Source organism: Neobacillus piezotolerans (assembly GCF_003362805.1).
GTDB lineage: Bacteria > Bacillota > Bacilli > Bacillales > Cytobacillaceae > Bacillus_D > Bacillus_D piezotolerans.
In genome coordinates this window covers 57,672-173,014 of record NZ_QNQT01000004.1, presented here as the reverse complement: position 1 = coordinate 173,014, position 115,343 = coordinate 57,672, and the positions used below count along the sequence as shown (strand labels likewise).

Genomic DNA, 115,343 nt, shown 5'->3' with positions numbered 1-115,343 from the left:
TTTTATATCTGTACCTTTTCCACAAGTCAACCCGTCCCGGCAAACTGGAATTAAGTACAATGCCGTCTTCACATAGCTGGAGTCCCTTTGTAAAATCTCCCTTCTCCAATGCTCTAAGAATAGCTTTTTCCCTAAATGTTTTATAGCGGATATTAGATTCCAAAAATGCTTCTGCCTTTTCTTCTGTATCGAACCTCTCAATCAGCATTAATTGGAGTACCTTTAGTTCTTCTATTTCATAATCTGAAGACCAGTTATCAGGTTCCTCATTTTCCAAAAGCTGTTCAATAAGCTTCTCTAGAAGACTTCGCATTTTTTTGTTCCCGGAAAATGCCGCCGCTGCCTTTAATAATTCATGCCTCCATTCACTCCAGCCGTCATACCGCTTATTTTTTGCCTCTTTGATTATTTTCTTAAAAAGTACTTCTTGTCTTTGTTCTGATTCTACTTCTGATGCCTTTTGAGCTGATTCTTTTATAATTTCCGTTGCCTCATTCAATATAGGCGATATATAACCCGAGTCATCCGAAAAGTCGATCATCTTCACGATTGGGGGCATGACAACGAGAGAAATACCAATAGCCTGGTTATAGAAGCCTCCCTCAAGCCGCTGTACTGCCCTTTCCAAAGCCAGCTCCGCTCCTTTGACTGCAGGGCCAACCTTGTTCCACGAAATGAACCCTTTATATTTTTCTTTGTTAATACTCTCCGTAACAAGTGTCTTGCATTGGGAAACCTCATTGTCGTCAACTGAATACCTAAATTGAATTTCCTTTTCAATCTCAGGGTATTGATCCGACAAATCACAAACAATCTTTATTAATTCATCCTTATCCAAGGTTGAAAGGATTTTTGGCAAATCGCTCTGCTGAGAGGCTTGTCCGGGATTTACTTTTTGTATGGTGGTTTCATTTTTGTCCATCATCTCCCTAATCTTGTAAAGAATCGCAGCCTTATGCTTGCAATGTTCTGTCCAATCATACGGGCAATCACATGTTAATTCATCGATTTCCTGCCGGGAACTCAAATGGGCTCTAACGGAATAAACATCAGATCCGGTAATAATTGCTTTAAACTCACCATCGGCACTTTGAATAATGTGATCCACTTTATTTTTGTAAAAATAATCCTTACCCCGCTTTAAAATTTCCGGGTCAAAGTACTCTTCAAAGTTATGAATATCCATATTTCCCCCCATTCTAAGCCTCTTAATACACACTATCGGCAAACAAACTGATATTTATTCTGATTATTTCATAGTATAACAGACCCGCCCAATCGTCAGGCCGGAAAATCACCGGCTTTTAAAATTCCGCCTTAGGAAAATATTAGTATGAACTTTTTAATTACCTAATTTCAATTCTGACGCATGTTTCTAGACCCTTTTGGAAAAATAGGCCTATGCACTAAATTTTTTCAGGAGGAACTGCCTTGGAAAACACCCATGAATTTGTTGAAAAACTGCACGAAAAGCAGAAGAAAGACGAACAAAACAAGAAGCGGCAGGGAAAAGGAAATCCCAGCGACCAGCTTCCGAACAAGCAGCACTAAGCACAAAGCCCTGCATCCTATTGGATCCTGCAGGGCTTTTCTTTGTTTAAGTTGCCTTAAATATGTCTTTTTTACAATAAAAATACAAAATAATGGCTTGTTTTTGAATATTTTGTATTTTATTATAGGAATAGGTAGGAATATTATACCAGAAGGGGGTTTGCCAGTTGGTAAAATTGAAATGGGCGCTTATCAGCGGAATCATTCTTTGCTTAAGCGTAGGGGACTTTGGAGCCGATCAAGTTGCTTCCAGAGACCGGGAAACAAAGGTAGAATCCAAACAAATTGCTTCAAGAGACCGCGAAACCAAGCTTGACCTATCTACGCAGGTTGCTTCAAGGGACCGTGAGACAAAAGTCCAGGCCACTCAATTCGCTTCTCGCGACAGGGAAACTAAGACCCAGGCCACTCAATTCGCTTCCCGCGACAGGGAAACAAAGACCCAGGCCACTCAGTTTGCTTCACGTGACAGGGAAACTAAAACTCAGGCCACTCAATTTGCTTCCCGCGACAGGGAAACTAAAATCCAGGCCACTCAATTCGCTTCCCGCGACAGGGAAACTAAGGTCCAGGCCACTCAGTTTGCTTCACGTGACAGGGAAACTAAAACTCAGGCCACTCAATTTGCTTCCCGCGACAGGGAAACTAAAGTCCAGGCCACTCAATTCGCTTCACGCGACAGGGAAACTAAAACTCAGGCCACTCAATTCGCTTCCCGCGACAGGGAAACTAAAGTCCAGGCCACTCAATTCGCTTCTCGCGACAGGGAAACTAAAACTCAAAACTATTTTGCCTAATTATACATAAACAGCGCGAGCCCAGGCCCGCGCTGTTTTTCTTTTACTCCTTCTGATAGCAGTGATAAACTAAGGAAAATTCCAGACAAACAGGGAGGCGTCGAGACAATGAATGACTTTTTTACGTTCCTGCTTCTTTCACTCTTTGTGGTCATGAGCCCTGGAATCGACACCGCGTTGATAACGAAAAGGACCATTTCCGGGGGGCAAAAAGATGGATACAGGATTGCCATGGGGATTACCACCGGATCACTGGTCCATACAGTGGCCGCCGCATTCGGGCTCTCCGCCATCCTTATGCAGTCGGCAGTTGCGTTTGAAATTGTCAAATATGCCGGCGCGCTCTATTTAATCTATCTCGGCGTCTCCTCGTTTATCACCCGCCGAAAATCGCATGACGACAAAAATGCCTCCGAAAAACCAGGCTCTGCCTACAAACAGGGGCTTTTCTCGAATGTCCTTAATCCAAAGGTCGCGATGTTCTTCCTGACCTTTTTGCCGCAATTTGTACAGCCCGGCGGCGAAGCAACCCGGCAGCTCGTGCTGATGGGGGTTATTTATTCACTCCTATCCATCAGCTGGTTTTTCCTGTATGTCCATTTTATTAACTACTTGCGTGATTGGCTGATGTCTCCAAAAGTGCAGCGCATGATGGACAGGGCCACTGGCATCGTCCTGATTGGGTTTGGATTAAAGTTGGCGCTTGATAGGCATCAATAGCTTTCGCTCAAATGGAAAACGGCTTTTGCACAAAGTCGTTTTCCTTTAATCTAAAAGGCAGCTATATTCACGTTTCGCTTCTTCCCCATTCAGCACCCTTAGCGCCCCTTCCGCCAGAGCTTCCAATTCTTCTTCACCCGGAAGCACAAACACTTCACCCAAAAATCCAATTTTTTTGCGCAACTTACCAACAATATACTCTGAATGAGCAAGCCCGCCCGTTAAAATAATTCCGTCCACTCGCCCATCAAGAACGGCGGCCATCGCGCCAATTTCCTTTGCGATTTGGTGGACCATCGCATTTAGGACGAGCTCCGCGTGGAAGTCACCTGAGATAGCCCGTTTTTCTGCCTCATGCGCGCTTTTCGTTCCCAGATAGGAGCATAGCCCTCCCTTTCTTGTCACGAGTCCTACCACTTCTTTCTCTGTGTATTTTCCCGAATAGCACAGTCGGATCAACTGCTTTAAGGGAAGCGTCCCCGATCGTTCAGGCGAAAATGGCCCCTCATTGTCGGCGTTATTCACATCAATGATTCTGCCCCCCAGACCGGCCGCGACCGATATGCCGGCACCCAAATGGGCAACAACAAAGTTCAATTCTTCAAGTGGCCGGCCAAGCCCGCGGGCTACTTTACGAGAAACAGCCTTGATGTTCAGCGCATGGAGCTGGCTAATCCGGTCGATTCCGGAAAACCCGGACAGCCTCGATTCAGGAATGAACTCATCCACGGTAACCGGATCGACGATATAGGCAGGAATCTCAAACTTAGAGGCTATTTCAAAAGCAAGGACCGGTCCTAGGTTAGATGCGTGTTCTCCAAATATGCCCGATGTGGCGTCAGATAGCATATCTTCAGAAACCATGTATGTCCCGCCATTCATGGGCTTTAACAGGCCACCCCTCCCGGCAACGGCTGCAAGGCGGCGCGCATCAAAACCATGTTTCTCGAAGAACTCCGCAACCACCTGAAGCCTGAGCGGAAGCTGGTCAGCAATTTTTGAAAAGCCGGCAAGGTCCTCATCCGCGTGCCGCACTGTTTCCGTGAACAATAGTTTCCGGTCCTCATAGATTCCAAGCTTCGTGGAAGTTGAACCTGGATTGATTGCGAGAATATAGTGAGCCAACTTGTTTACCTCCAATTTAAACCGGAATCGCGGCGTTCGACGCGGCGGCCACGGCAAGAGCGATGGACGCTAGCTTTGCCTTCGCTGAATCAGACCGGGAATTGAGGACCAGCGGCACCCTTGCCCCTAGCACAATGCCGGCCATTGTCCCATGCGCATAGTACGTAATTGCTTTTCCAAAAATATTCCCGGCTTCAATCGTTGGAACAATCAGCAAATCAGCTCTGCCCTCCAGCGAGCTTTCAATCCCCTTATGAAGGAGCGATTCCTTGCTTATCGCAAGGTCAAGCGGGAGCGGCCCCTCGATTAAAAGCGGCTTGCTGTACTCAGCCTTCAATTCCGCTACAAGCCTGCCCGCTTCGCACGTCACCGGCATCGTTTCCATCACAAGCTCGTTGGCGGCGAGAATGGCTGTCCGAGGGCAAGCAATCCCGACTTTATCGAGAAACTCTAGCGCGTTAAGGACAATCTGCTTTTTTTGACAATAATCAGGGGCAATATTGATTCCACCATCGGTCATAAAAAGAAGCTGGCCGGTTCCCGGAATCTCGAAAGCGGATAGGTGGCTGAAAATCCGCCCTGTCCGCAATGAAAGCTCCTTGTTCAGGATCCCTTTCAGGAAAGGGGTTGTGTTCACCAGCCCTTTCATAATCGCCTGAACCTTTCCTTCGCTTGCCAGTTTTGCGGCAGTATGGGAGGCTTGCTCATCAGTATCGGTGTGAATAACCTTAAAATCTTCCACCCTGAAGTCCATCAGGCCGGACATTTGTTTAATTTGCTTTTCGTCCCCAATGAGGATAGGTTCTATTATCCCAAGACCGGCTGCCTCTTTAACCGCCTCAAGCACAGCCAGGTCATGAGCCGCTGCAATGCTCATCCTGATCGGCTTTTTGTTCCGGACATCTTCTACAACATCCGAAAAGCTTCTATACCTCATCATGTTCACCCCGTTGAAGGATTACTTTTTAAAAAAAATTGCAATCTCATCATTATTGTAAACGCTTCCATATTGATAGGGACGACTGTTTCATGCCAACTTTGTTACAACTTTTTGAAGAATCGAATAGGGGTTAAGCAAACACCGGATGCGTGACATTCTAATGCCAAAATCCAGTTTAAATGTCACGCAAACTCCGGATGCGTGACATTCTAATGCCAAAATCCGATTTAAATGTCACGCAAACACCGGATGCGTGACATTCTACTGCCAAAATCCAGTTTAAATGTCACGCAAACTCCGGATGCGTGACATTTTAATGCCAAAATCCGGTTTAAATGTCACGCAAACACCCGATGCGTGACATTCTAATGCCAAAATCCAGTTTAAATTTCATGCAAACTCCCGATGCATGGCAATCTCCGGACATGTTCAGAGAATCAGCCTGCCATAAATCCTGCAACACCAATCAAAAACGCCAATCCTCAAAGGACTGGCGCTCACACAAATAACTATGCTCTTTTTTTCATCCGATACCCGATATACATAATCGCATACCATACAGGGCCGACGAACAAGGCCACTCTCATTCCTTCGATGAACGCCATCAGCACAATGACCAGCGCAAGGAATGCGAGCGCGAACCAGGATGAATACGGATAGAAAGGCAGTTTGAATTCAAGCGCGGCCGCTTCGTCTGCAGACCGTGCCTTCCGGAATTTCAGCTGGGTCAACAGAATGATCGTCCAGCTCGTAATAACCGCGACGGTCGCGACTGCGGAAATGTACATGAATACTTTTTCTGGAACGATGTAATTCAGGAACACTGCTATTAATAAAAACAGGGCCGAGAACAGGATTCCCCTGCTTGGGGAGCTGGAATTGTTCAATTTGCCGAAATAGGCCGGGCCGTTCTTTTGCAGCGAAAGGTTGTACAGCATTCGGCCAGTGCTGAACAAACCGCTATTGAATGATGACAAGGCCGCTGTCAGGACGACAAAGTTGATGATGTGGGCCGCTCCAGGGATGCCGATGCTGTCAAAAATCTGGACGAACGGGCTGCCGTCCGAGCCCACCTTGTCCCAAGGAAATAGAATCATCATGATGCCAAGCGCCCCAATGTAGAATATAAGGATACGCCATATCACGCTGTTGATTGCTTTTGGTATTGATTTCCTTGGGTTCTCCGCCTCCCCGGCCGTAATTCCGACGAGCTCCACGCCGCCAAAGGAAAACATGACCATTACAAGAGACAACAGGATGCCAGTAATGCCATTTGGCATGAACCCACCGTGTGCCCAAAGGTTGTCAAAGCCAAGTGGCTGTCCGCCATTTCCTATCCCGAAAAGAATGATCGCCAGCCCGGCAATCAGCATTCCGACGATAGCAATGATTTTTATCAACGCAAACCAAAATTCAAACTCACCAAACGCCTTTACGTTAATCAGGTTGACCGCGGTAATCACGACGAGTGCGGCAAGCGCACTTACCCACTGCGGAATATCAGGGAACCAATAATTCACATACACCCCGACGACCGTAATTTCCGCCATGCCGACGACCACCCACATAAACCAATACGTCCATCCCGTCAAATAGCCGGCGAATGGCCCAAGGTACCGATTGGCGTAAGAGCTGAATGAACCGGAAACTGGCTCGGCAACCGCCATTTCCCCTAGCGCCCGCATGATTGCGAAAATAACAATGCCGCCTATCAAGTATGACAGTACGACAGCCGGACCGGCCAACTTAATCGTTGCGCTCGAGCCATAAAACAGGCCGACTCCAATCGCGCCGCCAAGGGCGATCAATTGAATATGCCTGCTGCTTAATCCCCTCTTCAAGTCCTCTTTTTCATGGTTTGGACTCCCCATTGATGTACACCCCACTGCTGTTTATTGCATTACGATTTATCCATAATACCATAAAGGCGTTATTGTTTTATGGAAATTTTATAAGTTTGCACTGGCAAGAAGTCCCTCCCCAGAAAAGCTATGGGCCTGTAAAGGAATCCACTATGGAAACAAGTGATAAAAAAGCCGGCATACGCGGAGGCGCATTGCCGGCTGCAAGGAATTATTCTATAACATCTTCGACCTTTTCGCCATCTAGGACGTCGGCGCGGACTTTTGTTATCCTCCGGTCGTTCATTTCTTCCACGGTGAACAAAATATTCCCATGCTGGACCGTATGCTGTTCAAGCTCGCTTGGAATATAGCCCAGCTGCCCGATGACGAACCCGCTGAGCGTATCATATTCATGAATTGGCAAGTCCACCTTCAGCAGCCTCTCCACTTCATAAAGATTCGTCGTCCCCGGAATCAAATACGTTTTCTCATCAATCACAATAATCGCTTCTTCATCGATGTCAGGTTCATCGTATTCATCAAAAATGTTCCCGACGATTTCCTCAATGACATCCTCGATTGTAACGATTCCGTCCGTCCCGCCGTACTCATCAATTGCAATCGCCATATGGACATTGTTCGTCTGCATGTCCTTGAACAGATGGTCAATGCGTTGGGACTCAAGGACATAGAAAGGCTCCCGAATTAGATTTTTAAGGCTGAACGCATCTTCGGAACAATTTTCAACGAACTGGATCAAGTCCTTCGCATGGAGAATCCCGACGATATTATCAATATTTTCCTCATAGACCGGGAAGCGTGTATACTTCTCATCCAGGACCATCCGGACCGTTTCCGAAAGGGAGTATGTGATTGGAAGTGATCTAATATTCGTGCGATGCGTCATGATATCCGAGACAGTCTTGTTATCAAACTCAAAGATATTGTTGATCATCACTTTTTCCGCTTCCTGAATGGTCCCTTTTTCTTTTCCGACATCAACCATCATTCGGATTTCCTCTTCGGTAACGTCCTCCTCTTCCGCATTGGGATCGACCCCGAAAAGCCTTACGATTGCGTTCATTGAAATAGTAAGAAATTTTCCGAATGGCGATGTAATTCTCGATAACATCGCCAGAGGCTTGACTGCAAAAAAAGCAATTGGTTCGGCCTTTTGCAAGGCGAGCCGTTTCGGGACAAGTTCTCCGAACACAAGCGTGAAATAGGAAAGGACAAGGGTGATGATAATAAGCGAAACCGTTTCAAGCACACTTTGGCTCAATGGGACTCCAAGCCCAACTAGCCAATCCGCAAGCCTTACCGCAAAGCTTTTACCTGCAAAGGCGCTCGCTAGGAAACCCGCGAGCGTAATCCCGATTTGGATGGTAGCCAGAAAACGGCTAGGCTCGGACAGGAATTTTTCCAGCGCGATCGCTTTTTTGTTCCCATTCTCCGCCATCAGCCTAATTTTGTTATCATTCAACGAGATGAACGCAATTTCCGACGCGGCAAAAAAAGCATTGATAAAGATAAGTATGATAAGAACCACGATTTCGATAAACAACAGAACCAGCTCCCAAATATGAGTAATTGCTTATACCCTTTACTTAATCATAAAAAGAGGATATATTGTTCAAATTACCCTTATCGATATAAAAGATGTTTTGAAAAAATATGAATGAAGGTTGTTCCCTTACCGGGACACATACTCAAGAATTCCTAAAATCCATAAACATGGTTCCTTTTATGTTTCCGCTTACTGCCAGGTAAATATTCCTTAACAATATTAAAAAAAGCCTCGTATATTATCTTTATTCCCAATTCCCTGACAAAAAGGGGGACATGAAACTAAATCTATTACGCTATACCCGAAGTGTACTTAGTGTATTCTTTGATTGATGATATTTCCATTAGCCCATTTTGCTCTTTAAACAAATCACTTTTATTAACTTGTATCCATTGGGCTTTCGAGCAAACACTTTTCTAAAAAATAAAAAGACCACAAATTGGTCTTTTAAAAAAGTACGTAATGAAATTCAATAAGCAGTAATGGTTTAAGGAGCGCCGGTTGCTATGAACCGTGCATATTCAAGTGGGAGTGTAACGGAACGGTCATTACCAGCAGGGGAAGGAAAAGTATTAATTTCAATCAGCCATATACGTTTATTTTGATCAATCATAAAATCGATTCCTAGATCAGCCATCTGTTCATTGTCTTTCTCAAAGCAGCTGCAAATTGTATAACCGAGTTCAATGAGTTCCTGTTCAATTTTTTCTATCGCTTTTTTGGTTAATCTCTCAGAAAGAATAGAACTTAAGGTTGAAGGAAAAAAATGAATCCCCTTCTTGCTGCCCATATGTGTTCCGTTCAAGGCCATTCTCCCAAATAGCCTAATGACCTCCCATTCCCCTTTTTCGTTCCGGTTCATATTTAGCCTAATGTCTGTCGGTATTCCTCTTTTTCTAATTGAATCAATACACTCCTGGACAACATATTGATCCTGGCAATAACTTTCATATATCCATTTCCATAATTCTAAGCAATTTGGAAAAGATGCTTCTTCAGAACTTTTATTTAAGTGGTAATTCGCTTTTATTTTTCCATCGCCCGTTTTTTCTATATACACTATCCCTCTTCCGCTAAAGCCATTAACTGGCTTTAAGAATGCCTTTTCCCTTTTAAGAAGAAATTCCTCTATTTGACTACTATCTTTTATCACTTTTGTTTCAGGGGCATAGGGACGTAGCTCTTCATGTCTTGCAAAAAAATTAATATTATCAATTTTATTAAAAAAAACAGAATTGAATATAGTTACCCCCTTATTTAAGAAGGGTTCAAGGCTTTTCTTCCTGAATCTGCACTGCATAAAAATGACTTGCGGCAAAGGATACACCCCCGCTTTCCACGGTAATTCCTCGCCTTCCTTCACCCATAGGTCTCCCTTTACAGTTTTATTTTTCAAATCCAGATGATCAAGAGTAAATTTAATAAAGTTTACTGGCTTGCCGCTGTAACTGTTTAGCCTTATGTGAAGAAGTTTAAAATTGGGGTCGTGGATTGTTTCCTCTGTTTCTCCAACGCATATTCCTACGAAGGGATATGGATTCATATTATCTCCTCCTACTGTAAATTATCTTATGCATTATCTCCAGCAGGTGTCCTTTAAAAAGGCCTCCCTCTAAGCTTGTACTTTTTTCTGTAAGAGGATTTAGGTATACATACAAGCACTTTTTATAAATGCAAATAAGCTATTGATGTAAGTCCATTCTATTGGAAAGGAGGGAAAAACAATGGTTTGCACAAATACAACAACCACTTTTAACGGGTATACATTTACGTATCTGGCTGCTCAATCGGATCCGGCCCAAGGGCTTTTTTGCTATCGAGTCCAGAGTGCCACTCCAATCAATCGAAACGATTTGAGCAACTGGGTTTTGGAAGTGTGCCCTGATTGCCCAGATTTCTTCAGGCAGTTTATTAATATTGAAGGGTGCTCTTCCGTCCCCGCCCAAGCAGGCGCGAACTGCGAAAAAAGAAATCAAATTCCGCCAAATCAGGTTCCGCTAATCGGAGTTGTTTTCAACTATACTCTATCAAGACAACCTGGGAACTCCGCTACATTCTGTGTTGAATTCGATACACCCCTAGAACTGGGTGAAGTCCGGGTTGGCTTCAAAGCCGGAAACCAAAATCCATTTGTATCTCCTACCACTATCTGCGGGCCTGTCTGTTCGGGAATTAAAGGATGCCCATAATAGATAAAATTGTTTTACTAAAGTTAGTTTAAGGAGGCGTTAGCCTCCTTTTTTTAACCTAGAACTTAGCATTCCAACTTAGGCAGAAGTATTGGCAGTATGGGGGACAGTAGAATATCCTGTAACGCAACCATTTTTCCGTAAAGGTGATAATATGAAAGTTTGTATATTAGGACTTGGTTATATCGGGTTACCCTCCGCTCTCTTATTTGCATCTAAAGGCCTTGAAGTCCATGGCGTCGACATTGACTTGGAATTGCTCCATAAACTATCCAACCAATTATTGCCGTTCCGCGAACCTGGCCTTGAAGAATTGTTTACAAATGTTATTGAAACAGAAACATTTACATTTTCTCCTGAGCCCTGCAATGCAGATGCGTTTATTATTTCTGTACCAACCCCTATGGATAAAGACAATAGAGCCGATTTAAGCTTTGTAAAAACAGCTGCAATAATGATTTGTCCCTTTTTAAAAAAGGGCAATCTTGTTGTCCTCGAATCAACAGTTCCTCCTAAAACTGTCGATGAAGTTCTCACACCTTTGCTAAGTGCCACAGGTTTGCATATTGGGGAAGAACTATTTATCGCCCACTCACCAGAACGTGTAATTCCCGGGGATTTATTAAGGGAAATGGTTGAGAATGACCGGATTATTGGGGGGATAAATCAAGAGTCAGCCGAAAAAGCAGCAAACCTATATCGGCATTTTGTGAAAGGAAAAATCCATTTGACAGATGCAATCACTTCGGAAATGGTCAAACTTATGGAGAATACGTATCGGGATGTCAATATAGCCCTTGCAAACGAATTCGCCCTCATTGCCGAAAAAGAAAAATTTAATATATGGGAAGCGATTTCTTTAGCCAATCAACATCCCAGGGTCAATATTCTCAATCCCGGTCCGGGAGTTGGCGGCCACTGCATCGCCGTGGACCCATGGTTCATTGTCGAAAAAGCCCCTGATCAGGCTAAATTGATAAGAAAAGCTAGATGTATTAACGAAAAAATGCCCTATTTTATTGCTGAAAAAATAGCGAACATAGTAAATCAAATACCTGACCCTGTCATCTCACTCCTGGGCTTGACTTACAAAGCTGATGTCGATGATATGAGGGAAAGCCCTTCTCTTAAAGTACTTCAATTACTAAAGGAAATTCCTGTTTCGGTCAAAGTGTTTGACCCTATATTAGGTAAACAAGTACTGGATGAACAGGTCAATTCCCTTGAAGACGTTTTAAAGGATACAGATTGTTGTGTTATTCTAACGAATCACACGTTATTCAAAGAAATAGATTTTAAAAAGTATCTGAACAATTTTCGGACGAAAAACATTTTGGACACACGAAATAGTATCAATTCCTGCGGCCTGGCTGAAGATGGATTTGCGGTATATCAGCTCGGCGTATCCTAGGTGAGTGCATAACAATGGAATATGAATCTATTATAAAACGTGAACCCATAACTATTATTCCAGTTACGAAGCCCGGACTGAATATTAAAGAAGTTTGCGATGATTTGCTAAACAATAAAGTTTACCTTCTTAAACGTTTTCCCTCCGTTTCAATAGATGGAGACTTATGGACTGCGGACCCATTAAATGACAGAAGCTGGAGATTTTCGCTTCACACATTAACGATCATCGAAAACCTTATTTACGGATATGAATTATATGATGAGATTGGATATATGAATAAAGCAATTTCACTCCTTGAAGATTGGCATTCAAAAAATCCGCCAGATTCGACTGCCGTATCCGAAATGGCTTGGCATGATCATTCCACAGCATTAAGGCTTATCATCATTTGCAAATTACATGAATCTTGGAGAAAAAATCATTTTTCGAAGGAAAAGCACCACTTTTTCCTGAAAATAGTGGAAGAACATTGCGAGAAATTGATGAGTGATTCCTTTTATATGCCAAATCATAATCATGGTCTTGATCAGGATATCGCCCTCTACACTGCTTCCATTACATTTAGCTATATGAAAAAAGCCAACAAATGGAGGGAAACCTCCTTAATACGTTTTTGGAAACAGGTTGACCATTTAATTGCCGAGGATGGCAGTTACAAAGAGCACTCCCCGCAATACGTTTATATCTTTTTAGGCCGCTTTTACACATTTTATCATTTTCTAAATAAATATGATCCGGAGGAAGGCAATAAGCTTGTTAAGTATCTTGAGGAGCTGTTAACTTTTTTTATTTATGTAGTCCAGCCAGATGGGCAAATTCCTCCAATCGGTGATAGTGAAATGAGTCCCTTTGCCTTATGGAACGATATTCCTGAACCTTTGATGAATAAAGCAAAACTATTAAAAAAGCCTCATAGTCACCTGAATATGCTTAGCCTCGAGAAAGTCTTTAGTGAGGGAGGCTATGCGATATTACGAAATCAGTGGGATTATTCCAAAGAAACTGTCCAGTCAATCCTTTACAGCAGTTTCCACTCCCGGGTCCATAAACATAAGGATGACCTTGCGCTTATTTTATACGGGAATGGCGTTCCTATCCTAACAGATGCGGGGAAGTTCAGTTACAACTACTCCGACCCGGGAAGAAATTACGCAGAGTCCGCACGGGCACATAATACAATAGTCGTAGCCGGGGAGGAAATGGATACGTCAAAAGCAAATATCGGCAAATCAGGGCTAAATGGATACTATTTTTGTGATCAGCTATCCGTGGTCGCCGGAACACATTGCTTATATAGAGGAGTGCTCCATTACAGGCTGCTAATCTTTCTAAAACCGAGCAACTTCCTATTAATTGACTGGGTTATCGCCAAGGATACAAAGACTGTCGTTCAAAACTTTCTTTTTCACCCTTCCATTGATTGCAGTTTAGATGGAAAAGCCGTAATTGGAAAAGTTATAGGGAAAGAGTGTATTTATTTAACACCGCTATTCCACAATCAAGGCGCTGCCCAAATAAAAAGAGGCCGGATAAACCCATTGGAGGGCTGGTATTCCCCGAAGCACTCTATTCTTGAACCGACATGGAATGCCCAATTCACACAAACAGGCAAGGAAGTACGTTTTGCCACCCAAATGCTGATTGATAAAAATAAACCTGCCATTGACAACTTTTCATGGTACGGCAACCTAGTGAAATTCACAACCAATCAACAGGAATTCATGATTATTCTGCATCAATATAGTCATGAACTTTACCTGAATGGAAAGAAAATGAATTGGCTCAGCTTGGAAAATGCCCAACTAGAAAATGAAGTGAAGAAGAGGTGGATGGAATTTAAGGGCTGAGCATCCTTCCTAATACATTTGAAAAAATGATTCATTTACGGCCGAGAGGAGTTAACAATTGATGGGCTCTTACTTAATTGATAAATCCCTTCATCAGAAAATCAAGGCAATTCCTGAAATATCGACAACCCACTGTGAGCATCCAGAAATTAGAGTCGCGTGTATTTTGGACACCTTCAGCTTCGAGTGTTTTAAGTATGAGTGCAATTTAATGCAGCTTTATTTATCTGACTGGGTTGAAAAGATTGAAGCATTTAAGCCCCATTTCCTGCTTGTGGAATCCGCTTGGCGGGGAGTTGATGATTCATGGCGGAACCTGTTGACGAGCGTTGGTAAACACGACCATTCCCAAATAAAGGCTTTAATTCAATATTGCAATGAAAAAGGCATTCCTACAGTATTCTGGAATAAGGAAGACCCACCCAACTTTACCTATTTTATTACCACTGCAAAACTTTTTGATTATATCTTTACCACTGATAGTAATTGTATTCCCAAATATCAAAAACAGGTTAGCCATCAGCACGTATATCCTCTACCCTTCGCGGCACAGCCTGCAGTTCATAATCCTGTTTTTTCAAATAACACACCAAAGGAAAACGTAGCCTTTGCAGGTACTTGGTATTCATTCAAACATTTAAAAAGACAAAAGTATATTAATCTACTTTTAAAACCCGCTCTCCGTTATGATTTAAAAATTTTTGATCGAATGTTTCATTTTACGGGCAACAAAAATTATCAATTCCCCGATTACTTTCAGAATAATATTATTGGTTATCTTGATTATCTTGATATGGTCAAAGCCTATAAAATTTTTAAGGTTTTTTTAAATATCAATTCGGTGACGGGCAGCCCGACAATGTTTTCGAGAAGGGTATTCGAACTTTTGGCCACCGGAACATGTGTAATCAGTTCCGTCTCAGATGCCATTTCCTCAATGTTTCAAGATATCGTAAAAGTCGCTTCCTCAGAAAAAGAAGTGGAAAATCACTTGAAAAGTTTGTTGGAAAACAAAGAGGAAAGAGAAAAGTTAAGCTTGTTAGGAATCCGTGAAATTCATAAACACCATTTATATAAACATCGGTTTGAAAAAATACTGGACGTTGTTGGTATACAGTATGAGAGAAAAAGCGATTTGCCGGGGGTATCTTTGATAACCGTTAATACAAGCCAAGAGCACATCGATAATATTCTCAAGAACTATAGGGAACTCAACTACGAGAACAAAGAACTCATTGTTTTAATAAATGAAGGCTCTGTTCAGGAAGATGACTGGATGAGGCTGATCAAAGACGATGACCACATTCAAGTTAAAAAAATGCCTGCCGGTACTGCTTATGGGGAAACGTTCTCATCAGGCATAAAAATCAGCAAGCATCCCTATGTCGCTGTTTTTGATGAAGAGCATTATTATGCTCCAAATTATTTACTTGATTCAATGCACGCATTTACCTGGTCAAGGGCCGATATTGTTGGCAAGAGCACCTATTATGCTCATGTTGAAGCTGCAAATACATTTGTTATGAGGGAATTGGATAAGGAGCATACCTTCACTAAATTTGTCTCCGGAACAACAATGGTAATTAGAAAAGAGGTGTTTGAACTCGTTTCCTATCCAAAGGGCAATGAGGGAACTGACACAAAGTTTTTAAAGGAGTGTAATAAAAAAGGAATCACCGTCTATTCAAATGACCGATTTAACCATGTCCGGGTAAAATCCCGGGAGCACAATTTGCATAGCTGGAAAATATCAGATGAAGATTTCATCAACAAGTCAATGATTATTTCAAACATCAAGAACTTTAAGGACTATGTTACAATATAGTCCTTTTTCAAAACGGGGTGAAATTTTGAAACACCTTTTTAATCCTTACGAAAAAGAAGGAATCCATCAGGAAACAAGGCTTGTTTTATATAACACAATTACAAATCAGTATGAGAAAAAGATAATTATTCCTAAAGGAACTTCCTTAACGATTCATGAAGATGAACTTCTTCATGCTCCTTACAATTACAAATTTAAATACCAAATACGCGACAAAGAACGGTGGATTGATAAAACATCTTATAAACCAGTTATAGATAGTTTGATGTCCTCCAACTTTTTGGTGGATGGCTATCATATAGGCCAGGCATCTGAAAATTTTGAGGCCCTCTATAACCTGGCCGTAGAGGATTCACCCAATTCACGGATAATCCTTAGGAATATGATTGTTTCCCTCATGCAAAGTATTTGGCGAGACAGAAATCACCGACATCAGACCGCCAAAGAGTTCATTTCGTTCGCGCTGCATAAGTATGGAATAAAGGACACTTTTTTTGGGAATCTCCTTATTTACCTTGATTATTATCTTAAATTCAAACAGGATTTCAATACCCATGGCCTTAATTACAAATCTTATAAGACTATTTTTGAGCAGCTTACAACACAGAATTCACCAGCTTTTATTCTAGAAAGGCTAAATGAATTAGATGAAGCCGGTTCCAAAATGGCTTTTACCGATGTGTTAAGGGGAAAATTATTGAGTTTCATTGGAAGCCGCGCTGAAGCGGAAACGTCTTTTTCAAACATAAGCTCAGAGGGTGTAGACTATATTAAGTTTTTATACTTTGACCAAGGTCTATTTACGTACAGCTTTCCAACAGGCGAATATAGCCCTGGTACGGCAAAATGGATAAGTAATGGAAAGGTAAGTGCAAAAAAGGGCCCATTCTTTTTACTGTCCCTGGATACCCGTTTTTTAAGGCTTTACGGACCTCAGCTGTTTTATTTTGCAGGTATTCTTACAAACTATCCATTTCATTTTCATCTTATTGGAGATAAAGATGAACTCCGTCACCTTAAGATCGATGCAATCAACTACCTGAATCAGATGCAAAAATTTATGGGGCAGCCAGCCTCCCCTGCAAATATCTCCATTACTACCGAACAGCTTCCAAATTGGGTGAAAGATAAAAAAACGTATTATTCATGTGCCCGTTTCATTCAGGCAAGCAACTTGATGAAGCATTATGATCGGGACGTTTATATTATGGATGCGGATATGTCTTTTACCGAAGATCCAAGTGACTATTTAAGTCAAATAAATAATGGTGATGTTGCTTTTCCATTTTCCATTGGCGTCGTAAGCCTATGCCCTTGGAGAAGAATGATGGCAGGAAATGTTTTTATTAAAAACAATGCACAAGGACATGAATTTTTGGACTTGATGAATCACTATTTTGAGGACAACTTGACTAAACCTACTGCCTGGACTCTTGATCAGAATGCGTTGTCATTTGTTTATGAACAATCTGTCCAAACAAACTCCCAAATTCGTTTTTTTGATATCAGCCAGCTCAAAAAAAGGCCTCTGGGGCAAGAGAAAATCCGGAAAAACATTGAGAAATTACGTTGAACCCTATTTCCCAACCACCCCGCTTCAATTTCAATTTTTCCGGTAATTTCCGACTTTGCAAACAATGAACGTATGTAAAGGTCTTCACTGTAATGATTTTAAGCTGGACTGAACAAACAATCTTTTCCGATTAATTTAAATTACTATGCCAATACCCTTACCTTTTTTCTAAAACCTTCATACTATGCCAAGAAAGGTAAAGGCCACATTGATTCACCAACAAGTGAAAGGTAAGGAGTGCTATATTTGAAAATTCTTTTTACAAATCCGCCGCCCATCATTAAATACGGAATGCAGCCCGGCTTTGAAAAAATGGGTTGGAAAACAGACAGATTGGAAGTTCCAGAACAGTCGGAGAAAGGGCTCATTCAAAAAATCAATCGGTTCAAGCCTGACTATCTTTTCACGGAAGGCGGAGTCGATACGAAAAGGTTCGTCTTCCCTGTTCTTGAAAAATTCCAAATCCCCCATATTTATTGGGCGATCGAGGATCCTGTCGCCAATGATTCACTTGCAATGGAATGGGCTGAAAAATCAGTTTTGACGCTTACCCCCTGTGCGGAAATGTTAAAAAATTACAAAAGAAAAAATCATAAGGCGATTTGCATTCCCTTTGCGATGGATCCCGATTATTACAATCGGAAAAAGCCAAAAAAACCGTATTCCGACCTTGATGCTGTTCACATTGGAAATAATTATGACGTTTTTGACGAGCGTTATGAAGCGTACACATATATCCTGCAGCCATTTATCGATAAAGGAAAAGCGATTGCCATCTATGGAATGGACTGGCAGAACCCAAATCACCGGTTTAATGTCCCAGGTCCATTTGCAAAGGGCTATCTTTCACATGAAGAATCCGTTTACGCCTATTCTTCTGCAAAGATTACCCTTGGAGTCCACTCAATAACCGACTCGGGCACGATGCAATCAATGAGGACATTTGAAGTTCTAGGGTGCGCAGGATTCTTTTTAACCCAGCGGACGAAGGCCATTGAATCGATGTTTAAAAATCACAAACACCTCGTTTGGTCAAGCTCTTATGATGAAACGGTCAATTTAATGGAGTTTTATTTAAAAAATGAAAAGGAAAGAGAAAAAATAGCCAAAACTGGGCAGGAATTTGTGTATAAACACCATACCTACAAACAGCGTGCCGCAGAAATAATTAAAAACTTGGGTAAGTAAACAAATTGTCTATTAACAAGGGAGGCTTGAGATGAGTAAAGACATTACGATTATCTATCCCCCAGCCATTGATTATAAATTTATGCACCAAAGGCCACAGCAAATCATGAAAGCGATGGCGGAGTTGGGAGCCAATGTCCTTTTTTTAAATCCTGAGACTTTTTTCGATCAGGATGAACCGGTTGAAGTTCCATTTTCACACCTTCCTAATTTTAGGGTGGTAAAAAAGGATGTCGATATCTCGCCATTTATTAAAGGAAAGAAAATTCTTTGGTGCGCAGTGAATCAAGGAAATCAAATCGACCTGCATAAACCTGATTTAGCTATTTTTGATTCCTGTGATCTTCCTTCTGACGAGTTTTCCGTCTGGAAATCGTACATCCCGGAAATGGAAGAAAAATGTGATATTATCTTTGCCACCTCACCTCCAATTTACAATGAGCATAAGGCGAACGGGCGAAACGTTCATCTTCTGCCGAACGGTGCGGACTTTGATCATTTCAAAAAGGCGTCCAGCCCGATTGGAAACCGCCCAAAAGATCTTCCGTCCACAAAAGGACGCCCATTAATCGGCTATTACGGGGCTATTTATTCGTGGCTGGATGTTGAATTAATCGAGAAAATCGCGGATCGGTACCCTGTCGTACTAATCGGTTCCCAGAATATCCAAATAAAACATCACAATGTCAAGATGTTGGACATGAAATTTTATGAAGAACTGCCGCGTTATTTAAGCTGGTTTGATGTGGCCATCATTCCCTTTAAAATGACAGATATGATAAAAGCCACGAATCCAATTAAATTTTACGAATACATTTCAGCGGGCAAACCTGTGGTGAGCGTCCGGCTGCCCGAACTTTCCAAATACAAGCATCTGTGCCATTTTGCTGAAAAGAAAAATGTCCTTGCAATAATTGAAGAGGCATTAAAGATGAATACAGCGGAAAAAATTTATGAGAGACAAAAAGAGGCCATGAAACATGATTGGGTTGCCCGGGCGGAGGTAGCATTGAAAATCATACAGAAAGCCTTAAAGAAAAAATAGGAGGAATGCCGAATCTCATCGTTCTAACAAAAGGAGGAAACGGACGAGAAATGGCAGAGCAAATTTTGGGAAACTACATCATTAGTATGACGCAAAAGGGTCATGGGGGATCCAGTCTGGTCTACTTTGGAGTTGATTCAATCGGGAAGAGGGAAATCGCTGTAAAAAAAATGTCCAATATCGCAAAGGCGCTAAGGGAAGCCTGGATAATGAAAAGCTATGGTGAATATAAAGGTTTGGTTCAATTTTATGATTTCTTCATCCATGAAGGCCATGCGTGGATTGTCATGGAAAGAGTGTACGGAAATGAATTAAAACAATACGATTTAATTAGCTCTATAAAAATTACAATCAACATTTTAAAATCGTTGAATAAGTTGCACTCCAAAGGAATTTTGCACACTGACATTGGCCCCAAGAATATTTTATTGACTGACCGGGTGAATTGCGAAATTAAGCTCATCGATTTCGGCTTGTCTGTGGTGAAGGACCGTAAAGGGGTATACCGTGGGAAAGCAAATGGCTGGATGGGGCCTTCTGAAATCGATATCAGCGATAATTACGACCTTTATGGAGCAGCGGCCGTATGTGTGTACATGATAAATGGGCAGAGTAAACCTTCCACGTTGGAAGATTTAAAGCTTAGAACGATCCTTGAAAAAGCAATGCACGACAAACCTTCAAAACGTTACCAAACTGCAAAAGAGTTCCAGAATGATCTGGAAACCTATTTAAAAGCAATTGAACCGCAAAGAAAGGAAGATACTCGAATTAAGGCGGATAAGCTAATGATTGTCGCGCATCCGGATGATGAAGTCTTGTTCGGCGGTGGTGAACTAATAAAAGAAAAAGGTTGGAAGGTAATTTGCGTTACGAACAGCAATAACAAAGAAAGGGCTTCCGAGTTTAAATTTGTCATGAAAAGTCTGGGAGCGGAATATGAAATCTGGGATTTCCCTGACGTTTGGGAAGGAGATTTTGACAGGCCCGCTTTAACAAAAAAAATAAAAAATGAGTTGAAAGGGAAGGATTATAAAAAAATCGTCACCCATAATTTACATGGGGAATATGGCCATACACAGCATATCGCACTATCTGAAGTTGTCCACAGTTTATGCAAGAAAAATTTATATGTATTTGGATATGGTGATAAAAAGCTACCCGAGAATGTTTTGAAGGAAAAGCTAAAACTTCTTCACCAGTATGAACTCTTCGTTTTCCAAAAAGATTACTACATGAATTTAAGAGAATTGGAGTATGAAAAATTAACAAAAGTTCAAGATGGAGAAAAACACAAATGATTGAAAGGGGTGGCCGACATAAAAATACTCATGCTTGCAGACCATTTGGTACAGGGTGGATTGGAAACTCATGTTGTTACATTGGTTAATGAACTAACTAAACTGGGTCATGAAATTCTTTTATTCACCGCATCAATTTCACCACAAGTTCTTTCACAAATAACCCCCTCAAAATTTAAATATCTTAATTGGTCAGAGGGCTCCTTAAAACAAATTGAGAAGTTCAAGCCCGATATCATCCATTCACATCCATTTACAGCAATCGATAAAGGACGAGAATTTGCAATTCATTTTAAAAAACCTTTAATTGTTACAATGCACGGCATTTATGATTTCGGGGTGGATGATTCTCCTCTAGGTTATGAAGTTAGCAAAGTATTAAAGAGAATAATTGCCGTCGACTATAGAGTGGCATTGTATCTTTTGAACAATGCCTATCAGCCTGAGAAAATTTCCATTATCAGAAACGGAATAGACTTTCAGAAGTTTTATCCCAAAGCCGGAGATAATCGCCTACTCTCCTCTCTGGGGCTTAACCCCGCCAACTTTACCATTTCTGTTGTTAGCCGTTTTGATGATGACAAGGAATTGCCAATCATCCAATTATTAAAATGCTCTTCCCAGCTTTCAAATTTTGTAAAAGGGCTAAACCTTATTATCATTGGTGATGGCGGAAAGCTTAACGACGTGAAGAAAGCGATCCCCACAAAAGTATCTTCCAATATAAAAATAAAATTATTGGGCTGGCAGGAGAATATTGAAGATTTCTATAGGATATCCGACTTGGTGATGGGGAGTGGGAGAGTCGCATTGGAAGCTCTCTCCTGCAAAATACCTGTTTATGCAATGTGGGATGGGTTCGGAAGTGTGATCACAAAAGACAACCATGATTTTATTATGATGGGGGCAGCTTTCAGGCAGCTATCTGATGATGAATTAATATTCGAGTTGGCAAAAGTGGTTAATCAACGAAGCTTCCTTCAACAATCAGCCCGAGAATCCTATGAGTTTGTAAGAAAGGCATATGACAGCAGGATAATCACCGAGCAATTGGTAAGGGTTTATGAACAATACCGCCAGTAAGAATAAGTGGTTTTTCAGAATCGCTACGAACTGATTAAACCGCCCAACACTGTTTTTCTCCTGCCCGAATAACATGGTGGTATAATAACCCACCCACGCAAAAGGAAGGAGTATTAATATGAATATTGGGCATAAGAAAGGCACTATGGAGCACGGAGATTTTTTGGAGGAGGTCTTTAATTCCATATCCTGCAAGCAAACAGACCATCATGAACACCACGAATGCGAGGATGACTGCCATTGCAAAGAAAACAAACATTGCATTTGCAACGTTCTATGTGAACTGGAACACCAAAAGAAAACATTCCGTTTTAGAACAAAAACTGGTGATGAAATCATTGGCAAAATCAAATGTTTTGATAAGTGCACCGGGTGCGTCGTCATCATTCAACCAGGAATGAAATCTCCAAAGCTTCCTCCGGTTGCAGTCATCATTTCATGTTTCGATATCGAAAGCATATCCTTTGAGGTCGAACACTACTAACCATCTCTTTCTCAATACTCAATAACTGGGAAAGGATCAATCAATGTGAAAAGAAAACTAAAAGTCATGGTCATCTTTGGAACCAGGCCCGAAGCAATTAAAATGGCTCCATTGGTAAACGAACTTGCCAAGCACCCAGAATTGATTGAAACATACGTAACTGTAACTGCCCAACACAGGGAGATGCTCGACCAGGTTTTAACGGCCTTTTCCATTAATCCGGATTTTGACCTTAACTTAATGCAGCCGGGACAAAGCCTTGGGGAATTTGCTTCCAGGTCTTTGAGGAGCCTTGAAATGATCATTAAAAAGAGTAAACCTGACCTGGTTCTTGTTCACGGGGATACTACAACTACCTTCGCAGCCGCCCTGGCTGCTTTTTATAACAATGTAAAGGTTGGACATGTGGAAGCCGGGCTTCGGACCTTTAATAAGGATTCTCCTTTTCCAGAGGAACTAAATCGACAACTGACAGGGGTGATCGCAGATCTTCATTTTGCCCCTACAATTACGGCATTAGGCAACTTACAAAAAGAAAACAAGGATCCTCGGGCTCTATTTTTAACAGGAAATACTGTAATAGATGCTTTGAAAACAACTGTAACGACAAGTTATAATCATGACCTGCTTCATTCAGTTAAGGGAAAAAGGCTTATTCTGCTAACTGCGCATAGACGGGAAAACCTTGGGAAACCAATCACCAATATATTTAATGCTGTTAGAAGGATTTCAAGGGAATTCGACGATGTTGCAGTAGTATATCCAGTCCACTTAAATCCCGCTATTCAAAAATTGGCAGGGGAAATGCTTGGTGGCCATTCAAACATTCACTTAACAAAACCCCTTGATGTGATTGATTTTCATAACATTTGCGCCCGTTCGCACTTGATTCTAACCGACTCAGGCGGCATTCAGGAGGAGGCCCCTTTCCTTGGAGTCCCTGTTCTGGTATTAAGGGATACGACTGAGCGGCCGGAGGGGATTGAGGCTGGATCATTAAAGCTTGCTGGGATTGAAGAGGAAGGAATTTATCGCTTAACAAAAGAATTATTGACAAATGATACTTTGCACAAAAAAATGTCAGTCCCTTCCAACGTATATGGGGATGGCTTTGCATCGAAACGAATTGTTGACGCCATCCTCCAATACTTTGGCCTTCGTATGGAGTTAAATTAAATGAAGAATTCCCAAATAATCATTCCTTTCTCCATTTTCAGACGGGAAGGAATGATTATTGGGTGTTAAGCAAGTGTAAGATAGATTTGGCTTTCTCCCTCCATGTATGTTTCCTCGCTTCCTCCTTTAACCGGTGCGTGAGTTTTTCATCCTTCCCCATCTCAAGGGCAGCCTCCACTTTTTCCAAAAACCGCTTATGATCCTCAGCAATCATAACAACGTCATATTTCCTGCATTCCGGAAGATTTGTAGATACAATCGGCTTTCCCGCGGCCATATATTCAAAGAGCTTAATAGGTGATGTCGATATTGTCACTTCATTGACTAAAAACGGGATAATGGAAACGTTGAAATGGCGGGCATATGCTGGCAGTTCTTTATACCGTACCGGACCTAAATAATGAACGTTCGGCCTGGAGAGCAAGCGGCTTTTATTTATACTACCGTCATAGTCCAAACCTAACAAAACAATTTGCCAGTCTTTCCTTGAGAAGGCGAGCTTCTCAAGGAGTGGATAATCAACCCAGTTCGCAAGCGCTCCGAAATAGCCAATAACAGGCTTTTTCCCCAGATGGAGGCCGTCCACGAGTACCGCCGGGGAACTATTCCCGGAGACTGCATGAAAGTGTTCATAATCCACACCATTTGAAACAAGAGCACATCTAACAGGAGGCCTTTTATCCAAAATATCGTTGTAAAGTTTATCCGCTGTCGCAACCACATAGCATGATTTATTTTCAAGTATCGCCAAATGTCTTTCAAGAATCAGCCTCGGAATGGGAATTCCCGATATACTCGGGGACAATTCATCGATATATTCATAAAGAATGTCAAATCCCATTTCAAGGCACGTTCTGACAAACCCGTAATCCCTTATCATATCTCCTGAGTACATATGCACAATGACCCTGTTTTGCTGTTTGGCAAAATAGGAGAGGATCTCCTCTTCAATTTCCGGCTCTCTCATATTTACTAAAAAACAGCCTGGGACTACTTCCTCTATAGAGTCGACCGTATCATATTGATTAAATGTCCCATAAAGGTACAATACACCTTCGCCCGCAAAATTGAGCGCAATATGCTGGGGACGCTGAAAAAGAGGTATATTCCAATCAAGCAGAGAGGGAAAAAGGACAATCAGCTTGCCCGGATTGTTTTCTACGATTGACTTAAGCTTCTTAAAAATAAACTGTCGGACACCTGAATTCAAGCTTATCCGTCTTTGTCTAAAATGCTCTTTTCTAATAGAGAGGTTTTTCCTTAAACGTTCTCCGCTTACGTAATCGTTATCCATTTAACCGTCACCCCTTTCGAATAGCTTGTAAAGCTGGCTGTTCGGGAATTCGCTGAAATGAATTAGCTGGAACATCGCTTGCTAATAGGGAAAAATTTTTTCAAACTCGTTTGTCCATACAAGCGGTGAACAATGTTTTTTAATCCGCCTATTGTCCGAATCGGAGGTGTGGTGGGAATTCGAATAACGGATATACACATAATTAAACTGTGAAGATGCATACATACAGAGCCCTCGTTTTTTACACTCCTCCAAAAAAACCGCATCCTCTCCCACCGAAATCGGAGGAAACTGCACTGTCTCAGCAACAGATTTTTTAAAGACAAGAGTCGAGCCGGCTAGTGTATCACTGGTATTTTTTATAAATGTATTCTCTTTGCCTTTAAAGAGCAATCCAAGAAGCCCATCGGATTTAAAATAAATGAATATTGACTGCTTTCCGACAACATCGGCTCCGCGTCTCTCCAATTCATCCAATGCTTCTTCAAGATAATGGGCACCATAATAGTCATCGTCATCAAACCGTGCAATGATATTATATTTTGCCTGGCGGATTCCCTTGTTTAAACAAGAGCCGAGCGATTCTTCAGAGGGAAGTTCAAGGACTTGGATAAGCGGGTTATCGGGCAAGCCCACAACCTGATGTTTGCTAAAGCCATGAAGGATGAGCACAAGTTCCTTTTCTTCAATTGTTTGATTTTCAAAATTAAGAAGGGTTGCTTGAAGAAAATCCGGCCTTTTCGTACACGTAATGACAGAGACCATATGGTTCACCCTTTTAAGCGTTTAGTATTACTTTTATGACGCAGGAAGAAATATAATGCTTTGACCCTCTGGAAATCCCTATAACATCCCTATTGATTAAGCTAATCTCAATAATTTGGCAGAAAAATCCGCCCTATTGACTAAGAATAACGCCGGGATTATAATGTTACTTTCGGGTAAAGCCCGACGTGGTTCGAGAACCTCCCACGCTAAAAAACTAAGGAGAGAGAAAGATGAATATTAAATCATTGGCAGTGAACGGGATTATTGCTGCGCTGTATATTGTGGTGACGTTTTTTATCCAGCCGCTCAGCTTTTCAAATATTCAATTCCGTTTATCCGAGATGTTCAACCATCTCATCGTATTTAACAAGAAATACTTTTTCGGCATTATCCTTGGCGTTTTCCTGGCAAACCTTTTCTTCTCGCCAAGTCCCGGCCTCGACCTTATTTTTGGTTTCGGGCAATCGGTGCTCGCCCTTTTGATTACCATGTTTTCATCCCGGTATATTAAAGGAATCTGGGCTCGGATGGCAATTAATACCGTTGTCTTTACGGTGACGATGTTCCTGATTGCCTGGGAATTGAACATTGTCTTCAAATACCCATTTTTCGCTACATGGCTGGCGGTCGCATTCGGCGAATTCGCCGTGCTTACGATTGGCGCGCCATTGATGTATGCCATTCATAAACGCATCAATTTTGAAAAACTTATTGATTAATAGCGAAAGGCCAGACCGGTTAGGGTTTGGCCTTTTTTGCGCATAGCAAGCTTTCCCCCGTAATTCCAATGGAGGAGCGCTTCAATTACAGCGTCTTGATTTTAGTAAAAAAATAATAGTATTTATACATGACAATGGCTGCAAGCATGGCTCTCAGCGCCCAGCTGTCGGTCATGACGAACGGAATTGCGATCATGCAGTCCGCAAATAGGAGAATCGTGAGTTTTTGTTTTAAGGTCATTTCCCGTTTCCGTACAAAACCTTCGAGATGTTTTTTATACAGTGGGCTTTCTTTGAACCATGCCTCGAACTTCTTCGAGCCTCGCATAAAGCAATACGACGCCAACAAAAGGAGCGGGGTGGTCGGAATAACCGGGAGGACAATGCCGATTATGCCAAGTCCAAGAGACATGAAACCAGCAAAGATAAACAACAGGCGCAGCGGCTTCCTGACGATATCGGCCACCTCCTTTCTAGAAATTTCCTCTATGCCGGCATTGTGGCTGTGAATAATTCCTGCAGGTATCGATAGTGAACAAATTCGCCGCGGCTTGCCATGGAAAGGATTTCTTCGGCTGTTGCCCATTTTACAGCGCTAACTTCCTCCACCTGGAGGACGCACTCCGCGATATCGACATTCTGCCTGATAAGCCAAACGTCGGAAATGCTCTCATCCCTTACAACAGTGAAAGCTACCTCGGCATTTTCCATATCCGGAACAATGCCCAGTTCCTCTTTCGTTTCCCGTATACATGCCGCGGCGCTGTCATCACCCATAATCGCGGCGCCGCCAGTGGTTGCCCACAAATTCGGGGAGCCTTTTACATGCGGGGCGCGTTTCTGGATCAAGTATTCTCCTTTACTGTTCAGAATCCAAACATGGACGACAAGATGAAAGTCACCATGTGCTAGTTTTTCCCCGCGGATTGCAGTTCTTCCTGTTTTATTCCTGTCGCGGTCATATACATCCCAAAATTCCGGCATAGATTCCCCTCCAAATTGGCTAATCGAACCTTTATGATACCACTTTTTACAATTAATCAGTGCCTTGGGTTTTGATGAAATCAAGGGCCCGTTTGGTCACCGAAATTTAAACTTTGTATACGAATAGTACTTTTCACCTTCATCAAGCACAATGGAAGGAAAATTTGGTTGGTTAATGGCGTCAGGGTATTTCTGGGTCTCCAGACAGACTGCCAAATACGGCTCTGGCTTTACCTTTCCGCTCAGCAGAAAGCCACCTTCAAGCTGGTTCGTTGTATAAACCACTACAGCAGGCTGGTTCGTTTCAACCTCCATTTTCCGGCCACTCTCATTACAACGCAATTCTATGGCCGTCCCGTTCTTTTGATTAAGTACAAAGGGATGGTCGTAACCCTTTCCGGCAAGGAGATTTTGCTCATCGCTCGATGCAGGGCCGTCTGAAAGCTTTCTGCCCTCCCGGAAATCAAAAGCTGTACCCTCTACATCAAGCAGGCTTCCAGTCGGAATCAGGTTTTCATCCAATTCCAGAAATCTTTCACTATCCAACTTGAGAGTATGATTAAGAATGGTCGATTTGGCGTCCCCACTCAAGTTAAAATAAGTATGGTTGGTCAGGTTAAGAATCGTCTTCTTATCTGTTGCTCCGAAAAACTCAACGATGAGCTCGTTATCATCGGTAAGGGTATAGACTGTCCTTAAGGAAACGTTCCCCGGGTATCCTTCCTCACCGTCCGGGCTCTCATATGAAAATTCGACTCTGGCGACAGGTCCCTCCGCGTGGACTTTTGCATCCCAAATGACCTTATCGAGTCCCTTCAGTCCTCCATGAAGATGGTTGCCGTCATTATTTTTGGCAAGAATATATTCTTTTCCGTCGAGGCTAAAGCGCCCATCCTTTATCCTTCCAGCCACCCGGCCCACGACCGCTCCGAAATAAGGCGAATGCCTGAGATAATCCTCGAGATTGTCGAAACCGAGCACCACATTCTCAATTTGCCCTTTTGAATCCGGTACAAGGATTTCGGTAATAATGCATCCATAATCCAGGCAGGTGAACCCCATGCCATTATGGTTCGTTATCGCAATCGCATGGACAGGTTTTCCATCCAGTTCCCCAAAGCTTTTCTTTGTTACTTCCATAGCCCGACCCCTCCCGAAACTTTTTGCGTTTTTTTTCCCGGCTCTCTGCATTGATTCCTATTGGCCGATTTTTCAGATCCCTGCATGCTTATTGGAAAGATTTATTTTCTAAAAAGAACCTAACAATGCCATAGTCATACAAAACAACATGTTTTGCAACTTCTTCCTCCTAAACAAGCGGATACTAGTATTTGGCTCATTCAATTAAAAAAGCAAATCCCCGTGATATGGGGGGATTTGCCTTTTTCCATGATCCGCTGCTTAAACGAGAATCGGTTTATTCAAGAGTTTTTCGACTTGGGAGGCCGGCAGCGGGCGGCTAAAATGATAGCCCTGCCCAACGGTGCATCCGTTTGACACCAGGTATCCGACCTGTTCCGGTTTTTCGATTCCTTCGGCGATAACATGGAATCTCATATTCAAGCCCATGTCGAGGATTGTTTTGACCATCGCGCCTTCTAACGCATCGGCGTCAATATCATCAAGGAATGATTTATCAATTTTAATCGTATCGATTGGCAGGTGTTTGAGATAACTCAAGGATGAATAGCCTGTCCCAAAATCATCGATGGCAATCTTTACCCCCAACTCGTTCAATTGCCCAAGTATCTTGATGGACCTATCAATGTTCTGCATAATACTTTCCGTTATTTCAAGCTCAAGCGAACTTGGGTCCATTTCCGTTTCGATTAGGATTCGTTTTACCGATTCGACAAAATTATCATCCTGGAACTGCCTGACGGATATATTTACGGAAACCATTAATGGCGGATAACCTTTTTCCTGCCAACTCCGGTGCTGCTCACACGCTTTTTTCAACACCCATTTCCCGATTGGGACTATAAGGCCGGTTTCCTCGGCAAGCGGGATGAATTCCGAAGGCGGCACAAGCCCCTTTATCGGATGCTCCCACCTGATCAGCGACTCGACGCCGATGATAGCGCCGGTTTCAAGTTCAACCTGCGGCTGGTAATAAAGCGTGAGCTGCCCCTGTTCGATTGCCTTTCTCAACCCTGTTTCGAGCTCCATCTTCTTGGAAGAAAGTCCTTGCAGGTGGGATGAAAAGAACTGATAGTTATTTTTACCTCGGTCCTTCGCAAGGTACATAGCCGTATCGGCATTCTTTATCAGCGTTTCCCCGTCAATTCCGTCTGTTGGGGAGACGCTGATGCCGATGCTTGGAGTTACAAAAAATTCTTCGCCATTTATTCCAAACGGCCTTGAAAAATCATTCAATATCCTTTTTGAAACCCTAACGATCTTTTCACGGCTGGCGTCATTCAATAGAATAATAAACTCGTCGCCGCCCTGGCGCGATACGATGCCATCCTTTTTGACCGCCTGTTCAAGCCTGGAGGCGACAGCCTTAAGCAATAGATCGCCGACGGAGTGCCCTTTCGTATCATTGATGATTTTAAAACGATCGAGGTCAAGGAAAAGGACCGCATGCTTTTGGTTGTTATTGCTGTTTAGCGCCTCGTTCAGTTTTTCCCTGAATCGGTTCCGGTTCGGCAGTCCTGTCAGCGCATCATAATAGGCCATATTCTGGATTGTCTGTTCGGCCTTTTTCCGTTCGGTAATATCACGTCCGACAATTTGCCTCGCAGCCCTGCCTTCAAAGAAAATCGGCATCGATACCATCTCAAGGTCGATCTTTGTCCCATCCAGCCTTGAAGCCTGGAACTCAAGGCTTATCTTTTCGCCGCCATCAGTTCCAATGGTCAGTTCACGGTACCGCATCTCATGGATAACCGACTTCGGAATAAGGCTGGAAAGCGGCATCCCAATTATCTCCCTCGGGCACTCTCCCCCAAAAATCCTTGCACCGGTTTCATTTATATAATCAATTTTCCCCCTGCTGTAAACGGCAATAATATCGGGGGACATTTCAACAAGGCTTTTATAACGGTTTTCACTCTCTTTTTTATCCGTTATGTCAAAAAGCACCGAACTGAAGTCGACAAGTTCCCCATTGGTGACGGTTGGAATCCCCCGGTCCTGTATCCAACGGATTTCCCCGTCTGGACGGATAATCCGGTAAATACTCGTAATGGTATCCCCTTTGGCAAAAGCCTGCTCCCTCTCCGGCAAAATATGCTGGTCATCCGGATGGATCACTTTCCGCCATAGTGTATGGTCCTGGTAAAATTCCTGGAGCCTATACCCATAAAGCTTTTCTATGCCGGGAGTAATCATCAGGTGGTTTGCTTTCAGGTCATGTGTCCAAATGGCGACATCCAGCGTATCAAATATTTCTTTCAGCCGCTGTCGATTCTTTTGAAGTTCCTCCGCAGTCAAATCGACCCCTTTAAGGACAGCGAGAATCAAAAGGCCCGTAACGATTAGGGCGGTGAAATGAAAAAACTGTTTGTTAATCGGAAGAAACATGGAACCGATCTCGGAAATCAGTACCAAACCGGTGAATGAGAGCAAAATTAGTCTTCCTCTATTCTTGATGATAGGCCTTATTTTCATATTTTCCCCTTAATGCCTGCTTTTTCACTATGGCACTTTTCTTATACTTTTAAAATAACAAATTTCCATAAATACCTCAATGTGGTTTTTAATTCCTATAAAAAAAAAACCGCCCGCTCCTAATGGAACAGGCAGTTGAAAGATGTCTTATTGAGCGCCGACCTTTTGTGCAGCATACGGAATGATGTCCCCGACCTGCTCCCCAAATGGGTCCAGCTGCTGGGATTCAAGGACCTTTCCATTCTTGTCGAGGATCGCAAAGCCCCTCACCGACTTCGGACCGCTTGAATCTTTCATTTTTGCCTTGTCAATTAACGTCAAATATTTATCGGAAAGAAGGGTATAGTCAAGGCCCAGCTCTTTCTTCATTTCCTTATGATCCTCCGGAGAAGCGGCGCTTAGCGCGTAGACATCCCCTGGGAAATCAGCAAATAAATCTTTATTGTTCTGCAGCTCGACCAGCTGCGATTTGCAGTAGTCTCAGGTATTGCCGGTAAAGAAAAAGACCAGGGATGGCTTGTCCTTGTTTTCCAGCGATACTTCCTTGCCCTGCTCATCGAGGAGGACCTTTTTCCCGGAACAGCCCGCCATAACGAGCGCAAAAGCCGCCAGGAATAAAACGGTCCGCAAAAAACTCCGCTTATGCATGTATGAACCCCTTTCAACCTATTTGTATTAAGTATACCGTACCGTTTCGGGAGGGCAAGAATCAAGTTTGTGAACATTTTAACAAGATGGTGTTGGTGGTAGCAGGCCAATCAAAAAGTAATAAAAAGAGGCACCCTTTTATGATAAAAAAGGCGGCTTAGTTATCTGAATATCCAGATAAACTAGAATCGGTGAAAAAGTGACTAGAATCTCTTCATTAATGACTAGAATCATTGAAAAAATGACTAGAATACGGCTAAAATCCCTTTTCAGTACTCAGTGGCAAGAAATATTTTGCGCAAGAAGTGTAAATATATACCTAAATCCCAGGATAAATGGCCAAACCCGCTTAATCACACTGAAAAAGGCATGCCATAAATACGGCATGCCCATTTAAACATCCTTCCGGTACACAAGGAACCGCTCATTTGCGTTTTTCTCGTATAAACCCGGCAAAATGACCTCTTTTACTAGTTCGAAGCTTGTCTGGTATTCAAGGAACTGGACATAATCGCCGGACGGATAGTAGAGAATCAAGTCAATGTCGCGAGGACTTTTCTCGGCGGACTCGAGGATTCGATTCACCACTTTTATAAAAATTGATTGGGTAAAAGGATTGAAGAAATAAAACTTATTGTCCTCCGGCTCGATTGGATAGTCCTCGGCAAGGCAGCAAAGGAAATGGACCTTGTCGGCGCGTTTTTTCATTTTGGCCAAATAGCCATTCCTATTCTCGATTGCTTCGTGGTAAAAAACCTCATTCATCTCCACGCCTGTAACATACGCGTTGAATAGGTAATTGGCATAGAACGCCAACCTTCCCTTGCCGCAGCCAAAGTCGACAAGCCTGTCCCGGCTTTCAAGTTCGTATTCGGCAAAGAGGGAATCGAGCGCCTCATACGGCGTCGGTTCATAGGGATGATAATGAATCGACTTTAAGAACCCTTTTTGGCCGCCGGCGGTTTTTATATTCAGTAAGGCATCTTTGTAGCGTTCCACATCCACTTGCATCTCTTCCTTCACTTACTTAAAGCTGCGCGTCAAAAAGGCTTTCGTACGTTCATTGCGCGGGTTTGCGAAAATTTCGGATGGCGGGCCTGATTCGATGATTTCCCCATTGTCCATAAAGATAACCCGGTCCGCGACCTCGCGGGCAAATCCCATTTCGTGCGTCACGACAAGCATGGTCATATGCTCTTCGGCAAGTTTCTTCATCACCTGGAGCACTTCGCCGGTCAATTCCGGGTCAAGCGCGGAAGTCGGCTCATCAAAAAGGAGGATAGCCGGATCCATCATGAGGGCCCGGGCAATGGCAACCCTCTGCTTCTGGCCGCCCGAAAGCTTGGCCGGATAGGAATTTACATGGCCAGCGAGGCCAATTTTCCCAAGAAGCTCTTCGGTCCTGTTTTTCAATCCTTCGGAGGCTTCCTTCTTCACTATTTTTGGGGCAAGTTCAAGGTTCTCTTTCACGGTAAGGTGAGGAAACAGGTTAAAATGCTGAAAAACCATTCCCATCCTGGAAGTAATGCGCTTAGTTTCCTGCTGCGATGGATAGACGCCGTCCTTTACAAGGTAATCGCCATCAACAGCTATGCTGCCCCCGTCGATTTTTTCCAGCTGGACGAGGCTGCGGAGCATCGTGCTTTTTCCTGAACCGGAAGGCCCGATAATCGCGATTACTTCATTTTTATTTACGTTAAAAGAAATATCCTTCAGCACTTCGGCAGCACCGAAAGATTTCTTGAGATTGCTTACTTCAATAATAGCCATTTTCCCCGCCCCTTTCTAATCAAATTTAAAGTTCCGTTCCACCCATTTAAAAAATGCCGTCAACAGAAGGGTCATTGCAAGATAGATGACCCCTGCGACAAAGAATGGAACGATGGTAAAATCTCTGTTAACAGCGGTCTGGGCAAAATGGAGCAGCTCCGGTACAGCGACTGCGTACAGCAGGGCGGTATCTTTCACAAGTGTTATAGACTCGTTCGCAACCGCCGGAAGGGCAATCCTGAACATTTGCGGGAGGATGACCTTTGCGGTTGTCTGCCATTTGTTCAGGCCAAGCACCTGGGCGGCTTCATACTGCCCCCTGTCGATGGCGAGAAGGCCGCCGCGAAAAATTTCTGCAAAATACGCAGCATAGTTCAGCACAAATCCGAGCGATGCCGCAACGAACCGGTCAAGTACCAAATACTCGCCGATTACAGGAATCATCGGCAGCCCAAAGCAGATGAACAAGAGCTGGAGCAAAAGCGGCGTGCCGCGCATGATGTAAATATACGCCTGGGCAAGCCAGGATAATGGCTTGAAGCTGCTTTTCACAGCCAGCGTCAGCAAAAATCCGAGCGGGATGGATGCGATGATCGCAATGAAAAACAGCAGGATTGTCATTTTCGCGCCTTCAAGCATCGGCCCGCTGATTGAAATAATATAATCGAGAGTCATACGAATTCCTCCGGGTTAACTAAGCGAAAACAAAACAGGGTTTCCAGCGGAAATCCTGTTTTGTCCTTAATTCAGCTTTATTTTAATACCTTATCTTCCCCAAACCATTTTTTCGAAACTTCGGCGGCGGTGCCGTCTTCGTTCATTTTATCCAGGGCTTTCTGCAGCTTTTCGAGAAGCTCTTCATTCCCCTTTTTCACGCCGATTCCGTATTGTTCCGGTGCAAGGCTTTCATCGAGGATCTTGAATGTGTTTTCCTGTTTCGCTGCGTAATAGTCGATGACGACTTCATCGATGACGACTGCGTCAAGCCTGCCGCTCTTCAAATCTCCTAGCGCCATGACGTTGTCAGCGAACTCGGTTACTTCTTTAATCTTTGATTTAACCGGGTTGGCATCAAGCGCATCAGCTGCCGAAGACAGAGACTGCAGCCCGACGACTTTGCCTTCCAGGTCGGCGAGTTTTTTGATGTTCGAATCGGCAAGTGTGACGACTACCTGCGCGTTTTCAAGATAAGGTTTTGTGAATAGGACTTTCTTCTTTCGATCATCCGTAATAGTGTATCCGTTCCATATCAAGTCAATCCGTCCGCTGCTTAACTCTGACTCCTTGGTTTTCCAGTCGATTGGCTGGAATTTCACTTTCATGCCCATTTCCTCCGCGGCCGCTTTCGCATAATCAATATCAAAACCAACAAGCTCATTGTTTTCATCACGGAAGCCCATCGGCGCGAATTTATCATCAATTCCGATCACGAGCGTATCTCCCTTGCCTTTACCAGAGGAAGAATTGCCCGAACATCCTGTTAGAACCATAAACAACGCTGAGACTAGGAATGCAATCATCGCTAGACGTTTCATAATGTAGACCATCCTTTTTGTTAAAATTTATTTTAGTTTAAAACACTTTAGTGCGTTACCATATTATCACACTATCAGATTATAACATTAAAATATTTACGAGACAATAGCCCAAAATAAGTTCAAAAAATTCCCAACTATATAGGTTAAATCAAAAATTGGCTTCCATGGAACACTGTGAAACAAGAAAATTCGGGGAGTGACAGGCACTGTTCGCATTACTCAAAAAATAGAAAAAGCAGCTGCCCGGGTTGAGGCAGCTGCCATTTTAGTAAGTGAGTCACTACTAGTAATAATCCAGTAACCGATTTAAGTTTTTATAGATTGCCTGATAAAATCAGCCAACATTTTTCGATTTGCCGGTGAATTGGCTGTTGTATAGATCCGCATAGAAGCTGCCTTTTTCAAGCAGTTCCACATGTGTCCCTTGCTCGATCACCTTCCCGTGGTCCATGACGAGAATCATGTCGGCGTCACGGATTGTAGAAAGCCTGTGGGCGATGACAAAGCTGGTACGGTCCTCCATCAGCCGGTCCATCGCCTTCTGGATGTGCACCTCTGTCCGGGTATCGACGCTGCTTGTCGCCTCATCGAGGATAAGAATGGCCGGATCCGCGAGAACGGCCCGCGCGATAGTCAGAAGCTGCTTTTGCCCCTGCGAAATATTCGACGCTTCCTCATTCAGGATTGTGTCATATCCATCAGGAAGAGTCCGGATAAAATGGTCTGCATTGGCTGCCTTCGCAGCTGCGACAATTTCCGTTTCCGAAGCCCTTTCCCTTCCGTAGGCGATATTCTCACGAATGGTACTATTGAACAGCCATGTATCCTGCAGGACCATTCCGAACAGGCTCCGGAGATCGCTTCGTTTCATGCTGGCAATGTTAACCCCATCAATAAGGATTTCTCCGGAATTCACATCATAGAAACGCATCAGCAGATTGATAAGCGTCGTTTTCCCCGCTCCGGTGGGTCCCACAATTGCCACCTTCTGGCCCGATCTCACATGGATATTCATATCTTCTATTAAAATTTCATTCTCCTTATAACCGAATGATACGTGATTGAAGGAGACATCTCCCTCCACATCGGAAATACTCCTTGGCGATGCTGCTTCAGGAACTTCCTCTGTTTCATCAAGAATTTCGAAGACCCGTTCCGCACTGGCGATTGTGGATTGGATGATATTCGCGATTTGGGCCGTTTGGGCAACCGGTTGGGAAAACTGCCGGGTATACTGGATGAACGCCTGGATATCGCCGATTTCAATCGCCTTTTTCATGACCAGAATTCCTCCGACCGCTGAAACAAGGACATAGCCGATATTGTTGATGAACATCATAATTGGCATTATCAACCCGGAAATAAACTGGGCTTTCCATGCTGATTGATAAAGTTCTTCATTCATTTCCTCGAATTTTTCCAGCGACTTCCGTTCATAACCGAAAACCTTGCTGATTTTATGGCCTGTATACATCTCTTCAACATGGCCATTTAGCGTCCCCAGCGACTTTTGCTGTCCCATGAAATGCTTCTGCGACTTCTTGGCAATATTCGCAATTGCGACCACACTTAACGGAAGGGTCACAATAACAATCAGTGTCATGAGCGGGCTGATTGACAGCATCATGATAATGACGCCGATAATCGTCACGACCGAAGTGATCAGCTGGGTCATGCTTTGCTGGAGCGTATTGCTGATATTATCTACATCGTTGACCGCCCGGCTCAGGATTTCGCCATGGGTCCTGGAGTCGAAATATTTTAACGGTAGCCGATTAAGCTTCTCCTCGACTTCCTTCCTTAGGTTATAAACCGTTTTTTGCGCGACTCCCGCCATCATATACTGCATTAAATACGAGAACGCTGCGCTTAAAACGTAAAGGCCGATAAGAATCAGGATAATATGCCCGATATAGTCAAAATCGATTTCCGCACCCGGGACTCCCCGCATCTTCATCATCAGGCCCTCAAAAAGCCTGGTTGTTGCCTTACCCATAATTTTCGGGCTGACGATGGCAAAAATGGTACTAATGATCGCCGTGGCCAATACAGCCAAAAGCTGAAACTTGTATGGCTTCAGGTAACCAGCGAGCCTCTTCAATGTTCCTTTGAAATCCTTGGCTTTTTGGACGGGCATGCCCATTCCAGGCGGCCCAAATCCGCTTCCGCGCCGACCCTGCCTGTGGCTATTGTTGGTTTCAGTTTCCTTGCTCATCAGGCAATCTCCTCCTCGGAAAGCTGGGACATGACGATTTCCCGGTATACTTCATTTGTTTTCATCAATTCTTTATGGGTGCCGATTCCAGAGATTGTGCCCTCATCAAGGACAATGATCTGATCGGCATCCATGATGGTGCTGACACGCTGGGCGACAATCAGCACCGCGGCTTCCGCTGTTTCATCCTTCAATGCGGCGCGGAGCTTAGCGTCGGTTTTAAAATCAAGCGAGGAAAAGCTGTCGTCAAAAATGTATATCTCCGGCTTCCTGACAAGCGCCCGGGCAATCGACAACCTCTGCTTTTGTCCACCCGAAACATTCGTTCCGCCCTGGGAAATGACGGATTCATATCCTTCAGGCATCTCTTCGATGAAATTCTTAGCCTGGGCAATTTCAGCCGCATGGCGAATTTCCTCTTCAGAGGCGGCCTCTTTTCCAAAACGGATATTTTCCGCCACCGTTCCGGAAAATAAAACAGCCTGCTGGGGTACGAACCCAATTTTCCCCCGCAAATCCTCCTGCTTCATTTCCCTACTATCGACCCCGTCGACAAGGATGCTGCCGCTGTCAATGTCGTAGAACCTTGGGATCAGATTGACAAGTGTCGATTTCCCGGACCCCGTGCCGCCGATGACGGCCGTTGTTTCCCCAGGCTTCATTGTAAAACTAATATTGGATAAAGCGGGGATCTCCGCCCCCGGATAACAGAATGTCACGTCCCTGAACACGACACTCCCTTTATCCTCCGCCGGTTTTTTCGGACTGGCAGGGTCGCTGATATCAGCTGTCAGCTCGAGCACCTCGTTAATCCTTCCCGCTGAAACCGAAGCGCGCGGAATCATGACAAACATCATTGATACCATAATCAAGGAAAACATGATTTGCATCGCATACTGGATGAACGCCATCAAATCACCAACCTGCATATGCCCGTTGCTGATCCGGATGCTTCCGAACCAAATGATCGCCACTGTTGTCAGGTTTAGGAAAATCATCATTAACGGCATAAGCAAGGCCATAATTTTATTTACCTTTATGGCTGTTTCAGTCAAATCCATATTTGCCATGTCGAAGCGTTTTTTCTCGTGTTCAATCTTGTTAAAAGAGCGGATGACGCGGATCCCTGTCAGGTTCTCTCTGAGGACACGGTTCAGGCTGTCAAGCTTTGCCTGCATCGCCTTGAACAATGGGAGCCCTTTTTTCGCAAGAATGGCAATTACCAAAACCAGGATTGGCAAAGAAACGGCCAAGACCAAAGTCAATTTCGCATCCTTCGAAACCGCCATAATGATTCCCCCAATGCACATCATCGGCGCCATAATCATCATTCTTAGCATCATGACGAGCACCTGCTGTACTTGGGTAATATCATTTGTCGTCCTTGTGATTAGCGAGGACGTGCCAATCTGGTCAAATTCATTAAGGGAAAACCCGGACACATGTGAAAACACCCTGCTTCTGAGCAACTTTCCGAAACCAGAGGCAATTTTAGCCGAAAAATAACTCGCCCCGACCGAACATATCATACCCCCCGCCGCGACAAGCAGCATGAATCCGCCGATTTTCCAAATATAAGCCGAATCTCCTTTAACCACCCCATTGTCGACAATATCCGCCATTAACGTTGGGAGATAAAGGTCCGATAGGGATTGGAGGAAAACCAAGATGAGGACGATTCCCACAGAAAGGGCGAATGGCTTTAAGAACTTGCTTAGTTTCTTCATGTTCGTTCCTTCTTTCTCACTTGCGGTTTATGTTTAAGTAATATTCATTCACCTTGGAAAGCAGTTCTGCCAGTTTATCGCTGTCTTCTTCGCCAAGATAATCAATCAGGCCCAAAAATGTTTCCCTGAATGCCTTCCTGGCCTGCTCGGTAACCTCATCGCCTTTATCCGTCAGCCTAACATTCACGGAACGCCGGTCGTTCGGGTCAATCTCCCGCGCCACCAGGCCATCTTTTTCAAGGACGTTGATAAGCTGCGTCACAGTGGGCGGCGTCACATGCAGCCTTTGGCTAATTTCAGACACTTTCATTCCCCCGCCGCCTTCGTTCGTTCCTTGCTTAATTACCGCCATTATTTTAAACTCGCTCGGATTAAAACCGGCAATCTTTTTCTCATGCCAGCCGCTCTTCCGGAACTGCATAAATGTATTAATCAACTTCTGCGCAATCTCGCTATCCATCTGAGCCAACCTCATCACCTCTAAATTAGTTAGGTTACTTAAATATTAGTAAGCTAAATTATAATTTCTTTCACATTTTCTGTCTAGTGAAAAATTGTCTTTACAGCAAAAAACCATCCATTTTTTTTAAACGGGATGGTTCTATACTGAATCGTATATGCTTCAATCACTTATTTTGGTTTTCCGCATCCAGCTTCCCTGACAACTTTTCAGAGGCCTCTGCAACCGCCGGCCCTTCGATTACTCCAGGAATTAGTTAATTTTACGAGAGTTAGTAGTTGTTCCTGGGAAGAAAAGACCTTCTCAGCACAAAAATCTGCTGTGGAACATCGTGAAACAAGAAAATTCGGGGAGTGACAGGCACTGTTCGCATTTCTGGCACTAAAAGCATTTTAACTTTATATAAAGAAAGGCACCCTATGTGGGTGCCTTAACAATTTATTTTCTGTGCATTTTAAATTCGAGGAAGAGCTGGTTGTAATAGGCCAGGTTCCGCGGGCCGAGGTTTTCATAGACCTCTAGCTTTTCTGTCAGTTCTTCGGATGGGTAGAAGCGTTCGTCGGACGTCATTTCCTCCGGCATATACTGCAGGGCTTCCTTGTTCGGTGTTGAATAATATACCCATTCCGTATTCTGGGCGGCGATTTTGGCATCAAGTATGAAATTGAGGAACTTATGGGCTGCTTCTACGTTTTTCGCCGTCTTCGGGATGACCATGTTATCGAACCATAGATTCGATCCTTCACTTGGGACGACATATTCAATGTCTTCGTTTTCCCCCATAATGTCGGCAGCCACCCCGGACCAAACAATCCCGATTGCGGCTTCTTCATTCTCCAACAGCATCTTGATTTCATCGCCGACGATTGCCTTGATATTCGGCGTCAGTGAATCAAGTTTGGCCTTTGCCTGGCGGAGGTGGTTTTTATCCGTATCGTTCAGCGAGTAGCCAAGGCTATTCAGCCCCATGCCCATCGCCTCACGGGCGCCATCGATCAGGAGAATTTCATTTTTCAAGTCCGGATCCCATAGATCGTTCCAGCTGGTGATCTGTTTCCCACCGAGCATTTCCGGATTATAGACAACCCCAACCGTTCCCCAGAAATAAGGCACGGAATACTTATTTTCGGGATCGAACGGCAAATCCATGAAACGCGGATCGATATTTTTCAGGTTCAGAAGCTTAGAATGATCGAGGGGGATGAGCAAATTCTCCTCCCGCATCTTGTCGATCATATATTCCGATGGAACAGCGATATCGTAGGCTGTTCCGCCCTGCTTGATTTTTGTCATCATCGCTTCGTTCGAGTCAAATGTTTCGTACACAACGCTGATGCCGGTTTCTTTTTCAAACCGCTTGATTAAATCCGGGTCAAGGTAATCCCCCCAGTTGTAAATCGTCAATGTGTTGCCGCCCGAATACCCTTTAGTCGCATTGAGTTTTGAGATAATCCCGAGCAAAACGGCCGAAGCTAGAACGATCGCGATAAATAAACGCATGAGCTGTTTCATTTACGGACCCCCATTCCCGCCGGCTTTTGCCGCTGTGTGATAAAGTAGTAAACCACCACAAGGATGACGGTGAAAAAGAACAGCAGCGTCGAAAGGGCATTGATATTCAAGGAGACGCCGCGGCGCGCGAGTGAATAAATTTCAACTGAAAGTGTACTGAATCCATTCCCTGTTACAAAGAACGTCACAGCGAAGTCATCTAAAGAGTATGTCAAGGCCATGAAGAAACCCGCCATGATTCCTGGCGACAAGTATGGCAAAATGACCTTCGTCAGCACGTCCCAGCTGTTTGCGCCCAGGTCCCTGGCAACATCGACAAGGGTAGGGCTCATCTCGGTCAATTTCGGGAGGACCATCAGGACGACGATAGGTACGCTGAACGCGATATGGGACAGCAGCACCGAGTAAAACCCGAGCTTATAACCGGAAACGGTAAATAAAATCAGGAACGATGCCCCGATAATGACGTCAGGGCTGACAATCAATACATTATTAAGCGACAATAACGTGTTTTTTGTCGACCGCTTTCTCATGTAGTGAATTCCAAGGGCACCGCCGACACCGATAATCGTAGCAATTAGCGCGGAAAGCAGCGCCACGACGAGTGTATTCAGAACAATGATCAACAGGCGTGTATCGCTGAACAATTCCTTGTACCAATCAAGGGTAAACCCTTCAAAGCCGAACATTTTCCCCCCACTGTTAAAAGAGTACAGGATCAGGAAGAAAATAGGTGCATACAGGATAAAGAATATCAGGACCAAAAACAGCTTTGAGAGTGGGGATAGACTTTTATCCACGTGAAACACCCCGCTTTCGGATGCCTGTCATCGCCATAATGGCAAACATCGCAATTATTAAAAACACAGCAATTGTCGAACCCATTCCCCAGTCCTGGGTGACCAAGAAGTTCTGCTCAATCGCCGTTCCGAGCGTGATGACCCTGTTGCCCGCGATAAGCCTTGTCAACATGAACAGGGAAAGGGCAGGAATAAAGACTACCTGGCAACCCGATTTTACCCCTTCAATCGTGAGAGGGAAAATAACACGGCTGAAAGTGGTCCACTTCGATGCGCCGAGATCTTTCGCCGCATCAATCAGAACCGGATTCAATTCATTCAGCGAGTTGAAGATTGGCATTATCATAAATGGGATGAAAATATAAACCGAAACAAAAATAAAGCTGAAATCGGTAAACAAGATTTGTTTTGAACCAATCCCGATTGCCTCAAGGAACTGGTTGGCCGCCCCGTAAGTACCGAAAATGCCCAGGAACGCATACGCCTTCAAAAGCAGATTGATCCAGGACGGGACAATAATGAGCAACAGCCAAAGGTGCTTGTGCCTCGTTTTCGTCAACAGCAGCGCGGTCGGATAAGCGACAAGCAAGGAAAACAACGTAATCAAAAACGCATACCAAAAGGAACTGAAGGTCATCTTCAAATAGACCGGCGTAAAGAATCTTTGGTAATTCGCCAGTGAAAATTGGCCGTCAATATCCAGAAATGAATAGTAGACTACGAGCAAAATTGGGACAATGACAAAGAAAACCATCCAAAGTGCATAGGGCAGCATATACAGCTGGCGCGTCAGGTTCCGATTCATTCGCCTTCCCCATCCTTATACGCTTCCAACCGCCGGTCAAATTCTTCTTCCGTTTCGCCCAATCGCATAACGTGGATTGCTTCCGGCTCAAAATACAAGCCGATCTGGTCGCCAACGGCCGCCTTTTTCGTCGAATGGACAAGCCACTCGTTACCGGCATTATCATAGCAGCTCAATTCATAATGGACGCCTCGGAAAAGTTGGGAATCAACCTGCACTTGAAGCTTGCCCTTTTCAAGCGATGTAATTTCCAAATCCTCGGGACGGATGACAATTTCAACCGGCTCATTCGGATTTAGCCCCTGGTCGACGCACTCGAACTGCTTGCCTGTAAATTCAACAAGGTAATCACGAACCATTGTCCCTTTGACAATATTGGATTCTCCAATAAAATCGGCGACAAACCGGTTGATTGGCTCGTCATAAATATCAGTCGGGCTTCCGCTCTGCTGGATTTTCCCTTCATTGATGACAAAAATCTCATCCGACATCGCGAGCGCCTCTTCCTGGTCGTGCGTGACAAAAATGAACGTGATGCCAAGCCTCCTCTGGAGCTCGCGCAATTCATATTGCATCTCTGTGCGAAGCTTCAAATCCAGCGCGGATAGCGGCTCATCGAGAAGGATGACCTCTGGCTCATTGACAATGGCCCTGGCAATCGCGACACGCTGGCGCTGGCCGCCGGACATTTCAGTAATTTCCCTGTTTTCATAGCCAACAAGGTTTACAAACTGAAGGGCTTCCTTTACCTTCACTTTAATATCGGCTTCCTTCATTTTCTTAATCCTGAGGCCAAACGCGACATTTTCATACACACTTAAATGAGGGAACAGCGCATAATCCTGAAAAACCGTGTTCACCTGGCGCTTATTGGCTGGAAGGGTGTTGATTCTCTTTCCGTTAAAATAAATATCACCGGAGGATGCCTCCGTAAATCCGGCAATCAACCTCAGAATGGTTGTCTTCCCGCAACCCGATGGGCCCAGCAGTGTGTAAAACTTCCCTCTCTCAATCTCAAAGCTAACATTGTCCAGAACCGGGCGGTCTTGATCGTATTGCTTTGTTACATTCTCAAATTGAATAATTACGGAACTATTCATGGCAGCCTCCTTTTCCCGGGCATACAAATTTTATAATTAAAGTTATGAGTCTTGGCATTCTCGCAAATCTTGCGGATTTTCGACAAATCTCCACGATTCATTCGGAACAATTATACATGAGGCAGGCAAAAATTCAATATTCTTTCTATTTTTTACAAAAGTTGTGAATGTTTTATTGGGCAAAGGACACTTTCTCCATAATAGAAAAGCCTTCTCCACAAGGAAAAGACTCAAAAAAACCCATATAAAACGACTACACTCATTCCGATTTTAAAAGAGTGAGAGTATCTGATACCCCATATACAGCGCCATTCCCCAAACGATGAGAGCCGAAGCCTGGTTAAGCAGCTTCAGTAAAGGTCCTTTCCCGCCAATCTGTCCAATTCTTCTGCCCGCGACAGCCAGCCCAAAAAACCAAATCCATGAAACACCTACGCAAGCCAATGCGAATAGCCATTTATCCGACCCTGCATAAACGAGCGATGCCGTTCCGATTACCCCTATTGTGTCCATAATCGCATGAGGATTGAGGAGCGAGACGGATGCGGCGAACATGACTTGCCTCCTCGCGGAAAACGATGCCTGCTGTCCATCCCGGACCGTATCGCCCGCCGATTTCCAAATGGACCAGCCCATATACGCGAGAAACAAGAATCCAACTATAAAAAGTAAATTCCGGATCCACTCAAAATTGAAGACTATCACCGATACGCCCGCAACCGCCATTGTAATCAAAAGCGTGTCGCATATCCCCGCTGTTACAACCGCAGGAACGGCCCCTGAGAACTTCCTATGTGCAGCCCCTTGATTAAAAACAAAAACATTTTGCACCCCTAATGGCAAAATCAAGCCAAATGCCAAAACAATCCCATGAACAAGCGCTTCCATCCTATCTCCCAGCCTTCCATTTCCTAAGCCTAGAACTGCTTCCTTTATATACGTAGATAATCTATTACACTCAATAGAAAAAGGCAACCAATTTATAATGGAGCCCTTTTCTTATGTTCGTATACGATTTTTTATTATGTTCCGCAAAAAGTCCTGTAAGGGCGTCCCGCAGCTTCAGGAAGTGTGCAGTACTCTTCATGCTCCGGAGAGTGGGCGTATGGATCCGACAAAGCTGTGAGGAGCCTTTCCATCACGCTGTAATCACCATTCTTTACAGCCGCATCAAGCGCCTCTTCCACCCGATGGTTTCTTGGGATAACCGCGGGATTGCTTCGCCTCATCAACTCAAGGGAAACTTCCTTCGGATCCTTTTGCCTTCCAAGCCGCTCCTGCCACCGCGCATGCCATTTTTCAAACTCTTCTTTTCCATGAAAGACGGTATCCTCCAGCTTGTCGAAGGTTAAAGCACGGAACGTATTTGTATAATCAGCACGGTATTTTTCCACTAAATTGAGAAGGTCGCTTATAAGTGTTTCATCCTCGGCCTCCTCGTCGGTTAGGCCAAGCTTTGCCCTCATACCGTCCAGCCAATACGATTGGAACTGTTTCGCAAAACCGGAAATGGCCTCATTGGCCATTTTAAGAGCCTCCTCCTCGTCTTCATGAAGAAGCGGCAAAAGCGTTTCGGCGAAACGGGCGAGATTCCATGCCCCGATATACGGCTGATTGCCATAGGCGTAGCGGCCCTCCCTGTCGATTGAGCTGAACACAGTCGCCGGGTCGTACACATCCATGAATGCGCACGGGCCATAGTCAATCGTCTCGCCGCTTATCGTCATGTTGTCGGTATTCATGACCCCATGGATGAATCCGGCAAGCTGCCATTGGGAAATCAGCTTGGCCTGCCGCTTTATGACTTTCGTCAGCAGTGAAAAATACTTATTCCCGTCTGATTCCACTTCCGGATAATGCCTCTTAATCGCATAATCGGCAAGGGCCCGCAGTTCAGCGATTTCGCCCATACCGGCAGCATATTGGAACGTGCCGACGCGGAGGTGGCTCGCCGCCACACGCGTGAGGATCGCACCGGGCAGCTCGGTCTCACGGTATACCGGTTCCCCTGTTTCAACAACCGCCAGGCTGCGGGTCGTCGGGATGCCAAGCGCATGCATCGCTTCACTGATGATGTATTCCCTAAGCATCGGGCCAAGCGCGGCGCGTCCATCTCCCCCGCGCGAATAAGGCGTCCTGCCCGGGCCTTTCAGCTGGATATCAAACCTTTTTCCATCGGGGCTGATATGCTCTCCGAGGAGGATAGCCCGCCCGTCCCCGAGCATTGTAAAATGGCCGAACTGATGGCCCGCGTATGCCTGGGCCAATGGAACCGCACCCTCAGGCACCCGGTTCCCCGCCAAAACCCCAACGCCTTCGTCCGCAGACAACTGCTTCGCATCAAGCCCGAGCGATTCCGCAAGCGGACCATTAAGGACCGCGAGCTTCGGAGCACGGACCGGATCCGGGTCCAGCATCGTATAAAATGGCTTCGGAAGCCTTATATAACTGTTGTTAAAATTCCAGCCTATTTCGTTTCCCATGGAATCTCCTTTCCCAATCCATAGTCTTCGTACAAATAACAAGATGTTTCATTATACCCTTTCTTTCCCAAAAAGACGCCAATTTTGCACTTACTCTAAATCGGATGAGTCATCATAGTCATAGCGAAAGCCGTCCTGCTGGGCATTGTCTTCCTTTTCATTCGTAAATCGATAGCCTACATGGATCATGCCCGCTTTCGATTTATCCGGAAGCCTGCCATCCTGCTTATTTTCCTTATCCACTTGTACCGCCTCCTTCCGTTTTATTTTTACTATCCCAAGAAACGGCCTTAGGTATTCCGGCTATGTGTTTCTCTTAAAATTCGGGCGGAAAAAATCGCCGCCCCAGCCGGAACGGCGATTTTTCCAAAAAGTTAGTAGAGCAGATAGTTCTCCCTGACCTGTTTGAATTGTTCAAGCCCGCCTTCCCACTGGGCCTTCATTTCATCGACGGACTTCCCGCTTTCAATCGCATCCCTTACCCTGCCGTTTCCGATCAATAGATCGAAGAACGAAATGCCTTTGCTGTCCGGCGCGCGGAATTGGAAGTCGTTTGGATACAGATCATGGATCGCCTTCACAATATGAAGGCCTGTTTCAACCGGTTTGAATGAATCACGGTCAGTGATATGGATTTGGATTCCATGGGAGAGAACCCCGGAATGCTTCGAGAACGTCGGAATGAACGACGCTGCCCTGAACTTCACTCCAGGCAGATTTAAGGCGTTCAGTTTCGCAGCGAGGTCATCGGCGTTAATAAATGGAGCGCCGATCAGCTCGAACGGCTTCGTTGTCCCTCGCCCTTCCGATACATTGGTCCCTTCAATCAATGCCGCGCCCGGGTAAACCAATGCGGTTTCCAATGTCGGCATATTCGGGGATGGCATCACAAATTCAAGAGGGGTTTCATCAAAATACATGTTGCGCTTCCAGCCGTTCATCTCGACAACCGTTAAATCCGCCCCGATGTTGAATTCTTTGTTGAACATCATCGCTAGCTCACCAACGGTCATCCCATGCCTGAGCGGAATCGGATAGTTTCCGACAAAGGAAGTATACTTCGATGCATCAAGCACCGGCCCTTCAACTTTAGTCCCGCCAAGCGGGTTCGGGCGGTCGAGGACGATGAACGGAATATTATTTTCCTTCGCGGCTTCCATCGCATAGGCCATCGTATAGATATACGTATAGAATCTTGTCCCTACATCCTGGATATCGAACAGGAGGACGTCAACATCCTTAAGCATTTCCGGAGTTGGTTTCTTCGTTTTTCCGTACAGGCTGTAAACAGGCAGTTTCGTTTTTTCATCGATATAATATTCCACGTACTGGCCGGCCTGGGCGCTTCCCCGCACCCCGTGCTCAGGGCCGTACAATGCCGTCAGCTGCACATCCGGGTCATTGAAAAGCAAGTCAACAATACTGACAAGATTTTGGTCGACCCCGGTCGGATTCGTAATCAGTCCGACCCGCTTGCCTTTAATTAAGTCCTTATGCTCCTTCAAGAGCGCCTCGGCGCCAACCATGAACTTTTTATGATCCTGGCTTTTCCCCTTGCCTTTGTCATGGTTTGCCAACGCCACTGTTAAGGAAGACAGGATCAGGATTACGGTAACCACCGCTGAAAGCCATTTTTTCAAAACAATCACCCCTGTTTTAAAATTTATTTCATCCTACCAATTACTACCCTAATAGATTCTCTGTTCCCAGCCATCTCCTTTAAAAATTGGCTCTACACTCTTGCCATCCGCACCTTCAAGCTTGATGTTATCGACATACCAGCCGCGGCCGTTCACCGTGCTATCGGTTTCATATCTGAAACGGACAAATTTGGCGATTTCCGGCAGGTGCGCCTCAACATCGATCCAGCCATCGCTGTTGCCTGTAAATCGCTTTGCCTTCGTCCAGTTCAAGCCGTCCATGGACCATTCTAGATAGCCATAATCCGAATCCTTTTCTATTCGGTGCCATGTATTAAAAGTAAGCCTTGCTGGCTGGGTTAATTCCACCGCAGCCGTTAGAGTACGCTGCAGTTTATCGCCGTAGCCTGCGAACCATGCCTGTCCATCGGGAATCGAAACAGGGATGGCGTCCGCAACCTGCCTCGCAAATGCTCTCCTAGCGGTATTGGTTGTAACCGTATTCCGGGTCGGATGCACCCTGTTGGTAAGTAAAATCGCGATTGTATCATTAGCCCTGTTCACAACGATAGAAGTTCCCGTGTAGCCTGTATGCCCAAGCGCGGATTCATCCGCAAGGGCATCCATGAACCATCCCTGGGCGATTTCCCATCCCAGTCCATGGTCGTTCCCCGGAAATTCGGGAATCTGGTTTTCCACAAGCATCCTGACTGTTTCGGCCCTAAGGATTTGCTTGCCCCCATAGCGGCCGTCATTCAAATACATGTGGGCCAGTTTCGCCAAATCCTCAGCGGTCGAAAAGACCCCCGCGTGCCCGGCTACCCCGTCAAGAGCCCATGCATTTTCATCATGGACTTCGCCCCAAACAATCCCCCTGTTCGTCCACGGCTGGTACTCTGTTGCCGCAATCCTGTCTTTTAAAGCGGCCGGCGGGTTGTACATTGTATCCTTCATTTCCAATGGTTCCGTAATATACTCTTTGACAAATTCATCCTGCCGCTTTCCTGATAGCCGTTCGATTAAAACCCCGAGTGTTATCATGTTCAAATCACTGTATGTATACTTGCTGCCGGGAGGATTGCTTAACGGCTCATTCAAAACGAGCTTGATCCTGTCTTCGCGGCTGTTCCCTTTTGTGTAAAGGGGAATCCATGCGGCGAACCCCGAAGTATGGGTCATCAGCTGGCGAATCGTTACGTTTCCCTTTCCATTGGCCGCAAATTCAGGGATATACTCCGCAACCTTATCATCAAGGCCGAACTGCCCTCGGTCATAAAGGATCATTGCCGCCGTTGTCGTAAAAATTTTACTGATTGAAGCAAGATCAAAAATCGTATCTTCCCGCATCTTAATTGGATTTCCAGACTCCGTGAATTGATCGTCCTCATACCGGTAGGCATATCCATAGGCATCATGCTTTACAATGTGGCCGCTGCGCGCGGCAAACGCCACCGCCCCAGGCATCGCCCCTTCGGAAATGAATTTGTTCAATTGGGCATCAATTCCGTCCAACGGCTCTTGAATCATTCCCGCTCCCTTGATTGAGCCTTTATGGAGGGTTGGTGAAAGCGGACCCGGGTTGCCCCAGGTAAAAACTGGGTGAATATTCTCACCGGCGGCTTTTACCGTATTTTTCTCTTCTGACATTCGCGGAACCTGATTTGCTTCCGCGCTGGTTAGCGGAATTAGCGCGCCGCAGCTGAGAACGGCGGCCAACGTGATTGTAATCGGTTTTTTCATCATGTTCCCTCCCAAGAATGAAAAGGCTTTCATTAATATACTCAGCTTAGCTAATCTAACAACTAGCTGTCTATACCACCTTGGACCCATCTATGAGACAAGCCTTTCATCCCTTGTGCATCTTGCAGGAATAAAGCACCCCCTTTCAGACAAAATTTTCAAAATAATAAAGGGAGGGTAAGGAATGTTACCTGGAAACCGGGACTTTTTGGCTAACCTCCTTCGCGCCCATCCCTCCAACCGTTTTTATTCGTTTGCACAATTAGATTTTTATTTCACCTGAACGATTCAAGTGATCCCCCTTAACCAAAAACCTATTTTTATAAAACAAGTATATTTTCCACATTTTGATGGAATTATGATTATTAACAACTAGAACTCATTTAAGTTCCGCTTCTCAAATTCAGGGTTACTGTAATTTTTCAGGAAACAGATTTATAGAAACTAATCTTTTTATTTTTCACAATGAACCAAAATGATATTTTACAATAGCATGAAAGGAGTTTGTTTATGGTTATTGACTGGTCTGTCACACAGGTTTACAACACCATCATGTCTATTTCAACAGGAGTCGGCCTGCTGCTTTTGATTCGTTTTGGGTCCCATCTTTCCCGGCGGAAAATTAGGCAATTAGAGGGATGGGCAATGGGATTTGCGATTCCAGGCTTTATCCTGACGCTGACTGGAGCCCATATGATATTAACTTGGCCATTATCGAAAATAGGATTTCCGTTCGATGACATTATTTTCGGGGAACCATCACTGGCGTTCGGGGTCATGCTGCTGGCCGCAGCAATCCTATTATGGAGGAAATCCAACCAGTATATCCGCCAGAATATTGATTTAAATGATTCCAAAGCAATATCTGAATTATTGCTCAGGGAGCTCCCTTACGCGATTAAACCTCTTTCTTATTTTGCCGCGGCCATGGGCCTCGCGCTGATCTCCATCGCTTGCGCCGGAATTGGTTTCCAATTATTTGCCGCTCCTCCTGAAGAGCCTATTTCGGGAACATTCGCGAATTATCCTTGGGTGGAAGCAATCTTTATGTCAGGGCTGATCGGTATCACCGGCATAGGGGCCATCCTCCTGCCGTTTATGTTAAAAGATAGTGCCAATCCAGCGATACGCTCAGTTGTAAAATACTGTTGGACGATAGCCGGGGTTGTCTTTATCCTGTTCGGGGCAATGAACTATTTTACCCATATTGGCTTGATTATTAATACTATGAAATAAAGGTATGATACGAAGTACCTGGTAATCCGAAAAGGAATACCAGGTATTTTTTAATATAAAAAAGACAGGAACGGGGTAAGTTCCTGTCTTTCAAACAATTAGTACGGCCGCCAGTTTAGTCAGTCCCCAGCGTTACGCCAACTCTCTTCAAATATTGTCTGTAGGCAATGCTCATCCGGTCGCATTTCAATGACAGCTCAGCCTGCAGATCAAGCGGAAGGTCCTCCGGCTTCTGGTTCTCCACTATCGGCTTGTCCTGGGCAAAAATCATGTCCTGGAACTCAATGACTTCCTGGTCGGTTGTGCCTGTTTCATAGTTAAAGGACATGATTCCATACGCAATGGACTTGCTTTCGTCAACCGGAAGGATGGTTAGCAAAATAGTCATTTTGTTGTCCGTTTCCGGGTCCCTTTTGGTGAACAGGACAGTCAATGGACCGAGAATTTCATACGTATAATAAACATCCTTGGCCACCCCCGTGCCATCCGGATCCGGCTGGAAGACCGCGATTTCATCACAGAAGATCCTGTTTCCTTCAGTATGGACTTCATAATCGCCGATAACAGGATGCTCCTGCACCCCAAGAAAGCCTTCATGGATGAAAGCCAGATGGCCGACATCTAGGAAGTTCTCGACAACCCTTGGCGGCTTCGCATTTACCTGCTGCGGGCCCCAAAGGATATTGCGGTAGCTACGGTCATTATATTGAGGGTAGGAAAAGAACTCCGGGTTGTTGTTATTAAAATTAATCCAGACAAAACCATACGCTTCCTTGCAGGCATATTTGAATGCTCTTGCCTTTAAAGGAATCGATCTTCCTTCTGGGAGTTGGGGAATTTTTGTACACGCACCGTCCGAGTTGTATTCCCAACCATGATATGGGCAGACAAGATTTCCATCTTTGACGCAGCCAAGCGACAAGGCTGCGCCACGGTGGATACATAAATCCTTAAAAGCATGGATTCCTTCTTCATTCCGGAAAAGAACCACTCTCTCCCCCATGACAATCACCTGTAGCGGCTTCTCTTTTACATCTTCTATTTTACAAGCTACAATCCAGTCGCTGCGTAAAACGTTATCCTCCACAATCACTTTTATCACTCCCATAAAATTCTCTCTATCTATATTTTATGAGGAAAAAAATTAAAGTCAATACAAAACACGAACATTATTATTAGAAAAAATATAATTATACGCTTTTAGGGGTTTACTTCTTGTAAATCCTTATTTATAATTCAACTATAATTTTCAAATTTGTAGATAGCAGAGAATTCTTCAAGAGCAAATAACAGTAAAAATTACACTTCAAATCTACTAATCGAATGACCAATTTGCCAAACCTATCGTTCTATTAAACCAAAATAATAATAATAAAGGAGTTTTACTCAGTGGATCAAAACAGCCAAAACACGAACATTGCAGTGGGGATTGACGAAAAAATCAGTTGGAGGAAGGCGTTCCTGCTCGGCATGCAGCACGTACTTGCAATGGACCTGTACATCGCGCCAATTATTATTGCCGGATTGCTTTCACTGGATTCAATGAACACAACCTTCTTTATTCAAATGTGTTTTCTTGCAGCCGGACTGGCGACATTGATTCAGACAATCGGCGGCCTGCGCCTTCCTGTCGTCCAGGGTCCATCCTATGTCCCGATCGGCGCTTTGGCCGCGATTGGCGGAAAGCTTGGAATGGGAGCTGTTTTCGGAAGCCTTTTGCCAGGCGCCTTGATTATCGCGATTCTCGGATATCCATTAAAGTGGTTCGCGAAGGCTGTCAAAAAAATCATCCCGCCTCTTGTCGGCGGAACGGTCATTGTCATCGTAGGCATTTCGTTAATGCCAAGTGCTTTTAATAGCATTTATACTTCTCCCGGAAATGTCGGGCACAACGTTTTGATTGCATTTGTATCCGCCGCGGTATTGGTCACTTGCATTCTTCTAGGACGGAAAGCGAAGGGGTACGGAACTTTTTTCCGCCTCGTCTCCGTTATCCTGGCGATTGTCGCCGGAACCATTACAGCATCGTTTTTTGGCACCATCGATTTCTCTTCTGTTAAAAATGCTGCGTGGATTTCTTTCCCAAGCCTTTTCCCATTCGGGAAACCGGTTTTTGACTTACAGGCAATCCTGACGATGGTCTTTATTTATATGATCATCCTTATCGAAACAACCGGCACCTGGTTTGTCGTTTCTACTGTTACGGGCAGTGAATTAAATGAAAAGAGATTGAACAAGGCTTCTTTTGGCGAAGGCCTTGGCTGCTTCGTCGGTTCCCTTTTCGGCGGAACGCCAATGACGGGGTATTCATCCAACGCCGGCATTATCGCCATCACAGGTGTCGCGAGCAGGATGGCGATTATCGCCGCCGGAATCATCCTCATCGCACTCGGGCTTGTTCCTAAATTATCTGCGATCATCACCTGTGTTCCCCAGCCCGTCATCCAGGGAATTTTCGGGGTCGTATGTGTAGCCATCGTCATGAACGGGCTCAAGGTCATCCAAAATGTCGAAATTGATGACCGAAACATGATCGTCATTGGGGTTCCGATCCTTTTAACGGTAGGCACCATGGTTCTTCCGAAAGAAATCCTGTACAGCGTACCGGATTTTGCGAATTACATCCTTTCATCCGGAACGGCCGTCGGCGCCATCGCGGTGCTCATCCTAAATTTGGTTGTCCCTCACGAACGGAAACCAGCCGCTCCATCAGAAGCAAAACCGGTCTCTTAGGAACACAAAAAAATCACCCTCGCTCCGCCGCATTTGGCTAGAGCCGGGTGATTTTTTATTAAAGGCTGAACATATTTCGAATTCCCATTGGTTGGTCTTTCCTTTAATTTTGTTCAAAACTTCACATAATTCCCATGTAAAATAAGAGAATGGTAAAAACCTTTCTCTTATCCATTAGGCTACTTACCAAATCATTAATTCGTTTGCTTCACGCCTTAGTTGCTCACGGAAATCAGGGTGGGCGATGGCTATCAGCTTTTCTACCCTTTCCCTGATGGAGGTGCCTTTTAGGTGGGCAACGCCGTATTCGGTTACAACGTAGTCGACATCGTTTCGGGACAGTGAAACGACGGCACCAGGAGTAAGTCTAGGCACTATTTTCGAAATCGTTTTCCGCTCGCTGCTTCCAGGAACTCTGATATTAGCAGTTGAGTAAAGGGCAATGAATGACTTGCCACCTTTTGAAAGCTGGGCTCCAATTGCTGTGTCCGCCTGGCCTCCGGTACCGCTGAACTGGCGATGGCCGATCGATTCGGAGCAACATTGGCCGGTCAGGTCTATTTCCATGGTCGTGTTAATGGAAACCATCTTATGGTTCTGTCCTATCACATATGGATCATTTACGTAACTTCCATTCAAAATGACGACCCCTGGATTGTTGTTGATAAAATCGTACAGCTTCTTCGTGCCGAGAGCGAAGGTTGCGACCATCTTGCCTGGCTGCAATGTTTTTTTCCTTCCGGTTATGACGCCCGCTTCAAATAAATCCACCATTCCGTCGGTAAACATTTCGGTATGGATCCCGAGGTCCTTTTTATTCATGAGCTCGGCTGAGACGGCGTTCGGGATGCCGCCGATGCCAAGCTGGATCGTGGAGCCGTCTTCAATCAATTCTGCAATCTGCCTGCCGATGATCCGGTCTTTTTCATTTGGCTCTGATGATGGAAAAAGTGGGATATCGTAATCGGCTTCAACACAAAAGTCGATTTCGGAAATATGAATGATTGTGTCGCCAAAGGTCCGTGGCATCTTCGGGTTGACCTCCAGAATCACTAGGTCCGCGACTTGGGCGATTTCTTTTTCATAAGTCGCACTTAAGGAAAGGGACAGATAGCCATGCTCATCCATCGGTGAAGCGGTGCCAATAAAAATGTTGGTATGGCGGTGTTCGTTTCGCCTTACACCCGCAAAATGGAGATGGTTTGGGATGTAGGAAACAGTGCCTGCCTCGTGCATTTTTCTTACAGCAGGCATATAGAACCACCCCTCCATCAAAAATTGATTTTTATAGGCTGGGTCGCAAAAGTATGGATATTCAAGGATTGGCAAACACGTCGAGACTCTTACATCGGTAACATCCTCAGAAATCGTATGAAGTTTGGAAAGCATATCCCTTGGTTCTGCAGCCGCAAGTGCCGAGACGATATGGTCCCCGGTTTTGACAAAGCTCAATGCTTTTTCAACTGTTATTTTTTTTGATAAATAAAGGTCATGATACTTATTCGGTTTAGACACAGTGTTCATTTTCTATCGGCCCCCATTTAATGACATTCGCTGCCCAGGCATAGCCAATTCCCGCTGAAATCATTGAAATCAAGGTACCGTCAGTTACTTTGCCCTGCTCCAATGCCAAGTGTAGGGAAAGAATCTGATCCACCTGGCCCATATGGCCAAAGTCGCTTAAATAGATTGATTGGTCTTCAGTCAGGCCAAGCAGGTCAAGCAGATACTTGTGCATGGAATATTTGAAATGAAGGACTGCCAGGTAGCCAAGCTCTTCTTTAGCCACTTTCGACTTTTTGAATGCCCGGTCGATACAGTGCAGCCAGTTAGGCATGGAAACCTCGTTCAAGCGATCCTTCATATGCTTTTCATCGAATAGCCTTAAAGATTTGTAGGCTTCGTTTAGATTTTCGCTGGTAATCGGCTTTTCGGTTCCGCCGAATTCCACTCCGGCGTCACGCGCCATTGTTCCGTCTGTCATAATATGCGAGCCTAATAGGAGGTTGCGTCCGAAGTTCTTTTTTAAAATAATCGCTCCCGCTCCTGCTGATAGGTTATACATCATCGACATCGCCCGGTCGGTGTAATCGACGAAATCGCCGTTGCGGTAGCCGCCGACAATCATGACGGTATTAATTTCATCGTCTGAAAGCATCATGTCTTTTGCTATTTTCATGGCCGAGACTGCTGTACAGCAGCGCTGCTGGAAATCGATGCCCCATGCATTGGCTGCACCTATTTTTTCCTGGATGTAAATGGCGGAAGTGGTGAGCGGGTATTCCTTCCACTCTTCTCCGATTGAGATGACCAAATCTATTTCCTTCGGGTCGATTCCGGTGTTCTTTAGTGCATCCAGGCCAGCCCGGACGCCCATTTCCTGTGTCCCGTCATGTTCGCCGGGAACCCGCTTTTCTTTTATCCCCAACTTTTGGGTGATAGCCTCTTCCGTCCAGACGCCGTTCGTTGCGTCAGCAATGTCTTTCGCGGTCATTTTATGGGCTGGGATATAGATGCCTGTTCCGACAACTCCAACATGGTTGGCTGTCATCCTTAACGCCTCCTGTCTATCGTTATCCAGACTGCTTTTAGCACCTGGTTCATTTTAGAAAGCTGGATACGTTACCTTTCAAAAAATCTATGATTAATTGGTTGGTCTGTTTGGGCTTCTCCATAAAAAACAGATGTCCCGCATCATCTAAGATGATTGTTCTTGAATGGGCGATTTTTTCATGAAGAAGCTGTGCATTTTCAAAAGGTACGACTCGATCACCTCGACCTGCGAGTATGAGCGTTTCAGCGACTATGGTGTCTACCTTGTTTTCACTATTAAAGGACGCACCGGCAAACAACTGCCGCTGATATGCCTGTTTTGGCTGTGGATTATTTCTCTGCTCTTGCAGGATAAAATCAAGAATGTCCTGGTTTTCGTTCAAGGTCCCTTCGTTTAAAGCGGTGGAAACAGCGTATCTCGCTTTTTCAGGCGGCCCATCCTTGCTTGCACCCCGGAGCATAATTTCCAGCGTTTCCTTCGGGATCGGGATACTGTTAGCGCCTCCGAATGAGGTGCAGCAAAGGATTAATTTATCAACCATTTCGGGATACGAGATGGCAAATTCCTGGGCGATGAAGCCTCCCATTGAAACTCCTAAAATATGAGCTTTATCAATATTCAAAGCTTTGAGGACCTCCGCAGTGTCCTCGGCAAACAGTTGGATCGTGTATTCCATTTCAGGCTTATCGGTATGCCCTACACCCCGGTTATCAAAGATAACGACCTTAAAATGGCTGGATAACTCTTCTACTTGCCGTCTCCACATCCAGCTTGCATACCCGAGACCCTCCAATAAGACAAGGGCAGGACCTTCTCCGTGTATTTCATAGTAAAATTCAATTCCATTTGCTTGTACTTTTGGCATAACCACTATCCCCCTTCTCTTGAAGCTCTACCCGCTGCTAGATAAAGTGTATGAATGTTCTTAGCTGACATTTTCCCATCGCCTTTATATATTTCTGAAAAAGCCCTACTGCCCTTTTTTCTGGCCCTGTCGATTTTTTGGACACTGTTCAGAAATCCAACATTTGATCCTCTATTTGAATAAGGGTTTCCTAAATGCCGGGAAAGAGCATTTAGGAACCCTTACTTTTAAAAATTTAGATCACCGATTTAGGTGCCCTACGGTTCGGGTTGGTTCATCTGGCCAGTTTCAGCACAGATTTATTCGAATTCTGTGAACTCGGAATCCAGGGTAAAGATAAATTTGCCTGATCCATCCTGGGCGACTTTGCTCAGTGCCATTTTGGTTACGCCTTCGCGCTTGCCATCCACATAGCTGATTTCAGGAGCAAGGCCTTCCGTGAACGTCATGCCGTCCATTGCTTCAACAAAGCCTTCCCATGACAGGTCATCCCCTGCCGCCTTCAGCCCTGCAATGAATGTTTCGGCCGCAACCCAGCCAGCCATTGTGTAAGCATTGATTACCTTTTGTTCAGGGAAGTATTTTGCCATTGCGTCCATCAGCGGTTGAAGCTTTGCAGCATCGGCATTGACCCAGCCCATGACATAGAGGTTCTTGATTACATTCGGAGCTCCTGGTGCTGCCAGTGCAAGGAAGGATGCATCGGCGTTTGAATAGGTTGTGATCATTGGGACGTTGAAGTTCACTTTCTCGAATTCTTTCAAAATACCAGTCGTTGCGCCTGCAAGGCTGTAGACGATTACGACATCAGGGTTAAGGCTCTTTGCTTTTTGGACCGGTACTGTGAAGTCAGTATCCGCGGCATTGATTGCCAATTTGCCTTCTTCTTTAAGGATGCCTTCCTGGCCAAGCGCCTTTAAGCCTTCCGCGAAACCTTCAACACCATCGCGGCCCACATCATCATTTTGATAAATGACAACAACATTTTTAGCGCTGAACTTTTCCACTGCGTACTTAGCCATCAGCTTGCCTTCATAGTAGTAATTTGGCTGGACAGGGAAGAAGTTTTTCCCGGATTGTGTTAGCTGCTTTGCTCCGGAGCCGAAGTAGACGGCTGGGATCCCTTCCTCTTTGACAATGCTTTCAGTCGCCATGACTCCTGGCGTGCCAAGCTGGCCGACAATAGCGAAAACTTCATCATCATAAACGAGTTCTTCCATTGCCTTTACAGCTTTATCCGGCTTGAATTCATCGTCTTTCTTAATTAGCTCAACGGTCCTGCCATTTACTCCACCTTCATCATTTACAGCTTTCAAATATGCTTCCATTCCTTCAAAGTATGGAGTGCCAATGAATGCTAACGCACCTGATTGGACGCCAATGGTACCGATTTTTACTGACTCATCGGTAACACCCTGGGCCAGTTCCACTTTTTCTGGTTCGTCCTTCTCGTCCTTGCTTGTTGTTTCATCACTGTTTGAACATGCCGCTACTGAAAACAGAAGAATCAATACTAAAGCCAACAATGAACCCTTTTTGAAAATTTTCCCCATGATTTTGATCTCCCTTTTTTTAATTTTTTCAACTATGCATCTAAGCATTTGCTTAGTAAATGCCGTGGGTTAATGGCCGCCGAGATAGGCCTGCTTGATTTTCGGATCATTCCTTATCAATTGCGCGGGCCCGTGATGAATGACTTTCCCAGTTTCGAGGATATAGGCATGATGGCTGATGGACAGGGCCTGGTTTGCATTTTGTTCGACAAGGAATACGGTGGTCCCCTGCCGGTTGATTTCCCGGATTATCGAAAAAATATCCTTTACAATCAGCGGTGCGAGGCCAAGGGAAGGCTCGTCGAGTAAAAGAAGTTTAGGTTTGTTCATCAACGCCCTTCCAATGGCCAGCATTTGCTGCTCCCCTCCGGATAAGGTCCCGGCATCCTGCTTTTCCCTCTCTTTTAATCTAGGAAAATAGGCAAATACTTTTTCAAGGGATTTGGCGGCTTCCTTTCGATCCTTTTGTGTATAGGCACCGATTTGCAGATTTTCCTTGACGGTCAGTTCGGGAAAAACTTGCCTTCCCTCCGGCGACTGAACGATTCCGAATTTCACGATCTTTTCGGGAGATTGGCCTGTCAAACTCTTATCGCCAAAGGTGATGCCGCCCTTTTGCGGCTTCATCAACCCGGAAATAACCTTCAATATCGTTGTTTTTCCCGCCCCGTTCGCACCCAAAAGGGTTACAATATTCCCTTCCTTTATTTCAAGAGATACATCCTTAAGGGCATGGATGTAGCCATAATAGGCATCGATGTTTTCGAGCTTAAGCATGCACCTCATCCTCCTTGCCAAGATACGCTTCCTGTACGGCTGGATGATTTTGGATTTCTTTTGGGCTGCCCTCTGCAATCTTGGAGCCAAAGTTTATCGCGCAAATTTTTTCACAAACCTCCATAACGAGGTTCATATCGTGTTCAACGAGGATGATGGTGACGTTAAATTCATCCCTGATTTTTTTAATAAGATTGGTTAGTGTTTGTGTTTCACTATGGTTCATCCCGGCAGCTGGTTCATCGAGGATGATCATTTTCGGATTGGACATCAGCGCCCGCCCGAGTTCGATCAGCTTCATTACCCCGTAAGGCTGGGCTGCCCCCGGGAAGTGTTCAATCCCCCTGATGCCCAGGAAATCCATAATATCGAGTGCCTTTTCGCGGATCCGCTTTTCTTCCTTTTTCACGAACGGGAGCCGGAAGCCCTGTGAGAGGATTCCTCCCTTTGTTATGCTGTGCTGGCCGATAATCAGGTTTTCGAGGACAGTCAAGTTTTTAAAAAGTTCGACATTCTGGAAAGTACGCACCAAACCGATGTCGACCATTTGATGGACCTTATAATCGAGCAGATTTATATGCCCTTGAAAGGTGAGTTTTCCTTTGTCCGGGGTATAGAATCGGCTAATGCAATTGAATACGGTTGTCTTGCCAGCGCCATTCGGTCCGATAAGGCCATAGATTGCATTTTTTTCAACGGTGAAGCTTAGATTGTCTATCGCCTTTAATCCTCCGAAGGAAATGGACAGGTCTTCTACCTGTAAGATCGGTTCCATCATTATCCCTCCACTCCCTTCGTCGGTTTCGTGTGCTTCGGCCTGCCAATGAATAGTGCTTTAAGCTGGGAACCTATTCGCGCAAGGCCATATGGGAAAAACATGATGACAAGGACAAGCGCGATCCCGGTAAAAATGCTTGCAACGTTCTTGATGTTCTGCAGCCACTCAATGTCTTTTACGAATTCAGGTACGAATACGATAAATGCCGCACCTAATACGCTTCCCGGTATGGATGCCAGGCCACCGATCACCACCATCGCCAATAAATTCAGTGACAGGTCGATTCCCCATTGATTCGGCTCTGTAAACCGGATCAAGTGTACATATAAAGATCCGCCGATGCCGGCGTAAAAAGCGCTTAGTGCAAAGGCAATCAATTTGTACTTGAATAAGCTGACGCCCATCGCCTGGGCCGCATGCTCACTATCACGGATCGCAATCAGTGCGCGGCCGGTTTTTGAAGATAAAAGGTTATGGGCAAACAGAATGAGCAAAACGCAGATGATGACCGCCAAAACGAAAAAGTGTTCACGTTCCCTCAAGGCGAAGCCAAAAATTTCAGGGGTGGCCGCCCGTGCCCCGGAGAATCCATTCGTAAAGGCAATCCATTCCTTAAAGGTCTGCTGGATGGCAACTCCAAAGCCAAGTGTCGCAATCGCGAGGTAATGGCCCTCAAGGCGAAGCGCCACCAGTCCAAGGATGAGCCCGATAACCATCGGAATCAGTCCGGATAGTAAGAGACTTACTAAAAACGGAAGTTCATAGTTTCCAGTAATATAAGCTGATAAATACGCTCCTAGCCCCATAAATGCCGCATGGCCAAGCGAAATTTGTCCCGCATAGCCGAGCAGGATGTTAAAGCCGATTGCAACGATTGCATAAATGACGATTAGGTTCATCATCGTCATCGTTGACCGCTCCATCTCAACCAGTAATGGAATCATCGCGACGATTAGCCCGGCCACTATATAGAGGAATGGTTTGTTTTTTAACAATCCCTTCATGCCTTACACCTTCTTCCGGTGGACTTTGCCGAAGAGTCCTGTAGGTTTGACGATTAGAATGATGATCAACAAAGCATAGACAATGACGGTTTTCCATTGCAGCGAGATGTAGTAGCCAACAAGGTTATCAAAAACCCCGATAACAAAACCGCCCACAACTGGCCCGACAAAGGATCCGAAACCGCCAAGGACGGCGGCAATGAATGATTTCAAATGTACTTCTCCCATCATCGTCGTCGAAACGTTCGTTGTCGGGGCAATCAGGATCCCCGCGATCGCTCCAAGTACAGTGGCGATGATCCATGACAAGGAATACACTTTCGAAACCGGAACTCCCATCAATTTTGCGGTTGTCTCATTTTGGGCAGTGGCACGGATGGCAATGCCAATCAATGTGTTTTTTATCAAATAGAATAAAATCATCATGATTACGAGTGTAATTGAGATGATAAAAATGGCGTTAGGCTGGATGATGACATTCCCGATGTTGATATTGTCCATGGTCAACGCTTTTCTGAATGGGTGCATATCAATTCCGAACAATGCGGATGCAACTCCGTTAAAAATCATAATAAGGCCGAGGGTGATGATCATTTTACTTACCAGGTTAGCCTTTGACGCGGGCCGTATGAAGACTCTTTCAACGAGGAAACCAAGGAAGACAGCAAATAAAACGGCTCCGATGAATGCAACTGGATAAGACATCGTTTGCTGAAATAGTGTAAAGGCGATAAAGCTGCTGAACATAGCCATTTCACCTTGAGCAAAGTTTATGACGTCAGAGGTCCGGTAAATCAGGACTAAACCCAAGGCAGCCAAAGCATACAAACTGCCTGTTTCCAATCCAGCTATGACATTTTGTAAAAATTCAACCATATCAATCCCTCCTTTTCTTTTTCGTACAGCTATACTTTCTTATATTGCAAATACCGTGCCAATTTTTAATAAAATGGTTATGCCGATTGGGTGAGGTTGCAAAAAACCCTTTATTTTAAAGGTTTTTTCGGTTTGCGAACTTTTTTGAAAAAATAAAAAATGACTTTGATCTTTTCACAAAGTCATTTTATTTTGTAAACGCTTACTTTTTAGTGTCCGATTTTCCGACAGGTGTATAGTTTCACGACAAAGGCGGATTTAATTGGTATTTTTCAATTTTATCGTAGAGGCTTGAACGGCTAATGTTGAGGATATCCGCTACCTTTACTTTATTATGATTCAACTCGTCCAGGTAATTTTTAATAATCTCCTTCTCCGTTTCCTCCAGGATACTTTTTAATGTTTGCCCTTTTGAAAGCTTATGAAGCTTCTTGTTACCCGTAATTCTGAAAGGAAGGTGGATAGAATGAATCGTATCTGTGTCTGTTAGATTGATGGCGCGCTCGAGTACGTTCTCGAGTTCCCTGACGTTGCCAGGCCAATGATAGTTCAGCAGATGCTCCATCGCATTCTTGGAAATAGTCGAGACGTAAACCCCTAACTGGCTCGACAACTTTTCAAGCAGCTTCATCGCCATGTCTGCCGTATCGTTTTCCCGTTCGCGCAACGGCGGAATTTCAATTGACATGACATTCAGGCGGTAAAAAAGATCTTCTCGGAATGAACCTTCTTCCACCATTTTTTCGAGGTTTTTATTGGTGGCCGCGATCACGCGCACATCGACTGGTATCGTCCTCGTGCCCCCCACCCTTTCAATCTCTTTTTCCTGCAGGACGCGAAGGAGCTTGGCCTGCATGCTGAGCGGCATGTCGCCAATTTCATCAAGAAAAATACTGCCGCCGCTTGCCAGTTCAAACTTTCCAGGATTGCCTCCTTTTTTAGCACCCGTAAACGCTCCTTCCACATAGCCGAATAGTTCCGACTCAAGCAGTTCCGCCGGGATGGCCGCACAGTTGACCTTGATAAATCTCTCATGCTGCCTGTTGCTTGAGTGGTGGATTGCATGGGCAAATAATTCCTTGCCTGTCCCACTTTCCCCCAGCAATAAAACATTCGATTTTGTCTGGGATGCCCTTCTTCCCATATAAATCGCCAACACCATTTTCTCGCTTGTCCCCAGGATGTTTTCCCAGCTATATTTCGCGCCATGGAGGTGTTTCAACTGTTCCTCGGCATAGTTTAACGCTGTCTCGAGAAGTTTATTTTTTTCAATAATATCCTTGAACTCTTTCACATCCTGGAAGAGCAGCAGTCCAAAGCCATAGGCCACTTCCTGATTGATATCCAAGACTGGTATTCTGTGGACAATCGCTGTTTTTCCGTTCTTGAATTTATGTTTCCATGCTATTTCCGGTTTTTTGCTTGATAGCACGTATGGGAATCTTGAAAATTCATCCACTTCCAATACCGGTTTACCGAGGATTTCTTCCTTCGGGAAACCTAAATAATCGGCGAAAATTTGATTAATCATCCGAATTTTCGTATCTTTATCAACCAAGATGATTGGAACTGAAATAGGATCAAACAGCTTTTCCATTGTATTCAGAAAAGCCTCGGAGCCTAGGACCTCCAAGTCTACAGTGGTGATTACGTTGGTAACATCCACACCCACAAATTCCCCTCCTTTTTTTCATCCCCTTTCCTTTATTGTATATAATTTACAATATAGATAGGAACTTTTTTATAAAAAATGTAGGAAATTCGGACAGTGTTATCTGTCGGCTTTATTCGGGGTGGCGACTTTTCTTTAAAAACCGTGATTATTCAGGTTGGCAAGATTCTTGCATACTACTTAATTGACTATATATTGGGAGGTAATGGGAAATGAGATTAAAAGACAGAGTAGCGATTGTTACGGGAGCTGGAAGAGGGATCGGGGAAGCAACAGCAATTAAATTTGCAAGAGAAGGTGCTAAAGTCATCGTTGCCGATGTAAACAGAGAGGACGTTGATCGGACTGTTTCTGTTATTACTGAAGGCGGCGGCGAAGTGGTTGGCATGATCGTTGATGTTACTGATTTGGGCCAGGTAGAAAAAATGGTTTCTGATACGGCGGAGCATTTTGGAAGCGTTGACATAGTGGTGAATAATGCCGGAATCACCGCTGACGCACAGTTGATTAAAATGGAAGAAGCCCAGTGGGACAGGGTCATTGATGTCAACTTAAAAGGTGTCTTCAACGTCGCCCAGGCCGCAGCAAAACAAATGAAGGAGCAGCAATCCGGCGTCATTTTGAATGCATCCTCTGTTGTTGGCCTATATGGAAACTTCGGACAAACCAACTATGCAGCAACCAAGTGGGGCGTCATCGGTATGACCAAAACGTGGGCGAAGGAGCTTGGCCGGTTTGGCATCCGTGTGAATGCGGTTGCCCCTGGATTCATCATGACGCCGATGGTCGAAAAAATGCCTGAAAAGGTCCTTGAAATGATGAAAGGAAAATCTCCGCTCGGGGTCCTCGGCCAGCCGGAGGACATTGCCAATGCGTATACGTTCCTTGCATCCGATGAAGCCAGATATATTACCGGGACAGTATTGAGCGTCGATGGCGGGGTTGTGCTTTAATTCATTTGGGGTTATCGGAAAATTTTCATAAGGGATTCAGCCTTTTTGCATATGATGGGAGGCGTTGGTATGGCAATGATGAAAATTAACGGAAATGAATTGTTTTATGAGGTGTTTGGGGATTCGGAAGCGTGCGAAACGGTTATGTTTTTTAATGGAGTGATGACGACGACATCTTCGTGGGCCTTATACTATCCCCTTTTTGAAAAACTCGGCTATCGGATTGTCCTTCACGACTTTAAAGGACAAATGAAATCGTCCAAACCTGATGGCCCTTATACATTCAGGGAGCATGCAGAAGATGCGAAGGCTTTGCTCGATGGGCTGGGAGTTGAAAAGGTGCATCTGGTCGGCACCTCCTATGGCGGGGAAGTCGCTTTAAGATTTGCGATTGATTATCCTGGGATGGCCGTTAGCCTGACTTTGATTGATGTTGCCAGTGAAATCGACGAAACGACTCGGCTGTTTTTGGAGGGCTGGAAACAGCTGGCGATAGGTCCTCAAGGAGAAGCTTTTTTCTGGGGAGCGGTCCCTTCCCTCTACTACAATTCCTTTGTTGAGAAAAATAAAGAATTTCTCGCCGAGCGGGCAAAGCTCATGAATGGAATTGGAGAGGATTATTTCAAGGGGCAGGTTCACCTCTATGATACGTATATCAATGATTTGGATGTAACCGGTGAGCTTTGCAAAGTGAAGTGCCCGACTCTCGTTGTGGTTGGGGAGAATGATCTGCTTACCCCCCGCCGATTTTCGGACATTCTGGTACGGCACATACCCGATACGGAGTATCTTATCATTCCCGAGTGTGGCCATGTGACAATTTTTGAAAAGCCTGGGACCTTGTTGACTGCGATGGTGGGGTTTGTTTTGAAAAACAGTGTGAATGTGAGGAGTTAATATGCCTGCCTCCTAGCGTCTTGAACTTCCTCACGACTTCATTTGGTAAGTCTTGAAAAGTGATTCGTACAATAACGGTACTTATCACTTTTCAAGACAAATAGTTATTACTGCGACGCTTCCCAGCGGGCGACTTCTTCCCTGACCCGCGGCGCCACTTTTGTGCCAAACAGCTCAATCGCCCTCATCACATCTTCATGCGGCATCGACCCAACCGGGCAATGCAGCATGAACCGGGTAATACCTACGTTTTTACGTAGAAAAATAATCTTTTCCGCGACTGTATCCGGATCCCCGACATAAAGCGCTCCTTCCAGAGTCCGCGCCGAGTCGAATGCCCTGCGTGAGTATGGCCCCCAGCCGCGCTCACGCCCCAGCTTGTTCATAACCTGCTGGGTTGACGGGAAAAACTTATCGGCTGCTGTCTCGGTATCCTCCGCCACAAAGCCGTGGGAATGGGACGCCACTTTCAATTTGGACAAGTCGTGGCCCGCATGCTCCGCCGCTTTCCAGTATAGCTGTACTAAAGGGGCAAAATGGAGCGGGCTTCCCCCGATAATTGCCAGAACGAGGGGCAATCCGAGCAATCCAGCGCGGACGACAGATTCCTGGTTGCCCCCGCTGCCGATCCAGATTGGCAATGGTTCCTGAACCGGGCGCGGGTAAATCCCAATATTATCAATCGCGGGCCTGTGTTTCCCTCTCCAAGATACTTTTTCGGACTTTTGCAGCGCCAGCAGCAAGTCCAGCTTCTCATCAAAAAGCTGATCATAATCCTTCAAATCATAGCCAAAGAGTGGGAACGATTCTATGAACGATCCCCTTCCCGCCATGATTTCCGCCCGGCCGTTTGATAATCCATCAAGCGTCGCGAAATCCTGGTAAACCCGGACCGGGTCATCCGACGAAAGCACCGTAACCGCGCTTGTAAGCCGGATCCTCTTTGTCTGCATAGCAGCAGCCGCCAGCAACACAGCAGGCGAGGATGCGGCAAAATCTTCCCGGTGATGCTCCCCCACACCGAAAACATCAAGCCCTACCTGATCCGCTAAAATAATTTCCTCAGCCACTTCACGCAAACGCTGTGCATGGCTGATTATTTTGCCAGTCTGTGGATCCGGCGTTGTTTCCACAAACGTGCTTATGCCCAATTCCAATTTCAATTCCTCCTTCAAAAGCAGCCCGAATGCATACCCTTATATCCTTCATTGTACATTTAATCGTACATTAAGCGAAAAAACCTGCTCTCAATTTCGTCTCCTGCCCCTTTTTTTCCAAAAGAGATAGATAACTGCAAGCAAGAGCAGAAAGCCAATCAAATAGAAGCTATACTTTGACCCGTACAGCTTTACTTTATCCCAATCCTTTCCCAGCACTGTTCCGAGGGTGATAAAGGTAAATATCCAAATAAAAGCCCCGCTGTAAGCAAAAACAACGAATCTTTTAAATGGGTAATTGTTAATGGCCGCAATGTATGCGGCAAGATGGCGGATTCCCGGGATAAAATAGCCAACAACAAGGATGGCCGGACCAATTTTATTAAATAACTTCCTAGTATATTCGATTTTCTGCTCGGTAATATGGACTTTGGGGCCAAATCTATGTAAAAGCGGCAACCCCAATTTATGCCCAATAAAATAACTCAGGCTAATCCCGCCTGCCGCCCCAACAAAGGCGCTCACTAATGATGGGAAATAGGAGAGCTTGTCCCGGAAAATTGAAAAACCGACATATGTCAAAAGGGCCTCATCAGGAAGGGGAAGGCCGACAATTCCCCCAACCAGCAAAATGATGATCCCAATATAGCCGAAATGTTCGATAATATAATTCAAATGCTGTTCCATTGCGCATCCCACCATAAATAATGTACAACTTTTCAATTACCCAATTTCCATATTTATAAAAAGGAAACAATATTATTCTTTAGCCAATCAACCTATTTATGCAAAAGGCTTATTCAAGAGCAGCAGTGTCTTAAAGATTTTAATTAGCACTTTTAATCCAGAGAAGTGGGCATAATGTTAAAAATTGATTTGGAGGAGGTTATCGTATGAGTGGGTTTTGTCCTTTATTATGGCCGGAAGAACCAACCCCAGAAGGTTTAAAGAACTGCAGTGAATGCGGTCTCGACGAGCATGGGTCTAGAATGGTTTGGGGTGAAGGAAATCCGGATGCACCCCTCCTAATCCTCCTGGACAATCCTGGTGCCCGGGAAGATCGGGAAGGCAAACCCTTTGTATGCGGAACAAGGCAAACACTTCAAAAGGCTGCCTTTAAAGCAGGTTTTCAAGCCGAGGATTTATATGTAACCTATGTTTTAAAAAGGAAACCGATTAGAAAATACGAAAAAGAAAGAACCAGGCAAATCTGCATGAATCATTTGAAACAGCAGCTTGAAATAAAGCAGCCTCAGCTTATTGTCTGCCTCGGCAATATTGCGGTCCAATCCTTTTTTCAGAATACGGAAGCTGACGTGAAATCATTAAGAGGACAAATCCATGAAGTCGATGGATACAAAACAATCGTTGCCTACCATCCATTGGCTGTCAGGCGCCGACCGAATCTTTGGCCGTTTTTTTTAGAAGATTTCAAACTTGCAGCAGAGCATTTTTTAACAATGGGCCTGTTAGTTAGACTACACTGACTCCAAAGATAATAAAACCCTAAAGCTGACAGCCCGAATAATCAGTTCTGTTTGCTCTAGGGATTCATTTACGGCTGGATACCAAAAGGCGAGTTGAAATTTCCGCTTTGAAGTTCGTTCTATGATTTATGATTGCTCTAGTGCTGGTTTTCCAGCCTCGATTAATACTTTGTTCCGCCCTAACAAGATCGCCAAGACAATGATGAAAACACCCGTTCCTATTAGCAGCCATTCGATTTTGATTATATCGGCGATCGGGCCAAATATAAGCATTCCGATTGGCATCATGGAGGTTGCAATCATCCCCATGACCCCAAAAACTCTTCCTAAATAGTCCTCTTCGATTTTTTCCTGCAAAAGAACGGTCGACGGAGTGTTGAAAATTGGCATTGTAACTCCGAAAATGCCCATGAAGATTAAATAAATCCAAAAGATTGGAACGATTCCAAGCCCGAATGTGCAAACTCCCATGACCACACTCGCAAATGCCATCGTTTTTACTTTATTTTGAAAACCTCCCCAGGCGGCAATAATTCCGCCGCCAGCCATCATCCCGATTGAAAAGGCAATCTCAATTGCAGTTAACCTCCATACATCATCGCCAAAGCTCCTTGCAACCTGTAATGGCGTCAAAAATGCCGCGGGCGCCATCAATACAAAAAAGACCGCAAAGAAAAGGAAAAATTGCTTTAGATAAGCATGGCTATTTATATAGTGCAAACCTTGTTTGAAGTCACTCAAGTAGCTCGTTGTTTGCTTTTCAGTTGCCTTCTTATGCGTGGGAATTTTTAAGAAAACAAGTAAAGTCACAATGGCTATCGTTGCTGTAATAACATCAATGAAGAAAATAAATTCAATCGAAGCCAATGCCAGTAACGCCGCACTGACCATTGGTGACACAAACATGATGATAGCTTGGATACTTCCATTAACTCCGTTTACCTTTGTCAGCTTATCCTTCGGAACGATTTGCGGCAAAATAGCCCCGACAGCCGGCGTCTGAATCCCCGTCCCAAAAGCGCGGACCGCTGCCATTACAAAAAGCAGCCAAATGGAATCGAACCCCATTAAAAAAAGAATAGCCAAAATTAATGTAGCCACTGCAATAAGCGCGTCTGCCAATACAATCAGCATTTTCCGGTTATAGCGGTCAGCCCAAACACCTGCAACAGGTGACAAAATAAACGTTGGGATGAAACCGCAAATGATATACAACATCATCATTAATCCTGATTTTGTCGTTAAAGTGATGTACCACATTATCGCATATTGAACCAGGGATGATCCAAAAAGCGATATCGTCTGGCTCGTTAAAAAGAGAATGATATTCTTGAACCAATTCTCCTTATAATCATTCGTTTCTACATTCATTTCTAACAACTCATTTCTACATTTCTGTTACTACTAGCAGCAGTATACCCAAAATTACTCTTATTGTACCCTTTTTGCGCCAGATTCCACATTTGCGAGAATATGTAGCAATACTCAGGATTCCTCTAAGCTAAAGCCCTCTTGACGATTGTCCCATCCTTTATGAATTCTGAAGGATATTGATAAACAAATGGATCCTTTATGCATACCGCTTCCCATGCAGCAACACAGGCAGGATCAAAGTGGGTTCCTATATTTTCTTTTAAAAATTCCATTGCCTTGCCATGAGTCCATGCTTTCCGGTACGACCTTTCAGATGTGAGTGCGTCATATACATCCGCCACGGCTACGATCCTTGCATATAATGGTATGTTTTCTCCAAAAAGCCTGTCCGGATATCCTGTACCATCCCACTTTTCATGATGGGACCGAATGATACTTAATTCTTCTTTTAAAAATCCAAGCCCTTTGCACATATTAAATCCTGTTATAGGATGTTCCTCAATCAACATTCTTTCTTCCTGCGTCAGTTTTCCTGGTTTATTAAGGATGTGATCGGGAATGCCTATCTTCCCAACATCATGAAGAAGGGAACCTTGCAGAATAATTCGCAGTTCTTCTGGTCTGAGACCCATTTCTTCCGCTAGTTTCAAAGCATATAAGGTTACCCTGAATGTATGTCCGGCTGTATAACTGTCTTTCTCTTCTGTTGCAGTTACAAGCGCCCTGATACTGGACGGTATGCTATTTGTTATCCGCTCAAACGGATCTGTGATAAATAGGGAACGCAATGATTCAGATACCGTTCCTTTTACCGCATATTGCTTGTATAAGCCAATGATCATAACCACCATCGAACCAAGAAGAAGGAAATGATAAATCCACCAGCCGAGGCTCCACAATAATCCTCTTACCATAATCATCTGGGAAACCATGATCCAGCCAGAGCTATAGACAATTGCCAGCTGCAATGGAAACTGCGTAAAACGGTAGGATTGGAAATACCTATGTATTGTCACCCCATTAAGCAAAAGAATCAGGACGGTAATTATATTCTTTAATGGATTTATGTTAAGTGGGACAATGTCAACAATCCCTGGATTCAGAAGGCCTATTACGCAAAAAATGCTTAGGGCAATTGTCCAGGAAGGAACCAGGACTTTTTGCCGAGAGGCGAGGAAAACTATAATTTTATTATTAGAGGAAAAAGAAGAGAACCATAGCCAAACTGTTACCAGCAACATACTTAATTGCGCCGCTACACCAGGAAGGCTTGTTATTCCAAAAATAAAAGACGGAGTTGAAAGGCCATGGACTGAAAACATAATAGAGAGAGAGATAAAAGCGAGCGATAGGATACTCACTTTTATATTCCTCAGCCTGCTGCCAGCCATTCCTACCAAAATAGCAATTCCTGAAGCTAGAATGGACACAACCGAAACAATATAAAAATGGCCATGCGGATGTACGAAAGCCGGATTCTTGATAATCTCCAAGTGAATCAATTCAAATAAAACATACGGGAAAATTATTGCTAAAAAAGGTATTAATATCATTATTTTTTTCATCTTAATCCTCCAGGTTGACCAACAGAACGAATAATGTGAATTCCGTCTCTATTTTAACACGGGAAGAAAATGGAAAGAAAATATTTTTTCTAAACCTATTTAAACAAGAGTGAATAATCATTTTAAAATGACAGGAACCGATCTTTACCCATATGGTAATATGTTAAAAGAGAGTGGAGGGGGAGAGAAACCATGCCGGATTGGTCGTATCATACCATATTCAAGCCAATTCTCATGAAGCTGCCACCTGCCTTTAGCCGCGGGTTTATTCACCGTGGAATGAGTATGATATCATCCACGCCAATCGGCGAAGCGCTAATTGAATTCCTTGGCCACATGGTGCCTCCAAAGGAACTTGGGAAGCATTTTTTCAATGTTCATTTTGACACCCCGGTAGGCCTGAGCGGGAGATTGGATCTAGAATTATCAGGATTGAAGGCCTTTCAAAACCTTGGATTTGGCTTCATCGAAATCGGCCCCGTTTCACTCATCGGCTCACCACAAAGGGAAATGCTACGGATTGAACACGAAAGGGAACGAATAACGGGACTTACTGGACGGACTCAAGGGCTGGAAGCAGTTAAAAAGGAACTTGTTTCTTTGAAAAAGAAGAAAGTGCCTTTTTTAATACGGACTGAAGGAACAATAAATGAAATTAACATAATTTGTGATGAACTCCTTGGTTTTAGTGACGCATTCATAATAAATAGCAATGTTTTCGAATCAGATACTCAATTTCACCATTTTAGGGATCGGATAGGTAAGCCAATTATCCTCGATTGCACAGCAGAACTTGGAACAACAACCGAACGGATTCGAACCTTTCATCCAAATGGAATCCTTATTGAAGGGACTTCTACTGAAATGCTTCGCCATGGACTTGCAGTTTTAAGGGGATCATTTGGTGAGGACGTGCCGCTAATAGCCTCAGGTGGAGTAAAGGAACCTGCTGATGCTGTGGCATTATTGAAGAACGGCGCTTCCCTTATCCTTTTGGGGCAGGAATATGTATTTTCCGGCCCTGGACTGCCAAAACGGATAAATGAAGCATACAGCGGCACTTTCCAAAAGCAGCCCGCCATTTTGGACGGATGGATCTGGTATTGGCTGTTTGGGTTTGCCATAACAGTTGCTGGATTCATTGCGTTATTTTTTAGCATGAAAAATGTGATCCTTCCCTACGATGAAGCATTCCTTGGTATGTTCAGGGATGATATTCTGGATTTTAATTCTGCGATTTTATTTTTTATGGCGCATGACCGCATGACACTTTCAGGGACCATGATTTCAGGTGGCATCATCTACATGCAGTTGGCGAGGCATGGAATCAGGCATGGGCTGCATTGGGCGAGAAAAGCCGTAAACACCGCCGGGTTTATTGGATTTCTAGGGATCTTTTTATTTATTGAATATGGGTATTTTGACTGGCTGCACGGATTGTTTTGGCTTATATTATTGCCTTTTTTCATTACGGGGTTCTTGAAGACACGAACCGCAGCGGAAAACCCCACAAGCACGAACCTTTACAACAGCCGTGCTTGGAAGCTGAGCCTGGTTGGGCAGCTTGCCTTTATCGTATTAGGGGCTTCTTTAACCATTGGCGGCGCCGTTATTTCGTTCATTGGGGCTTCAAGTGTGTTTGTCCCGACGGATATAACCTATTTATGCATGTCCCCTGAAATGCTTAATGCGTTTAACGATAAGTTAATTCCGGTGATTGCCCATGACCGCGCTGGTTTCGGAAGCGCGTTATTAAGTGTGGGGCTGCTTGTATTAATGCTTGCATTATGGGGAATCCGGGAGGGAGAGCGTTGGGTTTGGTGGACATTTACAATTGGGGCTATCCCGGCATTTTTAGCAGGGATTGTTACTCATTTTATTATCGGCTATACAGATTTCATCCACTTGCTCCCCGCGTATTTCGCCTTGCTCCTGTACGTTGCCGGGGTCATTTGCACCGCGCCATTTTTATTAAAAAAACAATTCAGTAGGCATATTTCCAAATGAAAAAGCGATTGAAACAATTCGTTTCAACCGCTTTTTAATATGGTATCTTATTCTTCATCCATGAATGGATATGTGATATCCGTTGTTGGCACAAAGTTTTCTTTGATGACACGTGGGCTTGTCCAGCGAATCATGTTGAAGATGGAACCTGCTTTATCGTTCGTGCCGGAGCCGCGGGAACCGCCGAATGGCTGCTGGTTGACCATCGCGCCAGTTGGCTTGTCGTTGATGTAGAAGTTTCCGGCTGCTTCGGATAGGCGGCGTTCCAGGTGAATGATTGCCTGGCGGTCCTGAGCGAAGATCGCACCAGTCAGCGCATAGATAGACGCTGTATTTACCGCATCCAATGTTTCTTCCAATTTATCATTTTCATAAACATAGATTGTCAGGACTGGCCCGAAAATTTCTTCAACCATCGTCTTGAAGTTTGGATTGGTCGTTACGATGATAGTCGGTTGAACGAAATAGCCGACAGAATCGTCGTAAGTGCCGCCCGCGATAATTTCCGCATCTTCGGAATTAGCCGCATAGTCGATATAGCCTGTGATTGAATCGAAAGCAGGCTTATCAATAACCGCGCCCATGAAGTTCCTGAAGTCGCGGACATCGCCAACTTTAAGCTTCGCGGTTTCTTCAAGCAATTTTCCTTTTACTTCTTCCCACATGCTCGCAGGGATGTAAGCGCGGGAAGCCGCCGAACATTTTTGGCCCTGGTATTCGAATGCGCCGCGAACGAGAGCGGCCGCTACTTTATCCGCTTGGGCGGTTTCGTGGGCAAATACAAAGTCCTTGCCGCCAGTTTCCCCGATCAGGCGAGGATAGGAGTTATACTTCGCAATGTTTTCCCCGACAGTTTTCCAAATAGTATTGAACGTATCTGTTGAACCAGTAAAGTGGAATCCGGACATGCGACGGTCTGTCAACACAACTTCAGAAACCTGTGAACCGCGGGAAGGCACAAAGTTGATAACGCCTTTTGGCAATCCGGCTTCTTCAAGGATTCGCATGAAATAGTAGTTTGCAAGAATGGAAGTCGTTGCCGGCTTCCAAACAACCACGTTCCCCATCATAGCGGGAGCCGCGGGAAGGTTTCCGCCGATTGCCGTGAAGTTAAATGGAGAAATCGCCAATACGAAACCATCCAATGGGCGGTAATCCGTACGGTTCCAAATATTCTTCATGCTCTCAGGCTGTATTTGATAGATTTGGTTGGCGCACTCAACGCCAAATCTTAGGAAGTCAATTAATTCCTGGGCCGCATCAATTTCAGATTGGAATGCGGTTTTGGATTGGCCGAGCATTGTAGCAGCGTTCATGACATCGCGGTATGGACCGGAAATCAAATCAGCCGCTTTCAGGAAAATGGACGCGCGATGTTCCCAAGGCATATTGGCCCATGCTTCTTTCGCAGCCATCGCCGCTTCGACGGCATCACGAAGTTCTTTTTCGCCGGCTTGCGAATAGTTTGCGAGGACATGCTGGTGATCATGAGGCATAACGACTTGTTTCACTGTATCCGTCTTAACATCCTCCCCGTTAATGATGACAGGGATTTCAACAACCATTTCAGACTGGCGCTTCAATTCAGCTTTTAATGTTTCCCGTTCTTTTGTGCCGGGAGCATACGTATTGCCAGGCTCGTTTTTAGCTGTAGGGATTTTGAAAACTCCGTTACTCATAGTCTCACTTTCCTTCCTATTAAAGAATACTCACTATTATACAAATATATTTATTCACACCGTCAAAATTATAACATACTTTCGCGATTCTTGCCCCTTCTTTTCCTCATATAGAACAGGGATTCCTTTCCTTGTCAGAGACAAGCCTCTCAAAGCAAACCAACAAAACCCCTGGCATATGAAAAATTTTTCCCAGCCAGGGGTTAATCAACATTATAGTATACGGGAAAGTTGTTCGTTCTCCCTTCTAACCCTCTAACCTTTCCTTCACAGTATTATAATAGTATTCTTCCTATGTCATATGGGGCGGCATTCTTCGTTCGGGGAAGGATATAATTTAAAGGTTTTTTTTGGGGAAAAAGAGATGGTTTTTTAATGAGGGAAAAATCGCCGCGATTATCGGACATTAGCCAAAGTATACTTTGACACTGCCCTCTTTTTGCGCTGTTGCCAAACAGTTTCTTATAAAATCAAGAATTTGTTTTCCATCGTATTTCATGAAATTGTCCTGTGAATGGGAAGAACCGGTGTAATCTTGGTTAAAGTCTTGCAGCGCTTTTTCGATTTGCCGGATTGTAAACGTTGTACCCCTTCCTGATCCGCTAACCCCAGCATAATAATCAAACGCTTCCAGCAGGCGGTAAAGTATGAGCGCATTATGGTTTCCCATGCTAAAACGCGCGTAAGCAATTTCCACTCCTGCTTGATTGAATCCTGAAATATCGTGGCCCATTATTAAATCCTCCTGAATTTTAGATTTGCACACCAAAATCCTTCCATGGCCCGGAAAGCAGTAAATGTGTACTTGTCCGCAACGCTCCTTTCGTGGTTATTTTTTGTTAAAAGTTATTGGAAAAAGCATGTGAAAAAGGTTTAGGCAGAATAACGCGAGGGTTGAGATAAAGTGGTTTCAAAAGCCAATCATCAGTTCGATAGGATTATAGGTGTACGGGAAGTAAAAAAAGATGAGAGAAAGAAAGAGGCCATGTGAGGGTTACTACTTAATATTTCCATTATTTATTCTGCTTGTCAATAACCGATAATTCGACAAATACGGCTTCCACTTTGAGAGTTTTCCAGCTACACCCTTGCTCTAACAATGTTCTTCTTCACGGAGGGTATTTTACGCCTCGCCTACATCCATAGAACGGACAAAAAGAGATTTTACACGGATGATCTAAATGAAAGTCATATTTTTTTCTTATAAAGCATATGTTTTTCTGATGAAATAAACCTTGTATGCTGTCACTGCTGAAACGGCACCAACTGGATTACCACTACATACACATTAATGATATTGACAACCGTTTGCTCCATTACTTTTGTAAAGTGGAGTTTTTTTATTAAATGACAATATAGAAGAAGCGGAATTTAAACATAAAGTGAGGGATGAGTACATGACGACTTCTTATATGGAGATGAGTTCCTATAGAAACTATTATTTAAATGCCATATATTCCGCGTTAGAAAAAGGAATGGCCGCCAAGGAAGTGGTATGCTCCATCACCACGGGATTTCGATCGATTCCTTCAATACGCACTGCACCTGGCCTTAATCCATACCATGCTTCGGTGGCCGATATCGGATATGGATTCGATGCCGCACAAGGAACCATCCAGCGACTTCTTCAAGGTGAACGGATTCCTCTTGCAAAAGAAATGTTGGTGTTTGACCTTGATACATTAAGGATTAGCGAAAAACAATTAAGCCCCAATTTTGAACTAGCTGTTCAAGAGGCGTCTCCAAATGTGTTATATCTGGTCGAACAAAGCCGATATTTAAATAATCAAATTTCCAATCGAATTAATGAAGCGATCAGACTCGGTAAAGAGCTTCTAGGTTCCGACTGGGAAATCGTTCACGAACGGATCAAGAACGTACAGGCGATCCCGCGACTTTAAAAGGATTCACAATGGAGGGAGAAAAATGCCTTATACACAAACGCTAGATATGAGTGCAAATGATCAGCAACGTTTGATGGAGTGGTGGAACGCGACAGAGTCAGCGAAAGGGGTTGTCCGGCATTTAGTCTCATTAGTTAGTGAGCTTCGCTTACATCCGGAGTCAAGCCATGCAGATGGAATGGTTCTTTTTTACCGGGCTGTCTCTGAAATATCATACGGCCATGCTGGAATCCGCGGATGCATTCGACGCGCTTTTTCAGGAGAATACTCTGATGGCCTCCGGAAGAATATGTCCATGTGCCATAGCTTCGCCCACAAATATTCCGTTGATTCAAAAGTGATGCTAGAACGTGTGGCAAAGCAAATAACTGGAGAAAATGCGCTTCAATTAATTAGCCGTATACGTGAGGCGCTAATGAAAAATGATGAAATGTTAAATGAAATTTCCAAAAAAGCTCAAGCCTTCTTCGGAAAAGATGCTTTACAGTCCTTACAAAATGATATAAAGCATTCATCTACTTTACCAATCTAAAAAGACTGCACCAGCTGAAAACTTTACGAGATGGAAACAGAAACAAACCGTTCTCTCATATCTTGAGGAACGGTTTGTTATTTTGCTCTATTTTTATTATCCATTAGCTTGCTTCAAATTGGTGCATGCCTTTCTAAAAACTTTTATTTATAAAGTATTATTTCACAGATATTTTCACAACATCATCCATGTATTTAGTTTTATTATAGCCTTGCAACACAAGCCGTTTAGGAATTGCAATCTCCCCGGCTTGGTTGCTCTGCAGCCTTATCGTGTTAACTGTAGTCAAATGGCGGGGGTTTTCGATTTCTTCATAGTTTATAATTTCATCCAAATTGTATTTTTTTCCATTCGCATCCACAATTACTCCCTCTGGATACATCTCTGTTTGAAACGCCCCGTTTTCATAATCACCCGCGACATCAAACCAAAACGAATCGTAAGTACGATTTTTAATTTCATGATCACTGATGACTATAGTGGTGGGTGTTCCGATTTCAAACTTGTCGATGGAAATTGTACTCCCAGCATATTCAAACGTTTGCGGATAGCTCTGTGAAGCATCAAGTATGATCGTTTTTAAATCTTCAATTGTTAATAGAGCAGATTCAAATTGGACGCTGATGCCTTTTGGTTTATCTCCAAAAAATGGGTCAAATTGAGATTGAAAACTAATCCAATTCATATTTTCTTCTATATAGTTATTATTGGGATACTTTTCAGCTTTCACTTTTTTACCGTTCACTTCAAGCTTGTTAAACCGGAGGAACTCCATCCGCTTGCCCGCCTGCCCATTTTCATAGGCGTATTGCAAAATCGTTATGGTCGGAGCGATTGTAAGTTTCTCGAATCGAACCGGAATCCCCTCGACCTCCGTTTCTCCATTCAATGCATATTCGGCGGACGGGAGCCTCGTTACAGGGATTTCGAAGTTCCACTCCCCTGTTTCGTATTCAATGTTGTTATATGCATCCATAACATTTTGAACGGATAAATCACTTAATTTTAATTTCTGAAGCCTCGTAATCTTTAATTTGATAGTCCCGTTTTCCTTTTTCAGCGGTAAAAGGCTGACCTTGCCCCGATACACGTTTTTGCCTTTTTTATTTGCCTCCCATTCAAGGTGAGGCGGATAAAATCTTTGCTGTGTGTCACGGTTCATGATTTCACCCATGTTCTCCACTGAAAAGCCATCATGAATATTAATCATATATTGGTAATCTTCAGCCGTATCTTCCACTTCATAAAAAATGAGTGTTTGAACTTCATCAGCAATTACGCTTTTGATTCTAACTTTCACACCACCGCTTTCTGCCTCCAGGTTCAGGACTTTCCCAAAACCATGGCGCAGGAATCCGCGCAATTCCGCATTTTCTTCTGCATGCGCATAATAAACGTTGGAGAACGAACCTGTTAGAACCTCAATAGCTATTAACAATGCGAAAATCCCTGCAAAAGCAAACCCAATCCTTTTCCGTTTCTTGAGCTTCTCTTGCCTCTTTTTATCTCTTTCTGCCAGCCTTGCTTCTACATTCTCCATGAAATTCGACGGCACTCGGAAATTCTTGATCCCTTCAGCAAAATTTTTCAAAGTTAATACGACTTCCTGAAAAGTAGCCAAATCATCCTGGCAATCGCGGCAGTGATACACATGAATCTCGAAATCAATCTTTTCTGGCCGAGCCATGGTTCCTTCCAAGTAATCGATGTACTTCTCTTGATATGATTTACAGCCCTTCATGCTTTGCCGATAGCCCAGCCCATTTTTAAGCGACTGGATACCCGAAAACAATAGCTCATTCATCGTTTCCGGGGAAACATTTAGAAGTTGGCCTGCGTCTGCCCGGGACATCCCTTTTATAAAGGCAAGGGCAATTGCTTCTCTCTCATCTTCTTTCAACTGATCTAGCGCTTTAAAAAAGTCCGGGCGTGATTCACGTTCCGCCGAAGCTTTCATTCCTGTTTCCTTGGAAAGCTCCCGGCAGGTTTGGATAAATATCGACGCAACCCGAGTGTCAAATAACGGCTCTTTAGTAGGCCTGGGAATTTCTTTATGTACCTTTAGTATCGAACGGTAGAATAGCTCCTCCATTTGCTCCTGAATTCGAAAATAGGTACATCCTAGAATATAAAATGATTGTTTGTGCTGATTGAACCAATCGGCGATGGATTCCACCCCTGTATTCATTATCGGCTTTTTTGAAATGGGCTCTATTTTTGCCGGGATCATTAAGTGTCCCCCCTAAATCTGTATCTTTATTTAATCATATAAGCACATCCAGATATTGACAATACCGTTTCGGCCAAGGAAATTGCAGCAGAGTGTCCAGAAACACTAAGAATCAACATAAAAAAACCTCCATGGCAATTAGCATGAAGGGTTTCTAATGGCAGATTATTAATGATAATTTTAAAAATATAAAATACAAATTATAAACAGGTCCATGACATTGAAAATAATGGGCACCTGTGGTAAATTTATATAGATAGACACATTTTTTTATATGAACGTCTATTGTCCCTATTATAATTATACATCAAAGGTTCTTCAAGAGTCAACCCCTAATAGCCAATTTTTTAAAAGGAGTGTTTGCTGTGAATCCAGAATTCCAACAGGAGCAAAAACGAGTCGACAGAGTCGTGAAGACAATTAAGGAGCAAATCCGGAAATTGGAGGACAAAACTGCCCGGCATCGAAACGAGGTCATTCACATCCGCAAACACTTTTGGGACGAAATAAAGGTAAATACGGATACATTCGATGATTACCTCGAGACCATTATCGGCCTGCGGCAAGAGGCCCAAGCCCTTGCCGTAAGCCAAAGCACACACAGACATGCATCCACGAGATTATCCGCGCTCCGCCGTATGGAGAAGGTTCCCTATTTCGGCCGGATCGATTTTACTGAAGAAGGAAATGCAAACAAGGAACAGATCTATATTGGCATTTCCACCCTTACGGATGAAAGCGGCGATAACTTCCTAATCTACGACTGGAGGGCGCCGGTCTCAAGCGTCTATTATGATTACCAGCCCGGTCCGGCTAAGTACGAAACCCCCGGTGGGGAAATCACGGGGGTGTTGGAGGAAAAGTGGCAGTACCTTATCCGCGATGGCATTCTCCAATCGATGTTTGATACGAGCCTCACCATCGGGGACGAAATTCTGCAAGAAGTTCTTGGAAAAGGCACAGACAAACATATGCACAGCATTGTCGCGACCATCCAACAGGAACAAAACAAAATTATCCGCCATGTGCGCGGGAGGCTGCTCATTGTGCACGGCGCTGCCGGAAGCGGAAAGACGTCGGCGGCACTGCAGAGGATTGCGTATTTGCTCTACAAATACCGGAATAGCCTTAATGCCGACCAAATCATTCTATTTTCGCCCAATTCAATGTTTAACAGTTACGTGTCCAATGTGCTACCGGAACTTGGCGAAGAAAATATGCAGCAGGTTACATTCCAGGATTACTTGGTCCATCGTCTTGCCGGAGAGTTTGAAATAGAAAATCCCTACGGGCAATTGGAATATGTTTTAACGGCTGTAAATACCCCTTCTTACTGGCCAAGGATAGCCGCAATCCGATTCAAGGCGTCAATCCGGTTTTTTGAGGCAATTAACTCATACAGGAAGTCGTTGGAATTCTCCGGAATGATTTTCAAAGGAATTAGCTTCAGAGGAAAGCCACTTGTCACCTCGCAGCAAATTGCGGAAAGGTTTTATAGCTGCGACACCTCCCTTCGCTTCCATAACCGTCTTGAAAAGCTTAAGGATTGGCTATTAAAGAAAATAAATGAAGCTGAAAAGGCCGAGCGGGCAAAGCCATGGGTACAGGAGGAAATTGAGCTGCTTAGCAACGAGGAGTACCACAAGGCATACACCTATCTGGCGAAAAAACGCGGCTTTAAAAGAGATTCGCTTACGGATTATGATATGGAGCCCGAAGCGCTTGCCGGTATAATTGTCCGCCGGAAAATGAAGCCGCTCCGGAACCAGATCCGGGAGTTTCTTTTCATAGACATCAAGGGAATGTACAGGCAGATTTTTTCGGATTCAATGCACATTCAACAGTTGATAGAGGGAGAGACAGCACCCCCTGATTGGGCGAACGTGTGCCAGTTGACATTGGAAATGCTGGACGAAGATAAATTGTCTTATGAAGATGCCACTCCGTATTTATTCCTGAAAGAGCTTATACTTGGCTTTCAGACGAACAGCTCGATTAAACATATCGTTGTTGACGAGGCACAGGATTATTCGCCGTTTCAATTCGAGTTTTTAAAGCGGTTGTTCCCTTTAGCAAAAATGACTGTTCTCGGCGACTTTAATCAGGCAATATTCGCCCATGCCAGTGAAATGGCTGATTTCAACACACTTACGAAACTTTACGGACCGGAAGATACGGAAGTAATCAACCTGGCGCGGAGCTACAGGTCAACAAAGCCGATCATCGAATTTACACGCAGACTCGTTCCTAACGGTGAAAGGATTATTCCTTTCGATCGCGTAGGCGAGCGGCCCGCGCTTACACAATTGACGGATCACGCCGAACTGCATCGCTCTATCGCCTCAAAAGTTACAGAATTGCAAGGCTTAGGGTTTAACAGCATCGCGATAATATGCAAGTCCGCGGCGGAAAGCGAGAGAGCATTCGAGGGGCTGTCGACTATTGAGGGAATTAAGCTTATAAAGGTTGGTTCACTGGAATACGAGCAAGGGGTTGTCGTCATACCGTCGTATTTATCGAAAGGAATCGAATTCGACGCCGTCCTCATTTATGATGCATCGGCACACGTCTATGGCGATGAAAGCCTGCGAAGGATTTTCTACACCGTCTGCACAAGGGCCATGCACTATTTGCAGCTCTATAGCGTAGGGGAACCAAGTCCATTTTTGAGGGATGTTTTGCGGGAAGGGTTTGTGGTCCAGGCTTGACAAGGACAATGCCATGGCAAATGAAAGAAGGCAACTCCCCTTAGGGTTAGTTGCCTTCTTTCAATATGTTTTAAGTACTTCCATTCCCCTTCAGGGCGTTTGCAGTTGGCTTGTGCCAGCTTCTCCTTGGAAGGGAGCTTCGTACTTAACTCGCTCATCTCGATCAACATAGTAACCGCCGCCAAGACCAAGCGCTCCAGTTTTAAAGGTGTAGGTATTGTATCTCTCACCGGCTTTTAGGACATAAGAGAAAGCTTTCTTTGTTATAGCTGCCCAGAAACTACTTTCCCTTTAAAAATGACTGCTTCCCGTTTTGGTGTTCTTGCCACTGCTTCTGCGGAACAAGATGCATCGACAAGCACAAGACTTGCTTCATCCCCTTGAAGCGGCCAGGCAACTTCACCATCCTTCGATAAAGGCGTTGGGCCTCCCGTTGCCCATTTAAGAGACTGTGCCAATGAGCGTTCATCGCTTTTACGGTACAATTCAACATAACGTGTGACTTTTTCTAATACATCACCTGTGCCGAATGGTCCCCAGGAATCATAGAATCCATCACAGCCTAAATAAACATGAACGCCCTTGCGATCCAAAATCGCGATTGGAGGCAGGGTTCTTGAAATAGGAATGGTAGACATGATGGACATTCCCAGCCCGCTTAATCTTTCGGCGATTTCTTCTTGCTGAGGTACTGGTACGTCCCCTAAGCTAAAAGCATGGCTAACCGCCGCACGATTGTGCCATCCTGCCTCTTCTACAAATTCCGCAAGTTTATCTACAGTATAATAGCCAACATGCCCGCCATCATGTAAATGGATATCGATATCCGCATCAAATTCAGTAGCCAGATTCATTACTTCATACAGTGATTTTTCAATGTTTCGATCAATCCCCGCCGGATCTAACCCGCCTACAAGGGTTGCGCCTGATCTCATCGCTTCCTTCATTAAAGGAATAACCTGATCTCTTAATAACCCATGCTGCGGGAAAGCGACGATTTCATAGGTAAGCTTATCAGAATAGTCCTCCAGTGCAGCTTTAACCCCCTCAAGATTTTTCAAGCCTATATAAGGGTCGATATTTACATGTGTGCGGATATGTGTAGAACCATGCGAAAGGATTAAGTCAATCATAGCACTTGCCCGCTGTTTTGTTGTTGGCGCTAATTCTCCAAGCTCCATGGCTTCGAGCTTCAGCCGTTCTTCCAAGTTTTTGGCAGGTATAGGCGCCTTCCAATCAAGCGAAAGATAGGTTTTATCCAAATGGTTGTGCATTTCTTTAAACGGCGGCAATGCCAATAATCCTTTTCCATCCTTTACGTCTTCCGCTTCCGGAATAGCAAAGCCATTACTTTGCTTCTCTACAATTCTTCCATTCTCTATTTTCAAGTGAAAAAGCTCTGTTTTTGTTTCATAAGCCCCTTTTTCATCTTGTATATATCCAGTTTCAAGTTTTACATTTGTTAACCAATAGGGAGTGGCCATTTTATTACCTCCTTTATACCTCCATCGGGTTGGATTCCGTTAACTTGCTTTCAACCTTTTTCCCTTTGAAAAATAACGATTGGACGGAAGCTCTTCTTGCAACTGCTTCTGCAGAACAGGAGGCGTTTACGAGCATCATCGTTGCTTCATCGCCAACCTTTGGCCAAATGCGCTCTCCGTTCTCATTTAGCGAGGTAACTCCCCCGGTTCCATATTTTAGTGTTTTGGATAAGGAATATTCATCGGATAAACGGAAGCGTTCTGCAAGGGTTCCGAGCTTTTGAATCGTATTTCCTGTACCAAATGGCGACCAGTGGTCTGTAATACTGTCATGTCCGACGGAAACTTTAACACCTAACTTATCAAGAACGGGGATTGGTATAGTTGTACGATTTACTGGGACAGTAGTGGTGACATCAATCTCCAGTTCTCTTAGCATAGCCGCCATTTCACTCAGGGCTTCCCCTTGAAGATCAGCTAAAGCAATTCCATGGCTGATGGTGGCCCTCCCCTTAAGTCCAGCCTCTTCGGTATAATGTGCCATTCGTTCAAATGTAAAGGCCCCCAACGTATTAGGGTCATGCAAATGAATATCGACTCCTGTATTGTTTTCAACTGCAATTTCAAAAATCGTATATAGGGATTTTTCAATATTTCGATCAACGGTAGCAGGGTCGACGCCGCCAACTAAAGTTGCTCCATTCTTCATTGCATCGCGAATTAATTGGACAGAGTCACTTCTTAACAAGCCATGCTGCGGGAAGGCAACAATTTCATAGGTAAGCACATCTTCATACTTTTTTAAGGCATTTACCGTTGCTTCCAAATTTTTGAGGCCAATTACAGGATCAACATTACAATGAGTCCGAATATGGGTATGTCCGTTCCTCAAGTACAATTCAATCATTTTCTCAGCACGTTCTTGGGCTGTTGGCAAAAGCTTTGGAAGCAATTCTTTTTCCTCTTCCAATCTAGTGAAAATTCCTTTTGTAATCGGGGTGCAGGCTTTCCAAGGGCCGCCGTAATAAGTTTTATCGATGTGGATATGCATATCTTTCAATGAAGGAAGCAGAAGATGAGTTTTAGCATCGACCTGCTTCTCATCCGGGGACGGCAAAACATCTGTAATTTCGGCTATCATTCCATCTTCAATTTTCAAATGACATATTTCCGTTTCGGTACCTATAATACGTTGATGGTCGTATTTGTAGCCTTTTTCCAAGCGGACATTTGTCAGCCAAAAAGTAGTCATGAAAATCCTCCTATTATTGAAATAGGAAAAGTACTTTTTCACAAAAGTACTCTTCCACTGATTATTTAACTATCATTTACTTAATTACTACATCATCAATCATTAGATAATTCGCTGCATTCAACCAATAACCACTTACTTTTTTACTATGTACAGCCATATGCTCATAGTTACGGATTGGAATATAAACAGCATCATCAATTTCCTTTTGCATAACTTTTTCATAAAGGTCTAAACGTTTGGCTTCATCTGTTTCCTTACGAGCCGCTTCAATCATTTCGTCTACTTCTGGATTACTATAGTAAAAATGGTTTCCTGCAGGGCCCTGTGATGCAGAGTGGAATAAATTATACTGATTGTAGTCTCCATCCCCAGTTGCATTTCCCCAACCGCCAATAAATAAATCGTGTTCTCCTTTATTGGCCATTTCAATATACGCACCATACTCCATTACTTGAATATCAACCGTCACGCCAATTCCTTTTAATTGAGATTGAATAACCTCTGCCATGTTTATACGTTCTTTCCGATCGCTAGTCAGCAATGAAATCTTGAGCCCGTTTCCATAACCCGCTTCTTTTAGCAATTTCTTGGCTTCATTCAGATCATAATCATAAGGCTGAACCTTATCGCTATGCCCATTCACCTTAGGGCTCATTGCTACGTTAGCCAGGGTTCCAACGTTATTATAGACACCTTTAATAATCGCTTCTCTTTCAATAGCATGGCTGATGGCTTTACGGACTTTAACATCATCGAGCGGTTTTTTCTTTGTGTTAAAACCAACATATTCTACAGCAAGTCCTTCTGTACGGTATAAATCCATCTTATCCGACGCTTCAATTCGTTCAATTTCAGTGACAGGAACTTGGTCATTTATGTGTGCTTCTCCTGTTTCAATCATCGCGAGACGAGTAGCATCTTCAGGTACTACCTTAAATACGACGCGCTCGATAGTAGGCTTCTTGCCCCAATAGTTTTCATTTTTCTTTAATGATATTTCCTGGCCGCTCTTCCATTCTTCAAATACAAATGGACCGGTTCCAACAGGGTGATCGGCTAATCCTTCTGGATTCTCCGCAATCGCTTTAGGACTGAGAATGCTGCCTTCCTGGCTGGCCAGAATCGATAACAATGGTGCGTAAGGGTAAGCCAGCAATAATTGTACAGTATACTCATCGATTACTTTTACTTCGGTAATCATTGAAAACTTCTCACGCTGCGGCGATCCTGTATTTGGATCTAATAAACGATCAAAGGTTGCTTTAACAGCTTCAGCGTTAAAAGGCGCCCCATCATGGAATGTTACATCATCTCTTAATTTAAATTCCCATGTTGTATCATTAACTACTGTCCATTCTTTTGCAAGAAGAGGCTGAATTTTAAAATCCTTATCTGGAACCACTAGCCCCTGATAGACTTTCTGGTAGATGATATTTGCTGACGGAATATCAGTAATAAAATGCGGATCCAATTTCGTTGCATCAGAGAGCCGAACAACCGTTAATGTAGCCCCTTGCTTCTCCTCTCCCTTTTTAGCAACACCTACATTTGAAGAAGTTGGTTTTGTGGAACATGCTGACGCAATCACTAACATTAAACCAATCAATACTAGCAGCATGCCCTTTTTTACAGTTCGTCTTTTTTTCCCCATTTTTTGTCTCGCCTTTCCTCTGTTTTTTATTTTCCGACTATTCTGGATTCAAAAGAAATTATTCTTTACCATCCCTATCTGCATTATAGAAAAAGATTCGTCAAATTATTTACAGAATATTTACAACATTTTTAAGTATATTGACAATTCATTTGAAAAATATTTACTTTCACTTAAATTTTGATAATTTTGTACTAACTCAATAGAACTAATTTTATCCGTAGAAGGACTAACAGCGTATTCTTTCAAAAAAAACAAGGAGGGTTTTATATGGAACTGGAATCCAAAACTGAACAACCAGTAGCAGTTACACAAACAATAAATCTGCCTAAGGAATCTAAATTGAAAGATTCCTTATCCATCTTAATTCAAAATAAGGCAGCAATGGTCGGGGCTATCATCATTCTATTTTATATAGTTGTTGCCCTGTTCGCACCATTACTCGCTCCTTATGATCCATATGATATTAAATTGGAAAATAAATTAATGCCTCCATCAGCTGAGCACTGGATGGGAACCGATGATAAAGGAAGAGATATTTTAAGCAGGATTTTATATGGGTCGAGGCTTTCAATGGGTATTGGGATAACCGCGGTAATCTTTGGAGCGTTTTTCGGAATTATTTTCGGGCTGATTTCAGGCTACTACGGGAAATGGATTGATTCGACCATTATGCGGATTATGGATATTTTATTGGCATTCCCGGGAATATTGCTTGCATTGGCCATTATCAGCGCCCTTGGTCCAGGTTTAACCAATGTAACGATTGCGGTAGGCGCATACTCTATCCCGTTATTTGCACGAATCGTCCGAGGCTCCACCCTGGAAGTTAAACGGCTGGAATATATTGATGCCATCCGCTCCCTAGGAGCAAACGATTCAACGATTATATTCAAGCATATCTTACCTAATATTCTTTCACCTATCATTGTGCAAGGCACGCTTAGGCTTGCAACCGTCATTCTCTCAGCAGCAGGCCTTTCCTTCCTTGGACTTGGAGCCCAGCCGCCGTCTCCAGAATGGGGGACGATGTTAAGCAGCGGCAGGGATTTTTTATTCTCCGCACCCTATATCGCTATTTTCCCAGGGCTGGCCATTTCGATACTAGTTTTAGGTTTTAATATTTTTGGTGATGGCTTACGTGATGCATTTGATCCAAGAATGAAAAAATAGAAGGAGGCTGACCACCATGTTGATGTTTATATTACGAAGATTAATGCAAACCATCCCAGTCATAATCGGGGTAACGTTTGTTGTGTTTTTTATTATGCAGCTTGTACCAGGCGATCCAGCCGTATTGCTTGCTGGAGAAGGCGCTTCTAAAGAAACGATTGAAGCACTTAGGGAGCAACTGGGATTGAATAGGCCGCTTTTCCTACAATATTTTGATTACTTAATAAACGTTTTCCGTGGAGATTTCGGCGTTTCCTTAAAAAACAACCAACCAGTCCTTGATGAAATACTGGTACGATTGCCTATCACAATAGAACTTGCCTTCTTCAGCATCATCATCACCATTGTCTTAGGGGTGGCTGCTGGCATCATATCTGCCATAAAACCATATTCCTTTACCGACACAACTGTCATGCTTGTTGCCTTATTGGGGATTTCATTACCAAGCTTTTGGTTTGGTTTGATGATGATGTATTTCTTTTCTGTAAAATTGCAAATCCTTCCGGTAGCTGGATGGGACAGCATCCTTCATGTCATCCTTCCCTCGCTTACATTAGGAGCCGGCGGCGCGGCAATAGTTGCCCGAATGACAAGATCGAGCATGCTTGAAGTGATTCGACAGGATTACATACGGACCGCCCGTGCTAAAGGACTTCGTGAACGCGTCATTGTTTATAAGCACGCATTGCGCAATGCATTAATTCCGGTAATAACCGTAGTCGGCTTGCAGTTTGGCGCTTTACTTGGCGGAACGGTTTTAGTTGAGTCGATTTTTGCGATCAATGGGTTAGGAAGAATGATTGTTGACTCAATCCGGATGCGTGACCTTCCTATGGTCCAAGGCGGCGTTTTAGTTGCCTCGCTCGTTTTTGTGGTTGTGAATTTAAGTGTTGATGTTCTATATCGCATTTTTAATAAACGGATTGAATTAAATTAATAGGTGGTGAGTGCTAGTGAGTGTGACAAACCAACTCATTTTAGAAGTAAAAGGTTTAAAAACACATTTTTCAACAAAACGCGGTGTGAGTAAAGCGGTCGATGGTATTGATTTTTCGCTACATAAAGGTGAAACATTAGGAATCGTTGGTGAATCCGGCTGCGGAAAAAGTATAACCTCTCTTTCCATCCTGCGCTTAATTCCCTCCCCTCCCGGGAAAATCGCCGGCGGCCAAATCCTTTTTAAAGGCAAGGATTTAGTGGCGCTGTCTGAAGATGAGATGAGAAAAATCCGCGGAAATGAAATATCGATGATATTCCAAGAACCGATGACATCTTTAAACCCTGTCATTCCAGTTGGAGAGCAAATAGCAGAGGCATTGAGGTTGCATCAAAATTTGGGTAAGAAGGCAGCCTGGGAAAAAGCAGTCGAAATGCTTAAACTTGTGGGGATCCCATCTCCTGAAAAAAGAGCAAAACAAGAACCTTTCCAGTTAAGCGGCGGAATGCGCCAGCGGGTCATGATTGCGATGGCCCTTGCATGTACACCCGAAGTCTTAATTGCGGATGAACCAACAACAGCGCTTGATGTGACCATTCAAGCACAAATACTGGAGTTAATTAAAGACTTGCAAAACAAATTAGGAATGGGTGTCATATTAATCACGCACGATTTAGGTGTTGTCGCTGAAACATGTGACACGGTTGCAGTCATGTACTCCGGCAATATCATTGAACATGCACCGACCGAGAAAATTTTTGAAAACCCAAGGCATCCCTATACACGCGGACTATTGGCATCCCTGCCTAAAATCCATGAGGATCAAGAAGAATTGCAAACAATTGAAGGCAGTGTCCCGAGTCCCTATAACCTGCCAGCGGGCTGCCGATTTGCATCCAGGTGCCCTTTCCAACAACCTATCTGTTTGGAGAAACAGCCCGAGTTGATTGAACAACCTGATGGAGTTAAAGTTCGCTGCTGGATGTATACGGATCAATGGACAGGTGAAGCTGAGGAAATGGAGGCTGTTAAATAATGCAGACTGCAACGGAAAAGAAAGTATTATTGCAGGTGGAACATTTAAAACAATATTTCTCTGTTAAAACAGACTCCATCTTTAAGCCGAAAGCATATGTAAAAGCGGTTGATGATGTATCCTTCCATTTATTCGAAGGCGAAACATTAAGTATCGTAGGCGAATCGGGGTGTGGCAAGTCAACCACTGGCAGGGCAATTCTAAGGCTTGATGAGCCAACCGGCGGAAAAGTCTTTTATTCCGGGCAAAACATTCTCGATTTAAATAAGAAACAAATGAGAAAACTTAGAGGCGATTTACAGGTCATCTTCCAGGACCCTTTCGCCTCCCTCAATCCTCGCCAAACAGTAAAACAAATTTTAAATGAAGCGATGGCGATTCAGGATGTGGTTGCGAAACCTAAAAGGATGGAGAGAATGCTTGAACTGCTTGGCTATGTAGGTCTCCCGTCTGAAGCGCTCGACCGCTATCCCCATGAATTCAGCGGCGGACAGCGCCAAAGAATTGGCATTGCCAGGGCCCTGGCCGTCAATCCGAAATTAATCATTTGTGACGAAGCTGTTTCAGCCTTGGATGTATCGATCCAAGCGCAAATTCTTAATCTATTAAAGAAACTCCAAAAGCAGTTTGGCTTAACTTTTCTTTTCATTTCACATGATTTAAGTGTAGTAAGACATATTTCGGATCGGATCATGGTCATGTACTTAGGTAAAGTAGTTGAAATTGCGGACAAAAAGGATTTATTCGATTCACCACTTCATCCTTATACGCAGGCATTGCTTTCGTCCATTCCTGTTCCAAATCCAAAAATCAAACGAGAGCGGATTATGTTAAAAGGGGATGTCCCTTCGCCTATCAACCCGCCCAGCGGCTGCCGCTTCCACACACGCTGCCCATTTGCAACGGAAATGTGTAAGAACGAAGAACCCGCTTTAAGGGAACTGGGGGAAAATCATATCGTCAGTTGCCACTATGCGGAAAAGTTTGCATAAAAAATTATTTTCAAAAAATATTAAAATGCTATAAAATAGTATATTAAAAAAGGGAGCAGAACGAGCCTCCCTTTTCTTCATTTAAAGGAGATCCTCATCTATGTTAACTGTGGAAGCCTTCTCCCTTAGTATCATGATTGCTGTCCTTGCACCTTTGCTCGGGGCATTCACCTTGCTATTTTTGTTTATTTTTGAAAAGAGAATTGATTTGCTGGAAAAGCAAAAGCGGGAAATTGCTTTAGAACGGGAGCTGCAAAAGGCCCTTTATAATCAATTAAACCAAGAAATTCAGCCCCATTTCCTTTTCAATACGTTAAATTCAATCCTAAGTCTTGCAAGGCTGGAGCGAAAAACAGAATTAATCCGTTCGATTGAAACTCTATCAAAGTTACTTAAGTTTAAATATCAAACAAACAATACCTTTATTACCATCGAAGATGAACTTAACTATGTGAATTATTATTTAGAAATACAAAAAATCCGATTTAGGGAAAGACTTCATTATGAATTCTCATTCGATGCAAACATAACACAAGCGATAACCATCCCTTTTTTAATACAGACCATTGTCGAAAATGCTTTTAAACATGCCTTTGAAAAAGTTATCGGGGAGGCTTTTTTAAAAATATCCATCGAGAAAAAGCATCAGGAAATCCATATAACGGTATGGAACAACTCTGTTGAAAATCATGAAGAGTTTTCTTACAAAAGCGGATTAGGTTTAGAGAACATTACTAAAAGGCTCGATTTATTATTCCCAAACAGTGAAACATCTGTACAGTTAATTAACGAAGCGAATGGGACAAGAGTTTTAGCTATTTTTCCTTTCAAGCTAAATCTGGAAATTTAAGGGGGTGCTACAGTGAATATCCTGCTTGTAGATGATGAACCATTGGAATTGGAGCAACTGGAATACCTAATTCAAAAGAAATTTCCAAATTGGAAAATTTTCAAGGCTCAAGATGCATCGATTGCACTGCAAATCGTTAAGCAGCATGACATCTTCCTTGCCTTCCTTGATATCCAAATGCCAGGTAAAACCGGATTGGAATTGGCGGGAGAGTTAATGGGTTCTTACTCCATGGACATCATTATCGTTACCGCATTCCAAAATTTTCAATATGCCCAAACATCAATCAGACTTGGTGTTGTCGATTACATCACAAAGCCGATTATTGAAGAAGAACTAAACTCTGTGTTAGGCAAATATGAGAGATTGGGACGCTATTCGGAACAAATAGTAAACGCATTAAGAATCATCCATCAGGAGTATAGTGAAAAATTAACGTTAAATTATTTGGCTTCAAAGATTCATATTAACTCTGCCTATTTAAGCAGAAAATTCCACGAAGAAGTCGGGATGGGCTTCTCCGAATATTTAAATGAATATCGTTTAAGGGAAGCACAAAAAATGCTCCTTGAATACCCCGAATTAAGCATCAGTACGATATCCGAAAAATGCGGATTTAACAGCCAGCATTATTTTAGCCAAATTTTCCGGAAAGCGACTGGACAATCACCCAGGGATTATCGGCTAAAGGAGTCCTTTCATTGAATAAGATGGATCATCACAATTATATTAGCGGTACGGTTAAACTTGGGGTTAGTTTTGGGGTTGTTAGTTTGTTAGCCCGTTGGGTAACAGGAAATACGATTCTTTCTTCGCCCCAAACATTGATTCAATATGGATTGATTGGTGGTATAGGCTATTCTTTAGTTGGAGCTTTCTGCCTTATTTTATTCGGTCTGTTGGCAAAAAAAATTTACGGGGATTTTCCGAATCAGCAAACAATCGGGGATGTATTGCAGCAAAGATTAACAGCTAACGGCTATTGGTGCATGATGACGGTGCTTCTGTTTACAAGTCTCTGCTCCTTATTCATCCAGGCAGCAGGAGCTGGAATTGTGATCCACATGATTTTTCCAATTCCAGTATTTCTAGGGATGCTGGTTTTTTTATCGTTTTGTTTTTTTATAGGAGGAATTGGCGGGATGCAGAGACTGCATCAGCTGGCAGGTGTAAATGTTACCGTCATCTTTGCAGCTGTCCTGATTATTCCTGTCTATTTTTTTATCCAGGATGGCATTTACCCCGTATATGACGGGATAAAATTATATCATCCTTACTTATTTTATATAAAAAACACCGATGCCTTTTGGTTTATTTTTACTGCCATATTCGTTTTTTTCGGACAAATTTTAATAGACCCGGCCACTTGGCAGAGAATATTTATTCTCAAAAAAAGCAAGATTCGCCTAACTTTCGCCTTAACAGGATTAATCTGGGCCACCATTCCTCTGGCATTTTCTTCATTATTAATGATTGTTTTATTTGGAAAAGGGTTCGAAAATATTTATTCTTTATTTCCTGAACTAGTAAACAAAATTCAATCAACTGTCCTAATTCTCTTATTTGTTGTATTTTGCTTAAGCGCTATCGCCTCAGCTATCAGCGCCGAGCTAACCGCAACGACAAGCCTGTTTGTAAAAAATATCATGGGGGTTTTTCATACCCCTACGAACGAGGAAAAATGGAAATACACCATTCTATTCTCTGGTGCAATCTGTTTAGTCTTACTTATAATTGTCGCCATCCAATCTCCTGCTCCGGTTAAATTATTGTTTTTCTTTGGGAATATTTATGCGGCTATAATAAGTCCCATGCTTATGATCATTCTTAGTAAAAAGGTACAGCCGTTCATTGTCCCCTTTTCTGCTATTATCGGAGCATCGGGTGGATCCCTACTTTTATTAGTGATGGATGATTTTGCAGCGATTTTGTTGAGCTTTGCCCTTTCCACTATCATTTGTTTGATTGTCTTACTGTATCGATTCCTAAACAACAAAAGAATTGCAAGTCAGTAAATAGAAATGATAAAAAGGGATATCCCAGCATGGGTATCCCTTTTATCAAAGATTATTTAATTTTAACCTCGTTTATTTCCAAATATCCTGAAGGGCTCATTGAGAAACCTTCAACGTTTTTACCTATTGCTGCAAGGTTTTCAATTACACGGACTGGGATGTAAACCGCATCTTCCATTTCCAATTCCTGTGACTTAGCATATAGTTCTTTACGTTTTTCCTGATCTTTTTCTCGGCGTGCAGCTTCTATTAAGCTGTCAACCTCTTTATTGCTGTAGAAAAATGCATTCCCTGATGCTCCGTGAGAGGACGAGTGAAATTGATTGTATTGGTTATAATCACCATCACCAGTAGCATTTCTCCAGCTTAATAAAAACATTTGGGTATCAGCGCCATATAATTTTTGGACAAATGCACCATATTCCATAACCTCAATCTTAACATTGACCCCAATCCCTTTTAATTGCGATTGAAGTACTTCCGCCATATTGATTCTTTCTTTACTATCCATTGTTAATAAGTTTATTTCAAGGCCGTTTGGATAACCTGCTTCGGCAAGTAATTTTTTCGCTTCGTTAAGGTTATAATCATAGGCTTTAAGGTCTGGGTGATATCCGAAAACCTGTGAACCCATTGTTGAATTGGCCTTTTTTCCGACATTATTGAATACACCTTTTATAATCGAATCCATTTCAACTGCATGGGAAATGGCTTTCCGAACACGGATATCATTGAATGGTGCCTTTTGTACATTAAAACCGATAAACTCCGTTCCATATCCCTCACTTCGATAAACTTTACTTGCTTGGGATGATTCCACTGTGTCCATCATTGGAACGGATAGTGGTTCGGCGATTTGCGCCTCTCCTGTTTCCAGCATTGAGATTCTCGTTGTCTCTTCAGGGACAACCTTAAATGTAACCTTATCTACGTTCGCTTTCGTTCCCCAGTAATTGTCATTCTTTTTAAAGACAATTTCTTTCCCCGATGCCCAGGATTCAAAAACAAATGGACCTGTACCATTTGGTTCATTGATGATATTTTTTCCAAATTTCTCAATTGTTTTTGGACCAATAATTCCGCCTTCATGGCTTGCTAGAATCGAGAGTAAAGGTGAAAACGGCTCACTTAAGATAAATTGAACAGTATAGTCGTCAATAATCTTTACTTCTTTTACCATTTTAAATACTATGGCTCTTGGTGACCCGACATTTGGATCTAACAGACGGTCGAAGGTCGCCTTCACCGCATCTGCTTTAAATTCGGTGCCGTCGTGGAATGTAACCCCTTTTCTTAACTTAAATTCCCATGTTAAATCATCAAGCTGGTTCCACTCTTCCGCTAACAAAGGTTTAATCTCGGCATTTTTATCTCTCCCGACTAATCCTTCATAAATTTTGTTGTGTGTGACGCTAGCTGAATTGATGGTTGACATAAACTGATGATCTAAGTTCTCGGCATCTGATAAACGTGCAATCACCAGAGTTCCGCCATTATCTGTCTTCCCCTTTCCAGTGGCGGTACTACTGTTTTTCTGGCCGGTTGAACAGCCAGTAATGACGAGGATTATCAACATAACTACGAATAATTTCCCTATCCCTAATTTTAATCTCATTCCTTATATCCTCCTGTGGTGTTTTAATGTAATGACGTTTTTCTAATTATAAGAAATATTCAGTCTTTTTATTTTCGATATCTTTACTATGTTTTACAATATATCTACTTTTTTACTTCTCAAAAAAAAGAGGATGAGTATTCACCCTCTATATATCTATATTTAATTAATGGCGCCTGAAACAATGTTTCCTTTATAAAAAACTGCTTTGCGGGCTGACCTTCTTGCAATGACTTCTGCAGAGCAGCTGGCATCTACCAATATCATATTTGCTGCGTCTCCAGGTTTCGGCCAAGTCTGGTTCCCCTCCCTATCCAGCGGAGTGATACCACCTGTGATATATTTAAGAGATTGCCCAAGTGAAACCTCATCCGTCCATCTGTATCGTTCAAGAAGGCGGCCGGCTCTTTCAAGGACATCACCGTTACCTGTCGGCCACCAAGAATCATAAATATTATCATTTCCAACAGCGACGTTTACCCCACATTCCGTAAGCAAGTCAACTGGGGGTATCGATCTGCCGCCTGGGAGACTGGTCACAATCGATATACCGGCATCTCTTAGAATTTGTGCCATTTCAATCGCTTCTCCCTTTGAAACGTCACCAAGTCCAAAGGCATGGCTAACAGCTACTCTTCCTTCCCATCCAGCTTGTTTCGTTAAATATGCCAGCCGTTTCATCGTGAAAGTCCCTAAATGTCCTGGGTCATGCAGGTGCAAATCAATATCCGCATTGCCTTCAACAGCCAAATCCATTAACTGAACCAATGACGCTTCGATATTATTATCAACGGTTGCAGGATCAACGGCACCTACTATTCCCGCGCCATTTCGTACAGCTTCTCTCATAAGCTGCACCGTTCCTTGGCGCAGCAATCCATGCTGGGCAAAGGCAACAATTTCCGAACTTACTTTATTCGAGTAAGTTTCCAGTCCCCGCTTGACACCTTCCAAGTTTTGCACCCCCACTTCCGGGTAGATGTCAACATGGGTTCTCACATGTGTGGACCCATATGATAACAAAACTTCCAGCAAAGCTTCTGCACGCTTCTGTGTGCTGGCTGGCATGGATGCCAGGATATTTTTTTCGATTTCGCATCGTTCAATCACACCTGATGCTGGAATACATGCTCTCCATGCCTCACCCATATAAGTCTTGTCAAGGTGAACATGTTTTTCGATAAAAGAGGGAATTAAAAGCAGCCCTTTTGCATCTATAACGGGGAGATCCCCGTTTGGAACATCCTTGGAGGTTACCAATTCAGTTATCCTACCATCTGAAATAAATAGATTCACAATCTCTGTAATTGTGCCCACTACTCTATCATTTTCTTTATTAAATCCAGTTTCTAAACGCACATTCTTTAACCAATATCGTTGATTCATATTAAATTTCCCCCTTTATATAGAATGGACTTTCCTGAAGGAAGGTTTAAACAATTCCTCCTCTGGAAGCTGCTGATAGTCTCTTTCCAAGTAACCGTTTCTCATCTTATCAAAATACTTTTGCCCTCTGTTTTTGACTTCCTTTAAATCAAGGCCTGGTATTAGTCGGTCCTTCATAACAATGCGCCCATTAATTATGGATAATTTAACATCTCTCCCACTGCCGCTGACAATCATGGTCCGGATTGGATCATCCAGCACTCCCATATGATACCCATCCAGATCTATCGCAATGATGTCGGCTTTCGCACCCGGAGCAATTCTACCCAAGTCTTTTCTGCCCAGGAAGTCGGCACCGCCAATCGTTGCCGCCCGATACAAGTCTGCATAGGTTGAGTCTTCCAAATCCTTTTCGATTAGGCGTGATAGCATACTGCCTGTTCGAATGTTTTGGAACATATCTGGCGGAAATGTGTCAGTTCCAAGTGCCAGGTTGATTCCAGTCCTTTTATATTTGGCAAACGACTCCATTGCAGACCCATGCCGTCCAATAATCAATGGACAATGTATGACGGTTGTATTTGTTTTTTTAAGAAGTGCTAAATCATCTCCATCACCAACGTGTGCTTCACTATACCCAGCAATGAAGTGAGCGTGAGGGATTCCGGTTTTTGGTCCTAAAAAACCAAGATCATACAGATAACGGATTGGGGTTACCCCATGTTCTTCGAAAATTGTTTGATATTCGAACCTTCCTTGAGCCGCATGCAGTTTTATGGGTACAGCTAATTGCTCACTATAATATTTCGTCTGTATTAGGCTTTCTTTCGTTTGGCATTCAACTCGTTCCGGCGCCAGCATTCCTTTGATCAATCCATCAAAAGCACCATCAAATTCTTCAACAAATTTTACGGCCCTTTCGAGACCTGCTCTGCCGGCATCTTCATCCCAATAAAGTTTGATCTTGCCATCCGGTTCCACAACTCTAATCCCGGATTGATAACTTGGCCCTAAATAAATCCTTAATCCTAATTTGCCGGCATGGTTGGCTGCTGCGGCCAGCTCATCATATGTTTCTGCCCACTTTTTATAAAAAACAGATGTAATCGGCATCGCGGTAGTCACACCATGTAGAATCAATTGAGAATATGCATAGAGTGATTTAAAAGCTTCTTCCTCTGCTGTCATGACCTCATGATATCCGTTCTTAACATATTGCTCTGACCATAGCAGGTTTTTCTGTCTATCACTGCCCGCTTCTAAATGTAAAATATCATGGTCAATATCACTTAATGCATTTAAATCAATAAATCCAGGGCTAATAACGGCGTTTCCAGCATCAATAACTTCATCAACTTCCCCCGGAAAACTTTTTCCTACATAAATAATCGTATTGTTTTCATAGACAACTTCAGCATTTTCAAGAATGACATGATCGTCCCCATCGAAGCCAATCACATATCTTCCCATTATCTTTGTTTTCATTTTGTATTCTCCTTTTAAATACCGTTATATATAGGTAGCTTAATTATAAAAAACAAAGGTTGTCTTTATTTTCAGAAATATTACTCTTTTTTAAACTATTTCTACTTCTTTTCTCTCTTGTATTTACTGCTTATATTTTTTGGGATAAATTTAAATTAAATCAGGGCTTATATTCGGAGAAGAACTTAGGGAAAGAAATAAATAAGTGGGCATTTACAGCCTGCCAGGATTTCAGCTATGCTCAGCAATCACCTGGTAATAGGGGTTGTAGATTAATTAACGGAGCCAACTGAATTTCGGGGTATAGCAGTAAAGTCTGGCTATAAAGGATTGGCCACCAGGTAATTTGCCGACGCATGGACAAATATTACCTGGTGGCCAGAATTCACTTCTACTGCTCCCCCATTATATCGGAATTCTTCGACACAAAGTCATCGAGCATTGCTCGTACTTCCTCAGTTGACTCTGTGCTCATTAAATTATTTCTTAGTTCACTTGCCCCGCGGAATCCTTTGACATATATCTTGAAAAAGCGGTGCAGAGCCTTGAACGAACGTAGCGTTATTGGTGAATAGTGATCATGGAGAACCAGATGCAGCCTTAGGAGATCAAGCAATTCCTTGCTGCTATGCTCTTTCGGCTCTTTTTCAAAAGCAAATGGATTGTGGAAAATGCCGCGCCCAATCATAATCCCATCCACACCGTATTCATTAGCGAGCTTCAAGCCTGTTTGGCGGTCAGGAATATCCCCATTGATCGTCAAAAGTGTATCCGGCGCCACTTGGTCACGAAGTTTCTTAATCTCCGGAATCAGCTCCCAATGGGCATCCACTTTACTCATTTCATCTCGTGTACGCAGATGGATGGAAAGATTCACAATGTCTTGCTGTAATATGTGCGTGAGCCAGCCTTGCCATTCGCCTATTTCCGAGAAACCAAGCCTGGTCTTGACGCTTACAGGCAATCCTCCAGCCTTTGCTGCCTGTATTAAATCTGCCGCAACATCCGGGCGGCGAATCAGGCCGCTTCCCTTCCCGTGCTGCGCCACATTCGGCACAGGGCAGCCCATATTGATATCGATACCCTTAAACCCAAGTTCGGCCATGCCAATACTCATTTGCCGGAAGTATTCGGGCTTGTCTCCCCAGATATGGGCAACAATCGGCTGTTCATCCTCTGTAAAAGCCAGACGGCCGCGTACACTTTTAATCCCATCTGGGTGGCAATAACTCTCACTGTTTGTGAACTCAGTAAAAAACACATCAGGCGGTGCTGCTTCACTTACGACATGGCGAAAAACAACATCCGTCACATCTTCCATTGGTGCCAGTATAAAGAATGGCCGTGGTAATTCACGCCAAAAATTATCTTTCATTTTCAAATTCATTTCCTTTCAGTATGGGATAACATGCCAACCCCTTATCCCAAAAATAAGAAGCACTATGCCGAAGCTTCTTTTACACTTATACCACGCTTGGCCACTTTTTATCAAACTGTCCATGTGCAAAGGAGTGAGGATAAGCCTTTTCTTCATATTCCATGCCTGGCACGCAAAAAAAAACAAACAGAAACCGGCTTGGTTTCCGCTTGCTTTTCGCTAAAGCTTCGCCTGTATAAGGGTAACACTTCAATATAACTTTCTAACATAATCCTACACTTCAAATAAGATCTTTTCTAACTCCATCCTTTAACCATTTCGCTGTCAATGTCTCTGCGTTTAGCATCTCTTCAGGCGTGCCTTCAAATATAATTTGTCCGCCTTGCCTTCCTCCTCCAGGGCCCATTTCTATTATCCAGTCGCTCGCCGCTATGAAGTCCAGATTGTGTTCGATTATGATGACAGAGTTACCTCTATTTACAAGGGTTTGAAATACATCCAGGAGTTTTTCAACATCTTCAGCGTGTAACCCTAAGGATGGTTCGTCTAACAGATAGATTTGCCCTTCGTTTTGTAAATGGCTAGCAAGTTTCAGGCGCTGGGTTTCCCCTCCGCTCAAAGAACTTGTCGTCTGCCCTAAGGTTAGATACCCCAACCCTACCTCTTTTAGCATATTCACTCTCTTTAGGATTTTTGGGGATTTAAAATAGTCAATAGATTCATCTATCGTAAGATCTAAAATCTCTACGATATTTTTATCTTCATATCGATACGAAAGTGCTTCATCCGAGTATCTTGTTCCTCCACATGCTTCGCAAGGAATTGTCACTGGATCCGCAAATGCTACCTCCGGCGTTAGAACGCCTTTTCCTTTGCACACAGGACATGCTCCGAATGAGTTAAAACTGAACAATCCCGGCGGTTGTCCAGTTGCCTTTGAAATTATCGCGCGAATATCATCCATTATCCCCATATATGTAGCCATGGTCGAACGGCTGGAGATTCCGATTCCTCCCTGCCCGACCGTTATGGATGGATATTTTTGCGTGAATGCTTCCAATAGCAAGGAGCTTTTGCCAGAACCGGATACTCCGCATACAGAAACCAGGACATTTTTTGGAATATCGATATTCACGCTTTTTAAGTTATTGTTACTTGCTCTCCTTATTGCAAAATAATTTTTTATAGTCCTTGGATGTTTGTTTATTTTTAGCTTCCGATTTAACGCTTTTGCGGTTGGGGTGTTTTTTAATCCTTCTATTTTTCCCTGGTAGACCACTTCTCCTCCATTCACACCTGCTCCCGGACCCATCTCTATTATTTCATCCGCTACTTTAACGACGGATAGATTGTGTTCGATTACGATTACAGTATTATGTTGGTCTTTTATCCTTTTTAGCATCTGAATTAACATATTCACTTCTTCAGGATGGAGCCCCGCGCTTGGTTCGTCGAAAATGTAGGTAATATTGTTTAAACTGCTCCCTAAATGACGGGCGATTTTCACCCTTTGAGCTTCACCCCCGGAAAGGGTGCCCATTTTTCTTGACAGACTCAAATAACCCAGTCCCATGTCGACTAATTGTGTTACATAGGGGATTGCTTGTTTAGCGATTGACTCCCCCATTGGGTCTTTTATTTTCTTTAGTTCTCCCAGTAATTCCGGAAGCTCCAATTGATCGTACTCCGCGATATTCAGGCCATTTATTTTGCATTCCAATACCTTTGGGTTCAGCCCTGAACCAAAGCACAACGGACACAGTGAATGGGATGACACTGCCAATACATCTTCCTGGGATATTTGTTTTAATTTTGAGATATCCCTATTTATATAGACACGCGTAAATCTCGGCAATAGCCCATCCCACTCGGCATTATGGGGCCCATTTTTTGTGTGGAACGGCGCATATGCTCTTTCGCCTTCCCGGGGACCATATAAGAACAGGTGGAGTGTTTCTTCCGGGTAGTCCTTTAGTGGTTTATCCGGATCAAATAATCCGCAGGTCATCATCCAATGGCCCTGCCAGCCTGAAGGGGATAACGGCTTAAATCTGACAGCATACTCTCGGAGGGATTTATCGAAATCGACAAGCTTATTTATGTCCGGCGTAATGACTTCCCCATATCCGCCACATTGAGGACATCTGCCAAAGGAACTTTGGCTTGAGAATTCGGTAGCAGAACCTATGGGCGGATTTCCTATTCTCGAGAACAAAAGCCTGATTAATGGATCGATATCCATATAGGTGCCCACTGTTGAACGGGAATTGCCGCCTGCTGGCCTTTGTTCTACTACTACAACCGGGCTTAAATTTTGCATAAGGTCGGCATGGGGCCGTTCATACCTTGGCATTTGATATCTCAAATAGTGAGGATAGTTCAGCGTCATTTGTCTTCTGCTTTCTGTTGCCAAGGTATCGAAAACCACTGAGCTCTTCCCTGAGCCTGAAATACCCGTAAAGACAATGATTTTTTCTTTCGGGATGTTTAAATCTACATTTTTAAGATTATTTTCTTTAAGCCCTCTTAAAATGATTTCATCTTTTATTCCTGACATTTAATTATCCTTTCTGCGGGGTTTATACATGTTCTTTCCCTCTTTCGACACTTTTTATCACGCCTTTTCCCGAACCTGGATAACATTTTTTTGAGTCCGGAAAATGAAGAAAGGCATACTCATAAGGAGTCGCCCTTTTTACACTATTGCGTTTTAATCATGGCGTAGTCTAAATTACTTCGGCTTTATGAAATCACTAAAAAAACAGACGATTGACTTGTGTTTTATCCCTTTTTAAAACCGGAGCATTTGCATCCGTTTATTGAATAATGTCGGATAGGAGAGAAAACCGAGCAGGATGCTGGTAACAGCGGCAGTTACCAGCAATAGAAACAGAATCAACAACTGGAATTGTACTGCCTGAACAGGGTCGGCCCCGGCGATAATTTGGCCGCTCATCATCCCTGGAAGCTGAACGAGCCCGATTGTTTTCTGGCTTTCGATCGTGGGAATCAAACTTGCCTTTATGGACGTAATTAAAGGGATATGAATAGCTTGCTTCGGTGTACCTCCAAGAGTTAAAATCAACTCTGTTTCATCATGTCTTGACTCTATTTCTGCGGTAAAACGGTTTAAGAACAGGATGGCAAGAACCATCGAGTTCCCTACAACCATCCCGCTTATCGGAATGATATATTGCGGCTCTGCAGGAGTAATATTCAATCCTAGCAGAATACCTTGCGTGAGCAGCTCGACAAAAACAAAAGTGAGGATGAGCTTCCTCGTAATCCCTTGAATGGTTGCCCCCTTTTTTCTGGCATTTTGAGTTGCGGCTCCAATCATGAGCGCAACCATTAATATCGTATAAATGATATGGTCCGACTCAAATACAAATGTCAGGATATAACCGACGATAAGAAGTTGAACAATTGAACGGATGGTAGCAATCAGGATATCTTTTTCAAGTTCAAGCTTTAACGCCTTCGATAATAGAAGTGGGATGAGAACGAAGACAAGGCTAAAGGATAATGCCAGGTAGCTCATTCGATGTCCCCCTTCACAAACAGTTTTACGAGGTCATTTTTTGGCTGGAGAAGGAGCTTGCTTTCACCAGACTCCAACAGCTCCCCATTCATAATCACCCATGTCTCATCCCCAATATGTATGGCCTGCTCCAGATTATGAGTAATCCACATAACCGTTACGTGAAATTCTTTGTTGATTCGAACGATGAGCTCCTCGATTTCCTGCTTTGAAACACGATCAAGTGAGGATGTAATTTCATCGAGCAATAAAATCTTTGGCCGGTTGACGAGGGTTCTCGCGATGGATACCTTTTGCCTCTGGCCGCCGGAAAGGTCTTTTACGTCTCGCTTCAATAAATCTTTTTCCAAGCCCACTGATGCCAACAGTTCAGCAGCTTCATCCTCCGAAAGTGTTTCCTTTTTCAGTGTTCGTGGCAATGCCAGATTTTTATAAATAGTGCCGCTGAGCATCGTTGCATTTTGAAGCGCAAGGCCGACATTTCTTCTAAGCTCGGTCGGCTCGTATTCCTCAATATGATTCCCCGATATGCGGATTTGGCCTTTGGTTGGTGAAATCAATCCATTAATCAGGCGGAATAATGTTGTTTTACCCGCGCCGGAAGGGCCGACAAGCGCCGTAATTTTCCCTTTTGAAATGTACCCAGTAATATCCTTTATAATCTTTACTGATCCGACTGAATAATGGACATGCTCAAGGTGGATAACCTTTTCTGTATCTTCATTCATCTTCTATTCCTCTTTCACTGAGGTTTTCCCTATTAAGCAGGACACCTAATAAGTTGGATGCATTTTAATAATCGTTATATATAGGTGTACAAGACTTTTCGTTCAAAATCAAATTAGTAAAATTCTCTTAGACAAATAGTCTTCTCCAAAGCATTATTCGCTCGGCGGAACAGAAGCGGATTTCAATCCAACTGAAGGGAACTGGCCAATCAAAATAGGAAACGCAAAAGCCGCTCCCCTTAAAACGGGTAGCGGCTATATCTTAGAATCTGCGGGATATGCCCAACTTCAAATGGAATACACTTCTTAAAACAACCCTAGTCCTTTTTTAAAAATTATTTTCGCAATCGCTTCGACATGTGTTAAGTGTAAATGGCAACACTCAGGCGTCTATTCTTTCTTAGGGAGTTCAACTGTAAATGGTTTTAATTCCTTAGCTGGGACAAAGCTCGAAAAATCAACTAGCATCATTGTATTTTCAGGCTGAAAGTTCTCAATCCTTTCTTCCCCGTTTAAGTCAAAAGTGGATTGAAAGCGCGCTGTTTCCTTATCAATCATTTTTACTTTATTAAATGGAATACCGTGGTTCTTAGGAGGCCACGCATTGTCCGGGTCGATTTCTGTTAAGTAATCCTTATCAACCAACCAGATAATGTATTCTAAATTATTTTTAATTATTTCGAGTCTACGTTCACTCAAATCCTTCGGAAGCCCTGTAAGCTGATAATCTATTACCAATTCCTTGCCTTTTTGAGTAACATCATTTACCTGCAGGCCTAGATTAAAACGGGTGCTTTTTAAGGTGAATGATTTCTTATTCAGAAGCTGTTGTACTTTTGGATCTGCCGCAGATAACCGAGGATAAAAGGTAAGTGAAGTGATATCAGAATTGAGCTTGGTCATCTCTGTCCGAACGATACTATGATATCCATCTTCCTGTTTCGATCCCTCAAGAAATGTTGGGTTTTCAAACCTGTACACTTTTCCTCTATTATCGATTGCTTTTTCTATATAAATATCATCGTCCTTGTATTTCTCCACAGTCTCATAAATTAGCGAAGATGACGCTTTTGCGGTAAGAATCTCTTTTATACGGATTTTGCCCGCCTCTTCCGGGTATCCTTGTTCCTGATTAATAACAAGCGTACGATTTTTTTCTTGTTGGATTGGAATATCAAATTTCCATTCGCCTTTAATCCCGTTGATATTATGAATCGTTATAGGAAGAGTAGAATTCTCCTTAAATGATTTATATGGATAGTCCATTTTCCATTGAAAGTTATAGCCATTTTCCACTTTTTTAATGTTATTTGACTTTCCGCGAAGCCAAGGGTCATGATCACCTTTATAGTGTTCGAAGTTAAGATCAAAGCTTACTTCCCCTTTTTCATTACCACCCTTTTCAACATCATCATCGACAAATCCGGTAATGGATACCACACTGCCATCAAAGTATGCGCTGGTCAGTTTTACAGTCACCCCATTTTTTGTGAGTGATTGGTTTAATTCTGTAACTGCATCCTGGTTGGCTAATTCCACGCCTGTCGAATCATTAAATTCTTGAAAAATGCCGCCTATTAAAGGGGTTTTCGCTAAAACTTTATTCATTGTGGGGTTAACAAATCCCGAGGAAACGGTGATTCCAAGAAGAGCAGCAGCAGTCGCCACACCTGTAAGAACCTTCTTTTTCTTTACCTTTCCCCTATTGTCTTCCTTGTTTATCCCTTGGGATATGGCACTGAATACTTTTTCTTTCGGTACAGGTATTTGCTCTATTGTTGTTTTGAATTCCCTGCTATCCATGGCATTTGCCCTCCTCATTTTTATATGACTTCTTCAACTCCGCTTTGGCTCTACTTAAGTAAGTTTTTACGGAACCCTCGGGAATTTCCATGAAACTGCTAATCATCTTTATTGAGTAATCGTAATAATAAAATAAGATAATCACAGTACGGTAATTCTCTTTCAGCTGCTGAATTGTAGTAAGCAGCTGCAGTGATTCGTCGATGTTTGGATTTCCCTGGTCCGGCAGATTTGTTACTATTTCGTCGCTCAGCGGTACAACATTGCTTTTTCTTTTTAGCAACTGCCCCGAGCAGCGTATAACAATCCTGGTGAGCCAGGTCATGAAATACTCCGGATTCTTTAACGAATGGATAGAAGTTAACGCTTGATAGGCTGCCTCCTGTACAACGTCCAGCGCATCTTCTTCGTTATGTACATAAAGATAGGCAGTCCGGTAAATTTGCTCATAATGCTGTTGAAGCAACTTTTCAAAGGCTCTCTTATTGCCTTTTATCGCTTTTTTAACTAGCCGGTGGTGTTCATTCTCCAACTTTTTTGACCCCCTTTACTAATTAGTGGATTCTATGCTCAAGAAAAGTTTCAAAAATTTATTGTTATTTTAAAAAAGCATAACATGCCGGTAAACTCCTACGGCCAAAAAAAAATAAACAGAAACCATACGGGCCTCTGTTTATTTTAAAAACAATTTGCATTTACTTTATCATTCACTGCAATTGAATGGAACCTTCTTTTGTTTCCCCATTGCCATTATGATTCTTTTCCCCAAAGTAACCAAGCAACGCATGCACATCATCTTTTGACTCTGTGCCAATAATTGATTTCTTAATTCACTCGCCCTTCGGAATCCCCAAACCGGCATCTCTCGCCTTGCGGATTGCTTCAGCCCGATTTGCAACCTGAAGCTTGCTTAATATATTGGTAATATGATTGCGAACTGTACTTGGGCTTAAGAATAAATTCTCGGCGATTTCTCCATTTCGACTGCCCTTAGCAATCAAATCAAGAATCTCCAGTTCTCTGGGTGTCAGATGCGAAAGCGTTCCCTCCTGGACTCCAGGCCGTATTTGGTCAAAATAGTCTATAAAACGAAGAGCAATATCGGGGCTGAAAATGGCCCCGCCATCCGCTGCCACCCTTATTGCACGCATAATTTCGTCAGGAAGCGCACCTTTCAAAATATAGCCTTTTGCACCTGCCCGCATTGCGGCTGCAACTGTATGGTCATCCTCAAACATTGTCATGATAAGAATCCGAATCTGAGGATTCTTCTGCAGTATCTGTCTGGTGGCTTCGATTCCGTTGCAGTTTGGCATTTTGATATCCATGATGATCAAGTCCGGTTTCAACTCATCCGCCATTTGAATGATTTCATCTCCTGAACCTACCTCCCCAACTACCAACATATCAGGATCTGTTTCTAGCAGGGCCAATAGCCCTCCCCTGAATGTTGGATGATCATCGGCCAGCAATACCCGCAATTGCGGCATTTTCCTCTCCCCCGTTCCGATTTGGCAATTCCGCCCGAATGACTGTTCCACCTCCCGCTCCCCCTGCAATTGAAAAAGTACCTCCAAGTTCTTCGACCCGCTCCCTCATAGAGGTGAGTCCAACACCCGGACGCCTTATTGACGGCATTCCTATTCCATTATCCTCGATAGTCACATTCAGCCAGCCTTTCTGTAGAGATAATATGAGATGGACTTCGGAAGCATGTGAATGCCGCACAACATTTGCAAATCCTTCCTGTATAAGCCTGTATGCCGCCACTTCAACTGCGGCATCCAAAGCTTGTAGCGAAAAAGGGATATCACATTTAATATCGAGATCCGTACTTTGGTATGCCCTTACAATTTCTGATATTGCGCCACCGAGTCCATACTCATCAAGTACTGGCGGCCTTAGATTATGGACCAGGTTTCGAACTAAATCCACTGCGTTTCGGATGTCACCCTGCAAAGCTTTTAAAATTATGTCCGCTTCATGTGGGTCATTCCTTAAAAGATGCCTTGCTGTCGCAATTTTAAAAGAAAAAGCAGCAATCTCGGGCCCCAGCCCATCATGGAGATCCCGCCTGAGCCTGCGCCTCTCATCTTCACGCGTCGTGACAAGAGTTTGCCTGAATTGCTGCAATTCCTGGGTTAGACGGATTGCATGAATTGCCGCCCCACCCTGACGAGCCAGTTCCTTCAATATTTCACGGTCCTCCTTTGGCAAATCTTCCTCTCTTTCGGAAGGTTCATAGACCAGATCGGCAACCCGTTCTCCCTTGTATACCACTTCAACAACCTTTAATTGCAGAAGGGGTATCCCCGATTCGGCAGCAATTTTCCCATTTGGCCAAACCAACGATACGTATGGCAGCCTGAGTGCATCCCTCACCGAATGAACAATTGCATTCAAAACAAGCTCGGGTGATGAGGTCTCCTCCAGTCGGTTGCCGAGCTTAACAAGTGCAGCGTAAGGGTCATGACGATCGCCATACATAAGCTTGTTAATAACCCCATGCAGCCTGTTATGCAATGGCTGGACAAAAACCGCAACGGCAACAGCTCCAATCAGCGATATAAAAGAAGATCCCTTAACATGGAGGGCAGAACTAAGAACAAAAATCACCCCTCCATAAATGCCGAGCAAAACCATCGAAAGCGTCACATAGAGAATTGTCCTGTTTATAAGCGGCTTAATGAACCAAAGCCGGTAACGAATAATTGCTAAAAAGAATGAAAGAGGGATTAACGAAAGTGCGGCAAAGTACAAAGTTTCCCCAACGAGATTGCCCCATAAGAGGCCGGTGGGAAATTGCACAGATATGATAATTAATACGACGGCAAGCAAGAAAGCGATAACTGGAAGTTTAATTTGCTCTCTTTGAAGGGGGGTGGAAAGCTTCCGATACCTATAAATTTGTGTGCCTCCCATGGCGAGCAGCAATACCCATTCAACATGATACAGCCAATCCTGCCAGAACAAATCTTCTATAGGAAAAGGAAGAAAATTACGCAGCAGCTCAAGAAGAAACAACGGGATAACAAGAAAGTAACTCCATTTTGGCGTAGTTTTGAAATCGGGAAAACAACAAATCATTGCACCAAAAAGGGCTGTTGCAAAAAAACTTGTTAATTTGCCAAGGATGATAAGTGCCGGGTAAGCTTCATAAAAACTATCTGTGATTGTCAGTACCAGGCCGAAAACAGCAAGAGTGGCGGCCACAAGAAGGGCCATCGGATCATTGGGGCGTTTAAAGAATATCAATCCCCCAAGAAAAACACTGCCTATGGAAAAAAACATAGACAGCAGAAGCAGATACAGTCCATAGCCGTTTGAGGTCCATCCCAGTGAAGACAATTCCTCCTTCATCCTAATCGTCATTGAACATGTATCACAAATTTGTTGAAGTTCCGAATAGACGATAGGGAAATTCAGGATATAAAGTGCTGCCGCAGCAGCAATTACAGGGATAGCCAGTATTCTACATACTTTAAGCAAGTTCACTTGCACGGCAGCACCCCCAAGCTAAAAGGATTTATTCGCAGCAGTTCCTTAGGAATTATTGCACATCAATTATTGTACTTTCTGCTGAAACAATCTCTTTCTGAGGATTCTTTATCAATGTATGGCCAATCCCCCCAAAGACAGCAAGAATGACAATTCCCTGTACATATTCCTGGGCAGCACCCAAATCGAGAATACCTGCGACGATCTGGGATATAGCTGCGGCAACTAGCCAAAAAGAAGCCAGTCTTGCTTTGTAAAGCCCAATTGTGAGGATAATCATTCCAATGTAGAAAAACAAAAGGTAGAGGAGATGTGGTACAAAGTAGATTGGTGTATCAAAGGTCCATTGCATAAATTCAGCCATCGGTTCGCGATCTAAAGTTGCCATTCCCCGATAAGAGAGGGCTTCTGTCACCAGAATAATGAAGAAAAAGTTTCCTATCAATGCCATAGTGGATCCAATGTAAGCAAGCCACTTTCCGCGCCCGATCACCCGGTGGGTTGCACCAATAAGTGCCGGTACATTAAAAAGCGTAATTGCCAACACAACGAATGTAAAGAACAGTGTATAACCCGGCCTCTCAAGAACCCAGTCCAGGAATTCAATATCTCCAGCTAAAGGGGGACCGAATAAAGCAACAATCTGAACAACCGCTGATAGGATAAAAAAGATTCCTCCTATCGTACTTGCGAAACTCCGTTGAATGTTCTCCTTCACAATAACCACTCCTTTGTTTTACTGTTTTTCACTTTCAGTTTAGTGAAAAAGACAGTACCGCCACAAGGGAGCAACATCTATAAAAAGTCCTATATTTGGTCCTGGGAGAGGGAAAATTCAAACTTTTGTTCTAACCATTGTGATTCCCAATTACACATAGGACAGGTATCGGTTTTTGATCCCCTATTATGACGGATCTGACCGCAAAACCGGCATTCTGTAAATTGTAGGTGGTTCTTTCCGTAATATCCCGAACCTTGTTCGAATTGGGTGGTTGATTGAACAAATATACAGCACCGCCCGGCAACAATCGCTCTTTTATGATTTCGAGCTCCCGCGCAGCTTCCATCCAGAACAAATTTACATTCACCGCAAAGATTTTATCGAAAATATATTGACCCAAATCGGCCTCGCAAAACGATGAGGCAAGAAAACTCGCCTTTCCCTCCGAAATATACGAAGTGTTCCTTTTCATCGCAGAAAGGATCCTCTTTGCCGATTGATCAACGGCCAAAATGGTTCCATCCTCCAAGCTGCTGCAAATCAAAGATACCGCTGCTCCGTTCCCACAACCGATTTCAAGAAGCCGATCGGAAGGGCCAACCGCCAGCTGTTCCACTGCCCATCGCAGTCTGTCCGCAACTGGAATCCCCATACCTTCCTCCTAATAACATTTCTTTTTGAATTAAAGCCTTGTCTGAACCCTCAAATTCGAAGTATTTCCAGCCAGTATGTTTGAAATCAATAACATAAATAGCCTTTTATCTTAGTCTTTACACAGATATATTCAAGCAAAATGTTGAAATTCCTTCTTCAGCAAACTTGTCCGCTAGCCTTAGGAATTTCCTTCATAATCATAATTATCTTTTAAAACAATCTACGTAAAATTAAAATAAGCGCTATCCTTGCAAAGGGGGAAGCGCCATTTGCTTTGTAAATCAGTTAACCGCCTTGCTTTAATTTATATCTTTTCCTCCTTTATCTCTTACAATAATTTTATAAGGAGTGTCGGCAACGATATCCTTAAGATCTTCGGATTGCAGGAATTCGCGGATCTCGGTTTCAATTTTGCTGGCTAGTTCAGGCGCTTCGCTGTCCGACTTCTCTATTTTGGTCGAAATATAAATGTTCATAATGCCCTTCTTATAGGAGTAACCGAAGCCTTTTGTTTTGTACTCTTTTTTGCCCAGCAGGCCTTCCCCAATAACCGGCAGTACCTTACTGGCCCACTTATTCTCTATTTCTCTTTTTAGAACATTGAATTTATAGAATTTGACCGTTACTTCTTTTTTAATATCCAGTTTTTGAATGCCTTCAAGGATCGCTCGCTCGATGTCATCAGACCGTTTTTCCGTATCCTCAATATCAAGATGGACACTAATCATTTTCGCATCCGGACCCGGATAACCAGAACCATAGGTATGAATTTTATAGCCTTGTTGCTGTAATTTTGGGACAATCTCATTCACTACATCCAACACGAGCTCAACATCCCGATTACGGGGATCATCCTTATGTTCAATTCTCCGCTCCTGACCCACTTCCACCTTAAAATCATCATATCCGCTCGAAGCAATGACTTCTTCTGTGATTTTTTTAATTTCTCCATTTACTTGGTTATAATAGTCCTCTGGCCCGTCTACTGTTACATGAAAAATCTTCCCATGGACACTATATCCTACCCCGCTGACTTTATAACCTTTATCCATCAGGCTATCCCGAACCATTTCACTAATCGGTTTTTGCTCAAAAATTTTGCTTAAAAACGGAATTATAGAAGCTACTTCCGCCATCGCCGGTGAAAAGAATGCGGAACCAATAAATAGACCGATTACCACTACACAAAAAGCGGAGGCATAGGATAGTTTTTTTACAAAGCCTGGACGCTGCTTCTTAAACTGGCTCATATTATCATTTTCGATTTCCTGATGAACTTTATTTTGAATTCTTGTTGTTATTTGATCATTGATGTAATGTTTCCGGTAATGCTCATAGACGTTTTTCAACTCTTTCTCCATAAAATTCAACCCCTCCCTTAGCTTTTAATTTCCGTTTTAGGATATCCCGCCCTCTGGAAAGCCTTGTTTTCACAGAATTTGTATTTAAATGAAGCATCTCGGCAAGCTTATGGATTGTTACATCATAAAAATAAAAGAGGACAATCACTTCACGATACTTCACCGGCAACGTTAAAACAGTTTGTAAGAGTTGTTCATTTTGGTCAGCCTTAAAGAACGAGGTTTCCGTGCTCTCTGTTCTTTTCAAACCTTCAAAAAAGCTTTTCTGTAATAACAGCTGCTTCCAGCTTTTCTTCTTTAAAAAGTCTTTGGACGTATTAACAGTGATTCGGTATATCCATGTACCAAGCTCCGCCTCTCCCCTATATCGATCCAAATACTTATAAACTTTCAGGAAAACTTCCTGCGAAATATCCTCGGCCAACCCTCTATCCTTAACAAAAGAATAAGCAAGCAGATAGACCTTCTCTGTATAGAGATCCATTAACTGCTTGAACAGTTTTGCTGTATCCAGGCAATCAATATTGTTTGGGTAAATTGCATGCAGTTCATTGCTTTCCAATATGGAACCTCCTTTCTCTTCACCTTTTAGACATCGGAAGCGTTTCATTGGTTTCATTTTTATTTCATCACTTTTAAAACATTTAATTTTTTGCAAAAATACGCTTGGTTAAAACACAAAAAAGACAGCGTCCAAAGGAGTAGTTGCCTTCTTTAAAAAATTATTTTCGCTATTGCCTAATATGCATGCACATTTGATATTTTTAAAATGTAAAGACACCTATAACATAGTAGTTTCGAATATCAAAAGCCAAAACGATAACGAATGTCCATTTTGCTCTATTAAAATTACAAAATATTCAGATTTTCACCTTGACTCTACTGCACCCTGATTTTAACATTTAACTACAGCATGTAGCTGCATACCAATAAAGAAAAAGGGTCTAATAGACCGACTATAATTTCGGGTCAGTTTGGCTATACCGGCATAGCTGTCCCACTAGACATCCGCAACCACATTTGAAAAGTCTGAAGAATTAAGTAAAACGCATACGAAGAGGAGGAGTTGAGTTATGAAATTACTGCTTACAGCTGCAGGCGTCAATAATAAAAGCATACATGACGCGTTGGTTGACATGCTGGACAAACCGATTGCCGAGTCTAGCGCTCTGTGCATCCCCACCGCGATGTACGGACATCCTTGGGTCGGCCCCGGCGTCAAAACCTGGGAGTTCATCAGCGGGAAAGAACAGAATCCCATGGTAAATCTGGGTTGGAAGTCGGTCGGCGTGCTGGAGCTCACAGCGCTACCAAGCATCGACGAAGCCCGCTGGGTGCCGCTGGTCCGGGAGACGGACGTCCTGCTGGTATCGGGCGGTGACGCCCTCTACCTGTGCCACTGGATGCGGCAATCCGGGCTGGCAGACCTCTTGCCATCGCTGAACGCTGTCTATGTGGGAATGAGTGCTGGGAGCATGGTGATGGCACCCAACATTGGGGAATTCTTCGTTGGCTGGACTCCACCCAACGGTGGTGATGAAACGCTTGGTATGGTCGATTTTGCAATGTTCCCGCATCTGGATCACGAAATGCTGCCGTATAATACGATGGCTAATGCTGAGAAATGGGCTGCCGGGATGCAGGGGCCGGCGTATGCAATTGATGATCAAACCGCCATCAAAGTAATTGATGGAGAAGTCGAAGTTGTATCCGAAGGGAATTGGAAACTGTTAAAACCATGACTTTGCTGCTAGCTTCTTGGGTGCATCTCGGAGTATATTTAATAAGCTTTGTAAATCCGTTAAAAAAACACAAAAGGCAACGCCCAATGGGTAGTTGCCTTCTTTTACTATTATTTTCGCAGCATCCTCGTGATGTCCCGAGTGTATGTGGGAACACATGGGTTGCTGGAATGTTTATCAACCATTCAATTAGTCCCAAGTTTAGAAGTTAGATTTACAGGTCCATCTTCAGTTTTCCCAGAAATAGTAAGTGCGATAATAGCTGCAATTACTAAAGCTATAATCATCAAAATGAAAGAAGAATTGTAGGAACCGCTTGTATCAATCAGGTAACCCATCAGGAAAGGAGAAATGAAACCAGCAATCGATCCGAAGCAGTTAACCGTTGCAGAACCGGATGCCATAATTTTTGCAGAAAAACTGTCAACAACAAGGGCCCAGAATCCCCCTTGGGCCATAAACATAAAGAATGCTGCCAGACACTGGAAAATAATTACCGCTGTTAATGACTGAGCTTGGAACATAAAATATAAAGCAACCCCGCCAGCAAGTGCATTCGGGACAAATACCCATTTTCTATTTGCTTTCATTTTATCCGAAATATACCCGCCGAGAACAATTGCGACGGTACCTACTAAATATGGTAATGCACTATAGATACCTGTATCCATTAACGAGAGGCCTTTTTCATTAATTAAATAAGAAGGAAGCCAGGATGTGAAACCCCAAAATGTAATATCAAAGAAAAACCATATTAGGGCCATTTGCCATAAAATCGGCTTTTTAAATAGCTCCTTAAGGGATACATCAGATTTCTTTTTCCCATGAGACTCTTGCTGCAGATTATCCTCTTCTAACTCCGCAAGTTCCTCTTTACTTATTTTAGGATGATCTTTTGGATTGTCTTTAAATTTGAACCAAATGTAAATCCCGATTAGAAGACCCGGAATACCCATTACAATAAAGACAACACGCCATCCATATAAACCAATGATTGCAGCAGCGGCTATTGCTGCAACAGCAGGTCCAAGTGTATTGACCGTTGATTGAATTCCTGTTGCTGTACCACGCTGCTTACTCGGGAAGTAAGTCGCAATCGCTTTGTATGACCCACCCGGTAAACAGGCTTCACCTAATCCAAAAACAAAACGAACCAATAGGAATAGAGGGTAAACAAAAATAAATCCTGTTAATGATGTAAAAATCGACCACCATATAATCGCCACACTTACTACACGCCGGAAACCAAATTTATCGGACAGCATTCCGCCGGGTATCTGGAACAAAGCGTAGCCAGCAAAGAACATACTTATCAATAGTCCTTGTGCTGTTTTACTTAAGTTTAAATCTTCACCGATAAATGGCAAGGCAATGGTAATCACCATACGATCGAGGAATGAAAACAACCAACATAACCATAAAACTAAAAGAACAGAATAACGGACTTTCCATTTTTTCTTTGGCTGTGCCAATGATACATCGCTCACCAAAATACCCCCTTGTACTTTGAGTAACTAAGATAATACGTTTACTTTTCCTTTAAATATTACTAAATAAGGAATTACATTTGATAAAGTCATTACGAAATGCAAGAAATCCGATATAAAGCGCTTTCATACGGATACGAATGAAACAGAGTCTGATGGTATTTACCTACCGCAACGTGCTGGAATGCATAAGAAAGGAAGCATAATAATGACTTGAAAACTCAAATTCTCTAAAATAAAAAAACCGACAAAATAATTGTCAGTTTTAAAAGAAATTCTTTTTCAATTGCAATTGATTAAAAACCTAAGTATTGGCGCACTGTTTTTGCATATGAGCGACTAACAGGTAATTTAGATCCATCGGAAAGTATTATATTATAGGTACCGTTAAACCATTGTTCTATTTCACTTACATATTGGAGATTGATAATACATCCTCGATGCACCCTAAGAAAAGAATAATTCTCCAACTTTTTTTCTATTTCATATAGATTAGTATCAATGTCATATTTATCATCTACTG

General features: G+C 43.5%; 98 protein-coding genes, 2 pseudogenes and 1 riboswitch (2 of these 101 cut by a window edge). Of the genes and pseudogenes, 33 read left to right on the top strand and 67 right to left on the bottom strand.

Features of this window, described 5'->3' with window-relative positions; translation table 11 throughout:
* Window positions 1-1,186, bottom strand: the 5' portion of a protein-coding gene (locus DRW41_RS11805; protein ID WP_142752229.1) for an SWIM zinc finger family protein. It extends 491 nt beyond the left edge of the window; only the first 1,186 of its 1,677 coding nucleotides appear in the window; its start codon is at window positions 1,184-1,186; its stop codon lies beyond the left edge, outside the window.
* Between the two features lie 245 nt (window positions 1,187-1,431).
* On the opposite strand from DRW41_RS11805, the gene DRW41_RS11800 reads away from it, so the two are divergent.
* The 3 genes from DRW41_RS11800 (at window position 1,432) to DRW41_RS11790 (ending at window position 3,068) form a co-directional block, all read left to right on the top strand.
* Window positions 1,432-1,551, top strand: coding sequence for a DUF4023 domain-containing protein (locus DRW41_RS11800; RefSeq protein ID WP_115452207.1), 120 nt, complete (start codon window positions 1,432-1,434; stop codon window positions 1,549-1,551).
* Between the two features lie 167 nt (window positions 1,552-1,718).
* On the top strand, window positions 1,719-2,348 hold the full coding sequence (locus DRW41_RS11795; RefSeq protein WP_115452206.1) for a hypothetical protein: 630 nt from the start codon (window positions 1,719-1,721) through the stop codon (window positions 2,346-2,348).
* Between the two features lie 108 nt (window positions 2,349-2,456).
* Window positions 2,457-3,068, top strand: a complete 612-nt coding sequence (locus DRW41_RS11790; protein ID WP_115452205.1) for a LysE family translocator — start codon at window positions 2,457-2,459, stop codon at window positions 3,066-3,068.
* Window positions 3,069-3,113: 45 nt separating this feature from the next.
* On the opposite strand, the gene buk is transcribed toward DRW41_RS11790, so the two are convergent.
* The 5 genes from buk to DRW41_RS11765 form a co-directional block, all read right to left on the bottom strand.
* Entirely contained in the window at window positions 3,114-4,208 is a 1,095-nt protein-coding gene (gene buk / locus DRW41_RS11785; protein ID WP_439330868.1) for a butyrate kinase, read from the bottom strand.
* Between the two features lies 1 nt (window position 4,209).
* A complete protein-coding gene (locus DRW41_RS11780) occupies window positions 4,210-5,130 on the bottom strand; it encodes a phosphate acyltransferase (protein ID WP_181884523.1) in 921 nt (306 codons plus the stop codon).
* Between the two features lie 512 nt (window positions 5,131-5,642).
* Window positions 5,643-7,004 (bottom strand): amino acid permease, encoded by a 1,362-nt coding sequence (locus DRW41_RS11775; protein ID WP_115452202.1) that lies wholly within the window; start codon window positions 7,002-7,004, stop codon window positions 5,643-5,645.
* A 202-nt stretch (window positions 7,005-7,206) separates the two neighbouring features.
* Entirely contained in the window at window positions 7,207-8,541 is a 1,335-nt protein-coding gene (locus DRW41_RS11770) for a hemolysin family protein (RefSeq protein WP_115452201.1), read from the bottom strand.
* Between the two features lie 490 nt (window positions 8,542-9,031).
* Complete coding sequence (locus DRW41_RS11765) at window positions 9,032-10,087, bottom strand: YheC/YheD family protein (RefSeq protein WP_115452200.1); 1,056 nt, start codon at window positions 10,085-10,087, stop codon at window positions 9,032-9,034.
* Window positions 10,088-10,268: 181 nt separating this feature from the next.
* Between DRW41_RS11765 and DRW41_RS11760 the strand changes: the two genes are divergently transcribed.
* From DRW41_RS11760 to wecB, 11 genes are all read left to right on the top strand, one after another.
* The gene (locus DRW41_RS11760) at window positions 10,269-10,733 is read left to right on the top strand and encodes a hypothetical protein (RefSeq protein WP_115452199.1); all 465 of its coding nucleotides are present in this window, start codon (window positions 10,269-10,271) and stop codon (window positions 10,731-10,733) included.
* A 91-nt stretch (window positions 10,734-10,824) separates the two neighbouring features.
* Window positions 10,825-12,144, top strand: coding sequence for a nucleotide sugar dehydrogenase (locus DRW41_RS11755; protein WP_245959417.1), 1,320 nt, complete (start codon window positions 10,825-10,827; stop codon window positions 12,142-12,144).
* A gap of 14 nt (window positions 12,145-12,158) precedes the next feature.
* Entirely contained in the window at window positions 12,159-13,994 is a 1,836-nt protein-coding gene (locus tag DRW41_RS11750) for an alginate lyase family protein (RefSeq protein WP_115452197.1), read from the top strand.
* 61 nt (window positions 13,995-14,055) lie between these two features.
* Window positions 14,056-15,819 (top strand): glycosyltransferase family protein, encoded by a 1,764-nt coding sequence (locus DRW41_RS11745; RefSeq protein ID WP_115452196.1) that lies wholly within the window; start codon window positions 14,056-14,058, stop codon window positions 15,817-15,819.
* A 25-nt stretch (window positions 15,820-15,844) separates the two neighbouring features.
* A complete protein-coding gene (locus tag DRW41_RS11740) occupies window positions 15,845-17,392 on the top strand; it encodes a putative nucleotide-diphospho-sugar transferase (protein ID WP_181884522.1) in 1,548 nt (515 codons plus the stop codon).
* A 246-nt stretch (window positions 17,393-17,638) separates the two neighbouring features.
* A complete protein-coding gene (locus DRW41_RS11735) occupies window positions 17,639-18,580 on the top strand; it encodes a CgeB family protein (RefSeq protein ID WP_115452194.1) in 942 nt (313 codons plus the stop codon).
* Between the two features lie 31 nt (window positions 18,581-18,611).
* Window positions 18,612-19,625: a glycosyltransferase family protein gene (locus tag DRW41_RS11730; RefSeq protein ID WP_115452193.1), complete on the top strand. Its 1,014-nt coding sequence runs from the start codon at window positions 18,612-18,614 to the stop codon at window positions 19,623-19,625.
* 86 nt (window positions 19,626-19,711) lie between these two features.
* Entirely contained in the window at window positions 19,712-20,926 is a 1,215-nt protein-coding gene (locus DRW41_RS11725) for a protein kinase domain-containing protein (protein WP_181884521.1), read from the top strand.
* 30 nt (window positions 20,927-20,956) lie between these two features.
* Window positions 20,957-22,009: a glycosyltransferase family 4 protein gene (locus tag DRW41_RS11720; RefSeq protein ID WP_142752228.1), complete on the top strand. Its 1,053-nt coding sequence runs from the start codon at window positions 20,957-20,959 to the stop codon at window positions 22,007-22,009.
* Window positions 22,010-22,127: 118 nt separating this feature from the next.
* On the top strand, window positions 22,128-22,493 hold the full coding sequence (locus DRW41_RS11715; protein WP_115452190.1) for a KH domain-containing protein: 366 nt from the start codon (window positions 22,128-22,130) through the stop codon (window positions 22,491-22,493).
* Window positions 22,494-22,538: 45 nt separating this feature from the next.
* On the top strand, window positions 22,539-23,669 hold the full coding sequence (gene wecB, locus DRW41_RS11710) for a non-hydrolyzing UDP-N-acetylglucosamine 2-epimerase (protein ID WP_115452189.1): 1,131 nt from the start codon (window positions 22,539-22,541) through the stop codon (window positions 23,667-23,669).
* Between the two features lie 55 nt (window positions 23,670-23,724).
* Here the strand turns inward: wecB and DRW41_RS11705 are convergent, their stop codons facing one another.
* Window positions 23,725-24,963, bottom strand: a complete 1,239-nt coding sequence (locus DRW41_RS11705; protein ID WP_115452188.1) for a glycosyltransferase — start codon at window positions 24,961-24,963, stop codon at window positions 23,725-23,727.
* Between the two features lie 81 nt (window positions 24,964-25,044).
* A complete protein-coding gene (locus DRW41_RS11700) occupies window positions 25,045-25,728 on the bottom strand; it encodes a glycosyltransferase family 2 protein (RefSeq protein WP_115452187.1) in 684 nt (227 codons plus the stop codon).
* A 182-nt stretch (window positions 25,729-25,910) separates the two neighbouring features.
* A riboswitch (PreQ1 riboswitch) is annotated at window positions 25,911-25,955 on the top strand.
* Between the two features lie 6 nt (window positions 25,956-25,961).
* On the opposite strand from DRW41_RS11700, the gene DRW41_RS11695 reads away from it, so the two are divergent.
* On the top strand, window positions 25,962-26,450 hold the full coding sequence (locus DRW41_RS11695; protein WP_115452186.1) for a QueT transporter family protein: 489 nt from the start codon (window positions 25,962-25,964) through the stop codon (window positions 26,448-26,450).
* 85 nt (window positions 26,451-26,535) lie between these two features.
* Here DRW41_RS11695 and DRW41_RS11690 read toward each other — a convergent pair whose 3' ends face one another.
* The 22 genes and pseudogenes from DRW41_RS11690 to DRW41_RS11595 form a co-directional block, all read right to left on the bottom strand.
* Window positions 26,536-26,916, bottom strand: a complete 381-nt coding sequence (locus DRW41_RS11690) for a YbaN family protein (RefSeq protein WP_245959416.1) — start codon at window positions 26,914-26,916, stop codon at window positions 26,536-26,538.
* A gap of 20 nt (window positions 26,917-26,936) precedes the next feature.
* A complete protein-coding gene (locus tag DRW41_RS11685; protein WP_115452184.1) occupies window positions 26,937-27,434 on the bottom strand; it encodes an NUDIX hydrolase in 498 nt (165 codons plus the stop codon).
* Window positions 27,435-27,530: 96 nt separating this feature from the next.
* The gene (locus DRW41_RS11680; protein WP_115452183.1) at window positions 27,531-28,574 is read right to left on the bottom strand and encodes an aldose epimerase family protein; all 1,044 of its coding nucleotides are present in this window, start codon (window positions 28,572-28,574) and stop codon (window positions 27,531-27,533) included.
* A 261-nt stretch (window positions 28,575-28,835) separates the two neighbouring features.
* Complete coding sequence (locus DRW41_RS11675) at window positions 28,836-31,007, bottom strand: putative bifunctional diguanylate cyclase/phosphodiesterase (protein WP_245959415.1); 2,172 nt, start codon at window positions 31,005-31,007, stop codon at window positions 28,836-28,838.
* A gap of 189 nt (window positions 31,008-31,196) precedes the next feature.
* A pseudogene (locus DRW41_RS11670) lies at window positions 31,197-31,514 on the bottom strand (redoxin domain-containing protein); the annotation flags it as partial.
* Between the two features lie 15 nt (window positions 31,515-31,529).
* On the bottom strand, window positions 31,530-31,697 hold the full coding sequence (locus tag DRW41_RS22985; RefSeq protein ID WP_181884520.1) for a hypothetical protein: 168 nt from the start codon (window positions 31,695-31,697) through the stop codon (window positions 31,530-31,532).
* Window positions 31,698-32,090: 393 nt separating this feature from the next.
* On the bottom strand, window positions 32,091-32,708 hold the full coding sequence (locus DRW41_RS11665; protein ID WP_115452180.1) for an SAM-dependent methyltransferase: 618 nt from the start codon (window positions 32,706-32,708) through the stop codon (window positions 32,091-32,093).
* A gap of 12 nt (window positions 32,709-32,720) precedes the next feature.
* Window positions 32,721-33,467: an amino acid ABC transporter ATP-binding protein gene (locus DRW41_RS11660; protein WP_115452179.1), complete on the bottom strand. Its 747-nt coding sequence runs from the start codon at window positions 33,465-33,467 to the stop codon at window positions 32,721-32,723.
* Window positions 33,468-33,482: 15 nt separating this feature from the next.
* Window positions 33,483-34,142, bottom strand: coding sequence for an amino acid ABC transporter permease (locus DRW41_RS11655; RefSeq protein WP_115452178.1), 660 nt, complete (start codon window positions 34,140-34,142; stop codon window positions 33,483-33,485).
* Between the two features lie 77 nt (window positions 34,143-34,219).
* Entirely contained in the window at window positions 34,220-35,002 is a 783-nt protein-coding gene (locus DRW41_RS11650) for an amino acid ABC transporter substrate-binding protein (RefSeq protein ID WP_181884519.1), read from the bottom strand.
* A 337-nt stretch (window positions 35,003-35,339) separates the two neighbouring features.
* Window positions 35,340-37,220, bottom strand: coding sequence for an ABC transporter ATP-binding protein (locus tag DRW41_RS11645; RefSeq protein WP_115452177.1), 1,881 nt, complete (start codon window positions 37,218-37,220; stop codon window positions 35,340-35,342).
* Window positions 37,220-38,947 (bottom strand): ABC transporter ATP-binding protein, encoded by a 1,728-nt coding sequence (locus DRW41_RS11640; protein ID WP_115452176.1) that lies wholly within the window; start codon window positions 38,945-38,947, stop codon window positions 37,220-37,222. Before DRW41_RS11640 ends, DRW41_RS11645 begins: the two co-directional genes overlap by 1 nt.
* 16 nt (window positions 38,948-38,963) lie before the next feature.
* Window positions 38,964-39,407, bottom strand: coding sequence for a MarR family winged helix-turn-helix transcriptional regulator (locus DRW41_RS11635; protein WP_115452175.1), 444 nt, complete (start codon window positions 39,405-39,407; stop codon window positions 38,964-38,966).
* A gap of 438 nt (window positions 39,408-39,845) precedes the next feature.
* Window positions 39,846-40,919, bottom strand: coding sequence for an ABC transporter substrate-binding protein (locus tag DRW41_RS11630; protein WP_115452174.1), 1,074 nt, complete (start codon window positions 40,917-40,919; stop codon window positions 39,846-39,848).
* Complete coding sequence (locus tag DRW41_RS11625) at window positions 40,916-41,719, bottom strand: ABC transporter permease (RefSeq protein ID WP_115452173.1); 804 nt, start codon at window positions 41,717-41,719, stop codon at window positions 40,916-40,918. Before DRW41_RS11625 ends, DRW41_RS11630 begins: the two co-directional genes overlap by 4 nt.
* Window positions 41,712-42,524: an ABC transporter permease gene (locus tag DRW41_RS11620; RefSeq protein WP_115452172.1), complete on the bottom strand. Its 813-nt coding sequence runs from the start codon at window positions 42,522-42,524 to the stop codon at window positions 41,712-41,714. Before DRW41_RS11620 ends, DRW41_RS11625 begins: the two co-directional genes overlap by 8 nt.
* Entirely contained in the window at window positions 42,521-43,624 is a 1,104-nt protein-coding gene (locus tag DRW41_RS11615) for an ABC transporter ATP-binding protein (protein ID WP_115452171.1), read from the bottom strand. Before DRW41_RS11615 ends, DRW41_RS11620 begins: the two co-directional genes overlap by 4 nt.
* A 270-nt stretch (window positions 43,625-43,894) precedes the next feature.
* On the bottom strand, window positions 43,895-44,512 hold the full coding sequence (locus tag DRW41_RS11610; protein WP_115452170.1) for a LysE/ArgO family amino acid transporter: 618 nt from the start codon (window positions 44,510-44,512) through the stop codon (window positions 43,895-43,897).
* 134 nt (window positions 44,513-44,646) lie between these two features.
* Window positions 44,647-46,107: a protein adenylyltransferase SelO gene (locus tag DRW41_RS11605; protein ID WP_115452169.1), complete on the bottom strand. Its 1,461-nt coding sequence runs from the start codon at window positions 46,105-46,107 to the stop codon at window positions 44,647-44,649.
* 90 nt (window positions 46,108-46,197) lie between these two features.
* On the bottom strand, window positions 46,198-46,350 hold the full coding sequence (locus DRW41_RS22980) for a hypothetical protein (RefSeq protein WP_181884518.1): 153 nt from the start codon (window positions 46,348-46,350) through the stop codon (window positions 46,198-46,200).
* A gap of 131 nt (window positions 46,351-46,481) precedes the next feature.
* Window positions 46,482-47,747 (bottom strand): exo-beta-N-acetylmuramidase NamZ family protein, encoded by a 1,266-nt coding sequence (locus DRW41_RS11600; protein WP_115452168.1) that lies wholly within the window; start codon window positions 47,745-47,747, stop codon window positions 46,482-46,484.
* A 48-nt stretch (window positions 47,748-47,795) separates the two neighbouring features.
* Complete coding sequence (locus DRW41_RS11595; RefSeq protein ID WP_115452167.1) at window positions 47,796-49,490, bottom strand: serine hydrolase domain-containing protein; 1,695 nt, start codon at window positions 49,488-49,490, stop codon at window positions 47,796-47,798.
* Between the two features lie 507 nt (window positions 49,491-49,997).
* Between DRW41_RS11595 and DRW41_RS11590 the strand changes: the two genes are divergently transcribed.
* A complete protein-coding gene (locus DRW41_RS11590) occupies window positions 49,998-50,723 on the top strand; it encodes a DUF981 domain-containing protein (RefSeq protein WP_115452166.1) in 726 nt (241 codons plus the stop codon).
* 115 nt (window positions 50,724-50,838) lie between these two features.
* On the opposite strand, the gene DRW41_RS11585 is transcribed toward DRW41_RS11590, so the two are convergent.
* The gene (locus tag DRW41_RS11585) at window positions 50,839-51,816 is read right to left on the bottom strand and encodes a Rieske 2Fe-2S domain-containing protein (protein ID WP_115452300.1); all 978 of its coding nucleotides are present in this window, start codon (window positions 51,814-51,816) and stop codon (window positions 50,839-50,841) included.
* Between the two features lie 296 nt (window positions 51,817-52,112).
* Between DRW41_RS11585 and DRW41_RS11580 the strand changes: the two genes are divergently transcribed.
* Complete coding sequence (locus DRW41_RS11580) at window positions 52,113-53,456, top strand: uracil-xanthine permease family protein (RefSeq protein WP_115452165.1); 1,344 nt, start codon at window positions 52,113-52,115, stop codon at window positions 53,454-53,456.
* A gap of 183 nt (window positions 53,457-53,639) precedes the next feature.
* Here DRW41_RS11580 and DRW41_RS11575 read toward each other — a convergent pair whose 3' ends face one another.
* From DRW41_RS11575 to DRW41_RS11535, 9 genes are all read right to left on the bottom strand, one after another.
* Window positions 53,640-54,980 carry an acetyl-CoA hydrolase/transferase family protein gene (locus tag DRW41_RS11575; RefSeq protein WP_115452164.1) on the bottom strand — a complete coding sequence of 447 codons (1,341 nt, stop codon included), beginning with the start codon at window positions 54,978-54,980 and terminating at the stop codon, window positions 53,640-53,642.
* On the bottom strand, window positions 54,964-56,007 hold the full coding sequence (locus DRW41_RS11570) for a 3-oxoacyl-ACP synthase (protein ID WP_115452163.1): 1,044 nt from the start codon (window positions 56,005-56,007) through the stop codon (window positions 54,964-54,966). Before DRW41_RS11570 ends, DRW41_RS11575 begins: the two co-directional genes overlap by 17 nt.
* A gap of 49 nt (window positions 56,008-56,056) precedes the next feature.
* Window positions 56,057-56,875, bottom strand: a complete 819-nt coding sequence (locus tag DRW41_RS11565) for an alpha/beta fold hydrolase (RefSeq protein WP_115452162.1) — start codon at window positions 56,873-56,875, stop codon at window positions 56,057-56,059.
* 299 nt (window positions 56,876-57,174) lie between these two features.
* Complete coding sequence (locus DRW41_RS11560; protein ID WP_115452161.1) at window positions 57,175-58,428, bottom strand: ABC transporter substrate-binding protein; 1,254 nt, start codon at window positions 58,426-58,428, stop codon at window positions 57,175-57,177.
* A gap of 69 nt (window positions 58,429-58,497) precedes the next feature.
* Window positions 58,498-59,205, bottom strand: a complete 708-nt coding sequence (locus tag DRW41_RS11555) for an ABC transporter ATP-binding protein (RefSeq protein WP_115452160.1) — start codon at window positions 59,203-59,205, stop codon at window positions 58,498-58,500.
* On the bottom strand, window positions 59,198-59,980 hold the full coding sequence (locus DRW41_RS11550) for an ABC transporter ATP-binding protein (protein ID WP_115452159.1): 783 nt from the start codon (window positions 59,978-59,980) through the stop codon (window positions 59,198-59,200). The genes DRW41_RS11555 and DRW41_RS11550 overlap by 8 nt, the downstream gene beginning before the upstream one ends.
* Window positions 59,981-59,982: 2 nt before the next feature.
* Entirely contained in the window at window positions 59,983-60,987 is a 1,005-nt protein-coding gene (locus DRW41_RS11545; RefSeq protein ID WP_115452158.1) for a branched-chain amino acid ABC transporter permease, read from the bottom strand.
* A gap of 3 nt (window positions 60,988-60,990) precedes the next feature.
* The gene (locus tag DRW41_RS11540) at window positions 60,991-61,863 is read right to left on the bottom strand and encodes a branched-chain amino acid ABC transporter permease (RefSeq protein ID WP_115452157.1); all 873 of its coding nucleotides are present in this window, start codon (window positions 61,861-61,863) and stop codon (window positions 60,991-60,993) included.
* 241 nt (window positions 61,864-62,104) lie between these two features.
* Window positions 62,105-63,535 (bottom strand): sigma-54 interaction domain-containing protein, encoded by a 1,431-nt coding sequence (locus tag DRW41_RS11535; RefSeq protein WP_222928845.1) that lies wholly within the window; start codon window positions 63,533-63,535, stop codon window positions 62,105-62,107.
* 212 nt (window positions 63,536-63,747) lie between these two features.
* Here DRW41_RS11535 and fabG point away from each other — a divergent pair, with 212 nt between their 5' ends.
* The gene (fabG, locus tag DRW41_RS11530; RefSeq protein ID WP_115452156.1) at window positions 63,748-64,488 is read left to right on the top strand and encodes a 3-oxoacyl-ACP reductase FabG; all 741 of its coding nucleotides are present in this window, start codon (window positions 63,748-63,750) and stop codon (window positions 64,486-64,488) included.
* A gap of 69 nt (window positions 64,489-64,557) precedes the next feature.
* Window positions 64,558-65,385, top strand: coding sequence for an alpha/beta fold hydrolase (locus DRW41_RS11525; protein WP_115452155.1), 828 nt, complete (start codon window positions 64,558-64,560; stop codon window positions 65,383-65,385).
* Between the two features lie 107 nt (window positions 65,386-65,492).
* Here DRW41_RS11525 and DRW41_RS11520 read toward each other — a convergent pair whose 3' ends face one another.
* Together DRW41_RS11520 and DRW41_RS11515 are read right to left on the bottom strand one after the other, a co-directional pair.
* Window positions 65,493-66,542 (bottom strand): LLM class flavin-dependent oxidoreductase, encoded by a 1,050-nt coding sequence (locus DRW41_RS11520; RefSeq protein WP_115452154.1) that lies wholly within the window; start codon window positions 66,540-66,542, stop codon window positions 65,493-65,495.
* A gap of 90 nt (window positions 66,543-66,632) precedes the next feature.
* Entirely contained in the window at window positions 66,633-67,229 is a 597-nt protein-coding gene (locus DRW41_RS11515; protein WP_115452153.1) for a DedA family protein, read from the bottom strand.
* Between the two features lie 206 nt (window positions 67,230-67,435).
* Here DRW41_RS11515 and DRW41_RS11510 point away from each other — a divergent pair, with 206 nt between their 5' ends.
* Window positions 67,436-68,029 (top strand): uracil-DNA glycosylase, encoded by a 594-nt coding sequence (locus tag DRW41_RS11510; RefSeq protein ID WP_115452152.1) that lies wholly within the window; start codon window positions 67,436-67,438, stop codon window positions 68,027-68,029.
* 126 nt (window positions 68,030-68,155) lie between these two features.
* Here the strand turns inward: DRW41_RS11510 and DRW41_RS11505 are convergent, their stop codons facing one another.
* Window positions 68,156-69,400: an MFS transporter gene (locus DRW41_RS11505; protein WP_115452151.1), complete on the bottom strand. Its 1,245-nt coding sequence runs from the start codon at window positions 69,398-69,400 to the stop codon at window positions 68,156-68,158.
* A gap of 125 nt (window positions 69,401-69,525) precedes the next feature.
* Entirely contained in the window at window positions 69,526-70,419 is an 894-nt protein-coding gene (locus DRW41_RS23420; RefSeq protein WP_245959414.1) for an HD-GYP domain-containing protein, read from the bottom strand.
* A gap of 64 nt (window positions 70,420-70,483) precedes the next feature.
* Here DRW41_RS23420 and DRW41_RS23415 point away from each other — a divergent pair, with 64 nt between their 5' ends.
* Complete coding sequence (locus DRW41_RS23415; protein ID WP_245959413.1) at window positions 70,484-70,849, top strand: hypothetical protein; 366 nt, start codon at window positions 70,484-70,486, stop codon at window positions 70,847-70,849.
* 311 nt (window positions 70,850-71,160) lie between these two features.
* Window positions 71,161-72,975, top strand: coding sequence for a dihydroorotate dehydrogenase (locus DRW41_RS11495; protein ID WP_115452149.1), 1,815 nt, complete (start codon window positions 71,161-71,163; stop codon window positions 72,973-72,975).
* Between the two features lie 47 nt (window positions 72,976-73,022).
* Here the strand turns inward: DRW41_RS11495 and pruA are convergent, their stop codons facing one another.
* Both pruA and DRW41_RS11485 read right to left on the bottom strand, forming a co-directional pair.
* On the bottom strand, window positions 73,023-74,654 hold the full coding sequence (gene pruA, locus DRW41_RS11490) for an L-glutamate gamma-semialdehyde dehydrogenase (protein ID WP_115452148.1): 1,632 nt from the start codon (window positions 74,652-74,654) through the stop codon (window positions 73,023-73,025).
* Between the two features lie 406 nt (window positions 74,655-75,060).
* Complete coding sequence (locus DRW41_RS11485; protein WP_115452147.1) at window positions 75,061-75,387, bottom strand: hypothetical protein; 327 nt, start codon at window positions 75,385-75,387, stop codon at window positions 75,061-75,063.
* Between the two features lie 685 nt (window positions 75,388-76,072).
* On the opposite strand from DRW41_RS11485, the gene DRW41_RS11480 reads away from it, so the two are divergent.
* Complete coding sequence (locus DRW41_RS11480) at window positions 76,073-76,555, top strand: hypothetical protein (RefSeq protein WP_245959412.1); 483 nt, start codon at window positions 76,073-76,075, stop codon at window positions 76,553-76,555.
* Window positions 76,556-76,580: 25 nt separating this feature from the next.
* Window positions 76,581-77,090 carry a hypothetical protein gene (locus tag DRW41_RS11475; protein ID WP_115452145.1) on the top strand — a complete coding sequence of 170 codons (510 nt, stop codon included), beginning with the start codon at window positions 76,581-76,583 and terminating at the stop codon, window positions 77,088-77,090.
* 157 nt (window positions 77,091-77,247) lie between these two features.
* On the opposite strand, the gene DRW41_RS11470 is transcribed toward DRW41_RS11475, so the two are convergent.
* Window positions 77,248-79,320, bottom strand: a complete 2,073-nt coding sequence (locus tag DRW41_RS11470; protein WP_115452144.1) for a DUF4179 domain-containing protein — start codon at window positions 79,318-79,320, stop codon at window positions 77,248-77,250.
* A 365-nt stretch (window positions 79,321-79,685) separates the two neighbouring features.
* On the opposite strand from DRW41_RS11470, the gene helD reads away from it, so the two are divergent.
* On the top strand, window positions 79,686-82,028 hold the full coding sequence (helD, locus tag DRW41_RS11465; protein WP_115452143.1) for an RNA polymerase recycling motor HelD: 2,343 nt from the start codon (window positions 79,686-79,688) through the stop codon (window positions 82,026-82,028).
* Window positions 82,029-82,291: 263 nt separating this feature from the next.
* Here the strand turns inward: helD and DRW41_RS11460 are convergent, their stop codons facing one another.
* The 3 genes from DRW41_RS11460 to DRW41_RS11450 all read right to left on the bottom strand — a co-directional run bounded on the left by DRW41_RS11460 (window position 82,292) and on the right by DRW41_RS11450 (window position 86,418).
* Entirely contained in the window at window positions 82,292-83,512 is a 1,221-nt protein-coding gene (locus tag DRW41_RS11460; RefSeq protein WP_115452142.1) for an amidohydrolase family protein, read from the bottom strand.
* A gap of 13 nt (window positions 83,513-83,525) precedes the next feature.
* On the bottom strand, window positions 83,526-84,764 hold the full coding sequence (locus DRW41_RS11455; RefSeq protein WP_115452141.1) for an amidohydrolase family protein: 1,239 nt from the start codon (window positions 84,762-84,764) through the stop codon (window positions 83,526-83,528).
* Between the two features lie 76 nt (window positions 84,765-84,840).
* On the bottom strand, window positions 84,841-86,418 hold the full coding sequence (locus DRW41_RS11450; RefSeq protein WP_115452140.1) for a glutathione ABC transporter substrate-binding protein: 1,578 nt from the start codon (window positions 86,416-86,418) through the stop codon (window positions 84,841-84,843).
* A gap of 270 nt (window positions 86,419-86,688) precedes the next feature.
* On the opposite strand from DRW41_RS11450, the gene DRW41_RS11445 reads away from it, so the two are divergent.
* From DRW41_RS11445 to DRW41_RS11415, 7 genes are all read left to right on the top strand, one after another.
* Complete coding sequence (locus DRW41_RS11445; RefSeq protein WP_115452139.1) at window positions 86,689-87,591, top strand: ABC transporter permease; 903 nt, start codon at window positions 86,689-86,691, stop codon at window positions 87,589-87,591.
* 16 nt (window positions 87,592-87,607) lie between these two features.
* Window positions 87,608-88,528: a nickel ABC transporter permease gene (nikB, locus tag DRW41_RS11440; protein WP_115452138.1), complete on the top strand. Its 921-nt coding sequence runs from the start codon at window positions 87,608-87,610 to the stop codon at window positions 88,526-88,528.
* 22 nt (window positions 88,529-88,550) lie between these two features.
* Window positions 88,551-89,564 (top strand): ABC transporter ATP-binding protein, encoded by a 1,014-nt coding sequence (locus DRW41_RS11435; protein WP_181884530.1) that lies wholly within the window; start codon window positions 88,551-88,553, stop codon window positions 89,562-89,564.
* Window positions 89,564-90,556: an ABC transporter ATP-binding protein gene (locus tag DRW41_RS11430; RefSeq protein ID WP_115452136.1), complete on the top strand. Its 993-nt coding sequence runs from the start codon at window positions 89,564-89,566 to the stop codon at window positions 90,554-90,556. Before DRW41_RS11435 ends, DRW41_RS11430 begins: the two co-directional genes overlap by 1 nt.
* A 100-nt stretch (window positions 90,557-90,656) precedes the next feature.
* Entirely contained in the window at window positions 90,657-91,406 is a 750-nt protein-coding gene (locus DRW41_RS11425) for a sensor histidine kinase (protein ID WP_115452135.1), read from the top strand.
* A gap of 12 nt (window positions 91,407-91,418) precedes the next feature.
* A complete protein-coding gene (locus tag DRW41_RS11420; RefSeq protein ID WP_115452134.1) occupies window positions 91,419-92,111 on the top strand; it encodes a response regulator transcription factor in 693 nt (230 codons plus the stop codon).
* A gap of 5 nt (window positions 92,112-92,116) precedes the next feature.
* Entirely contained in the window at window positions 92,117-93,421 is a 1,305-nt protein-coding gene (locus DRW41_RS11415) for an SLC5/6 family protein (protein ID WP_115452298.1), read from the top strand.
* A 52-nt stretch (window positions 93,422-93,473) separates the two neighbouring features.
* Here DRW41_RS11415 and DRW41_RS11410 read toward each other — a convergent pair whose 3' ends face one another.
* From DRW41_RS11410 to DRW41_RS11340, 15 genes and pseudogenes are all read right to left on the bottom strand, one after another.
* Window positions 93,474-95,036 (bottom strand): glutathione ABC transporter substrate-binding protein, encoded by a 1,563-nt coding sequence (locus tag DRW41_RS11410; RefSeq protein ID WP_115452133.1) that lies wholly within the window; start codon window positions 95,034-95,036, stop codon window positions 93,474-93,476.
* Between the two features lie 162 nt (window positions 95,037-95,198).
* The gene (locus tag DRW41_RS11405; protein ID WP_115452132.1) at window positions 95,199-96,422 is read right to left on the bottom strand and encodes an amidohydrolase; all 1,224 of its coding nucleotides are present in this window, start codon (window positions 96,420-96,422) and stop codon (window positions 95,199-95,201) included.
* Window positions 96,423-96,437: 15 nt separating this feature from the next.
* A complete protein-coding gene (locus DRW41_RS11400) occupies window positions 96,438-97,907 on the bottom strand; it encodes an amidohydrolase family protein (RefSeq protein WP_115452131.1) in 1,470 nt (489 codons plus the stop codon).
* 391 nt (window positions 97,908-98,298) lie between these two features.
* A complete protein-coding gene (locus tag DRW41_RS11395; RefSeq protein WP_115452297.1) occupies window positions 98,299-99,282 on the bottom strand; it encodes a tRNA dihydrouridine synthase in 984 nt (327 codons plus the stop codon).
* 283 nt (window positions 99,283-99,565) lie between these two features.
* Window positions 99,566-101,842 carry an ATP-binding cassette domain-containing protein gene (locus DRW41_RS11390; RefSeq protein ID WP_115452130.1) on the bottom strand — a complete coding sequence of 759 codons (2,277 nt, stop codon included), beginning with the start codon at window positions 101,840-101,842 and terminating at the stop codon, window positions 99,566-99,568.
* A gap of 234 nt (window positions 101,843-102,076) precedes the next feature.
* Complete coding sequence (locus DRW41_RS11385; protein ID WP_115452129.1) at window positions 102,077-102,826, bottom strand: ABC transporter permease; 750 nt, start codon at window positions 102,824-102,826, stop codon at window positions 102,077-102,079.
* A pseudogene (locus DRW41_RS11380) lies at window positions 102,823-103,455 on the bottom strand (ABC transporter ATP-binding protein); the annotation flags it as partial. The pseudogene DRW41_RS11380 and the gene DRW41_RS11385, both read right to left, overlap by 4 nt.
* A 489-nt stretch (window positions 103,456-103,944) precedes the next feature.
* Complete coding sequence (locus tag DRW41_RS11375; RefSeq protein ID WP_181884517.1) at window positions 103,945-105,357, bottom strand: DUF4179 domain-containing protein; 1,413 nt, start codon at window positions 105,355-105,357, stop codon at window positions 103,945-103,947.
* A complete protein-coding gene (locus DRW41_RS11370; RefSeq protein ID WP_115452126.1) occupies window positions 105,350-105,889 on the bottom strand; it encodes a sigma-70 family RNA polymerase sigma factor in 540 nt (179 codons plus the stop codon). The genes DRW41_RS11375 and DRW41_RS11370 overlap by 8 nt, the downstream gene beginning before the upstream one ends.
* Before the next feature lie 298 nt (window positions 105,890-106,187).
* Window positions 106,188-106,847, bottom strand: coding sequence for a response regulator (locus DRW41_RS11365; RefSeq protein WP_115452125.1), 660 nt, complete (start codon window positions 106,845-106,847; stop codon window positions 106,188-106,190).
* Window positions 106,816-108,858 (bottom strand): sensor histidine kinase, encoded by a 2,043-nt coding sequence (locus DRW41_RS11360; RefSeq protein ID WP_115452124.1) that lies wholly within the window; start codon window positions 108,856-108,858, stop codon window positions 106,816-106,818. The genes DRW41_RS11365 and DRW41_RS11360 overlap by 32 nt, the downstream gene beginning before the upstream one ends.
* A 49-nt stretch (window positions 108,859-108,907) precedes the next feature.
* Window positions 108,908-109,573: a hypothetical protein gene (locus tag DRW41_RS11355; protein WP_115452123.1), complete on the bottom strand. Its 666-nt coding sequence runs from the start codon at window positions 109,571-109,573 to the stop codon at window positions 108,908-108,910.
* Window positions 109,574-109,703: 130 nt separating this feature from the next.
* The gene (locus DRW41_RS11350; RefSeq protein ID WP_115452122.1) at window positions 109,704-110,228 is read right to left on the bottom strand and encodes a class I SAM-dependent methyltransferase; all 525 of its coding nucleotides are present in this window, start codon (window positions 110,226-110,228) and stop codon (window positions 109,704-109,706) included.
* A gap of 301 nt (window positions 110,229-110,529) precedes the next feature.
* Window positions 110,530-111,591 (bottom strand): DUF4030 domain-containing protein, encoded by a 1,062-nt coding sequence (locus tag DRW41_RS11345; protein WP_115452121.1) that lies wholly within the window; start codon window positions 111,589-111,591, stop codon window positions 110,530-110,532.
* A complete protein-coding gene (locus DRW41_RS11340; RefSeq protein WP_181884516.1) occupies window positions 111,563-112,153 on the bottom strand; it encodes a sigma-70 family RNA polymerase sigma factor in 591 nt (196 codons plus the stop codon). The genes DRW41_RS11345 and DRW41_RS11340 overlap by 29 nt, the downstream gene beginning before the upstream one ends.
* Window positions 112,154-112,664: 511 nt before the next feature.
* Between DRW41_RS11340 and DRW41_RS11335 the strand changes: the two genes are divergently transcribed.
* Entirely contained in the window at window positions 112,665-113,333 is a 669-nt protein-coding gene (locus tag DRW41_RS11335) for a Type 1 glutamine amidotransferase-like domain-containing protein (protein ID WP_115452119.1), read from the top strand.
* A 185-nt stretch (window positions 113,334-113,518) separates the two neighbouring features.
* Here the strand turns inward: DRW41_RS11335 and DRW41_RS11330 are convergent, their stop codons facing one another.
* Window positions 113,519-114,820: an MFS transporter gene (locus DRW41_RS11330; RefSeq protein WP_222928844.1), complete on the bottom strand. Its 1,302-nt coding sequence runs from the start codon at window positions 114,818-114,820 to the stop codon at window positions 113,519-113,521.
* A gap of 296 nt (window positions 114,821-115,116) precedes the next feature.
* Window positions 115,117-115,343, bottom strand: the end of a protein-coding gene (locus DRW41_RS11325; RefSeq protein ID WP_181884515.1) for a LytR/AlgR family response regulator transcription factor. It continues 505 nt past the right edge of the window; the window shows 227 of its 732 coding nt (coding positions 506-732); the start codon falls outside the window, past its right edge; the stop codon is at window positions 115,117-115,119.

Bases quoted from the DNA above. Each gene is read 5' to 3' on its own strand.
- DRW41_RS11790 (WP_115452205.1), top strand. From the start codon at position 2,457: ATGAATGACTTTTTTACGTTCCTGCTTCTTTCACTCTTTGTGGTCATG.
- DRW41_RS11780 (WP_181884523.1), bottom strand. From the start codon at position 5,130: ATGAGGTATAGAAGCTTTTCGGATGTTGTAGAAGATGTCCGGAACAAA.
- DRW41_RS11775 (WP_115452202.1), bottom strand. From the start codon at position 7,004: ATGGGGAGTCCAAACCATGAAAAAGAGGACTTGAAGAGGGGATTAAGC.
- DRW41_RS11765 (WP_115452200.1), bottom strand. From the start codon at position 10,087: ATGAATCCATATCCCTTCGTAGGAATATGCGTTGGAGAAACAGAGGAA.
- DRW41_RS11760 (WP_115452199.1), top strand. From the start codon at position 10,269: ATGGTTTGCACAAATACAACAACCACTTTTAACGGGTATACATTTACG.
- DRW41_RS11750 (WP_115452197.1), top strand. From the start codon at position 12,159: ATGGAATATGAATCTATTATAAAACGTGAACCCATAACTATTATTCCA.
- DRW41_RS11745 (WP_115452196.1), top strand. From the start codon at position 14,056: ATGGGCTCTTACTTAATTGATAAATCCCTTCATCAGAAAATCAAGGCA.
- DRW41_RS11730 (WP_115452193.1), top strand. From the start codon at position 18,612: ATGAGTAAAGACATTACGATTATCTATCCCCCAGCCATTGATTATAAA.
- DRW41_RS11725 (WP_181884521.1), top strand. From the start codon at position 19,712: ATGACGCAAAAGGGTCATGGGGGATCCAGTCTGGTCTACTTTGGAGTT.
- DRW41_RS11720 (WP_142752228.1), top strand. From the start codon at position 20,957: ATGCTTGCAGACCATTTGGTACAGGGTGGATTGGAAACTCATGTTGTT.
- DRW41_RS11715 (WP_115452190.1), top strand. From the start codon at position 22,128: ATGAATATTGGGCATAAGAAAGGCACTATGGAGCACGGAGATTTTTTG.
- DRW41_RS11705 (WP_115452188.1), bottom strand. From the start codon at position 24,963: ATGGATAACGATTACGTAAGCGGAGAACGTTTAAGGAAAAACCTCTCT.
- DRW41_RS11700 (WP_115452187.1), bottom strand. From the start codon at position 25,728: ATGGTCTCTGTCATTACGTGTACGAAAAGGCCGGATTTTCTTCAAGCA.
- DRW41_RS11695 (WP_115452186.1), top strand. From the start codon at position 25,962: ATGAATATTAAATCATTGGCAGTGAACGGGATTATTGCTGCGCTGTAT.
- DRW41_RS11685 (WP_115452184.1), bottom strand. From the start codon at position 27,434: ATGCCGGAATTTTGGGATGTATATGACCGCGACAGGAATAAAACAGGA.
- DRW41_RS11680 (WP_115452183.1), bottom strand. From the start codon at position 28,574: ATGGAAGTAACAAAGAAAAGCTTTGGGGAACTGGATGGAAAACCTGTC.
- DRW41_RS22985 (WP_181884520.1), bottom strand. From the start codon at position 31,697: ATGCATAAGCGGAGTTTTTTGCGGACCGTTTTATTCCTGGCGGCTTTT.
- DRW41_RS11665 (WP_115452180.1), bottom strand. From the start codon at position 32,708: ATGCAAGTGGATGTGGAACGCTACAAAGATGCCTTACTGAATATAAAA.
- DRW41_RS11660 (WP_115452179.1), bottom strand. From the start codon at position 33,467: ATGGCTATTATTGAAGTAAGCAATCTCAAGAAATCTTTCGGTGCTGCC.
- DRW41_RS11655 (WP_115452178.1), bottom strand. From the start codon at position 34,142: ATGACTCTCGATTATATTATTTCAATCAGCGGGCCGATGCTTGAAGGC.
- DRW41_RS11650 (WP_181884519.1), bottom strand. From the start codon at position 35,002: ATGAAACGTCTAGCGATGATTGCATTCCTAGTCTCAGCGTTGTTTATG.
- DRW41_RS11645 (WP_115452177.1), bottom strand. From the start codon at position 37,220: ATGAGCAAGGAAACTGAAACCAACAATAGCCACAGGCAGGGTCGGCGC.
- DRW41_RS11640 (WP_115452176.1), bottom strand. From the start codon at position 38,947: ATGAAGAAACTAAGCAAGTTCTTAAAGCCATTCGCCCTTTCTGTGGGA.
- DRW41_RS11635 (WP_115452175.1), bottom strand. From the start codon at position 39,407: ATGGATAGCGAGATTGCGCAGAAGTTGATTAATACATTTATGCAGTTC.
- DRW41_RS11630 (WP_115452174.1), bottom strand. From the start codon at position 40,919: ATGAAACAGCTCATGCGTTTATTTATCGCGATCGTTCTAGCTTCGGCC.
- DRW41_RS11620 (WP_115452172.1), bottom strand. From the start codon at position 42,524: ATGAATCGGAACCTGACGCGCCAGCTGTATATGCTGCCCTATGCACTT.
- DRW41_RS11615 (WP_115452171.1), bottom strand. From the start codon at position 43,624: ATGAATAGTTCCGTAATTATTCAATTTGAGAATGTAACAAAGCAATAC.
- DRW41_RS11610 (WP_115452170.1), bottom strand. From the start codon at position 44,512: ATGGAAGCGCTTGTTCATGGGATTGTTTTGGCATTTGGCTTGATTTTG.
- DRW41_RS11605 (WP_115452169.1), bottom strand. From the start codon at position 46,107: ATGGGAAACGAAATAGGCTGGAATTTTAACAACAGTTATATAAGGCTT.
- DRW41_RS11595 (WP_115452167.1), bottom strand. From the start codon at position 49,490: ATGATGAAAAAACCGATTACAATCACGTTGGCCGCCGTTCTCAGCTGC.
- DRW41_RS11590 (WP_115452166.1), top strand. From the start codon at position 49,998: ATGGTTATTGACTGGTCTGTCACACAGGTTTACAACACCATCATGTCT.
- DRW41_RS11575 (WP_115452164.1), bottom strand. From the start codon at position 54,980: ATGAACACTGTGTCTAAACCGAATAAGTATCATGACCTTTATTTATCA.
- DRW41_RS11570 (WP_115452163.1), bottom strand. From the start codon at position 56,007: ATGACAGCCAACCATGTTGGAGTTGTCGGAACAGGCATCTATATCCCA.
- DRW41_RS11565 (WP_115452162.1), bottom strand. From the start codon at position 56,875: ATGCCAAAAGTACAAGCAAATGGAATTGAATTTTACTATGAAATACAC.
- DRW41_RS11560 (WP_115452161.1), bottom strand. From the start codon at position 58,428: ATGGGGAAAATTTTCAAAAAGGGTTCATTGTTGGCTTTAGTATTGATT.
- DRW41_RS11555 (WP_115452160.1), bottom strand. From the start codon at position 59,205: ATGCTTAAGCTCGAAAACATCGATGCCTATTATGGCTACATCCATGCC.
- DRW41_RS11550 (WP_115452159.1), bottom strand. From the start codon at position 59,980: ATGGAACCGATCTTACAGGTAGAAGACCTGTCCATTTCCTTCGGAGGA.
- DRW41_RS11545 (WP_115452158.1), bottom strand. From the start codon at position 60,987: ATGAAGGGATTGTTAAAAAACAAACCATTCCTCTATATAGTGGCCGGG.
- DRW41_RS11540 (WP_115452157.1), bottom strand. From the start codon at position 61,863: ATGGTTGAATTTTTACAAAATGTCATAGCTGGATTGGAAACAGGCAGT.
- fabG (WP_115452156.1), top strand. From the start codon at position 63,748: ATGAGATTAAAAGACAGAGTAGCGATTGTTACGGGAGCTGGAAGAGGG.
- DRW41_RS11525 (WP_115452155.1), top strand. From the start codon at position 64,558: ATGGCAATGATGAAAATTAACGGAAATGAATTGTTTTATGAGGTGTTT.
- DRW41_RS11515 (WP_115452153.1), bottom strand. From the start codon at position 67,229: ATGGAACAGCATTTGAATTATATTATCGAACATTTCGGCTATATTGGG.
- DRW41_RS11510 (WP_115452152.1), top strand. From the start codon at position 67,436: ATGAGTGGGTTTTGTCCTTTATTATGGCCGGAAGAACCAACCCCAGAA.
- DRW41_RS11505 (WP_115452151.1), bottom strand. From the start codon at position 69,400: ATGAATGTAGAAACGAATGATTATAAGGAGAATTGGTTCAAGAATATC.
- DRW41_RS23415 (WP_245959413.1), top strand. From the start codon at position 70,484: ATGTCAACAATCCCTGGATTCAGAAGGCCTATTACGCAAAAAATGCTT.
- DRW41_RS11495 (WP_115452149.1), top strand. From the start codon at position 71,161: ATGCCGGATTGGTCGTATCATACCATATTCAAGCCAATTCTCATGAAG.
- pruA (WP_115452148.1), bottom strand. From the start codon at position 74,654: ATGAGTAACGGAGTTTTCAAAATCCCTACAGCTAAAAACGAGCCTGGC.
- DRW41_RS11485 (WP_115452147.1), bottom strand. From the start codon at position 75,387: ATGGGCCACGATATTTCAGGATTCAATCAAGCAGGAGTGGAAATTGCT.
- DRW41_RS11480 (WP_245959412.1), top strand. From the start codon at position 76,073: ATGAGTTCCTATAGAAACTATTATTTAAATGCCATATATTCCGCGTTA.
- DRW41_RS11475 (WP_115452145.1), top strand. From the start codon at position 76,581: ATGCCTTATACACAAACGCTAGATATGAGTGCAAATGATCAGCAACGT.
- DRW41_RS11470 (WP_115452144.1), bottom strand. From the start codon at position 79,320: ATGATCCCGGCAAAAATAGAGCCCATTTCAAAAAAGCCGATAATGAAT.
- DRW41_RS11460 (WP_115452142.1), bottom strand. From the start codon at position 83,512: ATGGCCACTCCCTATTGGTTAACAAATGTAAAACTTGAAACTGGATAT.
- DRW41_RS11455 (WP_115452141.1), bottom strand. From the start codon at position 84,764: ATGACTACTTTTTGGCTGACAAATGTCCGCTTGGAAAAAGGCTACAAA.
- DRW41_RS11450 (WP_115452140.1), bottom strand. From the start codon at position 86,418: ATGGGGAAAAAAAGACGAACTGTAAAAAAGGGCATGCTGCTAGTATTG.
- DRW41_RS11445 (WP_115452139.1), top strand. From the start codon at position 86,689: ATGGAACTGGAATCCAAAACTGAACAACCAGTAGCAGTTACACAAACA.
- nikB (WP_115452138.1), top strand. From the start codon at position 87,608: ATGTTGATGTTTATATTACGAAGATTAATGCAAACCATCCCAGTCATA.
- DRW41_RS11430 (WP_115452136.1), top strand. From the start codon at position 89,564: ATGCAGACTGCAACGGAAAAGAAAGTATTATTGCAGGTGGAACATTTA.
- DRW41_RS11425 (WP_115452135.1), top strand. From the start codon at position 90,657: ATGTTAACTGTGGAAGCCTTCTCCCTTAGTATCATGATTGCTGTCCTT.
- DRW41_RS11415 (WP_115452298.1), top strand. From the start codon at position 92,117: ATGGATCATCACAATTATATTAGCGGTACGGTTAAACTTGGGGTTAGT.
- DRW41_RS11410 (WP_115452133.1), bottom strand. From the start codon at position 95,036: ATGAGATTAAAATTAGGGATAGGGAAATTATTCGTAGTTATGTTGATA.
- DRW41_RS11405 (WP_115452132.1), bottom strand. From the start codon at position 96,422: ATGAATCAACGATATTGGTTAAAGAATGTGCGTTTAGAAACTGGATTT.
- DRW41_RS11400 (WP_115452131.1), bottom strand. From the start codon at position 97,907: ATGAAAACAAAGATAATGGGAAGATATGTGATTGGCTTCGATGGGGAC.
- DRW41_RS11395 (WP_115452297.1), bottom strand. From the start codon at position 99,282: ATGAAAGATAATTTTTGGCGTGAATTACCACGGCCATTCTTTATACTG.
- DRW41_RS11390 (WP_115452130.1), bottom strand. From the start codon at position 101,842: ATGTCAGGAATAAAAGATGAAATCATTTTAAGAGGGCTTAAAGAAAAT.
- DRW41_RS11385 (WP_115452129.1), bottom strand. From the start codon at position 102,826: ATGAGCTACCTGGCATTATCCTTTAGCCTTGTCTTCGTTCTCATCCCA.
- DRW41_RS11375 (WP_181884517.1), bottom strand. From the start codon at position 105,357: ATGGATAGCAGGGAATTCAAAACAACAATAGAGCAAATACCTGTACCG.
- DRW41_RS11365 (WP_115452125.1), bottom strand. From the start codon at position 106,847: ATGCCGCAATTGCGGGTATTGCTGGCCGATGATCATCCAACATTCAGG.
- DRW41_RS11350 (WP_115452122.1), bottom strand. From the start codon at position 110,228: ATGGGGATTCCAGTTGCGGACAGACTGCGATGGGCAGTGGAACAGCTG.
- DRW41_RS11345 (WP_115452121.1), bottom strand. From the start codon at position 111,591: ATGGAGAAAGAGTTGAAAAACGTCTATGAGCATTACCGGAAACATTAC.
- DRW41_RS11335 (WP_115452119.1), top strand. From the start codon at position 112,665: ATGAAATTACTGCTTACAGCTGCAGGCGTCAATAATAAAAGCATACAT.